The 97,625-nt window shown below is 63.0% G+C and carries 95 protein-coding genes, 4 tRNA genes and 2 pseudogenes; 49 read left to right on the forward strand and 52 right to left on the reverse strand.

The genetic code is table 11. The annotated features are described in order from the left end of the window. Positions 1–149 precede the first annotated feature (149 nt). Positions 150–413, reverse strand: a complete 264-nt coding sequence (gene cspD, locus MnOB_RS22655; protein WP_044872984.1) for a cold shock domain-containing protein CspD — start codon at positions 411–413, stop codon at positions 150–152. Positions 414–643: 230 nt separating this feature from the next. Between cspD and clpS the strand changes: the two genes are divergently transcribed. Both clpS and clpA read left to right on the forward strand, forming a co-directional pair. Beyond that, on the forward strand, positions 644–1,006 hold the full coding sequence (gene clpS / locus MnOB_RS22660) for an ATP-dependent Clp protease adapter ClpS (RefSeq protein WP_077526649.1): 363 nt from the start codon (positions 644–646) through the stop codon (positions 1,004–1,006). Positions 1,007–1,034: 28 nt separating this feature from the next. Continuing rightward, entirely contained in the window at positions 1,035–3,305 is a 2,271-nt protein-coding gene (gene clpA, locus MnOB_RS22665; protein ID WP_077526521.1) for an ATP-dependent Clp protease ATP-binding subunit ClpA, read from the forward strand. 53 nt (positions 3,306–3,358) lie between these two features. Here clpA and infA read toward each other — a convergent pair whose 3' ends face one another. The 4 genes from infA to trxB all read right to left on the reverse strand — a co-directional run bounded on the left by infA (position 3,359) and on the right by trxB (position 6,109). Continuing rightward, positions 3,359–3,577, reverse strand: coding sequence for a translation initiation factor IF-1 (gene infA, locus MnOB_RS22670; RefSeq protein ID WP_016492441.1), 219 nt, complete (start codon positions 3,575–3,577; stop codon positions 3,359–3,361). 101 nt (positions 3,578–3,678) lie between these two features. After that, on the reverse strand, positions 3,679–4,386 hold the full coding sequence (locus MnOB_RS22675; RefSeq protein WP_077526651.1) for an arginyltransferase: 708 nt from the start codon (positions 4,384–4,386) through the stop codon (positions 3,679–3,681). A gap of 54 nt (positions 4,387–4,440) precedes the next feature. Beyond that, positions 4,441–5,121 carry a leucyl/phenylalanyl-tRNA--protein transferase gene (gene aat, locus MnOB_RS22680; RefSeq protein WP_077526523.1) on the reverse strand — a complete coding sequence of 227 codons (681 nt, stop codon included), beginning with the start codon at positions 5,119–5,121 and terminating at the stop codon, positions 4,441–4,443. A 37-nt stretch (positions 5,122–5,158) separates the two neighbouring features. Further along, positions 5,159–6,109 carry a thioredoxin-disulfide reductase gene (gene trxB, locus MnOB_RS22685; RefSeq protein WP_077526525.1) on the reverse strand — a complete coding sequence of 317 codons (951 nt, stop codon included), beginning with the start codon at positions 6,107–6,109 and terminating at the stop codon, positions 5,159–5,161. Positions 6,110–6,375: 266 nt separating this feature from the next. On the opposite strand from trxB, the gene ftsK reads away from it, so the two are divergent. The 6 genes from ftsK (at position 6,376) to cysG (ending at position 13,963) form a co-directional block, all read left to right on the forward strand. Further along, complete coding sequence (gene ftsK / locus MnOB_RS22690; protein ID WP_077526527.1) at positions 6,376–8,784, forward strand: DNA translocase FtsK; 2,409 nt, start codon at positions 6,376–6,378, stop codon at positions 8,782–8,784. A 29-nt stretch (positions 8,785–8,813) separates the two neighbouring features. Continuing rightward, positions 8,814–9,440, forward strand: coding sequence for an outer membrane lipoprotein periplasmic chaperone LolA (lolA, locus tag MnOB_RS22695; protein ID WP_077526529.1), 627 nt, complete (start codon positions 8,814–8,816; stop codon positions 9,438–9,440). A gap of 12 nt (positions 9,441–9,452) precedes the next feature. Continuing rightward, entirely contained in the window at positions 9,453–10,778 is a 1,326-nt protein-coding gene (locus MnOB_RS22700) for a replication-associated recombination protein A (RefSeq protein WP_077526531.1), read from the forward strand. Beyond that, positions 10,775–11,149: a fluoride efflux transporter CrcB gene (gene crcB / locus MnOB_RS22705; RefSeq protein WP_077526532.1), complete on the forward strand. Its 375-nt coding sequence runs from the start codon at positions 10,775–10,777 to the stop codon at positions 11,147–11,149. Before MnOB_RS22700 ends, crcB begins: the two co-directional genes overlap by 4 nt. A gap of 16 nt (positions 11,150–11,165) precedes the next feature. Then, the gene (serS, locus tag MnOB_RS22710; RefSeq protein ID WP_077526533.1) at positions 11,166–12,446 is read left to right on the forward strand and encodes a serine--tRNA ligase; all 1,281 of its coding nucleotides are present in this window, start codon (positions 11,166–11,168) and stop codon (positions 12,444–12,446) included. 122 nt (positions 12,447–12,568) lie between these two features. After that, positions 12,569–13,963, forward strand: coding sequence for a siroheme synthase CysG (gene cysG, locus MnOB_RS22715; RefSeq protein WP_077526534.1), 1,395 nt, complete (start codon positions 12,569–12,571; stop codon positions 13,961–13,963). Here the strand turns inward: cysG and MnOB_RS22720 are convergent. The 7 genes from MnOB_RS22720 to MnOB_RS22750 form a co-directional block, all read right to left on the reverse strand. Further along, positions 13,948–14,961, reverse strand: coding sequence for a glutathione S-transferase family protein (locus tag MnOB_RS22720; protein WP_077526535.1), 1,014 nt, complete (start codon positions 14,959–14,961; stop codon positions 13,948–13,950). The genes cysG and MnOB_RS22720 overlap by 16 nt on opposite strands. A gap of 85 nt (positions 14,962–15,046) precedes the next feature. After that, the gene (locus MnOB_RS22725) at positions 15,047–16,030 is read right to left on the reverse strand and encodes a glycosyl transferase family protein (RefSeq protein WP_077526536.1); all 984 of its coding nucleotides are present in this window, start codon (positions 16,028–16,030) and stop codon (positions 15,047–15,049) included. Further along, a complete protein-coding gene (locus MnOB_RS22730; protein WP_077526537.1) occupies positions 16,027–16,362 on the reverse strand; it encodes a TusE/DsrC/DsvC family sulfur relay protein in 336 nt (111 codons plus the stop codon). Before MnOB_RS22730 ends, MnOB_RS22725 begins: the two co-directional genes overlap by 4 nt. After that, the gene (tusB, locus tag MnOB_RS22735) at positions 16,359–16,661 is read right to left on the reverse strand and encodes a sulfurtransferase complex subunit TusB (RefSeq protein WP_077526538.1); all 303 of its coding nucleotides are present in this window, start codon (positions 16,659–16,661) and stop codon (positions 16,359–16,361) included. The genes MnOB_RS22730 and tusB overlap by 4 nt, the downstream gene beginning before the upstream one ends. Beyond that, a complete protein-coding gene (tusC, locus tag MnOB_RS22740) occupies positions 16,661–17,017 on the reverse strand; it encodes a sulfurtransferase complex subunit TusC (protein WP_077526539.1) in 357 nt (118 codons plus the stop codon). The genes tusB and tusC overlap by 1 nt, the downstream gene beginning before the upstream one ends. 1 nt (position 17,018) lies before the next feature. Beyond that, positions 17,019–17,411, reverse strand: coding sequence for a sulfurtransferase complex subunit TusD (gene tusD / locus MnOB_RS22745; RefSeq protein WP_077526540.1), 393 nt, complete (start codon positions 17,409–17,411; stop codon positions 17,019–17,021). A 113-nt stretch (positions 17,412–17,524) separates the two neighbouring features. Next, positions 17,525–18,193: a Bax inhibitor-1/YccA family protein gene (locus tag MnOB_RS22750; protein ID WP_077526541.1), complete on the reverse strand. Its 669-nt coding sequence runs from the start codon at positions 18,191–18,193 to the stop codon at positions 17,525–17,527. Between the two features lie 126 nt (positions 18,194–18,319). Here MnOB_RS22750 and MnOB_RS22755 point away from each other — a divergent pair. Then, positions 18,320–18,409: transfer RNA gene (locus tag MnOB_RS22755), tRNA-Ser, on the forward strand. A 205-nt stretch (positions 18,410–18,614) separates the two neighbouring features. Here MnOB_RS22755 and MnOB_RS29335 read toward each other — a convergent pair. The 3 genes and pseudogenes from MnOB_RS29335 to MnOB_RS28915 all read right to left on the reverse strand — a co-directional run. Then, positions 18,615–18,980 (reverse strand): annotated as a pseudogene (locus MnOB_RS29335) (integrase); the annotation flags it as partial. A 60-nt stretch (positions 18,981–19,040) separates the two neighbouring features. Further along, positions 19,041–19,547 (reverse strand): tetratricopeptide repeat protein, encoded by a 507-nt coding sequence (locus MnOB_RS22765; protein ID WP_077526544.1) that lies wholly within the window; start codon positions 19,545–19,547, stop codon positions 19,041–19,043. Positions 19,548–20,263: 716 nt separating this feature from the next. Next, complete coding sequence (locus tag MnOB_RS28915) at positions 20,264–20,464, reverse strand: hypothetical protein (protein WP_158713849.1); 201 nt, start codon at positions 20,462–20,464, stop codon at positions 20,264–20,266. A gap of 479 nt (positions 20,465–20,943) precedes the next feature. On the opposite strand from MnOB_RS28915, the gene MnOB_RS22775 reads away from it, so the two are divergent. The 9 genes and pseudogenes from MnOB_RS22775 (at position 20,944) to MnOB_RS28920 (ending at position 28,237) form a co-directional block, all read left to right on the forward strand. Then, positions 20,944–22,731: a multicopper oxidase family protein gene (locus MnOB_RS22775; protein ID WP_234358316.1), complete on the forward strand. Its 1,788-nt coding sequence runs from the start codon at positions 20,944–20,946 to the stop codon at positions 22,729–22,731. A 39-nt stretch (positions 22,732–22,770) separates the two neighbouring features. Next, entirely contained in the window at positions 22,771–23,397 is a 627-nt protein-coding gene (locus MnOB_RS22780; RefSeq protein ID WP_077526546.1) for an SCO family protein, read from the forward strand. Between the two features lie 292 nt (positions 23,398–23,689). After that, a complete protein-coding gene (gacA, locus tag MnOB_RS22785) occupies positions 23,690–24,334 on the forward strand; it encodes a response regulator transcription factor GacA (RefSeq protein WP_077526547.1) in 645 nt (214 codons plus the stop codon). 1 nt (position 24,335) lies between these two features. Beyond that, positions 24,336–26,159 (forward strand): excinuclease ABC subunit UvrC, encoded by a 1,824-nt coding sequence (gene uvrC, locus MnOB_RS22790; RefSeq protein ID WP_077526548.1) that lies wholly within the window; start codon positions 24,336–24,338, stop codon positions 26,157–26,159. Between the two features lie 32 nt (positions 26,160–26,191). Further along, positions 26,192–26,752: a CDP-diacylglycerol--glycerol-3-phosphate 3-phosphatidyltransferase gene (gene pgsA / locus MnOB_RS22795; protein ID WP_077526549.1), complete on the forward strand. Its 561-nt coding sequence runs from the start codon at positions 26,192–26,194 to the stop codon at positions 26,750–26,752. A gap of 69 nt (positions 26,753–26,821) precedes the next feature. Continuing rightward, positions 26,822–26,897: transfer RNA gene (locus tag MnOB_RS22800), tRNA-Gly, on the forward strand. 40 nt (positions 26,898–26,937) lie between these two features. Next, positions 26,938–27,011, forward strand: a tRNA-Cys gene (locus MnOB_RS22805). Positions 27,012–27,201: 190 nt separating this feature from the next. Beyond that, positions 27,202–27,287 (forward strand) — tRNA-Leu (locus MnOB_RS22810). 414 nt (positions 27,288–27,701) lie between these two features. Next, positions 27,702–28,237, forward strand: a pseudogene (locus MnOB_RS28920) (phage integrase central domain-containing protein). Positions 28,238–28,321: 84 nt separating this feature from the next. Here MnOB_RS28920 and MnOB_RS22820 read toward each other — a convergent pair. Continuing rightward, positions 28,322–28,759, reverse strand: coding sequence for a helix-turn-helix domain-containing protein (locus tag MnOB_RS22820; protein ID WP_077526551.1), 438 nt, complete (start codon positions 28,757–28,759; stop codon positions 28,322–28,324). Between the two features lie 426 nt (positions 28,760–29,185). Then, entirely contained in the window at positions 29,186–29,695 is a 510-nt protein-coding gene (locus tag MnOB_RS22830) for a hypothetical protein (RefSeq protein WP_234358317.1), read from the reverse strand. Between the two features lie 786 nt (positions 29,696–30,481). On the opposite strand from MnOB_RS22830, the gene MnOB_RS22835 reads away from it, so the two are divergent. From MnOB_RS22835 to galU, 3 genes are all read left to right on the forward strand, one after another. Continuing rightward, positions 30,482–30,766 (forward strand): hypothetical protein, encoded by a 285-nt coding sequence (locus MnOB_RS22835; protein WP_077526556.1) that lies wholly within the window; start codon positions 30,482–30,484, stop codon positions 30,764–30,766. Between the two features lie 110 nt (positions 30,767–30,876). Then, positions 30,877–32,238, forward strand: coding sequence for a UDP-glucose dehydrogenase family protein (locus tag MnOB_RS22840; RefSeq protein WP_077526558.1), 1,362 nt, complete (start codon positions 30,877–30,879; stop codon positions 32,236–32,238). Positions 32,239–32,285: 47 nt separating this feature from the next. Next, positions 32,286–33,125, forward strand: coding sequence for a UTP--glucose-1-phosphate uridylyltransferase GalU (gene galU / locus MnOB_RS22845; protein ID WP_077526560.1), 840 nt, complete (start codon positions 32,286–32,288; stop codon positions 33,123–33,125). Between the two features lie 189 nt (positions 33,126–33,314). Here the strand turns inward: galU and MnOB_RS22850 are convergent, their stop codons facing one another. Further along, positions 33,315–33,737 (reverse strand): VOC family protein, encoded by a 423-nt coding sequence (locus MnOB_RS22850; RefSeq protein ID WP_077526561.1) that lies wholly within the window; start codon positions 33,735–33,737, stop codon positions 33,315–33,317. A gap of 94 nt (positions 33,738–33,831) precedes the next feature. Here MnOB_RS22850 and gorA point away from each other — a divergent pair, with 94 nt between their 5' ends. The 6 genes from gorA to MnOB_RS22880 all read left to right on the forward strand — a co-directional run bounded on the left by gorA (position 33,832) and on the right by MnOB_RS22880 (position 40,067). Next, positions 33,832–35,190: a glutathione-disulfide reductase gene (gene gorA / locus MnOB_RS22855; RefSeq protein ID WP_077526563.1), complete on the forward strand. Its 1,359-nt coding sequence runs from the start codon at positions 33,832–33,834 to the stop codon at positions 35,188–35,190. Between the two features lie 6 nt (positions 35,191–35,196). Continuing rightward, a complete protein-coding gene (locus MnOB_RS22860; RefSeq protein WP_077526565.1) occupies positions 35,197–35,820 on the forward strand; it encodes a trimeric intracellular cation channel family protein in 624 nt (207 codons plus the stop codon). 203 nt (positions 35,821–36,023) lie between these two features. Beyond that, complete coding sequence (locus tag MnOB_RS22865; RefSeq protein ID WP_077526566.1) at positions 36,024–36,830, forward strand: dienelactone hydrolase family protein; 807 nt, start codon at positions 36,024–36,026, stop codon at positions 36,828–36,830. 45 nt (positions 36,831–36,875) lie between these two features. Beyond that, the gene (locus MnOB_RS22870; RefSeq protein WP_077526568.1) at positions 36,876–38,267 is read left to right on the forward strand and encodes an aldehyde dehydrogenase family protein; all 1,392 of its coding nucleotides are present in this window, start codon (positions 36,876–36,878) and stop codon (positions 38,265–38,267) included. An 8-nt stretch (positions 38,268–38,275) separates the two neighbouring features. Beyond that, positions 38,276–39,445 (forward strand): iron-containing alcohol dehydrogenase, encoded by a 1,170-nt coding sequence (locus MnOB_RS22875; protein WP_077526570.1) that lies wholly within the window; start codon positions 38,276–38,278, stop codon positions 39,443–39,445. A gap of 172 nt (positions 39,446–39,617) precedes the next feature. Further along, positions 39,618–40,067 (forward strand): GFA family protein, encoded by a 450-nt coding sequence (locus tag MnOB_RS22880; RefSeq protein WP_077526572.1) that lies wholly within the window; start codon positions 39,618–39,620, stop codon positions 40,065–40,067. A gap of 11 nt (positions 40,068–40,078) precedes the next feature. On the opposite strand, the gene MnOB_RS22885 is transcribed toward MnOB_RS22880, so the two are convergent. Continuing rightward, on the reverse strand, positions 40,079–40,942 hold the full coding sequence (locus MnOB_RS22885) for a LysR substrate-binding domain-containing protein (protein WP_077526573.1): 864 nt from the start codon (positions 40,940–40,942) through the stop codon (positions 40,079–40,081). 94 nt (positions 40,943–41,036) lie between these two features. Between MnOB_RS22885 and MnOB_RS22890 the strand changes: the two genes are divergently transcribed. The 8 genes from MnOB_RS22890 (at position 41,037) to pcaC (ending at position 48,507) form a co-directional block, all read left to right on the forward strand. After that, positions 41,037–42,086: an NAD(P)H-dependent flavin oxidoreductase gene (locus MnOB_RS22890; protein WP_077526574.1), complete on the forward strand. Its 1,050-nt coding sequence runs from the start codon at positions 41,037–41,039 to the stop codon at positions 42,084–42,086. 160 nt (positions 42,087–42,246) lie between these two features. Continuing rightward, complete coding sequence (locus MnOB_RS22895; protein WP_077526575.1) at positions 42,247–42,747, forward strand: VOC family protein; 501 nt, start codon at positions 42,247–42,249, stop codon at positions 42,745–42,747. Between the two features lie 155 nt (positions 42,748–42,902). After that, positions 42,903–43,751, forward strand: coding sequence for a CoA transferase subunit A (locus tag MnOB_RS22900; RefSeq protein WP_077526576.1), 849 nt, complete (start codon positions 42,903–42,905; stop codon positions 43,749–43,751). Continuing rightward, entirely contained in the window at positions 43,751–44,533 is a 783-nt protein-coding gene (locus MnOB_RS22905) for a CoA-transferase subunit beta (RefSeq protein WP_077526578.1), read from the forward strand. The genes MnOB_RS22900 and MnOB_RS22905 overlap by 1 nt, the downstream gene beginning before the upstream one ends. Further along, positions 44,530–45,735 (forward strand): 3-oxoadipyl-CoA thiolase, encoded by a 1,206-nt coding sequence (gene pcaF / locus MnOB_RS22910; protein ID WP_077526580.1) that lies wholly within the window; start codon positions 44,530–44,532, stop codon positions 45,733–45,735. Before MnOB_RS22905 ends, pcaF begins: the two co-directional genes overlap by 4 nt. 130 nt (positions 45,736–45,865) lie before the next feature. Beyond that, positions 45,866–47,227, forward strand: a complete 1,362-nt coding sequence (locus MnOB_RS22915; RefSeq protein WP_077526582.1) for a 3-carboxy-cis,cis-muconate cycloisomerase — start codon at positions 45,866–45,868, stop codon at positions 47,225–47,227. Positions 47,228–47,236: 9 nt separating this feature from the next. Continuing rightward, positions 47,237–48,025 (forward strand): 3-oxoadipate enol-lactonase, encoded by a 789-nt coding sequence (pcaD, locus tag MnOB_RS22920; protein ID WP_077526584.1) that lies wholly within the window; start codon positions 47,237–47,239, stop codon positions 48,023–48,025. An 86-nt stretch (positions 48,026–48,111) separates the two neighbouring features. Then, positions 48,112–48,507: a 4-carboxymuconolactone decarboxylase gene (gene pcaC, locus MnOB_RS22925; RefSeq protein WP_077526586.1), complete on the forward strand. Its 396-nt coding sequence runs from the start codon at positions 48,112–48,114 to the stop codon at positions 48,505–48,507. Positions 48,508–48,874: 367 nt separating this feature from the next. Here pcaC and MnOB_RS22930 read toward each other — a convergent pair whose 3' ends face one another. The 4 genes from MnOB_RS22930 to MnOB_RS28925 all read right to left on the reverse strand — a co-directional run bounded on the left by MnOB_RS22930 (position 48,875) and on the right by MnOB_RS28925 (position 53,139). Continuing rightward, positions 48,875–49,699 carry an aldo/keto reductase gene (locus tag MnOB_RS22930; protein WP_077526587.1) on the reverse strand — a complete coding sequence of 275 codons (825 nt, stop codon included), beginning with the start codon at positions 49,697–49,699 and terminating at the stop codon, positions 48,875–48,877. A 32-nt stretch (positions 49,700–49,731) separates the two neighbouring features. Then, positions 49,732–51,447, reverse strand: a complete 1,716-nt coding sequence (locus MnOB_RS22935) for an FAD-dependent oxidoreductase (RefSeq protein WP_077526589.1) — start codon at positions 51,445–51,447, stop codon at positions 49,732–49,734. A 155-nt stretch (positions 51,448–51,602) separates the two neighbouring features. Continuing rightward, entirely contained in the window at positions 51,603–52,871 is a 1,269-nt protein-coding gene (locus tag MnOB_RS22940; RefSeq protein WP_077526591.1) for an OprD family porin, read from the reverse strand. 97 nt (positions 52,872–52,968) lie between these two features. After that, positions 52,969–53,139 (reverse strand): hypothetical protein, encoded by a 171-nt coding sequence (locus tag MnOB_RS28925; protein WP_158713851.1) that lies wholly within the window; start codon positions 53,137–53,139, stop codon positions 52,969–52,971. A gap of 267 nt (positions 53,140–53,406) precedes the next feature. Between MnOB_RS28925 and MnOB_RS22945 the strand changes: the two genes are divergently transcribed. The 3 genes from MnOB_RS22945 (at position 53,407) to MnOB_RS22955 (ending at position 56,319) form a co-directional block, all read left to right on the forward strand. Then, a complete protein-coding gene (locus tag MnOB_RS22945) occupies positions 53,407–54,183 on the forward strand; it encodes an IclR family transcriptional regulator (RefSeq protein WP_077526593.1) in 777 nt (258 codons plus the stop codon). Between the two features lie 389 nt (positions 54,184–54,572). Beyond that, positions 54,573–55,388: a sugar phosphate isomerase/epimerase family protein gene (locus MnOB_RS22950; protein WP_077526655.1), complete on the forward strand. Its 816-nt coding sequence runs from the start codon at positions 54,573–54,575 to the stop codon at positions 55,386–55,388. A gap of 52 nt (positions 55,389–55,440) precedes the next feature. Next, on the forward strand, positions 55,441–56,319 hold the full coding sequence (locus MnOB_RS22955) for a DMT family transporter (RefSeq protein ID WP_077526595.1): 879 nt from the start codon (positions 55,441–55,443) through the stop codon (positions 56,317–56,319). 338 nt (positions 56,320–56,657) lie between these two features. On the opposite strand, the gene MnOB_RS22960 is transcribed toward MnOB_RS22955, so the two are convergent. After that, positions 56,658–58,034 (reverse strand): MFS transporter, encoded by a 1,377-nt coding sequence (locus MnOB_RS22960; protein ID WP_077526596.1) that lies wholly within the window; start codon positions 58,032–58,034, stop codon positions 56,658–56,660. Between the two features lie 547 nt (positions 58,035–58,581). On the opposite strand from MnOB_RS22960, the gene quiC reads away from it, so the two are divergent. Both quiC and MnOB_RS22970 read left to right on the forward strand, forming a co-directional pair. Continuing rightward, the gene (gene quiC / locus MnOB_RS22965; RefSeq protein WP_077526598.1) at positions 58,582–60,492 is read left to right on the forward strand and encodes a 3-dehydroshikimate dehydratase QuiC; all 1,911 of its coding nucleotides are present in this window, start codon (positions 58,582–58,584) and stop codon (positions 60,490–60,492) included. Between the two features lie 96 nt (positions 60,493–60,588). Then, entirely contained in the window at positions 60,589–61,257 is a 669-nt protein-coding gene (locus MnOB_RS22970; protein ID WP_077526600.1) for a TetR/AcrR family transcriptional regulator, read from the forward strand. Here the strand turns inward: MnOB_RS22970 and MnOB_RS22975 are convergent. Genes MnOB_RS22975 through MnOB_RS22990 form a run of 4 tightly spaced genes read right to left on the reverse strand, consistent with a single transcriptional unit; the run spans position 61,199 to position 65,804 of the window. Beyond that, entirely contained in the window at positions 61,199–62,929 is a 1,731-nt protein-coding gene (locus tag MnOB_RS22975; RefSeq protein ID WP_371580182.1) for an FAD-dependent oxidoreductase, read from the reverse strand. The genes MnOB_RS22970 and MnOB_RS22975 overlap by 59 nt on opposite strands. Positions 62,930–62,934: 5 nt before the next feature. Further along, positions 62,935–63,255 carry an NIPSNAP family protein gene (locus MnOB_RS22980; protein WP_077526604.1) on the reverse strand — a complete coding sequence of 107 codons (321 nt, stop codon included), beginning with the start codon at positions 63,253–63,255 and terminating at the stop codon, positions 62,935–62,937. Between the two features lie 10 nt (positions 63,256–63,265). Further along, positions 63,266–64,984 (reverse strand): FAD-binding protein, encoded by a 1,719-nt coding sequence (locus MnOB_RS22985; RefSeq protein WP_077526605.1) that lies wholly within the window; start codon positions 64,982–64,984, stop codon positions 63,266–63,268. Positions 64,985–64,994: 10 nt separating this feature from the next. After that, positions 64,995–65,804, reverse strand: a complete 810-nt coding sequence (locus MnOB_RS22990) for a shikimate dehydrogenase family protein (protein WP_077526607.1) — start codon at positions 65,802–65,804, stop codon at positions 64,995–64,997. A gap of 239 nt (positions 65,805–66,043) precedes the next feature. On the opposite strand from MnOB_RS22990, the gene MnOB_RS22995 reads away from it, so the two are divergent. Beyond that, a complete protein-coding gene (locus MnOB_RS22995) occupies positions 66,044–66,814 on the forward strand; it encodes an IclR family transcriptional regulator domain-containing protein (protein WP_077526609.1) in 771 nt (256 codons plus the stop codon). A 138-nt stretch (positions 66,815–66,952) separates the two neighbouring features. Here MnOB_RS22995 and MnOB_RS23000 read toward each other — a convergent pair whose 3' ends face one another. Beyond that, a complete protein-coding gene (locus tag MnOB_RS23000; RefSeq protein ID WP_077526611.1) occupies positions 66,953–67,810 on the reverse strand; it encodes a shikimate dehydrogenase in 858 nt (285 codons plus the stop codon). 5 nt (positions 67,811–67,815) lie between these two features. Next, positions 67,816–68,259 (reverse strand): type II 3-dehydroquinate dehydratase, encoded by a 444-nt coding sequence (gene aroQ / locus MnOB_RS23005; RefSeq protein ID WP_077526613.1) that lies wholly within the window; start codon positions 68,257–68,259, stop codon positions 67,816–67,818. Positions 68,260–68,451: 192 nt separating this feature from the next. Between aroQ and MnOB_RS23010 the strand changes: the two genes are divergently transcribed. Continuing rightward, a complete protein-coding gene (locus MnOB_RS23010; RefSeq protein WP_077526657.1) occupies positions 68,452–69,252 on the forward strand; it encodes an aminoglycoside phosphotransferase family protein in 801 nt (266 codons plus the stop codon). Positions 69,253–69,368: 116 nt separating this feature from the next. On the opposite strand, the gene MnOB_RS23015 is transcribed toward MnOB_RS23010, so the two are convergent. The 12 genes from MnOB_RS23015 to MnOB_RS23065 all read right to left on the reverse strand — a co-directional run bounded on the left by MnOB_RS23015 (position 69,369) and on the right by MnOB_RS23065 (position 80,216). Then, positions 69,369–70,340: a methyl-accepting chemotaxis protein gene (locus MnOB_RS23015; protein WP_077526615.1), complete on the reverse strand. Its 972-nt coding sequence runs from the start codon at positions 70,338–70,340 to the stop codon at positions 69,369–69,371. Between the two features lie 23 nt (positions 70,341–70,363). After that, positions 70,364–71,263 (reverse strand): cation diffusion facilitator family transporter, encoded by a 900-nt coding sequence (locus MnOB_RS23020; protein ID WP_077526617.1) that lies wholly within the window; start codon positions 71,261–71,263, stop codon positions 70,364–70,366. A gap of 15 nt (positions 71,264–71,278) precedes the next feature. Continuing rightward, complete coding sequence (locus tag MnOB_RS23025) at positions 71,279–72,232, reverse strand: PDR/VanB family oxidoreductase (RefSeq protein ID WP_234358318.1); 954 nt, start codon at positions 72,230–72,232, stop codon at positions 71,279–71,281. Further along, positions 72,229–73,245: a Rieske 2Fe-2S domain-containing protein gene (locus MnOB_RS23030; protein WP_077526619.1), complete on the reverse strand. Its 1,017-nt coding sequence runs from the start codon at positions 73,243–73,245 to the stop codon at positions 72,229–72,231. The genes MnOB_RS23025 and MnOB_RS23030 overlap by 4 nt, the downstream gene beginning before the upstream one ends. A 41-nt stretch (positions 73,246–73,286) precedes the next feature. Beyond that, positions 73,287–74,102: an SDR family NAD(P)-dependent oxidoreductase gene (locus tag MnOB_RS23035; protein WP_077526621.1), complete on the reverse strand. Its 816-nt coding sequence runs from the start codon at positions 74,100–74,102 to the stop codon at positions 73,287–73,289. A gap of 25 nt (positions 74,103–74,127) precedes the next feature. Continuing rightward, positions 74,128–74,544: a VOC family protein gene (locus MnOB_RS29085; RefSeq protein ID WP_199824582.1), complete on the reverse strand. Its 417-nt coding sequence runs from the start codon at positions 74,542–74,544 to the stop codon at positions 74,128–74,130. Between the two features lie 28 nt (positions 74,545–74,572). Further along, positions 74,573–75,646: a C45 family autoproteolytic acyltransferase/hydrolase gene (locus MnOB_RS23040; RefSeq protein WP_199824584.1), complete on the reverse strand. Its 1,074-nt coding sequence runs from the start codon at positions 75,644–75,646 to the stop codon at positions 74,573–74,575. Next, positions 75,646–76,482 carry a polysaccharide deacetylase family protein gene (locus MnOB_RS23045; protein WP_077526623.1) on the reverse strand — a complete coding sequence of 279 codons (837 nt, stop codon included), beginning with the start codon at positions 76,480–76,482 and terminating at the stop codon, positions 75,646–75,648. Before MnOB_RS23045 ends, MnOB_RS23040 begins: the two co-directional genes overlap by 1 nt. Before the next feature lie 29 nt (positions 76,483–76,511). Beyond that, entirely contained in the window at positions 76,512–77,927 is a 1,416-nt protein-coding gene (locus tag MnOB_RS23050) for an APC family permease (RefSeq protein ID WP_077526624.1), read from the reverse strand. A 456-nt stretch (positions 77,928–78,383) separates the two neighbouring features. Further along, positions 78,384–78,854 (reverse strand): Lrp/AsnC family transcriptional regulator, encoded by a 471-nt coding sequence (locus MnOB_RS23055; protein ID WP_077526626.1) that lies wholly within the window; start codon positions 78,852–78,854, stop codon positions 78,384–78,386. 268 nt (positions 78,855–79,122) lie between these two features. Beyond that, positions 79,123–79,935, reverse strand: a complete 813-nt coding sequence (locus MnOB_RS23060; protein WP_077526627.1) for a class I SAM-dependent methyltransferase — start codon at positions 79,933–79,935, stop codon at positions 79,123–79,125. An 8-nt stretch (positions 79,936–79,943) separates the two neighbouring features. Next, a complete protein-coding gene (locus MnOB_RS23065; RefSeq protein ID WP_077526628.1) occupies positions 79,944–80,216 on the reverse strand; it encodes a DUF4242 domain-containing protein in 273 nt (90 codons plus the stop codon). A 223-nt stretch (positions 80,217–80,439) separates the two neighbouring features. On the opposite strand from MnOB_RS23065, the gene MnOB_RS23070 reads away from it, so the two are divergent. Further along, a complete protein-coding gene (locus tag MnOB_RS23070; protein ID WP_077526629.1) occupies positions 80,440–81,411 on the forward strand; it encodes an AraC family transcriptional regulator in 972 nt (323 codons plus the stop codon). Here the strand turns inward: MnOB_RS23070 and MnOB_RS23075 are convergent. The 6 genes from MnOB_RS23075 to MnOB_RS23100 all read right to left on the reverse strand — a co-directional run bounded on the left by MnOB_RS23075 (position 81,408) and on the right by MnOB_RS23100 (position 88,166). Beyond that, positions 81,408–82,949, reverse strand: a complete 1,542-nt coding sequence (locus MnOB_RS23075) for a DHA2 family efflux MFS transporter permease subunit (protein ID WP_077526631.1) — start codon at positions 82,947–82,949, stop codon at positions 81,408–81,410. The genes MnOB_RS23070 and MnOB_RS23075 overlap by 4 nt on opposite strands. Positions 82,950–82,951: 2 nt before the next feature. Next, entirely contained in the window at positions 82,952–84,025 is a 1,074-nt protein-coding gene (locus tag MnOB_RS23080) for an HlyD family secretion protein (protein WP_077526632.1), read from the reverse strand. A 23-nt stretch (positions 84,026–84,048) separates the two neighbouring features. Then, a complete protein-coding gene (locus MnOB_RS23085; RefSeq protein ID WP_077526634.1) occupies positions 84,049–84,477 on the reverse strand; it encodes a MarR family winged helix-turn-helix transcriptional regulator in 429 nt (142 codons plus the stop codon). A 230-nt stretch (positions 84,478–84,707) separates the two neighbouring features. Further along, the gene (locus MnOB_RS23090) at positions 84,708–85,127 is read right to left on the reverse strand and encodes a group II truncated hemoglobin (RefSeq protein ID WP_077526635.1); all 420 of its coding nucleotides are present in this window, start codon (positions 85,125–85,127) and stop codon (positions 84,708–84,710) included. 32 nt (positions 85,128–85,159) lie between these two features. Then, entirely contained in the window at positions 85,160–87,103 is a 1,944-nt protein-coding gene (locus tag MnOB_RS23095; protein WP_077526637.1) for an alkaline phosphatase D family protein, read from the reverse strand. Between the two features lie 163 nt (positions 87,104–87,266). After that, complete coding sequence (locus tag MnOB_RS23100) at positions 87,267–88,166, reverse strand: LysR family transcriptional regulator (RefSeq protein ID WP_077526639.1); 900 nt, start codon at positions 88,164–88,166, stop codon at positions 87,267–87,269. A gap of 167 nt (positions 88,167–88,333) precedes the next feature. Between MnOB_RS23100 and MnOB_RS23105 the strand changes: the two genes are divergently transcribed. Beyond that, complete coding sequence (locus MnOB_RS23105; protein ID WP_077526640.1) at positions 88,334–89,134, forward strand: lipase family protein; 801 nt, start codon at positions 88,334–88,336, stop codon at positions 89,132–89,134. 7 nt (positions 89,135–89,141) lie between these two features. Here the strand turns inward: MnOB_RS23105 and MnOB_RS23110 are convergent, their stop codons facing one another. From MnOB_RS23110 to MnOB_RS23125, 4 genes are all read right to left on the reverse strand, one after another. Continuing rightward, positions 89,142–89,831, reverse strand: a complete 690-nt coding sequence (locus tag MnOB_RS23110) for an alpha/beta fold hydrolase (RefSeq protein WP_077526641.1) — start codon at positions 89,829–89,831, stop codon at positions 89,142–89,144. Positions 89,832–89,924: 93 nt separating this feature from the next. Then, on the reverse strand, positions 89,925–90,824 hold the full coding sequence (locus tag MnOB_RS23115; protein ID WP_077526642.1) for a bestrophin family protein: 900 nt from the start codon (positions 90,822–90,824) through the stop codon (positions 89,925–89,927). A gap of 198 nt (positions 90,825–91,022) precedes the next feature. Further along, positions 91,023–91,502: a nuclear transport factor 2 family protein gene (locus tag MnOB_RS23120; RefSeq protein ID WP_077526643.1), complete on the reverse strand. Its 480-nt coding sequence runs from the start codon at positions 91,500–91,502 to the stop codon at positions 91,023–91,025. Positions 91,503–91,561: 59 nt separating this feature from the next. After that, positions 91,562–92,125 (reverse strand): TetR/AcrR family transcriptional regulator, encoded by a 564-nt coding sequence (locus MnOB_RS23125; protein ID WP_077526659.1) that lies wholly within the window; start codon positions 92,123–92,125, stop codon positions 91,562–91,564. A 320-nt stretch (positions 92,126–92,445) separates the two neighbouring features. Between MnOB_RS23125 and MnOB_RS23130 the strand changes: the two genes are divergently transcribed. Genes MnOB_RS23130 through MnOB_RS23150 form a run of 5 tightly spaced genes read left to right on the forward strand, consistent with a single transcriptional unit; the run spans position 92,446 to position 97,415 of the window. Then, complete coding sequence (locus MnOB_RS23130) at positions 92,446–93,900, forward strand: cytochrome c oxidase subunit II (protein WP_077526644.1); 1,455 nt, start codon at positions 92,446–92,448, stop codon at positions 93,898–93,900. A gap of 36 nt (positions 93,901–93,936) precedes the next feature. Continuing rightward, positions 93,937–95,712 carry a cytochrome c oxidase subunit I gene (gene ctaD, locus MnOB_RS23135; RefSeq protein WP_077526645.1) on the forward strand — a complete coding sequence of 592 codons (1,776 nt, stop codon included), beginning with the start codon at positions 93,937–93,939 and terminating at the stop codon, positions 95,710–95,712. Beyond that, on the forward strand, positions 95,709–96,398 hold the full coding sequence (locus tag MnOB_RS23140) for a cytochrome c oxidase subunit 3 (protein WP_077526646.1): 690 nt from the start codon (positions 95,709–95,711) through the stop codon (positions 96,396–96,398). The genes ctaD and MnOB_RS23140 overlap by 4 nt, the downstream gene beginning before the upstream one ends. Before the next feature lie 4 nt (positions 96,399–96,402). After that, positions 96,403–97,080: a heme-copper oxidase subunit III family protein gene (locus MnOB_RS23145; protein ID WP_077526647.1), complete on the forward strand. Its 678-nt coding sequence runs from the start codon at positions 96,403–96,405 to the stop codon at positions 97,078–97,080. A gap of 17 nt (positions 97,081–97,097) precedes the next feature. Next, complete coding sequence (locus MnOB_RS23150; protein ID WP_077526648.1) at positions 97,098–97,415, forward strand: cytochrome C oxidase subunit IV family protein; 318 nt, start codon at positions 97,098–97,100, stop codon at positions 97,413–97,415. Positions 97,416–97,625 lie beyond the last annotated feature (210 nt).

Genomic DNA, 97,625 nt, shown 5'->3' on the forward strand with positions numbered 1-97,625 from the left:
TGTAATCGCGCTGGCTACGTCGTACACCTTCTGCCATGGAGCGCTCCTGAAAATAAGGGCAAAGGTGTAAACCTTATTCAGGACGGGACAGCGGAAACAAAAAGGCCGGTCATCTGACCGGCCTTTTTTTGCCCAAATATTTCGAGGGCTCAAACCTCTACCGTGCTGCCCTGGGGTTGGCTGATTGCGGCAGGCGCTTCGGTGGTGGCCGTGACCGGACGAATATTCACGGCGTGCAGGCCTTTCGGACCCTGGATGATATCGAAGCTTACCGGCTGTCCAGCCTTTAGCGTCTTGTAGCCGTCCATCTGGATGGCCGAATAGTGGGCGAACAGGTCCTCATCTCGGCCGTCGGCGAGGATGAATCCATAGCCTTTGGCGTTGTTGAACCACTTGACCTTACCGCTAAGCATGCTGATATCCCTCTGCAAAGGACTCCATCACTGGAGTATCATCCACTTCGACTCCACGCCCTTAGGGCCGCCTTGGCCGCGCACGTGGAACCCCTGATACCCGAAGACGGGTATCCACTGGTTGTAACACCGTTTTGCCGTTAGTCAAGGCGTTCCCGGCATCGCCTGAGAAACGGATCAAAGTCTTTCCAATGGCCGTTTTTCACTCACCTATGACCTTTAATTCCAGCATGCATGCAAGCAGCCAGATTCGACTAACATTCAATCAGGACAGTCCGCAGCATCATGAGGACGACTCCACGGGCCTGGCGGTGCAGGAAGCCAAGCCAGCCCTGCAGGCGCCACCTATGTATAAGGTGGTCATGTTTAACGATGACTACACCCCAATGGATTTCGTGGTCGAGGTGCTCGAAACGTTCTTCGGTATGAACCGGGAACTCGCCACCAAGATCATGCTGACCGTGCATACGGAAGGTCGGGCGGTTTGCGGCTTGTTCACGCGTGACATAGCCGAAACCAAGGCCATGCAGGTCAATCAATATGCGAGAGAGAGCCAGCATCCGCTGCTCTGTGAGATCGAGAAGGACGGTTAATGCCGCCCCTTGGGTATGAGGTGAAGCCATGTTGAACCGCGAGCTCGAAGTCACCCTCAATCTTGCCTTCAAGGAGGCCCGCGCCAAGCGCCATGAATTCATGACGGTCGAGCACCTGTTGCTCGCCTTGCTGGATAACGAAGCTGCCGCAACGGTATTGCGTGCATGCGGCGCGAATATGGACAAGTTGCGGCACGACCTGCAGGAGTTCATTGATTCCACCACCCCGCTGATTCCCCAGCACGACGAGGACCGTGAAACCCAGCCGACGCTCGGTTTCCAGCGCGTTCTGCAGCGCGCGGTGTTCCACGTACAGAGTTCCGGCAAGCGCGAAGTGACCGGCGCCAATGTGCTGGTAGCGATCTTCAGCGAGCAGGAGAGCCAGGCTGTGTTCCTGCTGAAACAGCAGAGCGTGGCCCGTATCGACGTCGTCAACTACATCGCCCACGGTATTTCCAAGGTGCCGGGACATGGCGAGCAGCACGACCACGAGCAGGAAATGCAGGACGAGGAGGGCGGTGAGGCCGCTGCTTCCGGACATCCCCTCGATGCCTACGCCAGCAACCTGAATGAACTGGCACGGATGGGGCGCATCGATCCGTTGGTGGGGCGTGAGAACGAAGTCGAGCGCGTCGCCCAGATCCTGGCGCGTCGTCGCAAGAACAACCCGCTGCTGGTGGGTGAGGCGGGTGTCGGCAAGACCGCGATCGCCGAGGGTCTGGCGAAGCGCATCGTCGACAACCAGGTGCCTGACTTGCTGGCTGATAGCGTGGTTTATTCCCTTGATCTGGGCGCGCTGCTTGCGGGCACCAAATATCGCGGTGACTTCGAGAAGCGCTTCAAGGCGCTACTCAATGAGCTGCGCAAGCGTCCGCATGCCATCCTCTTCATCGACGAGATCCACACCATTATCGGTGCCGGTGCGGCGTCCGGTGGCGTAATGGATGCGTCCAACCTGCTCAAGCCGCTGCTTTCCTCGGGTGAGATCCGCTGCATTGGTTCCACCACCTTCCAGGAGTTCCGCGGCATCTTCGAGAAGGACCGGGCCCTGGCGCGGCGTTTCCAGAAGGTCGATGTCACCGAGCCTTCCGTCGAAGACACCGTGGGCATCCTCAGGGGGCTCAAGGCGCGCTTCGAACAGCATCACCATATCGAGTACAGCGACGAGGCGCTGCGTGCCGCTGCTGAGCTGGCAGCGCGCTATATCAATGATCGGCACATGCCCGACAAGGCGATCGACGTGATCGATGAAGCCGGTGCCTACCAGCGCCTGCAGCCGGAAGAGAAGCGCGCCAAGCGCATCGAGGTGGCCCAGGTCGAGGATATCGTCGCCAAGATCGCGCGGATTCCTCCTAAGCACGTCAGCAGTTCTGACAAGGAGCTGCTGCGTAACCTGGAGCGTGACCTGAAGCTGACCGTGTTCGGTCAGGACGCTGCCATCGACTCCCTGTCCACTGCGATCAAGTTGTCGCGTGCTGGCCTCAAGTCTCCGGACAAGCCTGTGGGTTCGTTCCTGTTTGCCGGTCCCACCGGGGTTGGCAAGACAGAGGTGGCCCGGCAACTGGCCAAGGCGATGGGTATCGAGCTGCTTCGCTTCGACATGTCCGAGTACATGGAGCGGCACACCGTTTCACGCCTGATCGGTGCGCCTCCGGGCTACGTTGGTTTCGATCAGGGTGGCCTCCTGACCGAGGCGATCACCAAGATGCCGCACTGCGTGCTGCTGCTGGACGAGATCGAGAAGGCTCACCCGGAAGTCTTCAACCTGCTGCTGCAGGTGATGGATCACGGCACCCTGACGGACAACAATGGTCGCAAGGCGGACTTCCGCAACGTGATCTTGATCATGACCACCAACGCCGGCGCCGAAACCGCTGCACGGGCATCCATCGGCTTCACTCTGCAGGATCACTCCTCGGACGCCATGGAAGTCATTCGCAAGAGCTTCACGCCGGAGTTCCGCAACCGCCTGGACACCATCATCCAGTTCGGCCGCCTGAGCCACGAAGTCATCAAGAACGTCGTGGACAAGTTCCTCACCGAACTGCAGGCGCAGCTGGAAGACAAGCGCGTGCAGCTGGTGGTCAGCGATGAGGCGCGTGGCTGGTTGGCAGAGCGGGGCTACGATGCCCAGATGGGTGCGCGTCCGATGGCGCGGCTGATCCAGGACAAGATCAAGCGGCCGCTGGCCGAAGAGATCCTGTTCGGTGAACTGGCCGAGCACGGCGGCGTGGTGCACGTCGACGTCAAGGACGAGGAGCTCAGCTTCGAGTTCGAGACCACCGCAGAGATGGCCTGACGGCCATCCACAAAAAAGCCCGGCAATTGCCGGGCTTTTTCATGACTATCCGATCAGCGGGCGCGGTAAGTGATGCGGCCTTTGCTCAGATCGTACGGCGTCAGCTCGACGCGAACCTTATCGCCGGTGAGGATGCGGATGTAATTCTTGCGCATCTTGCCGGAAATGTGCGCGGTGACGACGTGCCCATTTTCCAACTCCACACGGAACATGGTGTTGGGCAGGGTGTCGATGACAGTGCCTTCCATTTCGAAGCTGTCTTCTTTCGACATGCAGTAAAGCCCTCGGTATTCAGAGATGGGCCCGACCGCAACGCGCGACGGGCAAAAACGGCGTGCATTGTGCCCGAAAACAGCACTGCTCGCCAAGGGCTTCAGCTGAGCGTCACCCAGCGCTGATTGACGAAGAGTTCGATGGGGCGGTACTGGGTCTTGTAATTCATCTTCCTGCAGTTCTTGATCCAGTAGCCGAGGTACACGGCCTGCAGGCCGAGGCGGGCGCTTTCGCCGATCTGCCAGAGGATGGCGTAGCGACCGAGGCTGCGTCGCTCTTCGTCGGGGTCGTAGAAGGTGTAGACCGCAGAAAGCCCGTTCGGCAGTACATCCGTCACCGCCACGGCTTTGAGTTCGCCCTTGAGGCGGAATTCGTAAAAGCGCGAAAACGGCAGGTCGCGAACCAGGAAAGTGGAGAACTGGTCACGGCTGGGTGGATACATGTCGCCATCGGAATGGCGCTGTTCGATGTAGCGGACGTAGAGCGCGTAGTACTCCTCGGTGAAGGACGGGCGTACGGCGGTCACGGTCAGGTCGCTGTTGCGCTTGAGGATGCGCTTCTGCTGGCGGCTCGGAATGAACTGGTCGGCGGGGATGCGCGCAGGCACGCAAGCATTGCAGCGCTGGCAATGCGGGCGATAGAGATGGTCGCCGCTGCGGCGGAAGCCCATTTCCGACAATTCGGCATAGACCTCCACGTCCATGGGCTGGCTGGGATCGAGGAACAAGGTAGTGGCCTGCTCCTCGGGCAGGTAGCTGCATGGATGCGGCTGAGTGGCGTAAAACTTGAGGCGAGCCAGCTCGGTCATGATCAACCCCCGGGAAATCCCTTCAGCAAGTGTATGTCAGGCTGCGGGGCTCGCCTAGGCGATCCAGTCTGCGGCGTTCGGTTGGTCGAGGTAGAGCTGCAGGTAGCGGGAAAACTTCTCCCGGCTGATGGTGCGGGCGCCAAAGCTTTGCAGGTGCTGCGTGGGCATCTGGCAGTCGATCAGGACGAAGCCCCATTGGTCGAGGTGCTGCACCAGGGTGGCGAAACCGACCTTTGAGGCGTTGTCGGTCCGGCTGAACATCGACTCGCCAAAAAACAGCTTGCCGATGGCTAGTCCGTAGAGGCCGCCGACAAGTTCATCGTCCTTCCAGACCTCCACCGAGTGTGCGACGTTGCGGCGGTGCAGTTCGATATAAGCCGCCTGCATTGTCGGGGTGATCCAGGTGCCATCGGTGTAGTTACGTGGGCCAGCACAGCCCTCTACGACAGCGTGGAACGCCTGGTCGAAGGTCACGCGAAAGCGTCCTTGGCGAAGCAGCTTCGCAAGGCTGCGGGAAATGTGAATTTCCTGGGGCTGCAGCACGGTGCGGGGATCGGGAGACCACCAGAGAATGGGTTGGCCTTCCTGGTACCAGGGGAAGCATCCGTGGCGATAGGCCTGAATCAGGCGCTCGGGCGAGAGATCGCCACCGGCAGCCAGTAGGCCATTGGGCTCACGCATCGCTCGGCCGAGCGGCGGGAATTCGAGGGAGTCGCGTTGTAGCCAGGTAAGCATGGAGGAGGGGAGGGCGGGCCGAAACCCGCCATTCCTGTCAGTTGGCGTCGAGGAACTTTTCGGCGTCCAGCGCGGCCATGCAGCCCGAGCCGGCGGAGGTGATGGCCTGGCGGTAGACATGATCAGCCACGTCGCCGGCAGCGAACACGCCCGGAATGCTGGTGGCGGTGGCGTTGCCTTCGAGGCCGCCCTGGACGATCAGGTAGCCGTCACGCATCTCCAGCTGGCCCTTGAACAGGTCAGTGTTCGGCTTGTGGCCGATGGCAATGAACACGCCTGCCAGGGAAAGCTCCTTGGTGGTGCCGTCGACGGTGTTCTGCAGGCGCACGCCAGTGACGCCAGTGTTGTCGCCCAGGACTTCGTCCAGGGTGTGGTTCCAGTGCAGGCGTATGTTGCCGTTGGCGGCCTTCTCGAACAGCTTGTCCTGAAGAATCTTCTCGGAGCGCAGCTTGTCGCGGCGGTGGATCAGGTGGACTTCCTTGGCAATATTGGCCAGGTACAGCGCTTCCTCGACTGCGGTGTTACCGCCGCCAACAACGCAGACCACCTGGTTGCGATAGAAGAAGCCGTCGCAGGTCGCGCAAGCGGAGACGCCTTTGCCGGCGAAGGCTTCTTCCGAAGGCAGGCCGAGGTACTGGGCGGAGGCGCCGGTAGCCAGGATCAGTGCATCGCAGCTGTAGGTGCCGCTGTCGCCCTTGAGGATGAAGGGGCGCTTCTGCAACTCGGCGGTGTGAATGTGGTCGTAGACAATCTCGGTATCGAAGCGCTCGGCATGCTTCTGCATGCGCTCCATCAGGGCCGGACCGGTCAGGCCTTCGACGTCGCCCGGCCAGTTGTCCACTTCAGTGGTGGTGGTCAGTTGGCCGCCGGGCTGGATACCGGTGATTACCACCGGCTTGAGGTTGGCGCGAGCGGCATAGACTGCCGCGGTGTAGCCGGCCGGGCCGGAGCCCAGGACGATCAATCGGGAATGCTTGACTTCGCTCATAAAAAGGCTCCATAAGTCTTTGTCACGAAAGAGAATGCATGCTCCAATTGAGCATTGCGCAAATTGTTGGCGGCTATGCTACACCGAAGCGCGAGACGTCGCCAAAACGCTGGAGCGACAATCAGCTCCCTCATGGCGTCGCGCAGGCAAATCCGTACAATGGGCCGCGTTCCGAATGGGTGGGAGCCCGTGATGGCACAGTGCCTGCGGACTTTTCACCCTCGACCGACTCTTGAACGCGCCACGGGCGCAGGAAAAGACGCGTTTTGAAGAATTCCACGACCAGAGCCCAGATTCCTGTCTGGCGCCAGCAATTGCATTATCGCCTCAAGGAAGGTGCGTTGATCGCGCTGGGTGCGGTCTGCCTCTACCTGTGGATGGCACTGCTCACCTACGACTCCTCCGATCCGGGCTGGACCCATACCAGCAACGTCGAGCAAGTGCAGAATGCGGCCGGCCGCCTGGGAGCCTGGTTCGCCGACATCCTGTTCATGGCCCTGGGCTACTTCGCTTATGTCTTCCCGCTGCTGTTGGCGATCAAGACGCTCCAGGTCTTCCGCCATAGACACGAGCCCATCGACTGGAGCGGCTGGCTGTTTTCCTGGCGCCTGATCGGCCTGGTCTTCCTCGTGCTTTCCGGCGCCGCACTGGCCGATATCCACTTCCAGGATCATGCCGGGCTGCCAGCCTCCGCGGGCGGCGCATTGGGCGAAAGCCTCAGCCATCTGGCGGTCAATGCCCTCAACGTGCAGGGCAGCACCTTGCTGTTCTTTGCGCTCTTCCTCTTTGGCCTGACGGTGTTCACCGATCTTTCCTGGTTCAAGGTCATGGACCTGACCGGCAAGATCACCCTCGACCTTTTCGAGCTTATTCAGAACGCGGTGAACCGCTGGTGGAGCGCACGCCTCGAGCGCAAGCAACTGGTGGCCAAGCTGCGTGAGGTGGATGTGCGTGTGAACGAGGTTGCTGCGCCAGTGGTATCGGACCGCCGCGAGCAGGCCAAGGTGAAGGAGCGCCTGATCGAGCGCGAAGAAGCCCTGACCAAGCACATGACCGAACGTGAGAAGCGCCCGGCGCCAGTCATTACGCCGCCACCGCCGCCCAAGCCGGCAGAGTCGAGCAAGCGCGTGCAGAAGGAAAAACAGGCGCCGCTGTTCGTCGACACGGCCGTCGAAGGCACCTTGCCCCCCATTTCCATCCTCGATGTCGCCGAGAAGAAGCAGAAGAGCTTCTCGCCGGAATCCCTGGAGGCCATGTCGCGCCTTCTGGAGATCAAACTGAAGGAGTTCGGCGTCGAGGTAATCGTGGAATCCGTACACCCGGGCCCCGTGATCACCCGCTTCGAGATCCAGCCGGCCGCAGGTGTGAAGGTCAGTCGTATCTCCAACCTGGCGAAGGACCTGGCTCGTTCCCTGGCAGTCATCAGCGTTCGCGTGGTGGAAGTGATTCCCGGCAAGACCACTGTCGGCATCGAGATTCCCAACGAAGACCGCCAGATGGTGCGCTTCTCCGAAGTACTGTCCTCGTCCGAATACGACGAGGCCAAGTCGCCGGTCACCCTTGCCCTGGGGCATGACATCGGTGGCAAGCCGATCATCACCGACCTCGCCAAGATGCCTCACCTGCTGGTGGCCGGTACCACCGGTTCCGGTAAGTCGGTCGGCGTGAACGCCATGATCCTGTCGATCCTGTTCAAGTCCACGCCCGAGCACGCGCGGATGATCATGATCGACCCGAAAATGCTGGAGCTCTCCATCTACGAAGGCATTCCTCACCTGCTGTGCCCCGTGGTCACTGACATGAAGGAAGCGGCCAACGCCTTGCGTTGGAGCGTTGCCGAGATGGAGCGGCGCTACAAGCTGATGGCGGCCATGGGCGTGCGGAACCTTGCCGGTTTCAACCGCAAGGTGAAGGATGCCGAGGAAGCCGGCACTCCGCTGACTGATCCGCTCTATCGCCGTGAGAGCATGGAAGACGAAGCGCCGCTGCTGAAGACGCTGCCGACCATCGTGGTTGTCGTCGACGAATTCGCTGACATGATGATGATCGTCGGCAAAAAGGTGGAAGAATTGATTGCCCGCATTGCGCAGAAGGCGCGGGCGGCTGGTATCCACCTCATTCTCGCGACCCAGCGTCCTTCGGTTGACGTGATCACCGGCCTGATCAAGGCCAACATCCCGACTCGTATGGCGTTCCAGGTATCCAGCAAGATCGACTCTCGCACCATCCTTGACCAGGGCGGGGCGGAGCAACTGCTTGGCCATGGCGACATGCTTTACCTGCCCCCGGGCACGGGCCTGCCGATCCGTGTCCATGGTGCTTTCGTGTCCGACGACGAAGTGCACCGTGTGGTGGAAGCCTGGAAGCTGCGCGGTGCGCCGGACTACATCGAAGATATCCTGGCGGGCGCGGATGAGGGCGGTGGCAGCTTCTCCGGCGGCGAAGGTGGTGAAGGCGGCAGCGAAGGCAGCGAGGACGATCCGCTGTACGACGAGGCTGTACGCTTCGTGACCGAAAGTCGCCGCGCTTCGATTTCTGCAGTGCAGCGCAAGCTGAAGATTGGCTACAACCGCGCCGCGCGCATGATCGAGGCGATGGAAATGGCTGGGGTGGTAAGCCCCATGAACGGCAACGGTTCGCGCGAGGTGATCGCGCCGTCACCGGTGCGAGACTGATCCGAAACGGATTTTTGACGAGGAATTCCATGCGACTCATCCGCATGCTCATGGTCGCTGTACTCGGTCTGACCGCTTTGACCGCCCAGGCTGACGACAAGTTGGCCATCGGCCGCCTGACTGAAATGCTGAACAAGGCCCAGACCATTACCGGCCGTTTTTCCCAACTGACCCTCGATGGTTCCGGTACTCAACTGCAGGAAACCTCTGGCGAACTGTCTCTGAAGCGTCCAGGCCTGTTCCGCTGGCACACCGATGCGCCGATGGAGCAGTTGCTGGTTTCCAATGGCGAGAAGGTCTGGCTCTATGACCCGGACCTGCAACAGGTGACCATCCAGACCCTCGATCAACGCCTGACCCACACTCCGGCGCTGCTGCTGTCCGGTGATGTTTCGAAGATCAGCGAGAACTTCGAAATCACCCACAAGGAAGGCGGCGACGTGGTGGACTTCATTCTCAAGCCCAAGGCCAAGGACACACTGTTCGACACCTTGCGACTGTCTTTCCGCAATGGCGTGATCAACGACATGCAACTGATCGACAGCGTCGGCCAGCGCACCAACATCCTCTTCCTCGGGGTCAAGATGAACCAGGCGATCGATACCGCGCAGTTCAACTTCAAGATCCCGGAAGGCGCCGACGTCATCCAGGAATAAGCTGTAACGCCCATGGACCTTTTCCGCTCCGAACCCATCGCCCAACCGCTGGCTGCGCGCTTACGCGCCACCAGCCTGGACGAGTACGTCGGCCAGGAGCACCTGCTGGCACCCGGCAAGCCGTTGCGTGAGGCCCTGGAGCAGGGCGCGCTGCACTCGATGATCTTCTGGGGGCCGCCCGGCGTCGGCAAGACGACCTTGGCCAAACTGCTGGCCCAGGTCACCGATGCGCACTTCGAGACCATCTCCGCGGTCCTTTCGGGCGTGAAAGAAATTCGCCAGTCGGTGGAGATGGCCAAGCAGCAGGCCGCGCAGTATGGTCGCCGCACCATCCTCTTCGTGGATGAGGTGCATCGCTTCAACAAGTCCCAGCAGGATGCCTTCCTGCCTTACGTGGAAGACGGCACCCTGATTTTCATCGGTGCGACCACCGAAAACCCTTCCTTCGAACTCAACAATGCGCTGCTGTCGCGTGCACGTGTCTATGTGCTGAAGAGCCTCGATGAACCGGCCTTACGCAAGCTGGTGGTGCGGGCGCTGAGCGAGGAGAAGGGGCTCGGCAAGCGCAAACTGAGCTTGCCGGACGAGAGTTTCGCCATGCTCATGGCTGCTGCCGACGGCGATGGTCGCCGGCTGCTCAACCTGCTGGAAAACGCTGCCGACCTTGCCGAAGACGGCGGCGAGATCGGCGCCGAGCTGCTGCAGAATCTCCTGGGCGACAGCCGTCGCCGTTTCGACAAGGGCGGCGAAGCCTTTTACGACCAGATTTCCGCCTTGCACAAATCAGTGCGTGGCTCAGACCCGGATGCGGCGCTTTACTGGTACGCGCGAATGCTCGACGGCGGTTGCGACCCGCTCTATATCGCCCGCCGTGTCGTGCGCATGGCCAGTGAGGACATCGGCAACGCCGATCCCCGCGCCCTGAGCCTGTGCTTGTCGGCGTGGGATGTACAGGAGCGGCTTGGAAGTCCCGAAGGCGAACTGGCCGTAGCGCAGGCCATTACCTATCTCGCCTGCGCGCCGAAGAGTAACGCGGTCTACATGGCCTTCAAGGCCGTCATGCGCGATGTGGCCGAGAGCGGTTCGCTCGAGGTGCCACTGCATCTGCGTAACGCCCCCACCAAGCTGATGAAGCAGCTGGGTTATGGCGAGGAATACCGATATGCCCATGACGAGCCGGATGCTTATGCGACGGGGGAGGATTACTTCCCCGAGCAGCTTGAGCCGCGCCAGTACTACCAACCGGTGCCGCGCGGCCTGGAGTTGAAGATTCGCGACAAGCTGCAACATCTGAAGAATCTGGATCGCAACAGCCCCTGGCAGCGGAGAAAACCATGATCGGACTGATCCTGGCGGTCTCGGCTGGTGGTGTGGCGGGTACCTTGCTGCGATTCGCCACCGGCAATCTGATCGCTGCCTACTGGCCACGCTACTTCTACGCCGGTACCCTTGCGGTCAATATCGTCGGCTGCCTGCTGATCGGCTATTTGTACGGCCTGTTCCTCCTCCGACCCGAAGTTCCGGTGGAAATCCGTGCCGGGCTCATGGTGGGATTCCTGGGTGGCCTGACGACTTTTTCATCCTTTTCCCTCGACACGCTGCGCCTGCTTGAAAATGGCCAGCTGCCAATGGCCTTTGGCTATGGGCTGCTGAGCGTGTTGGGTGGCCTGCTCGCCACCTGGGCGGGCCTGATACTGACGAAAATCTGAGAGACGAGAACCTGACATGCTCGACGCCAAACTGGTCCGCACCCAGCCCAGGGAAATCGCGGAACGCCTTGCCACCCGCGGCTTTGAACTTGACGTAGCGCGCCTGGAAGCGCTGGAGAACCAGCGCAAGTCCGTGCAGACCCGCACGGAGCAATTGCAGGCCGAGCGCAACGCCCGTTCCAAATCCATTGGCCAGGCCAAACAGCGCGGCGAAGACATTGCGCCGCTGCTGGCCGACGTCGATCGGATGGGTAATGAGCTCGAAGAGGGCAAGCGCGAGCTGGAAAGCATCCAGGTAGAACTCGACAACCTGCTCCTGAACATCCCGAACCTGCCCCATGAGTCCGTGCCGGTAGGTGCGGACGAAGAGAGCAACGTTGAAGTGCGTCGCTGGGGCGCCCCGCGCAGCTTCGACTTCGACGTCAAGGACCACGTCGCCCTGGGCGAGCAGCACGGCTGGCTGGATTTCGAAACTGCCGCCAAGCTCTCCGGTGCGCGTTTCGCCCTGCTGCGCGGCCCGATTGCCCGCCTGCACCGTGCCCTGGCGCAGTTCATGATCAACCTGCATGTGACTGACCACGGCTACGAAGAGGCCTATACGCCTTATCTGGTCCAGGCTCCGGCCTTGCAGGGTACCGGCCAGCTGCCCAAGTTCGAAGAGGATCTGTTCAAGATCACTCGTGAGAACGAGGCTGACTTCTACCTGATTCCGACCGCAGAAGTTTCCCTGACCAATATCGTTGCTGGCGAGATCGTCGAAGCCAAGCAACTGCCGATCAAGTTCGTTGCCCACACGCCATGCTTCCGCAGCGAGGCCGGTGCCTCGGGTCGTGATACTCGCGGGATGATCCGTCAGCATCAGTTCGACAAGGTCGAGATGGTACAGATCGTCGAGCCGTCCAAGTCCTTCGAGGCCCTGGAAGGCATGACCGCCAACGCCGAGCGCGTACTGCAGTTGCTCGAACTGCCTTACCGCGTACTGGCCCTGTGCACCGGCGACATGGGCTTCAGCGCCACCAAGACTTACGACCTCGAAGTTTGGGTCCCTAGCCAGGACAAGTACCGCGAGATTTCTTCCTGCTCCAACTGCGGTGACTTCCAGGCTCGCCGCATGCAGGCGCGCTACCGCAATCCGGAAACCGGCAAGCCTGAGCTGGTGCACACGCTGAATGGCTCCGGCCTGGCTGTTGGCCGCACGCTCGTTGCCGTTCTCGAGAACTATCAGCAGGCTGACGGCAGCATCCGCGTGCCTGAAGTGCTGAAGCCCTACATGGGCGGCATTGACGTCATCGGCTGATCGCCAACCCCTGCATCGCCAGGGGATATGGAAAGGCCCACCGCCCGCGTCGTAGCCTGGCTGCACGCGGGCGGTGACCGTTCAAGCTCTACCTCCACCCGTTACTGCTAGAAGGCGCTGCTATGGATTTCCTCCCGCTGTTCCACAATCTTCAAGGGCGTAACGTGCTCGTGGTCGGTGGGGGCGAGGTGGCCCTGCGCAAGGCGCGCCTGCTCGCCGACGCGGGGGCTCGGCTGCGAGTAGTGGCGCCGGAAATCGATGCGCAGCTGCTGGACATGGTCGAGCAGAGCGCCGGCGAGTCGCATCTGCGCGGCTATCAGGAGGCGGACCTGTACGCCTGTGTGCTGGTTATCGCAGCCAGCGATGACACGGCGCTGAACGCGGAAGTGTCGGCGCAGGCCCAGGCGCGTGGCATTCCCGTCAACGTGGTGGACGCTCCCAAGCTATGCAGCGTGATCTTTCCCGCCATCGTCGACCGCTCTCCGCTGATCGTTGCCGTATCAAGTGCTGGTGACGCCCCCGTACTGGCGCGCTTGATCCGAGCGAAGATCGAAACCTGGATTCCTTCCGCCTACGGCCAGTTGGCTGGCCTGGCGAAGAAGTTTCGCGACCAGGTAAAGGCGCTTCTGCCGGATGTACAGCAGCGGCGCGTGTTCTGGGAAGAGGTTTTCCAAGGGCCCGTGGCCGAGCGCATGCTGGCCGGGCAGGGCGCCGAAGCCGAGCGTCTGCTGGCCGAGCGCGTGGCGGGTGGCGCACCCAAGGCGTTGGGGGAGGTGTACCTGGTCGGCGCGGGGCCGGGCGATCCGGACCTGCTGACCTTCCGTGCCTTGCGCCTGATGCAGCAGGCCGATGTCGTGCTTTACGACCGCCTGGTTGCCTCGCCCATCATCGAACTCTGTCGTCGTGACGCCGAGCGCATCTATGTCGGCAAGCGTCGTGCCGACCATGCGCTGCCGCAGGACGAGATCAATCGCTTGCTGATCGAACAGGCCAAGCTGGGTAAGCGGGTGCTACGCCTCAAGGGTGGTGACCCCTTCATCTTCGGTCGTGGAGGCGAGGAGATCGAAGAACTGGCGGCCGAGGGAATTCCGTTCCAGGTCGTGCCGGGCATTACCGCTGCGTCTGGCTGCGCCGCCTACGCCGGTATCCCGCTCACCCATCGGGACTATGCGCAATCGGTGCGTTTCGTGACCGGTCACCTCAAGGATGGAAGCAGCGACCTACCCTGGGGAGACCTCGTCTCTCCGGGCCAGACCCTGGTGTTCTACATGGGGCTGGTGGGCCTTCCGCTGATTTGCGAGCAACTGGTTGCGCATGGCCGCGCAGCCGATACTCCGGCTGCCTTGGTGCAGCAGGGCACCACCAGCCGCCAGCGTGTCTTCACCGGCACGCTGGCCAACCTGCCGCAACTGGTGGCGGAGCACGAGGTCCATGCCCCCACTCTTGTCATCGTGGGTGAAGTCGTGACCCTGCGCGACAAGCTGGCCTGGTTCGAAGGGGCTCAGGCGGGCGTCTGAGCCGTCGTTGCTACAGGCAGTGCCTTCAGGTGCCCACGACCATGTGGGCGGCTGAAATCCCGCGCTGGACCCAGCGGCACTATCCCCGTGGGATTGATGGTGCGATGGCTGGCGTAATAGTGGTGCTTGATGTGGGTGAAGTTCACCGTTTCGGCAACTCCAGGCCACTGATACAGCTCACGCAGCCAGCCTGAGAGGTTCGGGTAATCCTCGAGGCGCCGCAGGTTGCACTTGAAGTGTCCGTGGTAGACCGCGTCGAAACGAATCAACGTGGTGAAAAGTCGCCAGTCCGCTTCGGTGATCCGCTCTCCAGTCAGATAGCGTCGTGTTTCCAGCAGTGCATCCAGTTGGTCCAACTCATCGAATAGCGCCTGAAAGGCTTCTTCGTACGCGGATTGGGTCGTGGCGAAGCCTGCTCGATAGACGCCGTTGTTGATTGCCGGGTAGATGCGCTCGTTGAGCGCGTTGATTTCGCTGCGCAGTGCTTCCGGATAGAAGTCCAGCGTATTGCCGGTGAGATGGTCAAAGGCGCTGTTGAACATCCGGATGATTTCGGAGGATTCGTTGCTGACGATGCGTCCGGTGCGCTTGTCCCACAGCAGTGGCACCGTTACCCGACCGCTGTAGTCGGGAGTGTCCTGTGTGTAGCGCTGGTGCAGGAATTCGAACCCGTCCAGCTTGTCGCCGGTGGAGCCGAATTCCGGGTCGAAGGTCCAGCCCTGTTCCAGCATCAGCCAACTGACCACTGATACGTCGATCAACGACTCCAGGCCCTTGAGCTTGCGGAAGATCAGCGTGCGATGCGCCCAGGGACAGGCGAGGGATACATAGAGGTGATAGCGGCCGGATTCTGCCGGGAAGCCCCCGACGCCTGACGGGCCTGGCGATCCATCGGTTGTGATCCAGTTTCGCCGGCGTGCGCTCTCGCGTTGGAAGCGCCCATCCTTGGCGGTGTCGTACCACTTGTCATGCCATTTTCCATCGACCAGCAGGCCCATGATCGGTCTCCAAAGTTGGGTTTGGATTCAAGTCTATCGGCAAACTATCGATGGAAAAGCGCAAATTCGTGTGATTGGTCATCGACTAAATCGATATCTGGCGAGTCGCCCAGATCCGATCGGCTTCTTCAAAGGCCTGTTCGCGTTCCATACCCATGCCCCGCAAGGCCAGGGCCATGGTGGAGCGTATGGCCAGGAGGCCATAGTCATCCCCGCTCTTGCCGTGCCAGACCGCAACCAGGTGGTTCGGATCCAGGCTTTCCGGCTTCACGTGCCGGAGGGGGGAGAGTGCTGGCCATTCCTCATCCCACGCCTCGCCGTTGACAGTACCGTAGAGATGGCAGGCGGCGTCCGGATTGACCTCGATCTCGCCACCTTCACCCTTGATCACAATCGCGTGGTCGTTGAGCAGGCGGCTGGCTTCACGGTGTTCCGCCTGGTAGCCGGGATGAAAGATGCTCTGCAGGCCGCAGCGAGCATTGAGCGGGTTGAGGATGCGCGCCAGGGAGTGGATGGGGGAGCGCAGGCCAAGGGTGTTGCGCAAATCGATCATTCGCTGCAATTGCGGCGCCCATGATCCCAGGGGAATGAAAGCCAGACGGCGTTTGTCGAGGGCTACAGCGACCTGCTCCCAGTCCCGGCACAGCGGGATGTCCAGCAGATCGAGCAATTGCTCGCTGTACATGCGACCGGCCGTATGAGCGCCGCCGCCATGCAGGAGAATGCGCGCGCCGCTGTCAGCCAGCGCCTTGGCCGCCAGTAGGTACCATGGCAGGTGACGTTTCTTGCCGGCGTAGCTCGGCCAGTCCAGGTCCACCTCGATAGGAGGCGCCTGATTGCGTTGGCGGAACGCTTCGGTGAAGCCCGCCAGTTCTTCGGCGTTCTCTTCCTTGTGTCGCAGCAGCATGAGGAAGGCGCCGAGTTGGGTGTCTTCCACTTCGCCGTCGAGAAGCATGCCCATGGCTTCGCGGGCTTCCTCTCGAGTCATATTGCGGGCGCCGCGCTTACCTTTTCCGAGGATGCGCACGAACTGGGCAAAGGGATGTTCCGGTGGGGTGACGAGGTTCATAGGCAATTGGTCGGCTTGGGTAGTCCGGCGAGCTTGGCGGCAAGCTTGGCAGGGGCGCCCTTGAACAGGCGATTCAGGTGCAGGCTGTTGCCCTTTTCCGGGCCCAGTTTCTGCGCAACGTACTTGACCAGGGGACGGTTCGCGGGAGACAGCTGGAATTCGGCATAGAAACCGCGCAGCAATTCGAGAATCTCCCAGTGCTCCGGCTGCAGGGCCAGCTCCTCAAGATCGGCCAGCGCATTGGCCACGGCGGGGCTCCAGTCGCTCAGCTCCTGGAGATAGCCGTCCTTGTCCAGCGGGATGCTGCGCCCGTCTATCACTAAGGCGCTCATAGCCAGCTGTTCACCTTGTCGTAGTTACAGCACAGCTCCACGAATGCCGGATAATCCACGGCATTCAAGCGCGCCGGAAGGCCGGTCAGGGCTCGAGCTTGCAGGTCTTCCGCAAGTGCGTGCAGGGCGATCGAGTCCGGCATCAGCTCCAGCGCCTGGCGAGCCAGGCTGCCAGATTGCAGCGCGTAAACAGCATCGCCACTGAGTAGCAGGCCGTCATCGGGTCCCAGCAGGCGCAGGCAACTTCCGAGGCGGCTGTCGGAAAAAGGGGAGTGGGAGAGAACGTGCAGGGTGGCCATCAGAGTGTGAGCACCTGGTCATAACGGTCGATAAGGGAAGTCAGCGCGCTATCGTCGAGAACTTCCACGGCCAGGTTCAGGGCGGCGCCGTCCAGGCCGCGCTCCTGAAGGCTGCGTGCGGAGGCGAAGAGTGATTCGACGCCGAACAGCGGCAGGGCCTGGAGATTTGCGGTCAGGTCCTTCTGCTGGAGCGTTGCCGGCTTCTGGTTGGATGCGAGCTGGAACACCCCGTCATCAAGGAACAGCAGCCCAAGTGGCAGGTCGAACGCGCCTCCCGCGAGCGCGATATCCAGAGCCTCGCGCGCTCCGGGACCGCTCCAGGGGGCCTGGCGACTGATGATGAGCATGGACTTCATTTCAGTTGCCTCCGAAGCTGACCAGTCGATCGGCCATCTGCGCAGCTTCATGCAGCTGTCCCAGACCCGATAGGTCCCAGCCTTCGGCCAAGTTGGCAGCGGGTCTTTCATATCGCTGCGCTTCTTCCGCATTCAGCACGCCACGGCGGAGTGCCGCAGCGATGCAGACGACGCCATCCAGCTTGTGCTTGCGCACGAAGGCGCTCCATTCGGCGGCGAGGTTCGGCTCATCCTGGGGGGCAACGGCGTTGGCGGAAGCGCTGTGCACACCCTCCTGATAGAAGAACAGCCGGACGATTTCATGGCCCCCGTCAAGGCAGGCCTCAGCGAAGCGGAGGGCACGCCGGGAGGAGGGCGAATGGGGCGGGGCGAACAGGGCAATGGCGAATTTCATGGTCGCTCGGGCGAATGGAAAACTGCTGGAATGATACGGCCAGACGCGTCCTTTTGCCCGTCCGGACAGAAAAAAGCCCGCCGAAGCGGGCTAGTCCGAGGAGTTGGCGAGCATCAATCGTTGCTGCTGAATACACCAATCAACTGCAGCAGGCTGATGAACAGGTTGTAGATCGATACGTACAGGCTGATGGTGGCCATGATGTAGTTGCGTTCGCCGCCGTGAATGATGGCGCTGGTCTGGAACAGGATGCAGGCCGAGGAGAACACTACGAAGCCGGCGCTGATCGCCAATTGCAGGCCGCTGATATTGAAGAAGATGCTTACCAGCATGGCGCCGATCAGGACGAAGAAACCGGCGGTGATGAAACCACCCAGGAAGCTCATGTCCTTGCGGGTGGTCAGCACATAGGCGGATAGACCGAAGAACACCAGGGCGGTCATGGCGAAGGCGGAACTCACCACTTCACCGCCGTTGGGCATCCCGAGATACATGTTGAGGATCGGACCCAGCGTGTAGCCCATGAAGCCGGTGAGGGCGAAAGTGGAGACCAGGCCCCAGGCGGAGTTACGCAGTTTCACGGTAAGGAAGAACAGACCGTAGAAACCAATCAGCACCACGAAGATGCTGGGATATGGCACGCGCATCTGTTGCGCCGCGTAGGCGACCAGGCCGCTGAACGCCAGCGTCAGGGCCAGCAGCCCGTACGTATTGCGCAGCACGCGGCTGACTTCAAGCTGCTCAGCCAGCGCAGGGTTGAGGGCATAATTCTGTTCGTTCATCGCGACACTCCCGATTTGGTTTCCGTGACCTTGGTCAGAGTTGGATATTAACAGAGGCGTGGAAGGCGCCTATTGCAAGAGTTTGACAGCGTGTTGCGTTCCGGTACTATGGCGCCCCGCGCAAGCGGAGGTGTGGCCGAGTGGTTTAAGGCAGCGGTCTTGAAAACCGCCGAAGGGGAGACTCTTCCGTGAGTTCGAATCTCACCGCCTCCGCCATCTATATAGCTGAAAGCCCCGGATTCCGGGGCTTTCGCGTTTCTGGATGGTCGAAAATCTGACCGGACGGTTGTCCTCTTCTTCGATGATTTCCGAAACTATTCGGAATCATTTCCGAAACTCCCCCTATTTTGACGGTTTGGCGATGGCCCCAACGCACCGATAAACGCGCTCCGTCAGCTCCTCTTCCGTGTGCCCCAGTAGCCTTTCGCATGCTCAACACGTCCGCTGGGCGCTGGCCGGTCAGGTAGGCCAGGTCTATTGCGTCCTTCAGTTCTGGCACCGCCATACACGGCGTTCCACATGGCATCGTTGGCGTAGTAGTCACGCGGTGTCTCCCTGTCCCTTGCAAGGGGGGGCTCCTTGGTAGTGAGCCCCCATTCTCTCTCCATATTGAAGATGTGCGAGAGGGTGGCGATCTGGGATTGGCGCGCACCTTGGGTACGCGCGTCTCGGTACTGGGCAATCATCGATGGGTAATCGCGTCGATCGGCGCCTCCTCGACGACCTTTCGGAGCTGGCGGAGCTCGCGGACGTTGTCCTGCTGGGTCCGTGGGGACTTCTTGGGCATGCCTCTGCCCGCTCGCGGCGGGCTTCGTTCTACCTGGTGGAGGCGTTGCCACCTAAATAGTCAGCGCAGCGCTTTCAACTCTTCGCATGCCTGTGCGTTCGGGCGCCCACATGACTTTTCGAACCATTTCACCGCTTCCTGCTTGTTTGCGATAACGCCCAATCCACGCAGGTATATCTCGCCCAGACGATACTCTGACTTTGCAGAGTTATAAACGTTCTCCGCCGAAGAGTGCTCGAAATAATTCTTTGCAATTATACGATCTTTCTCAGCTCCTACGCCAAAAAAATAAATCTCACCGATTTCGTGCAGCCTTTCTAAGTTGCCTTTACTTAGATCATTCTTGAATATTTCAATAACCGGTCGATTTTTTTGATATCTCTCTAAGCTCTTTTCCAGAGATAGAGAGATGTTTTTGTTCTCCTCCGAGGCTGCACCACTTCCAAGTAGATACACTATAAGTCCTAACTCATTGATGGCTTGGTCATTTCCTTGATCGGCAGATTTTGTCAGCCAGGCTATAGATTCTCTATAATCTTTTTTTGCTAAATAGTGCTTGCCAAGCAATAACTGGGACTAGCTATCTCCAGCATCAGCTTTAGCTGTTAAGTCCTGGATATGAGATGTCTCAACAGAAAAAGCTTTTCCCCAATAAGCTCGCGCACCGATAGATGCAATTAAGAGAGATGCAATAAAAAATTTTACTAGCTTAATTCTCATGATTTTTTGTATCCGGTTCGTTGGCATGGCTCATGCGCGTTTTCCTCTTTTCCCAATATCGATGGCCCGTAGGCTACGAGTGAGGATCGAGGGACAAGCGTATTCACACATCGCATACAGGGTGTATGCAGGACGAATCCGAAATTGATCAAGAAAGCGCCTAAAGAGGTGCCTTTAATGGAACCCTGAGGCAGTTGTACCTGGCTTGCTGTCGTTCCACATGCGTTCCAGCTCGGACAGATAGTTGATACATCGACGCACTTTTCGATTCTGAGCGCATCAACGAGGACGATTGGTAGCGTTTGCACAGGGAGTCCAAGGGCCTTTTTCTCTCTTCACGCTTTCACCTCTGGGAACACTCTGGGAACAGATTTCCTCATTTTCGATTTGCAAAGGTTCAGAATTCCGCGGCGAGGGCTTCGGGCATGAGTTCGTCTCTCATCTTTGTTCCTAAAGCTTGAATCTCTTCCAAATCTCCAAATCGGAGCGTTTGAGCACACTTTGGAAACAGAAGGTACTGGGGCCGCCTCGAAAGAGCGGCCCCCAGTGTCGTTTTGGGCATTTCAAGTCCTGGTGTTCAGCCGCTGGCATTCGCCCATCGCCATGGCCTCTTCCTGATGCTTGCCGCCGACATAGTTGCCGGTGGCCCGGTCGATAATCCGGTACCAGTAGGCATCCAGCGTTGTTCCTCCGATAACTTCACCATTTCTGATCCCTCTTGCCTGAACATTGGGGACCCTTTTCACCGAGAAGCGTGCACTCATGGTGGAACTCCTTGTGTAGGTAGAAGTGGAACATTTTTGATAGCTGGACCTTGCCGACCCCGCAACCTGGATCTCGATACGGATCGTTTCGAGGGTCGCTTTCATGTCGCCAAGCATTCGTCATGCGGCTCTTTCCCGGGCTTGTGCGCGCGCTAGTTTTCTCGATTTCGTTACATTTCCAGCCCTTCAGCGTAAGCGTTTGACCGCTCATCCCTGAGTGGCGGCTTGGCTGTCCCCCTCTCTATCCCTCCAGCCTCTCTATCTCGGGCGTTTCGTCCCTGTCAGACAGGCGCGTCAATCGGATGACCATTGGCATTTACATTTTGAAACATCTGCACTTTAGTCAGGTTATTGACGTTCTGCGGCGCTAAACAAAAACGAGCAAACGCTCAAACAGCCCGGACCTTCACTGGTGCAGCTCCTCTAGAGACGCCATAAGGCGTCCATCCAGTGTCGAGGGCCAGTAACTGGAGAGAGTCATGAAACGCCCTGACTGCGAGCACGCGACAGGTCGGTCTGAGGAACAGGCTGACGGCGAGGGAAGAAGGAAATTTCTGAAACTGACAGCAGTGACGATGGCGGCGCCACTGCTGATGACAGGTACCAAGGCGCGGGCTGAAACTGTGCCGCCGGTATTCCCGCCAAGTCCGCCCACTGTTCCCTGGGCCCATGAGCTGCCGACGCAGATCAATCCGGTGGGCACGGTATCGTCACTGAGTCCGCCGCCTACTGAGGTTGCCAACGTTGCCGGAGGCGAGGCAGGGCGCAATCCTCACCAGCGCTGGGCGCAGTTCGGGCCGGGTGCATTGCTTTACGAGATCAGTGCCACGGAGCGAAATGACTGGGTCTACAGCCCGTCCTACCCACCCCAGCGGATCTGGGGCTACCAGGCCAATAGCAATCCGGACCACTCCATGCCCAGTGCGACGTTCTTTGCGCGCTATGGGCGCCCGCTGATCTGTCGCATCCATAACAAGCTGCCGCAGAACCATGTGGGCTTCGGTACGCCGGAGATATCGACTCACTTGCATAACCTGCACTGTGGGTCGGAAAGCGATGGTTTCCCGGGCGACTATTACAGCCCTACAAAACATGGTCCGACGCTCTCGGCCAACGGCAGATTCAAGGATCACCTGTACTCGAACGTGAAGGCGGGGTTCGAAGCGCGTCAGGATCTGGTCGGGGATCCTACCGAAGCCCTCGGCACGCTGTTCTATCACGATCACACGCTGGACTTCACCGCACCCAACCTCTACCTCGGGCTGGCGGGGTTCTACTACATTTTCGATGAGCTGGATTCGGGAAATGAGGCCGATTCGAATCCCAATGCGCTGCGCCTGCCGAGTCATCCGTATGACTACCCGCTGAACTTCAATGATCGGCGTTTCGATGCGAATGGCAGGTTGTTCTACGACCAGGTCAACCCGGAAGGGGTGCTGGGCGACAAGGTGGCGGTGAATGGCCGAATCGAGCCGGTTCTGCGGGTGGCCGCCCGCAAGTACCGTTTCCGTTTGCTGAACACCGGCCCGAGCCGTTTCTATAACTTCGCCCTGGTGTCACCGACCAACGTGATGCAGAAGTTCACTCACATCTCCAATGACGGAAACCTGTTCCCGGTGCCGCTGCTCAATCAGACCAACGTGACGCTGGGCGTTGCCGAGCGCGCGGACATCGTGGTGGATTTCTCGAAGTATGTGATCGGTACGCAGCTGTATCTGGTCAATCGCATGCGTCAGATAGAAACCCGTCGTCCCAAGGACATCAAGGATCCGGGCGATCGCGTGCTGAAAATAATCGTTGATCGTTATCCGCCAGCCCAGGATTTGAGTCGAGTGCCAGCAACTCTGCGGCCGTTGCCTGTGATTACTCAGGCCGAGATCAACGCGGCGCCGGTTCGTCGCTGGATCTTCGAGCGTGACAGGGGCATGTGGGCGATCAACAAGCTGTTCGTCGATGTGAATGTGGCGAGGGCGCAGATACCCAAGGGTGGGTATGAGATCTGGGAACTGTCCAACGTCGATGATGGCTGGAGCCACCCCATTCACATCCACTTCGAAGAAGGACGAATCCTGCAGAAGATCGTCAAGGGTGTCAGCGTGCCCATCCCGCCTCATGAGCAAGGACGCAAGGATGTCTATGTGGTGGAGCCGTTCACCACGTTGCGGATATTCCTGCGTTTCCGTGACTACAAGGGCAAGTACCCCATGCACTGCCACAACCTGATCCACGAGGACCACGCCATGATGCTGCGTTGGGACATCGTCTGAGGCCAATTGCGGAGCATTTTCGAGGTGGGAGGAATCATGATGAACACGCGAAGAAAGATGCTGGCTGGAATGGGCGGAGCGGCTGCCTTGTTGGCCGGTTGGGCAGCCATGCGCGGAGGCGATGGAATGGTCGAAACCGCCTACGCAAAAGGTGCCGGGGCAGTTTCTTTTCCCAATGTCACGCTATACACCCACGAGGGCCGCAGAGTTCGGTTCTATGACGACCTCATTCGCGGCAAGGTCGTCACCTTCAACATGATGTACACGCAATGCACGGGCAAATGCCCAACCATGACGGCAAACCTGCGCCAGCTCCAGCAACTGCTGGGTGACCGGGTGGGGCGCAGTGTGTTCATGCATTCCATTACCCTGCAGCCGTTGCTTGATACGCCCGATGTGCTGAAGGCCTATGTCGAGAAGTACCACGTCGGTCAGGGTTGGGAGTTCCTTACCGGAGCGCCTGAAGACATCGAGGCCATTCGCTTCAGTCTGGGTTTCTATGACGTCGACCCCGATGTCGATCGCAATCTGACCAGTCACACCGGGCTCGTGCGTATGGGGAACGACAACTACGAACGCTGGACCATGGCACCTGCGCTGACCGGACCCCAGCACATCTTTGCCACGTTGAACCATGTCGATCGCGAATGGGTCGCGACCTCGTGACGGCTTCGAGGGTGTCCCCGGCTTTACAGGGGCACCCTCGCATTCCGTGCCCGCTTTTCTTTATCATTCACATCCTGAATAGCGTGTAGTCATCTGTATCTATTCGAATTCTTCCCACATTCAGTATCTGATTCGATCTCTGCCCAGGATTTCTCGGTTGAGAAATTGGCGCTGCTCCTTTGACGTGTGTTGCAACTGGCGCTAGGTCAATCTCTGGTCATTTGCTAATGTGAGCTTCATTTGAACAAGCTTGCTGCCCCAGGCAGCGCGCGATGCACTGAAGAGGTGTCGCTTGATTAGGGTGCTGGTGGTCGATGACCACGATCTAGTAAGAACGGGGATTACCCGCATGCTGGCCGATATCGATGGCCTGCAGGTGGTAGGGCAGGCCGATAGCGGTGAGGAAGCACTCAAGAAAGCACGGGAACTCAAGCCCGATGTCGTCCTCATGGACGTCAAGATGCCAGGCATCGGCGGTCTGGAGGCTACTCGCAAGCTTCTGCGCAGCCACACCGACATCAAGGTGGTCGCGGTGACTGCCTGTGAGGAAGATCCCTTCCCGACTCGTCTGCTACAGGCCGGTGCGGCCGGTTACCTGACCAAGGGCGCGGCCCTGGAAGAGATGATCCAGGCGATTCGCCAGGTCTTCGCAGGGCATCGGTTCATCAGCCCGCAGATCGCCCAGCAATTGGCGCTCAAGTCCTTCCAGCCCCAGGCCAGTGGCTCTCCGTTCGATCTGCTCTCAGAGCGCGAAATCCAGATCGCCCTGATGATCGCCAACTGCCAGAAGGTGCAGAGCATTTCGGACAAGCTCTGCCTGTCGCCGAAGACGGTGAATACCTACCGCTATCGAATCTTCGACAAGCTTTCGATTTCCAGCGATGTCGAGCTGGCGTTGCTGGCCGTTCGACACGGCATGGTAGACGCCGTCAGCTAAGATGTCCGACTCCTTCGACGCAAGTGCTTTCCTTGCCGCCTGCAGCGGTCGTCCGGGTGTTTACCGGATGCTCGATGCGGGCGGCAAGCTGCTTTATGTGGGCAAAGCGAAGAACCTGAAGAAGCGTCTCGCCAGCTACTTCCGCAAGACCGGGCTGGCGCCCAAGACCGCAGCCCTGGTGGCGCGGATCGTTCAGGTCGAGACCACCATTACCGCCAATGAGACAGAGGCGCTCCTGCTGGAGCAGACGCTCATCAAGGAATGGCGGCCGCCCTACAACATCCTGCTGCGGGACGATAAGTCCTATCCCTACGTGCACCTGAGCGATGGTGACTTTCCGAGGCTCAGCATCCACCGGGGCGCGAAAAAGAAGAAGGGCCGCTATTTCGGTCCCTATCCCAGCGCCGGCGCCATTCGCGAAAGCCTCAACCTGCTGCAGAAGGCCTTCCTGGTCCGTCAGTGCGAAGACAGCTACTACAAGAACCGCACCCGGCCCTGCCTGCAATACCAGATCAAGCGCTGCAAGGCACCCTGCGTTGCACTGGTGGACCCGGCGGAATACGCCGAAGACGTGCGGCACTCCGTGATGTTCCTGGAAGGGCGTAGCAATGCGCTGACCCAGGAGCTGTCCACGGCAATGGAAGAGGCAGCACAGAAGCTCGACTTCGAGCGCGCGGCCGAGCTTCGCGACCAGATTTCCATCCTGCGTCGAGTGCAAGACCAGCAGAGCATGGAAGGCGGCACTGGTGATATCGACGTAGTCGCCGCCATCGCAACTCCGGGTGGAGCTTGTGTTCACCTGATCAGCGTTCGCGGTGGTCGCGTACTGGGCAGCAAGAATTTCTTCCCCCAGGTGGGCATCGAAGAAGAGTCTGCGGATGTGCTGGTGGCGTTCATCGCTCAGTACTACCTGGGTAACCAGGAGCGGGATCTGCCCAGCGAACTCATCGTCAATGCAACCCATGAAGATTTCCCAACACTGATCGCAGCGCTGGGTGAGTTGCGTGGCCGGGAGCTGGACATCAGTCATCGGGTGCGTGGCACGCGCGCACGTTGGCAACAGCTGGCAGTCACCAACGCGGAGCAGGCGTTGGCCGCGCGACTCGCTAACCGGCAACACACTGCCGCTCGCTTCGAGGCCCTGGCCGAGGCCCTTGGCCTGGATGAAGCGCCGCAGCGCCTGGAGTGCTACGACATCAGCCATTCCAGTGGTGAGGCTACTGTCGCGTCATGCGTGGTGTTCGGCCCTGAGGGGGCACTGAAGTCGGACTATCGACGCTACAACATCGAGGGTGTCACCGCGGGTGACGACTACGCCGCCATGCACCAGGCGCTCACGCGCCGCTTCGGCAAGCTCAAGGACGGGGAGGGCAAGCTGCCCGATATCTTGCTGGTGGATGGTGGCAAGGGTCAGTTGGCCATGGCCCAGGAAGTATTGAAGGAACTGGCCGTGCCGGAGCTGATTCTGCTCGGCGTCGCCAAGGGCGTGACTCGCAAGCCCGGTTTCGAAACGCTCTACCTGAACGATGCAGCGCACGAGTTCACCCTGCCAGCGGACTCTCCCGCCTTGCACCTGATCCAGCAGATTCGCGACGAGGCTCACCGTTTCGCCATTACCGGGCACCGTGCCCGGCGTGGCAAAGCGCGGCGTACCTCGAGCCTGGAAGATGTCGCTGGCGTAGGGCCCAAGCGACGCCGCGAGTTGCTCAAGCACTTTGGCGGGCTGCAGGAACTCAGCCGCGCGAGCATCGAAGAAATTGCCAAGGCACCTGGCATCAGCAAAAAGCTTGCTGAGTCGATTTATGCAGCACTGCACAGCGAGTAGAATGCGGCCTTCCTTCAGAACCAGCCGTAACGATGAATATTCCTAACCTGCTCACCGTTCTGCGCGTACTGCTCATTCCCGTCTTCATCCTGCTTTTCTATCTGCCGTTCTCCTGGAGCTATCTGGCGGCCAGTGCAGTCTTTGCCATCGCTGCGGTCACCGACTGGTTCGATGGCTATCTGGCACGGCGTTGGCAACAAAGCACGCCCTTTGGTGCCTTCCTCGATCCGGTGGCTGACAAGCTGATGGTGGCGGTAGCGCTGGTGCTGCTGGTGGAAGAGCACCACAACCTCTGGCTGACGCTGCCTGCGGCCACCATCATCGGTCGTGAGATCGTGGTGTCGGCCCTGCGTGAGTGGATGGCGGAGCTGGGCGCGCGTGCCCATGTGGCCGTGTCCAACCTGGGCAAGTGGAAGACTGCGGCGCAGATGGTGGCGCTGGTTATCCTTCTCGCCAATCCGCCGCTGCTCACCTTCTGGGTAGGCGTTGGATATTTCCTGCTGATCCTCGCTGCGGCACTTACCCTGTGGTCCATGCTGCACTACCTGCTGGCCGCGTTGCCGCACCTCAGCACCGACCCGAAAGAAAAATAAAAGTTTTTTGAATCAAGGGGTTGACGGCTGTTCATGAATCTATAGAATGGCGCCCGTCAACACGACAAAGCGGGAATAGCTCAGTTGGTAGAGCACGACCTTGCCAAGGTCGGGGTCGCGAGTTCGAGTCTCGTTTCCCGCTCCAGTTTCACGCGATGACGCCGCCGCAAGCGGCGTTATTGTTAGGCCGGATGGCAGAGTGGTCATGCAGCGGATTGCAAATCCGTGTACGCCGGTTCGATTCCGACTTCGGCCTCCATCTGAAAAGCCCCGTAGATCAAAAATCTACGGGGCTTTTTTCATGGGAACAGAAAAGTTGCAGGCTTTCTCGGATCCACCCCTCGGAGGAGTGGAACCTGATTGCTCACAAGTTGGCTGTTCGACGCCTAAGTGATTGATTCGAAATTTTATTTGGGCTTAAATCAGCGCCCTGTACCAATGCCCCTCCTGCCCGGATGGCGAAATCGGTATACGCAGAGCACTTAAAATGCTTCGCCCTTTGGGCTTGCGGGTTCGAGTCCCGCTCCGGGCACCATTTGACAGCTTATGTACGTCTCTAAATGTCTACGTAAGCCATCGAGGCCGGCACTTTCAGCCGGCCTTGTTGTTTCTGTCAGTTTCTCCTCGTCTATGTACATATTCCTATTTTCAGGAATAAGAATAGGAGTACACCGGCCGCCAAGCCTCGGGACAAGGAATACAAGCTGTTCGACGGACAGGGTCTGTACCTGGCGGTGAAGCCCGGCGACATCAATACCTGACGCTTCAAGTTCACACGCTGATGGCCGTACCGGCCTGGCCACCTTCGGCAACCACCATGCACTTGGCCTCAAGGCGGCCTGGGGGCGACGTGCCTCTGCTCTGGAGCTGCTGGCCCAGGGCACAGCACGAGCAGCAGGCGAGGGCGGCCCTCTAAGCTGCCGCGGGCAACAGCTCCAAGAGCATCGCCCTGGAGTGGCACACGGCGGGCGCACACAAGTGGGCGCCGGACCACGCTACCAGAGTGCTGCGGCGCATGAAGCTGTACCTATTCCCACTCCTCGCCACCGCCCGGTGGATACCCTGAAGGTTCGTGACCTGCTGGCCCCGCTCAAGGCTCCTGAGCAACGTGACCCACTGGAGTTGGCCAGCCGGCTGCGTCAGTACATCAGCGGCGTGATGCGCAATGCCGTGCAGTACGGGCAGATTGATCGACCTGGTGGGCTCTGCCGCCACCCGCAAGGCCCAGCACCGGGCCCGGGCGGTTTCCTCTGCGAATCGTGTTGGCTGCGTGCGAGCAGCAGCTTGTTGGGCCTGCTGTTCTTGCAGCTTTTGAAGGGCGGCCTGAGCGTGCGCAATCTGCCGCTGGCCCATCTGTTCGATGATTGCCACGTGACCGTTTCACAGAACGAGGGCAGAGATGGTGGCGCCACCAAGCCTGGGGCCCAAGCTTGGAAGGTGAGGGGGCGGCGGCGTGCTATACGGGTGCTCCATGCGTTGACCTGATGCTATTTGGCGGAGGGGCAGTAGGGAATAGTGGGCAGAAACGAAAAGCCCCGCTCGGTGGCGGGGCTTCATTGAATCCTGCGATCAAGCGGCAATCGCGTCGATCCAGTGTTCATCTTCTCTTTCGAAGGTGGCGCTCTCATCCGGCTTTGCATCTTTTGCGACAGGAACCAAATTGAACTGCACGTGGATGAAAGCTGTATAGAAAGCCCTCATCGCAACATCTGCTGTTCCCGGAATAGCGTCCTTTCCTTTCTTCTCCCAGTTGGCAACCGTTTGCACGTCAACGCGCAGCAAGGCAGCCAGCTCCTCCTGGACAAGGTCCTGCTCCTTCCTGAGAAAGCGGAACTGGTGGCCAGTCATAGGGCTTTTTTGCTGGATGATGTCGCGCGAAATTGCGCCATGGAGACCGTCCAGGTCCGCAATCGACACGGCTTTGCCGTAGGGGGTTTCCTCAACGGTGTATCCGTTTTTTAGGAAGATACCTTCCAGGCCGCATCCTGTGTATTCAAACATGTTCATACCTCCCACACCGTGATCGCGACGATCCTGTGCGTTGGCGGATCAAGAGCTATGGCCCCAACCAAGCAGACCACGTCTCTCGGCGGCCTTTCGCTCATTCTGAACTCCCACGAGCCCTTCTGAGCGTTGTACTCAGGATCTCTTGTAATCATTCCTCGACGAAGACACCTGATTGCCTCAATCAGTGTGACGCCACGCTGGTCCAGCCGTTCTCTGCAGTGGTCCGTGAAGTACACATTGGCGGTGGTTTGAGCGATCTCATGAATGATCGCTTCCAGCGCCTCGATCGACATCGGTAACTTTGTCTGGCTCATATCGGCCTATATTTTTTATAGGTCGCGCAATTTCGGTCAGCAATTAGATTTTGTCAATCGCCGACGAGCAGAATCGCAATGGAGACGGAAGGCAGGCCCGTGAAGCTTGGAATCACTGCCCCACAATCTCCCGATACCGCCGCTGGTACTCTTCGTAGCTCAGGGTGCTCTGTTGTTGCTCCAGTTGCTGCAACTGGGCTTCCTTGGAGCGATAGGGCGACGTCTGCTCGGAGGCAGGAGCCGGCTGGTAGCCCTGCGAAGCATAGCCGCCACAGCCAGGCAGAGCGCGATCAAGGATCAGGTTGCCCTCTACGCTCACGGCGACATAGCCGACCAGGAAAGCGAACGCTTCTTGGTTGATCACAACGTTGGAAAGGCCAACGGCGCAGCGCTCTTTTTCAACGGCGCGGTCAATCGCTTCCTTCATGTTTGGCTGGCCCAGCGGGAACAGCACCACGGCTACCTGGTCCTTCCCTTCGACGCGCCGACCTGTTTCCAGCGCGTTGGAGTTCATGTTGAAGTTCTTGGTACTGGCCACCGTGAGATCTGCGATTCGGATGGAGCAACCGGTGAGGGTCAGGGTGGCGGCTAGGGAAAGCAGAGCGAGGGAAATGGTGCGCACGGCGACCTCCATGTCAGAAAATTCGCGGCATTCTGCCATTACCGGGAGAAGCGGGGCTAGATAGATATAGATCCCAAGGGCACTTCCAGATTCAGGAATACGTTTAGGGTACGGAGTAGGGGTGGATTGATGGCGACGTCAGTAAATACGCGGTCTACAATTCGAGCCCCGCTCAGGAGCCAATAAAATCAGTCTCTTAATCACCCTCTGCTCAAGTGACTTCTACGCACGCTGCTGGCTCCTGCAACCCCGTGCGGGATGTTGAGTCCGTTCGATTCCAGACCATTCCGGTTCCGAAAGAAAACAATCTAAAAACTCGCTTTCGGAAGCAGCGGGCTTTGCTAGATTCAATATCAGTAGGTGGATACGCAGACTGATGCGCAAGCGGATAGCGAGGAAACGTGGGGCGCGTTCCGAAGGGTACACGGTTAGAAAGATCTCCCAGATGAGATCCAGCCCTTACGCCGTGTGAAGCAGAAGAGTTACTGGCTTCTGTGAGATGCCTGATAAACCTTGCAAGCCGGAAACCAGCGCCGGCCACCTACTACGAATTCCAGGCCCGCCACGTGCGGGCCTGTTCGTGTCTGGCGATATCTCCTTCGCGACTCCTTGGTTTAAGATCGCCCGGCCTGCCGCGGATGAGGGGTCATCTGCGGTATCGCAGAACCTTTGAACCCACGAGCGGACTAAGGCTGAAGCTGCGCAACGCCTTCATGGCGAAGTGGTGGCGTAATTTCGGCTAGCTTTAGGGGGACCTGAATGGATCAGGCGCAGGAGAGGAATCGAATGGAATCGAAAGAGCAGCACCTGGTGCGTTTGCTCAGCCTGACGACCCGCAGCCTCACCCATCTCACGGCGGCAATGAGCGAAATGTCGTTCGAGATGATGCGTAGCGAGGACCCAGCGGTAAAAAGCGCAGGACGGCGCATGATCGACCACCTGGCTGCCATCGGGGCCGGACTGGATCAGCATTGGGAGGCACTCGCCAGCTACAGTGGCGTGCCTGTGGCCCACGAGGGTAACGAGACCCTGGTGGAGCTTGAACTGAACGAACTCCCACAGGAATCCTGAACAGACGGTCCGACAAGGACCGTTTCTGTTTCTCCGATCTGTCACGCCTTCGTCACGGCCTTGCCATCAGCCTTGGATGGAATCCGCCTATCACAGGTGGAGGACTGTCCATGCGGCTATGCGTGATTGGTGCGGGATATGTGGGCTTGGTGACGGCAACCTGCTTTGCCGAAATGGGCAACCAGGTCAGTTGCGTGGAGCGAGACCCGTTCCGCCTGGCGCGCTTGTCCCGGGGCCAGGTGCCGATCTACGAACCTGGTCTGGAGCCCATGCTCCAGGCGCATCTCGCCAGTGGCCAGTTGAGCTTCACCGAGCGGCTGGAAGAGGGCGTCCTGCAGGCCGAGATCATCTTCATCGCCGTGGGTACTCCCAGCGGTGAAGACGGTTCCGCCGACTTGTCCCATGTGCTGGCCGTGGCCGATGAACTTGGCGCGGTCCTCAAGCGTCCGTGCATCGTGGTCGACAAATCCACCGTACCCGTTGGAACGGCGGAGCGGGTTTCCCAGCGTATCCATGCCGGCCTGGCATCGCGCGGCCTAGGCTTTCGGGTGCAGGTGGCGAGCAACCCGGAGTTCCTCAAGGAAGGCTCCGCCATTGACGACTTCATGCGTCCGGACCGGGTCATCATCGGCTGCGATGATTCCGGCTCCAGCGAGCAGCTGCGCCGGCTCTATGCGCCGTTCCTGCGCAACCACGAGCGAGTCATCACCATGGGTGTGCGTGCGGCGGAGTTCACCAAATACGCTGCCAATGCCTTTCTCGCGACAAAGATCTCCTTCATGAACGAGATGGCGGGCATCTGCACGCGACTCGGCGTGGACATCGAGGAGGTGCGACGAGGCATCGGCAGCGACAAGCGTATCGGTACCCACTTCATTTATGCGGGCTGCGGCTACGGCGGTTCCTGCTTCCCCAAGGATGTGCGCGCGCTGATCCGTACGGCCGAGCAGGAAGGCATGGAGCCCGGCATCCTGCGCGCCGTGGAGGCGCGCAACGCGCTGCAGAAGACCTTGCTGTTCCAGACGGTGCGCGAGCACTTCAACGGATTCTTGCAGGGGAGGGTAGTTGCGCTCTGGGGGCTGGCCTTCAAACCGGGTACCGACGACCTGCGCGAAGCGCCCAGCCTCGTGTTGCTGGAGGCCCTGCTACAGGCCGGTGCGCGGGTGCAGGCTCATGACCCGGTGGCCAATTCCGGCGTCGCTGCGCGCTATCCGAAAGCGCTGGAAACCGGGCAACTGCGGTTGCTGGACTCTCCCTACAGCGCAGCGGAAGGCGCCGATGCGCTGGTGCTGGTCACCGAATGGAAGCAGTTCCGCCAACCGAACTTCGAGCGGGTTCGTGGTCTTATGCGCATGCCCGTGATCTTTGATGGACGCAACCTCTACGAACCGGCGCAACTGGTCGAAGCAGGGTTTCTCTATCGCGGCATAGGACGGCCCGCAAGCGGGCATTGTAAGGCGAGTGCCGCGTGATTAGACTGCGCGGCAATTCGCCATAACACCCACCCCAAAGGATCGAAATGATCAAGAAATGCCTGTTCCCCGCCGCCGGTTACGGTACCCGCTTCCTGCCGGCCACCAAGGCGATGCCCAAGGAAATGCTGCCAGTGGTGAACAAGCCGCTGATCCAGTACGGCGTTGAAGAGGCCCTGGACGCTGGCCTGAGCGAAATCTCCATCGTGACTGGTCGCGGCAAGCGCGCCCTCGAAGACCATTTCGACATCAGCTACGAGCTGGAGCACCAGATCAAGGGTACCGACAAGGAGAAATACCTGGTCGGCATCCGTCGCCTGATCGACGAGTGCAGCTTCGCCTACACCCGTCAGGTGGAAATGAAAGGCCTGGGTCACGCCATCCTCAGCGGTCGTCCGCTGATTGGCGACGAGCCCTTCGCCGTGGTCCTGGCCGACGACCTGTGCCTGAACCTCGAAGGTGACGGCGTCCTGACGCAGATGGTCAAGCTGTACAACCAGTTCCGCTGCTCCATCGTCGCCATCCAGGAAGTGCCGCGCGAGGAAACCTCCAAGTACGGCGTGATCGCCGGCGAGATGATCCGTGACGACATCTTCCGTGTGAACAGCATGGTGGAGAAGCCCAAGCCGGAAGACGCCCCGTCCAACCTGGCGATCATCGGCCGCTACATCCTGACTCCGGACATCTTCGATCTCATCGAGCAGACCGAGCCGGGCAAGGGCGGTGAAATCCAGATCACCGACGCCCTGATGAAGCAGGCCCAGGACGGCTGCGTGCTGGCCTACAAATTCAAGGGCAAGCGTTTCGACTGCGGTGGTGCGGAAGGCTACATCGAAGCTACCAACTACTGCTTCGAGAACCTGTACAAGACCGGCAAGGCCTACTGATTGGGCTGAACCCGTGGAAAGGCCGCCTTCGGGCGGCCTTTTTGTTGGCGGCAGAGAAGCAATGTGGGGGTGGGAGCGAATTCATTCGCGAATGCAGACCGCAGGTCTGCCCTGTATTGCATCAATTGGGACAGCTCCGCTGTCCTTCGCGAATGAATTCGCTCCTACAAGGGAATGACACGACGCACTCTAGGGAATCGGCATCGCCTCGGACCCCGGCCCCAACGGCTGGCCGTAGCTGAACTCCACGTAATTGCCGGCAGGGTCGCGCAGACCGCAGTAGTAGCCGACGGGATAGGGTTCGTCACGAGGGGGCCAGATCAGGCAGCCAGCCGCTTCGGCCTGGGCAGCGATGGCGTCCACCCGGTCGCGGCTGTCCACGGCGAAGCCGAAGTGGCTGTAATCGTCAGCGGCAAGATGGCGACTCTGGCCGCCGGGCATTATCACGAAGATGAACTGGTGTTCCTTGCCGGGCTCGGCCATCCAGACGATCTTCGAGCCCTTGCCCGCGCGCTCGTGTATCACGCGCATTCCGCAGAAGTCCGCATAGAAGCGAATGCAGGCCTCCAGCTCCGGTACATGCAGGGCCACATGGGTGAGGGTGGGGCGCATGGCAACCTCCTTTTCGATGCTTCAAGAATAGGCCCGGCAACTGGTCAGAGACAGATCTTCCGGTATGCTGGCGGCTTGTTTCTGGAGATTCGCCATGGCTTACGACTTCGACCTCTTCGTCATAGGTGCCGGTTCCGGCGGTGTGCGTGCCGCCCGCTTCTCGGCAGGCTTCGGGGCCCGTGTGGCCATAGCCGAGAGCCGCTATCTGGGCGGCACTTGTGTCAACGTTGGCTGCGTGCCAAAGAAGCTGCTGGTCTACGGTGCCCATTTCGCCGAGGACTTCGAGCAGGCCAAGGGATTCGGCTGGAACCTCGATGAGGCCGACTTCGACTGGCAAACCCTGATCACCAACAAAAATCGCGAGATCCATCGCCTCAACGGCATCTACCGCAACCTGCTGGTCAACAGCGGCGTCACCTTGCTGGAAGGCCACGCCCGACTGGTGGACCCGCATACCGTGGAAGTGGACGGGCAGCGATGCACGGCGAAAAACATTCTCGTCGCCACCGGCGGCTGGCCGCAGATTCCCGACATTCCCGGACGTGAACTGGCCATCAGCTCGAACGAAGCCTTCTTCCTCGAGCAACTGCCCAAGCGTGTACTGGTGGTGGGCGGCGGGTATATCGCCGTCGAGTTCGCGTCGATCTTCCATGGCATGGGTGCGCAGACTTCCTTGCTCTATCGCGGCGAACTTTTCCTGCGTGGCTTCGACGACTCCGTGCGCAACCACCTGCGTGAAGAGCTGGGCAGGAAGGGGATGAACCTGCAGTTCAATTCCGACATTGCCCGAATCGAGCGGCAACCCGACGGCAGCCTGCTGGCGACCCTCAAGGACGGCCGCCAGCTGGAAGCCGACTGCGTCTTCTATGCCACCGGCCGCCGCCCGATGCTCGACAACCTGGGCTTGGAGAACACCGGCGTCGAGCTGGACGCGCGCGGCTTCATCAAGGTGGATGAACAATTCCAGACCACGGAGCCGTCCATCCTGGCCCTGGGCGATGTGATCGGCGGCGTGCAACTCACGCCGGTCGCACTGGCCGAAGGCATGGCCGTGGCCCGTCGCCTGTTCAAGCCGGAGGAATACCGGCCGGTGGACTACGACCACATCCCAACCGCCGTCTTCAGCCTGCCCAACATTGGCACCGTCGGCCTGACCGAGCAGCAAGCGCGCACCAAGGGGCACAAGGTCAAGGTCTTCGAGAGCCGCTTCCGGCCCATGAAACTGACCCTGACGGAAAACCAGGAGCGCACGCTGATGAAGCTGGTGGTGGATGCCGAGACCGATCGCGTCCTCGGTTGCCACATGGTCGGCCCGGAAGCGGGCGAGATCGTCCAGGGCCTGGCCGTGGCACTCAAGGCCGGCGCTACCAAGCGCATCTTCGACGAAACCATCGGCGTGCACCCGACCGCCGCTGAAGAGTTCGTGACCATGCGTACCCCGGTCGGCGCCTGACACTGAATGGAGCAACTCTTCTACCTGTCCGACCTGTTCGGCGTAGCGGTCTTCGCCATTACCGGCGCCCTGATGGCGGGGCGCAAATCCATGGACCTGTTCGGTGTACTGGTGATTGCGATCATCACTGCACTGGGTGGCGGCACCTTGCGTGACGTCATCCTCGGCAACCACCCGGTGAGCTGGATTCGCGACGACACCTACATCCTGGTGGCGTCCCTGGCAGCGCTCGGCACGGTGATCTGGGTGCGCCTGACGCAGCCGATCAATGAAACCGGCCTGCTGGTCGCGGACGCCTTCGGCCTGGCGGTGTTCACCGTGTACGGCACCGAGGTTGCCCTGCAGCACAACCTGCAGCCCGGCACGGCGGTGATCATGGGCGTGATCACCGGTGTGGGTGGTGGCGTACTGCGCGACATCATCTGCAACGAGGTGCCGCTGATCTTCCAGAAGGAAATCTATGCAATCGCCTGCATCGCCGGTTCCCTCGTCTTCCTTGGCCTGCGCGAGGTGGCATTGCCGGGTTGGCTGGTCACCGCGGCGGCCATGCTGGTGGTGCTGCTGATTCGCCTGGCGGCCATTCACTGGAAGCTTTCGTTGCCGCGCTTCCATCTGCTCGACCGCGACTGACCTGTAGGAGCGAGCTTGCTCGCGAAGATCGTGCTCGGAGTTTTTTCGCGAGCAAGCTCGCTCCTACAAACAAGTCGACCCGAGATACCCTCCCCTCAATTCGCATTCACTACGGTTCCTTCCAGGGATCGCTGGCGAAATCCGGCAAACCCGCGACACTGGATGCAGTTGTTTCTCACCACTTCAGGTTGGAGGACTGCTGCATGTCCAGAATCGCGCTCCTGTTTGCGCTGCTCCTCGGCGCCGGCCTCGCCCAGGCCGAAATCAAAGCCACTGAAATTCCCTACAAGGGCCCGGACGGCACATCCCTGATTGGCTACTACGCCTATGACGACGCCGTCGTCGGCAAGCGGCCAGGGGTGATCGTGGTCCACGAGTGGTGGGGCCTGAACGACTACGCTAAACGTCGCGCCCGCGATCTCGCTGCGCTCGGCTACAGCGCCCTCGCCATCGATATGTATGGCGAGGGCAAGAACACCGAACACCCGGCCGATGCCCAGGCCTTCATGCAGGCTGCCCTGGCCAGCGCTCCGGCGGCCAAGGCGCGTTTCCTCGCCGGGCTCGACTTGCTGAAGGCGCAACCGCAGACCGATCCCGACAAGCTGGCCGCCATTGGTTACTGCTTCGGGGGCAAGGTGGTGCTGGACATGGCTCGTGAAGGCCTGCCGCTGGCTGCAGTGGTCAGTTTCCACGGCGTGCTGGCCGCCACCTCGGCCGCCAAGCCGGGTGCGGTGAAGGCCAAGGTGCTGGTGGAGCATGGCGAGAAGGACACCCTGGTGCCCATGGCCTCGGTCACCACATTCAAGGAAGAGTTCGATAACGCCAAGGCCGACTACCGTGTGGTGATCCAGCCGAAGGCCAAGCACAGCTTCACCAATCCTGATGCCGACCGCCTGAGCCATGCCGGGCACGGCAGCGAGAAAGGACCGGACCTGGGCTACAACGAGGTGGCAGACGAGAACTCCTGGGCCGACATGCTGGCGCTGTTCAAGGAAACCCTCGGCCAGTAGTGCGTTGGCTAGGCTTGAAAGGAAGGCAACCAAGGGAGCTGTCCCATGAGCAAGCTGCTGCAGACCCGCTCACCCATCGACGGTTCGATCTACGTCGAGCGGCCCTGGGCCTCATCGACGGAGATAGCGGCGGCGCTGGAGCGTGCCGAGCTCGCGCGGGCAGCCTGGAAAGGAACGCCCGTGGCCGAACGGGTCGCGATCACCCGCCGCGCCATCGCTGCATTCGCTGCGCGCGAGGCTCAACTGGCAGAAGAGCTCTGCTGGATGATGGGACGGCCGATTCGCTACGCACCGGGGGAAATTCGTGGCTTCGTCGAGCGGGCCACCTACATGGCGGATATCGCCGAAGAGGCCCTGGCTGATATCCGCCTGCCGGACAAAACTGGCTTCACTCGGTTGATCCGCCGCGAGCCGCTGGGGCTGGCGCTGGTCATCGCGCCCTGGAACTACCCCTACCTGACGGCCGTGAACGCGGTGGTACCGGCCTTGCTGGCGGGTAACTGCGTACTGCTCAAGCACTCCGCGCAGACACCGCTCTGCGCCGAGCGGATGGCAGAGGCATTCGACGACGCCGGCCTGCCGCCGGGCGTGCTGCAATACCTGCACCTGACCCACAGCGACACGGAACAGCTGATCCAGGCCGAGCCAGTTCGTCATGTGGCCTTCACCGGCTCGGTGGAGGGCGGCGCGATGGTCGAGCGCGCAGCGGCGGGGCGCTTCATCAGCTCGGGCCTGGAACTGGGCGGCAAGGACCCAGCCTATGTGCGCGCGGATGCCGACCTCGGCCATGCCGTGGAAACTGCCATCGATGGCGCGTTCTTCAATTCCGGCCAGTCCTGTTGCGGCATCGAGCGCATCTACGTGCATGCCGATCTCTACGATGCCTTCGTGGATCAGGCCGTGGCGCTGGTGGGGCAATACCGGCTGGGCCGTTCCGACGACCCGGAAACCACTCTGGGACCGCTGGTGCGCAGCGAAGCGGCGGAGTTCGTCCGGGCCCAGATACGCGAAGCCGTGGGGCAGGGTGCCAAGGCCCACCTGGACCCGGCTGCCTTTGCCCTGGATCAGCCCGGCAGCGCCTACCTGGCGCCCCAGGTACTGACCGGTGTCCACCATGGCATGCGGGTGATGAATGAAGAATCCTTCGGCCCGGTGGTCGGCATCCAGAAGGTACGCGACGACGACGAGGCCCTGGAATTGATGAACGACAGCCCTTATGGCCTGACCGCCGCGATCTTCAGCCGGGATGAAACCAGCGCACTGGCGCTGGCGGACCGGGTCGAGGCGGGCACTGTGTTCCTCAACCGCTGCGATTACCTGGACCCGGCCCTGGCCTGGACCGGCGTCAAGCAGTCCGGGCGCGGCTGCACCCTTTCGCGGGTGGGCTACGAACACCTGACCCGGCCGAAGTCCTTCCATTTCAAGAACACTTTGTGAGGCGCGACATGGACCCGAGCCACTACCGCATGAACTGGAACTACCCGACATCGGTGCGCGTCGGTGTCGGACGCATCAAGGAACTCGACTCCGCTTGCCGGGAGCTGGGTATGCAGGCGCCGCTGCTGGTCACCGACCCGGGGCTCGCGGCGTTGCCGATGATCGATTTGGCATTGCGCCAATGCCGCGATGCGGGACTCACGGCGGGGCTGTTCCACCAGATCAAGGGCAACCCGACCGGACCGAACGTGATGGATGGCGTGGCCGCATTCAAGGCGGGTCGGCATGACGGCGTGATCGCTTTCGGTGGCGGCTCGGCGCTGGATGCGGGCAAGGCTATCGCCCTGATGGTGGGGCAGGATCGGCCGCTCTGGGACTTTGAGGACGTCGGCGACAACGCGTCGCGCGTCAACGTGGCTGGCATGGCCCCGGTGGTTGCCGTACCTACCACGGCCGGTACCGGTTCCGAAGTCGGTCGCGCGGCGGTCATCACCGACGACCAGGCGCATATCAAACGCATCATCTTCCACGCCCGGATGCTGCCGGCGATCGTCATCCTCGACCCGGAACTCACCGTCGGCCTGCCGCCGAAAATCACCGCTGCCACGGGTATGGATGCGCTGTCCCACTGCCTGGAGGCTTATTGCTCACCGCTCTATCACCCCATGGCCGCCGGCATCGCCCTGGAGGGCATGCGCCTGGTCAAGGACTATCTACCTCGGGCAAACGCAAAGGGCAGCGATGTCGAAGCCCGGCTGCAGATGCTCGTGGCTTCCAGCATGGGCGCGACCGCGTTCCAGCGCGGCCTTGGGGCGATGCACGCGCTGGCCCATCCTCTTGGCGCGCTATACGACGCCCACCACGGCTTGCTCAATGCCGTGCTGATGCCCTACGTGCTGCAGGCCAATCGAGCTCATATAGAGGGTCCCATGGCAAGTCTGGCGCGCTACCTGGGCCTGCCGAAGGCGGGTTTTGCCGGCGTGCTCGACTGGGTGGTGAACCTGCGCAGCGAACTGGATATTCCCCACAGCCTGGGCGACATCGGCATCGACGACGGGCGAGTGGAGCAGGTCGGACGCATGGCCGAAGTCGATCCGTCCGCTGGCACCAATCCGGTCCAGTACGACGCCCAGGCGTACAGCCGCATCTTCGAGAAGGCGCTGCACGGTCGGCTCTGAACTAATCTGATCAATGCAGCGGTGAGGTCCACCTGATCCGTGCCCACGCGGGCCCAGGCCCGCTCCGGGCTACTTTCCCGGCGTTCTCCCCACGTCCACGAACCAGACCCTCGTCGGTGCACGCCGGCACGGTGCGGCGCCGTGCGGATTCAAATTCGATGGGAGAACTGACATGACCGAGTCATTCAGGGCGGTCGGTGGCTGCCGGTGCGACGACAACCCGGTGCGCTACGAATACAACGCCAGGCCCGCGGAGGTGCATTACTGTTTGTGCACCGACTGCACCGACATCTGCGGCGGTGCCATGGCGATCATCGCAGTCGTGGATCGCAACGCCTTCAGGATCACTGCCAATGCCGACAAGCTGAAGTGCTATCACTCCAAGTCCACCTGTCACCGTTACTTTTGCTCCGAATGCGGCTGCCACATGTACCTGCACGTCGACAGTTTCCCCGACTTCGAGCTGGTACACATACCGACGCTGGACCGTGACTCCGACGCCGGCGGCAAGCCGGACCGCTACGTGTTCGCGCGCTCCAAGCATCCGCTCCTGACCCTGCCCGACGATGGCCTGCCGCGTCACCAGGGCTGGGGCGACAGTGGCGCGCCCGTGGAGGCCTGATCGCCAAGGGCTCAGGCGTTGCTGGACAGCACCTGGCGAAACACCTCGAAGGCGGCCGTGGAATAACCCTGGCGCCACACCAGCAGGGTTTCGACCTGCATGAGGGGCAGTTGCAGGACCGGCGGGAGTTCGCGCTGCAGCTCCAGCACCGAGCGCGGCAGGATGCCGACGCAGGCGCCAGCCGACACACAGGCGAGGATGGCGTGGTAGGAACCCACCTGCTGGACCTTCGGCAACGGGCGACTTTCGCCGGACAACCAGTTCTCGGCGATCTGCCGATAGGTGCAGCCCTCGGCGAATCCCGCCAGCCCGCGCACCTGGACATCGGACGGTCCCTTTACCGGCGGGTGGCCGGCTGGCAGGACCAGCAGCAATTCCTCCAGGAACACCGGCTGCGCCTCCAGTCCCATCGCGACGACTTCCTCCTGGCCTTTTGGCCAGGCCACCAGGGCGCAATCAAGGCGCCGCGCCAGAACACCTTCCAGTAGAGCCTGGCTGGTGCCGGTACTCACCTCCAGCTCCACGTCAGGGCACTGGCTATGGAAGCGCGCGAGGGGTGCGGGCAGACGACTGGCAGCGGTACTTTCCATGCTGCCGAGTCGTAGGCGACCGCCGGGTTGCTGGGGGTGCATGGCCTGGCGCGCTTCGTCTGCCAGGGCCAGCAGGCGCTCGCTGTAGTCGAGGAAGGCCTGGCCGCGATCGGTCAGGGTCATGCGCTTGCCCTCACGGAGGAAGAGGGGCGTGCCCAGCTCTTCCTCTAGCTGGCGAATCCGTGTGGTGACGTTGGACTGCGCTCGCTGCAGGCGCTGGGCCGCACGGGTCACGCTGTGCTCCAGGGCCACGGCACGGAATATCTCCAGGCTGGATAGATCCATGGTAAATAATCTCTATTGGAGAATGAATACTTAAAATTATTCTCCATTTAAGATAGATTGGCCAGGTTTTCACGTGTCCAGGAGTCGCTGCGTCATGTCCTTCACCCAACTGCTCAGTATCGAATTCCCCATCATCCAGGCCCCCATGGTGGGTGTTTCCACCCCGGCCCTCGCGGCTGCCGTGTCCAATGCCGGCGCCCTGGGCTCCATCGGCATTGGTGCCAGCAACCCGGCCCAGGCTCGCGCCATGCTCGCGGAAACCCGTGCCCTGACCAGCAGACCCTTCAACGTCAACCTCTTCTGCCACCGGCCGGCAGTCTCCGATCCGCAGCGCGAGGGCGCGTGGCTGGAACACCTGCGGCCATTGTTCGCCGAGTTCGACGCCGAACCGCCGGCCGGTATTCGTGAGATCTACAAGAGCTTCCTTGCCGATCCCGAGATGGCGCAGCTGTTGCTGGATGAGCGTCCGGCAGTCGTCAGTTTCCACTTCGGCCTCCCGCCGCAGGATTGGATCGACGCGCTGAAGAGCGCAGGCATCCGCTTGCTGGCCAGCGCCACCAGCCTGGAGGAGGCGCGCCTGGTGGAGGCAGCAGGCGTCGATGCCATCGTGGCCCAGGGCATCGAAGCTGGCGGCCATCGTGGCGTGTTCGAGCCCGAGAAGGGCGATGCTGGCATCGGCACTCTGGCACTGGTGAGGCTGATCGCGCGCAACTGCCGCATTCCGGTGATCGCCGCTGGAGGAATCATGGACGGGCAGGGCATCCGCGCCGCGCTGGTGCTGGGTGCCCAGGGCGCGCAACTGGGTACCGCCTTCGTGCCTTGCCCGGAGTCCGCCGCCAACGCCGCTTACCGCGCGGCCTTGAAAGGCGAGCGCGCCCACCAGACGCGCATCACCGCCGCGATTTCCGGCCGCGCCGCCCGTGGCATGGTCAACCGCCTGTGGACCGACCTCGACACCCCGAATGCGCCAGCCTTGCCTGACTACCCGAACACCTACGATGCCGCCAAGGCCCTGCATGCCGCCGCCAGCGCCAGGGGCTGCAACGACTTCGCCGTGCAATGGGCGGGGCAGGGCGCGCCGCTGGCGAGGGAGATGCCCGCGGCAGAGCTGGTGAAAGTGCTGGTGGAGGAAATGCACGCCTGAGCGGGATGCACCCTGTAGGAGCTGGCTTGCCAGCGAATGGGATCGCTTCGCCAGCAAGCTGGCTCCTACAGGAATTCATCGAGCCATGTCGATCCGTCGGGGCGCCAATCGACCACGGGATGATCGTCTATCGTCATCCCACCCAATCAGGAGGTGCGCCATGAGCAAGCGGATTCACACCATCGTCCCGTGCCTGTGGTTCGACACCGAGGCAGAGGCCGCGGTCAACTTCTACATCGGTATCTTCCCCAATTCGAAGGTCACTGCTATCAGCCGCTATGGCGAGGCGGGCCGGGACGTCCACGGCAGGGAGCCAGGATCGGTGCTCACCGTGGACTTCGAACTGGACGGCCAGCGCTTCACCGCGCTCAATGGCGGCCCGGTGTTCAAGTTCAATGAGGCTGTGTCCTTCCAGATCCACTGCGACGATCAGGAGGAACTGGACCACTACTGGGACAAGCTCTCCGCCGGAGGCGACCCGAACGCCCAACAGTGCGGCTGGCTCAAGGACCGCTACGGGCTCTCCTGGCAGGTAGTACCCATCGCGATGATCAAGATGCTTGAGGACTCGCAGTCGGCGGGTTCCCAGCGCGCGTTCGCAGCCATGATGCAGATGAAGAAACTGGACGTCGCGGCACTGAAAAAAGCCTTCGACGGTTGAGGCCGCTGCAGGCTGGAACGGATTAGGTAGCTAGATACACATCCGTTCGATAACCGCACCAATAGTCGATTATCGGATTGTTCGGGAGGGGGCCGGGGAGTACTTTTTGCTCACCCGGCGCCCTAAACGCCCTGGATAACAACACGAGATCGACCATGGCTGAAATCATTTCCCTCCGCGAAGCCGTCGAGCGTTTCATCAACGACGGCGACAAAGTAGCCCTCGAGGGCTTCACCCACCTGATTCCTACTGCCGCTTCCCACGAAATCATTCGCCAGGGCAAGAAAGACCTGCACGTGGTGCGCATGACCCCCGACCTGGTCTATGACCTGCTGATCGGCGCTGGCTGCACCCGTAAGTTGACCTTCTCCTGGGGCGGTAACCCTGGCGTGGGCTCGCTGCACCGCCTGCGTGACGCCGTCGAGAAGCAGTGGCCGAATGCCCTGGAAATCGACGAGCACAGCCATGCCGACCTGGCCAACTCCTATGTGGCCGGTGCCTCGGGCCTGCCGTTTGCCGTGCTGCGCGCCTACGCCGGTTCCGACCTGCCTAAGGTCAACCCGAACATCAAGTTCATCCAGTGCCCGTTCACCGGCGAACAATTGGCGGCGGTTCCGTCGGTTCGCCCGGACGTCACCGTGATCCACGCACAGAAGGCCGACCGCAAGGGCAACGTACTGCTCTGGGGCATCCTCGGTGTGCAGAAGGAAGCGGCCCTGGCAGCCAAGCGTTGCATCGTCACCGTCGAGGAAATCGTCGACGACCTGAACGCGCCAATGAACGCCTGCGTCCTGCCCACCTGGGCCCTGACCGCTGTCTGCCACGTACCTGGTGGCGCCCATCCGTCCTACGCCCACGGCTACTACGAGCGCGACAACCGCTTCTACCAGGCCTGGGACCCGATCGCCCGCAACCGCGAAACCTTCACTGCCTGGATCGATGAGTACATCCGCGGCACCAAGGATTTCAGCGAATTCCAAGCCAAGATTGCGGAGGCCAAGTGATGAGCTCCTATACCACCAATGAAATGATGACCGTGGCGGCTGCCCGCCGCCTGAAGAATGGCGCCGTCTGCTTCGTCGGCATCGGCCTGCCGTCCAAGGCCGCCAACCTGGCGCGCCTGACCTCGTCCCCGGACGTGGTGCTGATCTATGAGTCCGGCCCCATCGGCGCCAAGCCGAGCGTGCTGCCGTTGTCCATTGGCGACGGCGAACTGGCCGAAACCGCTGACACCGTGGTGCCCACCGGCGAAATCTTCCGCTACTGGCTGCAAGGTGGCCGTATCGACGTCGGCTTCCTCGGTGCTGCCCAGGTAGACCGCTTTGGCAACATCAACACCACCGTGATCGGCGACTACAACAGCCCGAAAGTGCGCCTGCCGGGCGCGGGTGGTGCTCCGGAGATCGCCGGTTCCGCCAAGGAAGTGCTGATCATCCTCAAGCAGTCCCATCGCACCTTCGTCGACAAGCTGGCCTTCATCACCTCCGTCGGCCATGGCGAAGGCGGCGACCACCGCAAGCAGCTTGGCCTGCCCGGCAAAGGCCCGGTAGCGCTGATCACCGACCTCTGCATCATGGAGCCAGAAGCCGGCACCAACGAATTCATCGTCACCTCGCTTCACCCGGGCGTGACCCGCGAGCAGGTAATCGAGAACACCGGCTGGGCCATTCGCTTCGCCGCCGATGTGTCCGAGACTCAGGCTCCGAACGAGACCGAGCTGACTGCGCTGCGCGCCCTGGAAGCCCGTACCGCCGCCGCCCACGGCCAGCAAGGGGGTGAGGAATGAGCCGCGAGGTCTACATCTGCGACGCCATCCGCACGCCCATCGGCCGCTTTGGCGGTTCGCTGGCACCGGTTCGCGCCGACGACCTGGCCGCCGTCCCGATCAAGGCCCTGGTGGAGCGCAATCCCCAGGTCAAATGGGATCAGCTGGATGAGGTGTTCCTCGGCTGCGCCAACCAGGCCGGCGAAGACAACCGCAACGTAGCGCGCATGGCGCTGCTGCTGGCTGGCCTGCCGGACAGCATTCCGGGCGTCACCCTGAACCGCCTGTGCGCTTCGGGCATGGATGCGGTGGGCACCGCCTTCCGCGCCATCGCCTCGGGCGAAATGGAACTGGCGATTGCGGGTGGCGTGGAATCCATGTCCCGCGCGCCCTACGTGATGGGCAAGGCCGACAGCGCTTTCGGCCGCACCCAGAAAATCGAAGACACCACCATTGGCTGGCGCTTCATCAACCCGCTGATGAAGGCCCAGTACGGCGTCGATGCCATGCCGCAAACCGCGGACAACGTGGCTGACGACTACCAGGTTTCCCGTGAGGACCAGGACCTGTTCTCCGTGCGCAGCCAGCAGCGTGCCGGTCGCGCCCAGGCTGAAGGTTTCTTCGCCGAGGAAATCGTCCCGGTGGTGATCAAGGGCAAGAAGAGCGAGACCGTGGTCGACCAGGACGAGCACCTGCGTCCGGACACCTCCCTCGAAGCCCTGGCCAAGCTGAAACCGGTCAACGGTGAAGGCAAGACCGTCACCGCCGGCAACGCCTCTGGCGTGAACGACGGTGCCGTGGCACTGATCCTGGCGTCCGCCGACGCGGTGAAGAAGCACGGTCTGACCCCGCGCGCGAAAGTGCTCGGCATGGCCAGCGCCGGCGTTGCCCCGCGCGTCATGGGCATCGGCCCGGTGCCGGCGGTGCGCAAGCTGATGGAGCGCCTGAACCTGGCCATCGGCGACTTCGACGTGATCGAACTGAACGAAGCCTTTGCCGCTCAAGGCCTGGCCGTGATGCGTGAACTCGGCATCGCCGACAACAGCGACAAGGTCAACCCGAACGGCGGCGCCATCGCCCTCGGCCACCCGCTGGGTGCCAGCGGCGCGCGTCTGGTCCAGACCGCCCTGCACCAGCTGGAGAAATCCGGCGGCAAGCTGGGTCTGGCGACCATGTGCGTGGGCGTCGGCCAAGGCCTGGCCCTGGCTATCGAGCGCGTCTGACAGCTCTTGGTGCGCACGGCACACCCTACCGTAGGGTGCGCCGTGCGCACCGGCTGCTCCGCGCAAAAGCTGGCCCCGCGCGGCCGGCTGCTATAAAACGAAACACCATCCCGATTTCTGGAGCACTGGCTTGAACAGCCCGAGCAACCAACTCTTCGACGCCTATTTCACCCAGCCTGCCATGCGTGCGGTGTTCTCCGACCAGGGCCGGGTGCAGGGCATGCTGGACTTCGAGGCCGCACTTGCCCGTGCCGAGGCGAGCGTCGGCCTGATCCCCGGCGACGCCGTCGCCCCCATCGAGGCCGCCTGCAAGGCCGAACTCTACGACTACTCCGCGCTGGCCCAGGCCATCGCCACAGCCGGCAATTCCGCCATTCCGCTGGTCAAGGCCCTTGGCAAGCGAGTCGCGGCCAAGAGCACGGACGCCGAACGCTACGTGCACCTCGGCGCCACCAGTCAGGACGCCATGGACAGCGGCCTGGTGCTGCAATTGCGTGCCGCCACCGAGCTGCTGGAGCAGGACCTTGCCGGCCTGGCACAGGCCCTGGCGGTGCAGGCCGAACGCTTCGCCGATACCCCGCTGGCCGGTCGCACCTGGTTGCAGCAGGCCACTCCCGTCACCCTCGGCATGAAGCTCGCCGGGGTGCTCGGCGCCGTCACTCGTCATCGCCAACGCCTGGCCGAGCTCAAGCCGCGCCTCTTCTGTCTGCAGTTCGGCGGCGCGTCCGGCAGCCTGGCTGCACTGGGCGATCAGGCCTGGCCGGTGGCCGAAGCGCTGGCCCGCGAACTGGACCTGAACCTGCCGGACCAACCCTGGCACACCCAGCGCGACCGCCTGGTGGAGTTCGCCAGCCTGCTCGGCTTGATCGCCGGCAGCCTCGGCAAACTGGGGCGTGACCTGAGCCTGCTGATGCAGACCGAAGCCGGTGAAGTCTTCGAACCGTCCGCGCCGGGCAAGGGTGGTTCGTCCACCATGCCGCACAAGCGCAATCCGGTGAGCGCCGCGGTGCTGATCGGCGCCGCCACCCGTGCGCCGGGCCTGGTATCCACTATGTTTGCCGCCATGCCCCAGGAGCACGAGCGCAGCCTCGGCCTGTGGCATGCCGAATGGGAAACCCTGCCAGAACTCTGTTGCCTGGTATCCGGTGCCCTGCAGCAGGCGCTGCTGGTGGTGCCCGGCCTGGAAGTCGATGCCGCGCGCATGCGCCGCAACCTCGATTTGACCCAGGGGCTGGTGCTGGCCGAAGCCGTGAGCATCGCCCTTGCCCAGCGCATCGGTCGTGACGCCGCCCATCACCTGGTGGAGCAGTGTTGCCGCCAGGCGGTGAAGGAGAGCGCCCACCTGCGCGTCGTGCTCGGTGCCAATGCCGAAGTCAGCGGACAACTTTCCGCCGCCGAGCTGGACCGCCTGCTCGATCCGGCCCATTACCTCGGACAGGCGCGTCGCTGGGTCGAACGCGCCGTTGCCGATCACCAACATTTTTCGCGCTAGGAGATTTGCATGCCTGCCGTACGTCTCGCCGATGGCGACCTGAACTACCTCCTCGAAGGCCCGGCCGGTGCGCCGGTGCTGGTGCTGTCCAACTCCCTGGGCACCGACCTGCACATGTGGGATGTCCAGATCCCGGCCTTCACCCAGCACTTCCAGGTGCTGCGCTACGACACCCGTGGCCACGGCAAGTCCCTGGTCAGCGAAGGCCCCTACAGCATCGAGCAACTGGGCGGTGACGTGCTGGCCCTGCTGGATGCCCTGGACATCGAGAAGGCGTACTTCTGCGGCCTGTCAATGGGCGGCCTGATCGGCCAGTGGCTGGCCATCAACGCACCCGAGCGCATCGAGCGCCTAGTGCTGTGCAACACCGCCGCCAAGATCGGCACCCCGGAAGTCTGGAACCCGCGCATCGACACCGTGCTCTCCGGCGGTGCCCAGGCCATGCGCGACCTGCGCGACGCTTCGATTTCCCGCTGGTTCACCCCGGATTTCGCCGAGGCTGAGCCGGCCAAGGTCGAGCCCATCGTAGGCATGTTGGCGCAAACCTCGCCCGAGGGTTACGCCGCCAACTGCGCCGCCGTACGTGATGCCGACTACCGCGAGCAGCTTGGCCGCATCGCCGCACCGACCCTGATCGTCTGCGGCAGCGGCGACCCGGTGACCACCACCGAGCACGGCCGCTTCATGCAGGAGCGCATTGCCGGCGCCGAGCTGGTCGAGTTCCATGCGGCGCACCTGTCCAACGTGCAGGCCGGCGACGCCTTCAGCCAGCGCGTGCTGGCTTTCCTGACCGCCTGACTATTGATGTAGGAGCGAGCTCTGCTCGCGAATGCGCTTTTCGCGAGCAGAGCTCGCTCCTACGATCCCGATTCGAGGACCTATCAATGGACGAGAAAGAACGCTACGAAGCCGGCATGCAGGTACGCCGCGCCGTGCTGGGCGATGCCCACGTGGACCGCAGCCTGCAGAACCTCACGCCGTTCAACGAAGAGTTCCAGGAAATGATCACCCGCCACGCCTGGGGTGATATCTGGACCCGCCCGGGCCTGCCGCGTCATACCCGTAGCCTGGTGACCATCGCCATGCTCATCGGCATGAACCGCGAGGGCGAGCTGAAGCTGCACCTGCGCGCCGCGAAGAACAACGGCGTGACCCGCGACGAGATCAAGGAAGTGATCATGCAGAGCGCCATCTACTGCGGCATCCCCGCCGCCAATGCCACCTTCCACCTGGCCGAAGCCGTGTGGGATGAGCTGGGCGTGGAATCGCTGCAAGGCTGATCCCCGCAAAAGCAGAACGCCGCCCGGACCACGCATCCGGGCGGCGTTTTTTATTGGGGGTGGTGTGTGTTTCGCTCTCTATGTAGGGGCGAATTCATTCGCCAAGGGCAACGCAGTTGCCCCATTGGGCAGACCTTCGGCCTGTATCGCGATTGAAATCGCCCCCACAGGTTAGGTGCTGGACCGAGCCCTTTGTGGGAGCGAATTCATTCGCGAAGTGGCTGGGCGCCGTGCCAGCCGGTGACCACCCTCACCCCCGGCCTCTCTCCCAGAGGGCGAGGGGTGACTCACGGTTCACCTTCGGCGGAATCCTGTAGGGGCGAATTCATTCGCCAAGGGCGACGCAGTCGCCCCACATTTCCCGCCATCAGGCATCCCACTCCGGCGCGAAGTCCGGGCTGACCACGCGCTTGTCCTTCTGCAGGGCGGCGATCAGGGCGCGGTCCTCATCATCGAGCTGCACCTTGAGGGCATCCAGGTTGGACTGCTGGTTCGCTTTGCTTGAGGCCTTCGGAATGGCGGCGACGCCCTCCTGATCCAGCAACCATTTCAACGCTACCTGGCTGGGAAGGACGCCATGCTTCTCGGCGATCTGGCGAATTGCTTCCTGCTCCGCCGCCAGGCCGCGTGCCAGCGGGGTATAGGCGGTCAGCGCCAGTCCCTTGCTGCGGGCGTAGTCCAGCAGAGGCTGCTGGTCGAGCATGACGTGGTACTCGACCTGGATGGCGGACAGCGGTGCACCGAAGTCATCAACCACCTGGCGCAACAGGCCCAGGGGGAAGTTGGCGACGCCGATGCAGCGCGCCTTGCCTTCATCGCGCAGGGCCACCAGGGTTTCGATGCTGCGCGCAAGGTCCCAGTCCCTGGCCGGCCAGTGGATCAGGAACAGATCCACCTGCTCGGTGCCCAGGGCACGCAGGCTGTCTTCCAGCGACTGGCGCATGGCGGCCGGCTGTAGTTTGTCCCACCAGACCTTGGTAGTCAGATGGATGGATTCGCGAGCTACATCACTCTGGCGCAGGGCTTCACCCACGGCGGCCTCGTTCTCGTAGGCGGGCGCGGTGTCGATGTGGCGGTAGCCCAGCTCCAGGGCCTGGCGCACGGCACGGGTGCATTCCTCGCCCGTCATGGGCCAGGTGCCGAGGCCGAGCTGGGGCATGTTCAGTCCCTGGGCGGTGGTGAGATTCCGCATGGATGACTCCTTGTTCGTGGATAGAGGCTTGCTCATTGGGGGATGCCTGCCGCATGGCGGCCGGCGATGTAGCCGAAGGTCATGGCCGGGCCCAGGTTGATCCCGCCGGACGGGTAGTGCCCGCCCAGCACGCTGGCCATGTCGGTGCCTGCTGCATAGAGCCCGGGAATCGGTTGGCCGTTCGCGTCCAGTACCCGTGCCTGTCCATCGGTGCGCAGACCGGCGAAGGTGCCGAAGCAGCCTGGCTGGACCTTTACCGCATAGAACGGGCCGTGCTCGATCTGCGCCACGCAGGGATTGGAACCCTTATGCAAGGCGTCCCCGTTTCGGCGATTGAAGGCGGTGCTGCCACGCCCGAACTCCGGGTCTTCGCCGTGGCGTGCATGGTGGTTGAACGCAGCCACGCTGGTGGTCAGCCCGGCGGCGTCGATGCCGCAGGCTTGCGCCAGTTCGACCAGGGTCCTGCCGCGTTTGAGGTAGCCATTGCGCACGTGGGGCCAGAGCGGAACAGGGGCGGGGCGGGCGAAGCCCAGTCCGTAGCGGCGCTGGAATCGGTGGTCGCAGATCAGCCAGGAACAGCTTTCCTCACCTTCCGGAACAGCCTTGTTCATGGCGTCCACGTAGTCGTAGTAGCCGCCGGCTTCGTTGACGAAGCGCTTGCCGTTGCTGAGGACGCCGATGATCCCGGGCTTGCCGCGATCGATGATGTGGGGGAAATGGCCAAAGGTGCCGTTGGGGTAGGGCACTCGGGATACCGGCGCCCAGGCCACGGGAGAACGCAGGTCGTCGGCCACGACGCCGCCGGCGGATTCACCCAGTCGCAGGCCGTCGCCGGAGCAGGACGCCGGGGGCAGGGCAAGGTTGTCGTGGCCACTGATATCGCGGGGGAACATGGCCTTGCGTCGCACCGGGTCATTGGGGAAGCCGCCGGCTGCCAGCACCACGGCCCTGGCATGGATGGCGACTTCTATGCCGTCCCGCTCGATCACCGCCCCACGAACGCTGCCGCCTTCGACTATCAGCCGGCGCGCAGGCGCCGATTCCATCAGTTGCACGCCGAGGTCGTTGGCCGACCGGGCCAGGCGTGCCACCAGCGCGACGCCGTTCACCAGGTGCATGGCACGCCCGTAACGGGCCAAGTGGTAGAGGTGAGTGAGGAAGCGCCGCGCCACATGGACGAAGGCACGTAGCGAGCGGGTCATGCCGAGGAAGGCGGCCAGGTCGGCCCCGGCCATGATCGGCATGCCCATGAAGGACGTTTCACGCATGGTCTTGCGCAGGCGCAGCAAGAGGTTGCCGACTTCCCGTCCGTCGTACGGCGCGGCGATCACCTGGTGGCCACCGCTGGCGGCGCCGGGAGTGTCTCCGTGCATGTCGGGAATCCCGTTGCCATCGACGAACTGCAGCGCGGTGTGCTGTTCGAAGAAGCTCACCATTTCCGGGCAGGTTTCGAGGAAAGCATCCACCAGTTCCGGTCGGAAGTGTTCGCCCAGCTCGTTGCGCAGGTAAGTGCGCGGCTGCTCGATGTCCTCCTCGATACCGGCACGCCGGGCCAATGGATTGCGCGGCACCCACATCCAGCCGCCGGACCAAGCGGTGGCGCCACCGAATACCGGTTCCTTTTCGACGAGGATTACTTTCTGGCCGTGATGGGCGGCGGTGACGGCGGCGGCAAGGCCCGCGGCGCCGGAGCCGATTACCAGCAGGTCGCAGTCAAGGCGATGGGGAGCAGGGTGTGCGGCAGGCATGTCGAAGTAACCTCAAATACTGGAACTATGTTCCGTATTCTATTGATGCTATCTCCCGTGACCAAGGCCGGGGGGGTGCAAGTGGCCGGTCAGCGAACATAAAAAAGCCCGCCAGATGGCGGGCCGAAGGGGGGTGAAGCACGCTTACCAAAGGATTAGAGGATCGACAGCGGATAGCTGATGATCAGACGGTTCTCGTCGAATTCGTTGTTGCTGAAGTCACGGCGGATGCTGGAGTTGCGCCACTTCACGCTGAGCGCCTTGAACGCACCGGACTGCACCACATAGGCCAGCTCGGTTTCGCGGATCCATTCCTTGCCGTCGGTCACGCTGCCGACGTGGGCGTCGTCGCCGCTGATGTAGCGGTTCATCAGGGTCAGGCCGGGCACGCCGACGGCGGCGAAGTTGTAGTCGTGGCGCAGCTGCCAGGATTTCTCCTTGGCGTTGTCGAAGCTGGAGTTGTAGCTGTCGTTGGCCAGGGTGCCGCCGCTGGTGCCGTTGACGCGCATCCAGGCATCGTCGCCGCTGACTTTCTGCAGGCCGACGTAGAAGGTGTTGCCACCGTACTTGGCCGAGAGCAGGGCCGACCAGGTCTGGTTGTCCAGGTCGCCGGCCAGGGCGCTGCCGTTCTCCTTGCCGTTGAAGTAGCCGAGGTTGGCACCGAGGGTCCAGTCGCCCACCGGCTGGCTGTGCATCACCTGCAGGTACTGCTGCTGGTAGATGTCTTCCAGCTCGGCGTACCACAGGCCGACCAGGGTGCGCTTCTCGTTGAAGGCGTACTCGCCGCCGGCGAAGTTGAAGCGGTCCGAGGTGAAGGCCGCGCGGCCGTTCATGGACATGTCTTCCAGGCTCGCGTCGTTACGCGGGCTGTTCTGACGGAACTGGCCACCGTAGAGCGTCAGGCCGTCGATCTCCTGGGAGGTGACCTGGCCGCCCTGGAAGGTCTGCGGCAGGGAGCGGCCATCGTCGGAACGCAGGATCGGCAGCACCGGCATCCACTCGCCGACCTTCAGCTCGGTCTTCGACACGCGCATCTTGCCGGCCACTGCCAGGCGGCCGAAGTCGTCGGCGGGACGGCCGTCGTCATGCACCGGGAGCAGTTGGGTGCCACGGGTGCCCTTGCCACCATCGAGCTTCACCGAGAGCAGGCCGAGCATGTCGACACCAAAGCCCACCGGCCCTTCGGTGAACCCTGACTTGGCATCGAGAATGAAGTTCTGCGTCCATTCCTCGGCCTTTCCTTGCGGGTAGGTCGGGTTCACGAAGTTGCGGTTGATGTAGAAGTTGCGCAGGTTCAGCGTGGCCGTGGCGTCTTCCACGAAACCGTGCTCATCGGCAGCCAGTGCGGGCAGGGCGGCCAGGGAAACGGCGGCGGCGAGGATGCGCGGGACAAAGGATTGAGCCTGGCGGCGGGTGGAATTCATGCTCGTTCTTGCCTCTGTGATTGTTGTTCTCGGGTGCGCAAAAGCCCCTTCGCGGCGCTTGCGCGAATACAGCTCAGGGTTGGATTTGCGGCTGGCGTCAGCGGGCTTTGCGGCGCTCGATCAGGCGTGCGACGCAGCGTTGCAGCCGATCGCCCAGGCCTTCACCGCTGGCCAGCTGGACCAGGGCAACGGAGGCGAAAGGGGAAGCGCAATCGAAGGACGGCCCGGGAATGGGCGACGAGGCATTGGGTGTGGGTGACTGGAGCATCGTGGTCGACCTTTCTTGTATTTATGTCGGTAAAAGGCGAGGCGTCGCTGGGGATCGCAGGCTGGTTGCGGCAACGCCTCGCACCTGGGATCGATAGTGAAATCCGCCAGCCTCGCGTTCAATCGGTCGAAAGCGCTTTCGTTCGATAATCGAACGAAAACTAACCATTCCGTACATTTTCTGTGTGAAACCGGCGTCGAGGTTCCAGGTTTCTTAAGGACGGCGTTGTCTTCTAGAATCGGCGGATATTCCAGAGGACCCTCTCCCATGGCCGGTAGCCAGATCGAACGCGCCTTCAGCCTCATCGAACGCCTTACCAGCGACCCACGCGGTCTGCCGATGCAGACTCTGGCCGACGAGTTGCAGATTCCCAAGAGCGCCACCCACCGCATGCTGGCTGAGCTGATCCGCCTCGGTTACGTGCGCCAGAACGAGGAAAACAGCCGCTACCAACTGTCCACCCGCCTGGTGGCCATGGCCTTCCGTTACCTCGCCAGCAGCGGCGCCGACATCGTCCAGCCGATCCTCGATCGTCTGGCCCAGGAGACCGGTGAACTGGTGCGCCTCGGGGTCATCGACGGCGATCGCCTGACCTGGATCGTCAAATCCCAGGGTGCGCGTTCCGGCCTGCGTTACGACCCCGACATGGGGCGCGATGCACCGCTGTTCTACACCGCCTCCGGGCATGCCTGGCTGGCCAGCCTGAGCGATGCCGAAGCGCTGGTCCTGGTAGAACGCCAGGGTGTGGCTGACCGCAAGGACTTCGGGCCCAACGCCCCGCGCTCCAACATCGAACTGCTGGAGCGCCTGCGCCTGGCACGCGAGCATGGCTACGCCTGGGTGGTGGAAAGCTCCTCGGTTGGCATGTCGGCCCTGGCCGCGGTGGTGCGCGATCCGCGTACCGCCAGGCCCATCGGCGTGCTCAGCGTCGCCGGCCCCACGGCGCGCCTGCCGGAAGCGCGCATGCATGAGGTTGCGCCGCAGCTCTTGGCGGCGGTGGAAGAGCTCACCGCAGCGAGCCAGGCGTCCGAGTTTTTCGTCTGAGTCCGGGCACCCGTTTCGGTTCCGCGCGCTGTCTTGTGGGAGCGAATTCATTTGAACTTGGGAAACCACGTCCTGAGGACGTGGTCATGATTCACCGGATCTGGCTGTGACAATTCGAGTCCGCGCGCTAGCAGGATGAAGCCAATCTGGTAGGGTGCGCCGTGCGCACCGGCGGTTTGACGGGGTGCCGAGGCTGACCCTGAAGTCGGTGCGCGCAGCGCACCCTACGGTCCAGACCGAACTGAATCGCCCCCACATAGCCTCCAGCACTCCTTGCTTCGTACCGGCGAATCAGCCCCGTCGACTAGTCGAATTTTCTTCTTGAGATTATTTGGAACGAGGTTCTAAATATCGCAAATCCAATTGTGGAACTGGATTCCGAGAAGAACATGACTGACCGAATTTTCTCCCTCGCCGCGCTCACCGTCCTCGAACTTTCACCGCCTGAAATGGTGGAGGTGGCCGCCCGTACCGGCTACAGCCATGTCGGCCTGCGGCTGGTGCCCGCCACACCCGAGGAGTACCACTTCCCGCTGGTGGCCGATGCAGGACTGCGCCGCCAGACCCTGGATCGCTTGCGTGATACCGGCGTGCGGGTGATGGACATCGAGATCCTGCGGCTCAAGGCGGAAACCCGCGTGGCCGACTTCGAGGCCGTGCTTGCAGTAGGCGCCGAGTTCGGCGCCACGGAGGTGCTGGTGGCCGGTAACGACGGTGACGAGGCGCGCCTTACCGACAACTTCGCGGCTTTCTGCGACCTGGCTGCGCGCTTTGGTATTTATCCGAGCCTGGAGTTCATGCCCTGGACCGACGCGCGTGACCTGACCCAGGCCCTGCGCATCGTGGAGGCGGCTGGGCGGGAAAACGGTGCGGTGCTGGTGGATGCCTTCCACTTCAATCGCTCAGCGTCGTGCCTTGACGACCTCGCCAGGGTCGCGCCGGCCCGCTTGCGCTATGCCCAGCTCTGCGACGTGGCCGGTCCACGTCCGGACGACATGGATGAGATCCTTCGCCAGGCGCGCAACGAGCGGCGTTTCCCCGGCGATGGCGACAGTGATCTCGCCGGCCTGCTGCGGACCTTGCCGGCGAACATTCCCCTCAGCCTGGAAATCCCCACGCGCCAGCTCATGGAGCAGGGCGTCAGCGCCCAGGTGCGTGCACAGATGGCGCTGGACAAGGCGCGGGCGCTGCTCGAACGCATCTGAGATTTCACCCCTTCACGCGGCCGGCTGGGCCGCGTCTTTTTTTGAGTGACCCATGAGTACGAATGCCCCTCTATCCGGAGCCAACCAACCGCTGCGGGGCATCCTGCTGGTGGTGTTGGCCACCTTCCTCTTCGCCGGGCATGACGCCCTGTCCAAGTTCCTCGGCGGCCTGTACCCGGTCGTCATGGTCGTCTGGGCTCGCTATCTGGTGCACACGCTGCTGATGGCCGGCATTTTCCTGCCCCAGGCCGGCCTTCGCGTCCTCCGAACCAGGCGCCCGGTGTTACAGGTGTTGCGCGCATTGAGCCTGCTCAGCACCAGCCTGCTGTTTACCGCCGGGTTGCAATACATTCCCCTGGCCGAGGCGACTGCGGTCAACTTCCTCGCGCCGGTGCTGGTCACCGCGCTGTCGGTGCCGCTGCTCAAGGAGCAGGTCACCCTGGGGCAGTGGCTTGCGGTGGTGATGGGGTTCGTCGGTGTGCTGGTAGTGGTGCATCCCGGTGGCGAGCTGTTCACGCCGGCGATCCTGTTCCCGTTCTGTTCGGCGCTGGGGTTCTGCTTCTACCAGGTGCTCACGCGTAAGGTGGCGGCCCACGACAGTCCGACCACCAGCAACTTCTTCGCTGGCCTGTGCAACACCCTGGCGATGAGTGCGCTGGTGCCGTTCTTCTGGCAAGTGCCGAGCCTGGGCCACGGCCTGCTGATGCTCGCGCTGGGCGGAGCTGGTATGACTGCGCACCTGCTGTTGACCCAGGCCTTCCGCGTCGCTGCGCCGGCGCTGCTGGCGCCGTTCGGCTACTGCCAGATCGTGTTTGCCGGCCTGCTGGGTTTCCTGATCTTTTCCCAGATGCCTGACACGACCAGCCTGGTGGGGATCGCCATTATCTGCCTGAGTGGATTGGGCGCGGCGTGGATGCAGCGGGGTAGGTGAGGGCTGCGTGCCAGTTGTGGGAGCGGTTTCAACCATGATGAGTCCGCTCCTACAGGGCAGGGCTGAGCCCTGCTTAGCGATTGAAATCGCCCCCACAGGACTGTGCCAAAGGTGATCCGTGAGTCACCCCTCGCCCGCGTGCGGGAGAGGGGCCGGGGGTGAGGGTGGTCAGCGGCTGGCACGGTGCCTGGTCAATTTCGCGAATAAATTCGCTCCTACAAGGCAGGACTGCGTCCTGCTTGGCGATTGAAATCGCCCCTACAGGGCTGTTCCAGAGGTGGGCCAACAAAAAAGAAAAGGCCCCGTATGGGGCCTTCTCCTTTTGGCAGCTGGTGCGATCAGTGGCTGACGGCGCGCATGCTGTTCTGGCGGCTGGACTCGTACTGGTTCTTGTCCATCGGCTTGGCGTTCGGGTTGCCGAGGTCTTCCATGGCCAGGCGGTGGGTTTCCGGTGCCACGTAGGCGGCCAGGGCACACACGCAGGTGATGAGGAAGGCGAGGCTGCCGACCACCACCGGGATGTTGTCCGAGCCGGGCGGGGCGACGGTGGCGAACAGCGCCGGCAGCATGGCGGTCAGCATGGTGCCGATGTTCTGTGCGATGGCCATGGCCGATACGCGGTAGCGGGTCTGGAACAGCTCCGGGTAGAAGCTCGGGAACACCGCGTTGTAGCCCTGGTAGACCATGCCCCACATCAGGATCGAGGTGGCGAAGGCCAGCGGCACGTTCTGGATGCTGATGGCGTAGAGGTAGACGAAGGCCAGGAGGCCGGAGCCCAGGCAACCAGCGATCATGGTCGGGCGGCGGCCGATCTTGTCGGAGAGGTTGCCGACGAAGGGGATGACCAGCACTGCGACGATGTTGCCTACCACCGGAATCCACAGGTAGACGCTCTTGTCGAAGCCGATGCCGTAGGCCGGCTGCACCGCGTAGGCGGCACCGAAGATGGTGGCCACGACCGGGATCACGTTCATCAGGGCCATGAACATCACCAGCACCATGCTCTTCCAGCTGTGGCGGAAGGCTTCGGTCACCGGCGACTTGGCGACTTTCTGCTGGTTCTCTTCATTGACGAAGGCCGGGGTCTCATGGACTTCGCGACGGATGATGAAACCGGCCACCAGGACGAAGGCGCTCAGCAGGAACGGAATCCGCCAGCCCCACTCGTTGAAGGCTTCGCTCGGCATGAAGTAGGCCAGGGGCAGGAACACGGCAGCTGCCAACACCTGGCCGGCCTGGACGCCTTGCAGGGTGAAGCTGGCGTAGTAGCCGCGTCGTCCGAATGGCGCGTGTTCAAGGATCATCGAACTGGCGCCGGAAATCTCACCGGCCACGGCGAAGCCCTGGACCAGGCGCAACAGCACCAGCAGCACCGGCGCGAGCATGCCGATGTCGTGGTAGGTCGGCAGCAGGCCGACAGCCATGGTGGAGATGCCCATCAGGAACATGCACAGCAGCAGCACGTTCTTGCGGCCGCGGGTGTCACCCCAGTGGCCCAGCACGAAGGCGCCCACCGGGCGGGCCAGGTAGCCGACGCCGTAAGTGGCCAGCGAGGCGATGATGGCCATTTTCGGATCGGTGTTGGGGAAGAAGATCTGCGGGAAGATCAGGGCTGCCGCCTGGGCATAGATGAAGAAGTCGTAGTACTCCAGGGCGGAGCCTATCCATCCGCTGGCGGTTGCTTTCTTGGCTTGGGAGCTGGAGGTGGTAGCCATCGATGTCTCCATTGTTTTTGTTAGGTAGCCGGACTCACGTTCCGTTGGCGTGGAGCCATGCTGGAACGCGTGCACGCTGGCGTATCGGTGCTCGTCGGGAGCGGGCCGGTTCGCCGTCCGAGTTCTGTCAGGGAGTCAGTTCAGAGTGGCGACCTGGGTGTCGCACTCGATCTGGGTGCCGTGGCAAGCCGGCTGGGAGAGGGGATTTCGATCAGGTAGCTGGTAGTGAGCATGAGCTGTTACCCGTTTCTTGAAATTGTTATGGCGTGGTGCTGGTTGCAATCGCAGGGTCATCCGGGTGACTGGTCTGGGCAGTGATGCCACCCGGTGGGTTGCCTGCAACATGGGGTTCATGTTGCGCAGTGATCGAAAAAGCGTCAATTCGATAACCGGCCTTCTGTTCGCTGATCGAACACAAAACTAACTGGTTCGTACATATTGAATTGATGGGCAGACTTTACGCGCGAATAATCAATCCAGCTACGAAAACAAGGGTTTTTGCATTCCCCACCGCTAACTGCGGCGCCCACCCACCAGGAGCTGAAGCATGCAGCGTTCCATTGCCACCGTCTCCCTGAGCGGTACCCTGCCGGAAAAACTCGAGGCCATCGCCGCCGCCGGATTCGACGGCGTCGAAATCTTCGAGAACGACCTCCTGTACTACGCCGGCAGCCCGCGGGAAATCCGCCAGATGTGCGCCGATCTCGGCATCGCCATCACGCTGTTCCAGCCGTTCCGTGATTTCGAAGGTTGCCGCCGCGACCGCTTGCAGAAGAACCTCGACCGCGCCGAGCGCAAGTTCGACCTGATGCAGGAACTGGGTACCGACCTGGTGCTGGTGTGCAGCAACGTCCAGCCCGACTCCCTGCCCGATGAGGAAATCCTCGTCGACGACCTGCGCCTGCTGGCCGAGCGCGCCGGCGCGCGCAATCTGCGTATCGGCTACGAGGCCCTGGCCTGGGGGCGCCACGTGAACAGCTGGCAACAGGTCTGGAACCTGGTGCGCCAGGCCGACCATCCGGCCCTCGGCGTGCTGCTGGACAGCTTCCACACCCTGTCGATCAAGGGTGATCCGAGCGCTATCGCCGAGATTCCCGGCGACAAGATCTTCTTCGTGCAGATGGCTGACGCACCGCTGCTGGCCATGGACGTGCTGGAGTGGAGCCGGCACTTCCGCTGCTTCCCCGGCCAGGGCGAGTTCGACCTGGCGGGCTTCCTCGCACCGATCATCCGCAGCGGCTACACCGGCCCACTGTCGCTGGAAATCTTCAACGACGGTTTCCGCGCCGCTCCGCCGCGTGCCAATGCCGCCGACGGCCTGCGCTCGCTGCTTTATCTCGAAGAGAAGACCCGCAAGCTGTTGGCGAAGGACGCGACCCCGCCCGCCAACCTGGACATCCTCTTCTCGCCGCCGCCGGCCAGCCGCTACGACGGCGTTGAATTCCTCGAGTTCGCCGTGGACGAGTCCCAAGGCGCCAAGCTCGCCAACTGGCTGGAGCGCCTAGGCTTCGCCCGCGCCGGCAAGCATCGCTCCAAGGCCGTGAGCCTGCTGCGCCAGGGCGACATCAATATCGTGCTCAATGCCGAACCCTATTCCTTCGCCCACGGCTACTTCGAGGCCCACGGCCCGTCGCTGTGCGCCACCGCCTTGCGGGTGAAGGACAGCAGCAGCGCGCTGGAGCGCGCCCGCGAGTTCAAGGGGCAGCCATTCCGTGGCCTGGTTGGGCCTAACGAGCGCGAGATTCCCGCCGTGCGGGCGCCGGATGGCAGCCTCATCTATCTGGTGGAGCAGGCCCAGGCCGGGCAGACCATCTACGACAGCGACTTCGTTCTCGATGCGGGCGCCAGCCAGACCGGCCAGCTCGATCGCATCGACCACATGGCCCTGGCCCTGCCGGCCGATGGCCTGGACAGCTGGGTGCTGTTCTACAAGAGCGTGCTGGATTTCGAGGCTGATGACGAAGTGGTGCTGCCGGACCCTTACGGCCTGGTGAAGAGCCGCGCCATCCGCAGCCGTTGCAGCAGCGTGCGCCTGCCGCTGAACATCTCGGAGAACCGCAACACCGCGATCTCTCACGCGCTGTCCAGCTACGGTGGCTCGGGTGCGCACCACATCGCCTTCTCCTGCGAGGACATCTTCGCTGAGGTGAGCCGCGCCAAGGACGCTGGCGTGCCGCTGCTGGATATCCCGCTGAACTACTACGACGACCTGGCCGCGCGTTTCGATTTCGACGACGAATTCCTCAGCGAACTGGCCTACTACAACGTGCTTTATGACCGCGATGCCCAGGGTGGCGAGCTGTTCCACGTTTATACCGAGCCGTTCGAGGGGCGTTTCTTCTTCGAAATCCTGCAGCGCAAGAACGGCTACGCCGGTTATGGCGCGGCCAACGTAGCGGTCCGCCTTGCGGCCATGGCCAAGGCACGTAGCGGCGCCATCGCCAAGGCCAAGCTGTAGACCCTGTGGAAGCCTGGTGCGACCTCTGCGCCAGGCTTCCTTACGGCCGCTGCCAAGCCCATAATCCACCCAGTTTCCGCTGGCCGTGAGCCCAAGATGACAACAACTGCCGAACTCCAAGACCTGCCCGTAGAGGCCCCTCGCAAAGGGCGCAAGAACAACCCGGAGAAAACCCGCGAGAACATCCTCCAGGCGGCGATCGCCGAGTTCGTCCAGCAGGGCCTTTCCGGCGCCCGGGTCGACGCCATCGCCGAGCGCATGCATACCTCGAAGCGGATGATCTACTACTACTTCGGCAGCAAGGAGCAGCTCTACGTCGAAGTGCTGGAGAAGCTCTACGGCGATATCCGCCGCACCGAAGGCAAGCTGCACCTGGCCGAACTCGAGCCGCGCGAGGCCATCCGCCGATTGGTGGAATTCACCTTCGATCACCATGACCGCAATGTCGATTTCGTCCGCATCGTCTCCATCGAGAACATCCACTACGGCGAGTACGTCAAGCAGTCCAACACCATCCGCTCCATGAGCACCAACATCCTCGATGCCATGGGTGAAATCCTCCAGCGCGGCCAGGCCGAAGGGCTGTTCCGTGCCGGCATCCAACCCCTGGACCTGCACCTGCTGATCAGCTCCTTTTGTTTCTATCGGGTCTCCAACCGCAACACCTTCGGCCAGATCTTCCAGATCGAACTGGCGGATGACGAGGTCAAGGCGCGGCACAAGGAGATGATCTGCGAGTCGGTTCTGCGCTACCTGCAGGCGTGACCGGCTCGTTCGCGAGTGCACGTCCCGCCAGGTAGCCGAAGGTCATTCCCGGACCCAGGGTGATGCCACCGCTGGGGTAATGCCCGCCCATCACACTGGCCATGTCATTACCTACCGCATAGAGGCCGGGGATGATCGCTCCCTGGCCGTCCTGTACTCGTGCCGAAGCATCGGTGTGCAAGCCGGCGAAGGTGCCGAGACTGCCCGGCACCAGCTTCACCGCATGGAACGGACCTTTCTCCAGCGCGCCCAACGACGGGTTCGGGCCATGTAAGGGTTCACCCTGTGCCTGGTTGTAGGCGGAGGCGCCGCGCTGGAACTCCGGGTCCATCCCGCGAGCAGCGTTGGCGTTGAACGTTGTCAGCGTCGCTTGCAGTTGCTCCCCGTCGATTCCGCACAGCGTCGCCAGTTCGGCGAGGCTGGCGGCCGACTTCAGGTAGCCACTGCGCACATGGTGTCCCGTGGGGAACGGGAAGGGCCGTACGCAGCCGATTCCGTAACGGCGCTGTGCGCGCTGATCGCAGATCAGCCAGGCGGATGGCTCCTCTCCGGCCGGCGTGGCGCGGAACAAGGCATTCATGAAGTCGTGGTAGGAGTCGGCTTCGTTGCAGAAACGCCGGCCATCGCTGCGAGCGGCGATGAAACCCGGCTTGGCCCGTTCCATCAGGTGCGGGAAGCCGCTGAAACTGCCGTCCTTGCGCGGCACCCGTGACACTGGCGCCCAGGCGGCGGGGCTGGCCAGTTGCTCGGCGACTTGCGCGCCCACGCTTTCACCCAGTCGCAGGCCGTCGCCGGTGTTGGTTTTCGGGGCTGCAGAGAGATGTTCGTGGCCAAACAGTGTCTTGATGCGTTGCCGGTCGTGGGGGAAGCCCCCACAGGCCAGCACGACGCCTCGGCGCGCCAGAACCTTCATCGCTCGGCCATCCTGTTGCAACTCCGCCCCAGTCACGCGCTCGCCGTCCTTCAGTAGCCGCTGCGCATTGGTGCTGGTTTCAAGGCTTACACCCAGGTCAAGGGCGCTGCGCAGCAGGCGCGCCACCAGGGCATTGCCATTGACCAGGTGCAGGCCACGGCCGTGCAGCAGGCGGTCGAACCAATGCCGCAGCAGGCGTCCGGCGACATACAAGGCGGAGCGCGGTGAGCGGCGGGCGTTGAGGAAGTGCGCAAGGTCCGCGCCGCCGGCGATGCCCATGCCGCCCAGGGTGATCAGGTCCAGTGGTGGACGCAGCGCGTCCAGCCAGGGTCCCAGCTGGCGGCCGTCGTAGGGCCGGGCGCAGAGGGAACGGCCACCGGGCGCAGCTCCGGGGGAATCGTGCATGTCCGGCATGCGACTGCCGGAATGGAACTGCACCTGGGTATTGCGCTGGAAGAACTCGACCATCTCCGGACCGTGCTGGAGAAACGCCCGTTGGCGCGCGTCCAGTTCCTCGGCGCCGAGTTCTGCTCGCAGGTAGCTCTCGACGGCCTGCGCGCTGTCATCCACGCCTTCCGCCTGCGCCAGTGGGTTGCGCGGAATCCACAGCCAGCCGCCGGACCAGGCACTGGTACCTCCGAGCTGGTTGGCCTTTTCCACCACCAGCACATCCAGCCCGCAATGGGCAGCGGTGACTGCCGCGGCCAGGCCCGAGGCGCCGGAGCCGATCACCAGCACATCGCAGTGGCGTTCGCTCATGGCATTCATTGCAGCGGAGAGAAGCCGGTGGGGCGCATCAGGCGCGAGTCCAGATGCACCACGGCATCCAGTTCCTTGTTCAACCGGCCGAACTCGGCCCAGCGCGGGTCGGCGGCCATCTTCGCCCGGCGTGTGATGCGGTCGTCCAGGCTCTCGTAAGCCCAGATGTGCACCACCTGGTTGGCCTCGCCGAACTCGGTTGTAAAGAACCCGACCAGCTTGCCCAGGTGCTCGGTCTGCACTTCAAGGCAGTGGCTGCGGTAGAGCGCCAGCCAGTCGGCCAGCTTGGTGGGCTTGATGGTGTAGGTGCGCAGTTCGTAATACATGGCGTTGTCCTCAGATTCTGGGTTTCAGGTGATCGGCGATATGGCTGGCGGCGAGGTAGCCGAAGGTCAGGGCCGGGCCAAGGGTGATGCCGGGGCCGGGGTAGGTGCCGTCCATGATCGAGTTCATGTCATTACCGGCGGCGTACAGGCCGGCGATGGGGCTTCCTTCGCGGTCCAGCACATTGGCGTGGGCGTCGGTGACCAGACCGCGCGCCGAGCCGAGGTCGCCGGTGTGCACGCGCACGGCGTACCAGGGGGCGCGGCTCAGCGGTGCCAGGCAGGGGTTGGGCCTGTGGTGCGGGTCGCCGAGGGACTGGTTGTAGCTGGTGGCGCCCTTGCCGAATTGGCGGTCCTCACCGGCTCGCGCGTCCTCGTTGAGGCGGGCCAATGTCGTGGCCAGGCCCTGAGGGTCGACGCCAATTGCACTGGCGAGGGCTTCCGACGAGTCGGCGCGGAACAGGTAGCCGGCTTTCTCCAGTGTGCTGTTGTCCACCGGGCTCGGCCGCGCCAGGCCCATGCCGTAGCGGCTCATGGCCTCGGCGTCGCAGATCAGCCAGCACGTCGCCAGGCCTTCCCGGTGCATCGCCTGGACGAAGCTATGGTAGGAGTCCGCCTCGTTGGTGAAGCGCTGTCCCTTTTCGTTCACCGCAATGATTCCGGGCTTGGCGCGGTCGGTGACCAGGTGCGGGAATCGCTCCAGCTCGCCGTTCGGTCGGCGCAGCGTCGATACTGGCGCCCAGAAAAAGCTGGACGCCATGTCCTCGCCGGCAGCGGCATTCACTTGCTCTCCCAGGCGGAGTGCGGCGCCGTCGTTGCCGGCGGGGGACATGCTCAGGTGCTCGCTGCCGCTGGCCGGACGAAAGCGGGCAGCGAGTTCGCTGGCGGCGAAGCCACCCATGGCGCAGACGACGCCGCCGCGGGTGCGGACTTCGACCGGACGGCCGTCCTTGAGCAAGCGAACGCCGATCACCCGGCCTGATTCGATCACCAGCGACTCGGCACTGCTTTGCAACCAGAGTTCCACACCTTTCTCGAAAGCCGTGGCGGCCAGGCGCGCGATCATCGCGTTGCCCACGGTCAGACGGGTGCCGCGTTCATGGCTGAGGCGGTCCAGGCCGTAGCGGGCCATCAGCTTCAGGCAATGCCAGAGGGAGCGGGGCGAGCGGCGGAAGCTGAGGAAGTGCTGGATATCGACGCGGTTCACCATCATGCCGCCGAACAGCAACATGCCTTCGGGAGGGCGTCGCAGGTCCTTGAAGCGCGCGCCCAGACGACGCCCGTCATACTCCAGCATTTCCAGGGCGCGCCCCCGGTCGGTGGCGCCGTCTTCCAGTGGGTAATAATCCGGCGAGAAGGGGCGCAAGGCGTAGGCCAGTTCGGTGTGTTGTTCGAGAAAGCGCAACGCTTCGCGACCGTTGCTGATGAAGGCATCCACCAGTTCGGGCCGGTAGCCGGAGCCGATGGTCTTCTTCAGGTAGGTGCGAATCGCTTCCGGGCTGTCCTGGATGCCGGCGGCCCTTGCCTGGTCGCTATCGAAGATCCACACGGCGCCGCCGGAGATGGCGGAGGTGCCGCCGAACTGGGGCGACTTTTCCAGCATCAGCACGCTGAGTCCCTTGCAGGCCGCGGTCGTTGCAGCGGCGAAGGCGCCGGCACCGCTGCCCAGTACCACCAGGTCCCAGTTGCCGGCCAGGTTCTCGGCTGGATGTGTTTTCACGGCAGTGTTCATGACGATCTCCTCAGGCGTGCTGGGGCATCACGCCTATGTGCGCGCCCAGGTTGCCCATTTGCGCGCGCGCCATTTCCGGGCCGGTCTGGATGCGGCAGCCGCGTTTGCGCGCCAGCTCAAGCAGCGGCGTCACCACCGGGCTGGTCACCACGTCCGCGACCAATGCAGAGGGGGAGAGGGTTTCCAGCAAAATGCCAGGCAGCGGCATTTCGCCGGTGCCGCCCATGCCCACGGGCGTGGCATTGGCCACCAGGTCGAAGGCTCCCAGGCTTTCGTATTGGTTGCCGATGTCGATCTGGGGGAACGCCTGGCTCAGGCGTTCGGCCAGGGCTTCGGCGCGGGGCTCGTCGAGGTCGGCGATCACCAACTTGTGCACGCCGCCTTCACACAGCGAATAGGCGATAGCCGCACCGACGCCGCCGGAGCCCACCACCAGCGCGCGACGCCCGTCTGGCTGGAAGCCGTGGGCGCGGGCAGCCTTGAGGAAGCCCTCGCCATCGACGTTGTCGCCCAGCAGGCGGCCATCGGGCTGGCGGCGAATCACGTTCACCGAGCCCAGGGCGGCGGCGCGGGAGCTGAGCTGGTCGAGCTGGCTGGCGAGCAACTGCTTATAGGGGACGGTGACGACGCAACCGCGCAGGTTTTTCCAGCCCCGCAGGGCCTGGATAAAGGTGGCGAGATTCTGCTCGGCCATGTCCACGGCGATCATCGCCAGGTCCTGGCCGTTCTCGGTGAACCAGGCATTGAAGTTTTCCGGCGATTTCACCTGGGCAATGGGGCTGCCGATGATGGCCACCAGTTCGGTCGAACCACGGATCATGCTGATCTCCTGGGTTTGTTGTTGTGCCGGCAGTATTGCCAGCACCCCAGGAGCGGCCAATGAAACAGAAGGGCGTTTAGGTTGTTTATCGCAATGGCACTGCGATAATCGCACTGTCAGCTGAAATCAGCTGGCTGGTGTCCTTGTAGGGTGCGCTGCGCGCACCGCATCTTCTGCGCAGGATTCCGGTGCGCACGACGCACCCTACGGAATGGCCAATCAATCGGACGGGGAGTGGAATGAAGACACCGGTAATCCATCAGCGGGACCTGATTTCCGGGCTACAGAAAGGCCTGGCGCTGATGCAGCTGTTCAGCGTCGACAACCCACGTCTCAGCGTGCCGGAAGCGGCGGCGATGTCGGGCCTGACTTCCAGTGCGACGCGGCGTTTCCTGCTGACCCTGGTGCATGACGGTTTTGCCGAGACCGATGGCCGCCATTACTGGCTGACCGCCAAGGCCCTGCGCATCGGCCAGGCCTACGTGGATTCGGCGCAATTACCGCGCATGTTGCGACCCATCGTCGAGCAGGTGGCGCGGACCACCCAGGAGCACGTCTCGGTAGGGCTGCGCGACGGCGATGACATCGTGCACATCGTCCGCAGCCGCTACAGCCACATCGCCTCGCTCTCCATTCGACCAGGATCGCGCATGCCCATGTACTGCACGGCCAGCGGGCGAATCTGGTTGGCGTCCTTTTCCGCGGATGAACTGGAGGCTTATTTCGAGCGGGTCGCGCTTCGCCAGCTGACGCCTTTCACGCGCACCGGCATCGACGAGCTGAAGGCGGAGTTGGAGAAGGTCGCGGCTCAGGGCTTCGCCGTGGTGGATCAGGAGTACGAGGCGGGAATGTGCGTGCTCGGCGTGCCCCTGACGAATCGCAAGGGCGAACTGAAGGCCAGTCTCACCATCACCACCCACGCTGCACGCATGAGCGGCGAGGAAATGCGTCAGCGCTACCTGACGCCTCTGTATGAGGCGCAAGCGCTATTGAAGCCAGTGCTGGATTAAAGGGGGTGAGGGCATTTGTGGGAGCGAATTCATTCGCGAATGAATTCGCTCCCACAGGGATCAGTTCGTAGGGTGCGCCGTGCGCACCAATTACCCCGCGCAGGGTTATCGGTGCGCGCAGCGCACCCTACAGAGAGATCAGCTATTCATGCTGGCGAAGTGCGCCATCATCCGGTCGGCATCGGCGCTGCGGCCGCTGATCAGTTCGAAGGCTTTCACGGCCTGGAACACCGCCATGGTGCCGCCGTCCAGGGTGCGGCAACCGATGGCGCGGGCATCTCGCAGCAGTTCGGTTTCCAGCGGGAAGTAGATGATCTCCGCCACCCACTGTTCGGGGCGCAGCAGCTCGGCCGGGACCGGAGTGCCGGGCAGCTTGGCCATGCCGATGGGCGTCGTGTTCACCAGGCCATCAGCCTCGGCCATGGCGTTGGGCAGGTCCGTACCCAGGGCAGCACGACCGGCGCCGAAGTGGGCATTGAGGCTGTCCACCAGGGCCTGGCCACGGGCTGCGTCCACTTCGAACAGGGTCAGGCGCTCGACGCCTTCTGCGAGCAGCGCATGGGCCACGGCGGAACCCGCACCACCGGCGCCCATTTGCACCACCTGGCGGCGTTGCACCTCCGGCAGGCCACGGCGGAAACCTTCGCCGAAACCCAGGCAGTCAGTGTTGTGGCCGACGCGCTTGCCATCCTTCAGCACCACGGTATTCACCGCGCCGATGCCGGCAGCCTCGGGCGAGAGTTCGTCGAGCAGCGGAATGATCGCCTGCTTGCAGGGGAAGGTGATGTTCAAACCGGTGTAGCCCATGCGCTGGGCGGCATCGAGCAGGTCGGGGAGGGCGCTGCTGTCCAGTTTCAGCTGATCCAGGTCGATCAGGCGATAGAGGTAACGGATGCCCTGGGCGTCGCCTTCATGCTCGTGCAGAGCGGGCGTGCGGGAGGCCTGGATTCCTGCGCCGATCAGACCGGCGAGAACGGATTGATTGTGCTGGGACATGGTGCTCAACCTTTGGAGAACAGTTGGCCGAAGTGCTGGAGTGCCAGGGAGTAGCCCTGGCTGCCGAGGCCGCAGATCACGCCGATGGCGATGGCGGAAACGAAGGAGTGGTGACGGAATTCCTCGCGCTTGTGCACGTTGGAAAGGTGCACCTCGATGACCGGCAACTCACTGGCCACCAGGGCATCGCGCAGGGCGACGGAGGTGTGGGTCCAGGCGGCGGGGTTGATGACGATGCCGGCGCAGCGGCCTCGGGCCTGGTGGATCCAGTCGATCAGCTCGTCCTCATGGTTGGTCTGGCGGAAGTCCACCTCGAAACCCAGCCCGGCGGCAGTGCGGCTGCACTGGGCAGCGATATCGGCGAGGGTTTCATGGCCGTAGGTGGCGGGCTCACGGGTACCGAGCATGTTCAGGTTGGGTCCGTTGAGCACGAGGACGGTGCGGGTCATTGCAGCAATTCTCCGTTGTTGTTCTGGTCCGGCAGCGAACCGGAAAGGATGTAATTGAAAATGTACTAACCAGTTAATTCCGTCAATTTTCCGCAACCTGTTTCGTGCGGTTATCGGACGGGAAAGCGGATGACATCGCGCTTCCAGCCTGAAGTGCTGGACCTGACGACTACCTGCAAGGAGCACAAGGCCGTGTTCGAGAGATACCTGACCCAATGGAACCTGCAGCCTGACGGCGAACCCATCCACACGCCCGGCAGCGACCTGTTGCCCGTGCGTTTCGACGGGTTGCCGGCGATGTTGAAAGTTGCCCGGGACAGCGAAGAGAAAGTGGGCGCGCAGGTGATGCGCTGGTGGGATGGTGAAGGCGCGGCGAAGGTCTTCCGGCTCGAGGGCGATGCGCTGTTGATGGAGCGGGCAACCGGCCCCGGATCGCTAATGCGCATGGCCCTGGACGGGCAAGACGACGAGGCCAGCCGGATCGCCTGCGCCACCATCGCCCGGCTGCACGCGCCCAGGCTCGCACGAGCGCCTGAGCTGGTGCCCCTGGAAGAGTGGTTCCGCTCACTGTGGCCAGCAGCACGGCAACGCGGCGGGCTGTTCGCCGAGGCAGCCGGTGTCGCCCGCGAACTGCTGGGTTCACAGCGCGAAGTGGTGGTGCTGCATGGCGACATCCACCACGACAACGTGCTGGATTTCGGCGAGCGCGGCTGGCTGGCCATCGACCCGAAACGCGTCATCGGTGATCGCGGCTACGACTACGCCAACCTGATCTGCAACCCCGAACTGCCCACGGTCGTCCAGCCTGTGCGCTTCGCTCGCCAGATTGAAGTGATCGCCGAAGCCTCGGGCCTGGGCCGGCAGCGCCTGCTGCGCTGGGTGCTGGCCTACGCGGGACTCTCCGCCGCTTGGTTCCTTGAGGACGGCGATGCCATATCTGCCGAGTCCGATCTCTGCGTGGCACGGCTGGCGGTCGAGGCGTTCACCCTGTAGGGGCGATTTCAATCGCCAAGCGGACCGCAGGTTCGCCCTTTGATTCTGCAGGGGACAGCTTCGCCGCCCTTGGCGAATGAATTCGCCCCTACAAAAAAACAACACCCGGTAATTAGCTATCGCCGCTCCAGCATGTCCTGGATTTCCTGGGTGGCGACTCGGGTGCGGCGGGCAAGGTTCTTCACTTCGTCCGCCACCACCGAGAACCCCCGGCCCACTTCCCCGGCGCGGGCCGCTTCGATGGCGGCATTGAGGGCAAGCAGGTTGGTCTGGTCGGCGATGGCCTTGATCACGCCCACTACCTGGGCGATCTGGCCGTAGGTCGCTTGCATCGCCGCCTGCTCCCGCTGGCGGGCGGCTTCGGCCTGCTTTTCATCGCTGATATCGCGCACCGCTCCGGTGATTCGCAGCAGCAGGCCGCGCTCGTCTCGCAGGCAGCGGGCCCGTTCGCGGAACCAGATTTCGCCGCGGGTCTTGTGACGCATGCGGTACTCCGCCACATAGGACGCTTCCGGTGACAGATCACGGACCAGCTCGCCGAAGCGCCGCATCACCACCTTCAGGTCGTCCGGGTTGGTGATCTGGTTGTAGCTATCCCAGCCATCGGGCAGTTCGCTGCGGCTGTGGCCGACCAGCGAGCAGAACTGTTCTGACCAGCGGATGCGGCTTTGCGGATGGTCCGGGTCGCCATTGGCCACCAGCAGGTCCCAGCTGCCTTCGGTCAGGGTCTGGCGGGTCAGCTCCCAGGCGCGCTGCTCCTGGTCCCATTGCGCAAGGCGCAACTGTTGTTCCCCCAGCAGTTGGCGCGCGGTGTCCAACTGGGCCTGGAGCAGCGCCTGCTGGTCGATGCCGTCATCGAGCTGGCGCTGCAGGGTGGTGAGTTCTTCTTCCGTGCAGGGCGGCGGTTCGTGGTTGTCGAGCGCCGCGCGCTGTTGCCGCCAGGCCAGTTGCAGGCGCTCCAGTGACTGGCGCAACGAGGGGTGGACGGCCAGCTGCCCGCTGGGCTCGACGGGCTGGCCGTTGAGCAGGCGGGCGATCCATTCGGACAGTTGCGGCACCAGCCGCGCGGATTCGTTGTTGAACCACATGGTCAGTTCTCGATGGGGTTGACTCAGATCCAGCGGGGATCACGGGTGAAGGCAATCGCCAGCCAGCGGTTGGGACCTTCGCGGCCTATCGCGGCGGCGATCTCCGCGCGTACGGCATCCAGTTCGGAAACCCGCCAGCGGTCCATCGCTTCGGGCAGCACGATCTGGATTTCCACGAACAGGCCCCGGCCGATCTCGGCGACCGAGTGGGAGCTGCACTCGAAGCCGTAGCGTCGGGCCATGCCTGCCATCAGTCCGCTGATCTCGTGGTCCAGCGCTTCCGGGGTGATGCGCAGGACTTGCTTCAACGCCTTGACCACGGTGCGCAGCGGGCCAGGGATCAGCAGCAACGAGAGCAGGGCGAGGATGGCCGGGTCGATGTAGGGCGCGAGCCATTGCCAGCGCGTGCCTTGCAAGAGGAATCCGGCGACGAAGGCCAGCAGCAGGGCGGCGGTGATCAGGGTGGAAATCAGCCAGCTCTGGATATCGAGCTGGATCAGCTCGGACTTCAGGCTGCGGTTGCGCCGTCGCTGGTAGCCGAGCATCAGCGCCGAGCAGGCCAGGGTGACCACTGCATAGATCAGTGCCGTGTCGAACGCCAAGGCGTGCCCACCTCGCATCAGGCCACTGACCGAGTTGATCAGCGCATAGACGCAGAGCAGTACGAGCACGCTGCCGTTGAGCGCCAGCACCAGCGGTTCGAAATGCCAGTAACCCTGCTGGAAACGCCGGCCCGGCTGCTTCACCAGAAGCCGCGAGACCATCAGCGAAAGCGCTGCCATGCAGGAGTCGATGGCATTGAACAGCCCATCGAAGACGATGGACTGCGAGCCGGCCCAGAGGCCGAAGGTGATGCCGCCACAGGCCACCAGTGCGGTGGCCAGGATCGACACCTTGAGAATGTGCTGTTCGATCCCGGCCATCCCGAGTTGCCTCCTTCAAAGGTCCAGCGTGAGGGTCGGCGTCCGCGCGCGGGAGACGCAGACCATCATGACGTTGTTGCGCTCGCGCTCGGCGTCGGTCAGCAGCATGTCGCGGTGATCGATCTCACCGGCCAGCACGCGGGTCTCGCACATGCCGCACACACCCTGTTCGCAGGAGGACGACACGTTGCAACCAGCCTCGCGCAGGGCCTGCATGATCGAGCGATCGTCCGGCACTGGGACTTCGCGACCGCTGCGAGCGAGGATCAGCGTCAGGCCCTGGCCATTGCCGGCGCAGGGCGCAGGCGCTGCCGGGGCGAAGCGCTCCAGGTGCAGGCGGTCGGCCAGGCCGTCCACCTTGAAGCGCTCGGTCAGCGCATCCAGAAGCGGAGCCGGGCCACAGCTGTAGACGTGGCGACCGTCGGCGGCGCGGGCGGCAATTTCTTCCAGATCCAGCAGACCGGTTTCATCCGCCGGCTGGATGGATACCCGATCACCGCCGAGGGCCAGCAGCTCATCGATGAAGGCCATGGAGCGGCGCGAACGGCCGCCGTACATGAGCTGCCAGTCGGCACCGGCGCGCTGGACCTCGCGGGCCATGGCGAGGATCGGCGTAATGCCGATCCCCCCTGCAACGAACAGGTAGCGTTGGCCGGCGGCGAGCGGGAAGGCATTGCGCGGGCCGCGAATGGCGATGCGCTGGCCCACCCGCAGGTTCTCGTGCACTTCCCGCGAGCCGCCACGTCCCTTGGCCTCCAGCAGCACGCCGATGGACAGGCGCGAGCTGTCGCGCGGGTCGCCATGCAACGAGTACTGGCGCACCAGGCCGGACGGCAGCAGCAGGTCGATGTGCGCGCCCGCGCTCCATTCCGGGAACGGTGTGCGCTCCGGCGTTTGCAGTTCGAGGGAGATCACGCCTACGGCCTCCAGCCGCATGCAGGTGATCAGGGCCTCGACCTGCCCGTTCACGACGCCACCTGCGGTGCCACCGGCTGGTTGGCGCGTTCGATGAACTCGCGGAAGGCGCGGCGGTAATTGAGGGTGAAGAGGTCGGCCGGCACCGAGTGCTCGACGAAGACGCCGTCCCAATCGATCTCGCGCGGCCAGATGCCAGCTGCGATGGGCATGTCTTCCAGATAGACCATCTCCTCGATGCGCAGGCATTCCTCAAGGCCCAGGCCCTTGTAGTGGCGCTCATTGGCCACGCCCCAGAAAATCTTCACTTCGTCATAGGCCACCGGGCTGGGGAAGCCGGCGACGATGCGCTTGCCCAGGCGCTCGTAGTCGTAGGTGATGCTGGCCAGGCCCGGTGCGACGCAGTGGTAGAACATCATGCAGTCGCCATCGTTGGCCCAGTCGCCGTCGCCGGCATCCAGCGGCCGCTGCATCCAGATATCCAGGCCTTCGCGCTTGACGTTCAGCGGCTCGACCACGTGCTTGCTCGGGCCCATGGAGACTTCGTGGACGAAGGGGAAGTGGGCAACATCGCGGAAATTCTCGATTGCCACGGCAACGCCGGTAGGGGATTCCAGCGGCGTGGCGGCCAGCCAGTCCAGCTCCAGATTGCTCCACTGCTCGGGGGCGTAGAGCTCGGTGGCCGGCTCTTCCAGCACGGTCCAGACGTGGGCGAAGCGCTCGATGGCCGGGTAGGTCTTGATAGCCGCCTGCGGCGGGATCTTGCACTGGTCTTCCAGGGAAGGGATGTGGCTGCACTTGCCGCTCTCGGCGCTGAATTGCCAGCCGTGGTAGGGGCAGGCGATGTTCTCGCCGTGCACCTTGCCGAGGGCGAAGTCGGCACCACGGTGCGGGCAGCGGGCGTCCTGCACCACGGCCTTGCCGGACTCGGTGCGGTACACCACCAGGCGCTGGCCCAGCAACGTGGCGGATTGCGGGGTGGCCAGGTCGGCCGAACGGGCGACCGGGAACCATTGGCGGCGCATGGCCTGTTCAGCGCGTTGACGTTGGGGAAGTGCAGTAGTCATGGATAAGTCCTCACAGCTAACTTTCTTGTTCTTTGCGTTGGTCAGATGCCGACGACCAGGGCACCGCCGTTCACCGGCAAGGCCTGGCCGGCGATGAACGCGGCTTCGTCGGAGGCGAGGAAGGCCACGGCAGCGGCGATTTCCTCGGGGTGAACCAGGCGGCCCAGCGGGATGTTGGCCTTCTCGCCTTCCACGTATTCCTCCGGAACCATGCGGGTGAGGATGGCGCCGGGGGTGATGGCGTTGACCAGGATTCCCTCGCTGACGAACTCCTTGGCCATGGTCTTCATCAGGCCCAGTTGCGCGGCCTTGCCCACCATGTAGCCGTAGGAGTGGCCATCCGGCACCTGGCCCCACTGGGAGTTGATGAAGATCACACGCGGGGCGCGGCTCTTGCGCAGGTGCGGCAGGGCGGCGCGGGTGAGGTAGAGCGGGGCGTGGACGTTGATCGCCAGCAGGCGGTCGAAGTTGGCGTCATCGGTGTCGGCCAGTCCCTTGAGCGAGTACATCATCCCGGCGTTGTGCACGAGGATGTCGATCCCGCCCAGGGTTTCCGCTACTTCCGCCACCAGGCGTTCGGCCAGGTTGCGCTCGGTGATGTCGGCCACCAGGGCGATGGCGCGGCCACCGGCGGCTTCGATTTCAGCAGCGGTGGCGCGGGCCACGTCTTCATCGATATCGACGATGGCCACGGCCGCACCACGGGACGCCAGCAGGCGGGCGTGGGCACGGCCGGCGCCACGGCCGGCTCCGGTGATGAGGGCGACACGGCGTTCCAGGCGTTGGGCGGCCGGCGACAGGGCGAGCACCGCCTCGGGCGCCTGGGTAGCCAGGGCCCCTTGGGTTGCAGCAGTCATGGGGTTTCTCCGGTGGGTGAGGCGGTCAGACGGTCTTGTGCGGTTCGGTGACGTAGAGCATGTTGCCGTCCGGGTCGAACATCGGGCGGTAGCGGTAGTGGGTGCCGTTGGGGTGCTGCCACTCGATGGGCTCGGCGGTGACCCATTCCACTTTGCCGTGGAGGTAGTCGAGGGCGGCGTCGAGGCTCTCCACCTCGAAGGCGAAGGAGTCGAAGCCCGGTTTGTCTTCCAGGTTCACGGCGGTGCGACGTTCCACAGGCGTCGTATCGGTGGTGTGGAAGATGTACAGGGTGACGTTGCCCATCTCGATGGCGGCCCACTTCTCTTCGGCCACGTAGGGCAGGAAGAAACCGAGGCCCAGGGTGCCGTGGTAGAAGTCCACCAGGCGCTGAACGTCGTTGGTGAGGATGTCCATGTTGTCGAGGCGTTTGAGCTTGAGCATGGGATGGCTCCTTTGTTGTTGTCTGGGTTCAGTGGGTGTCGAGCCAGTCCGGATGGCCGCAGGGGCCGCCGGGCAGGGCGGTGAGGGTGCCGTTGGCGACATCGATGACGATGCTCGCGAGGGTGGCGTACTGGCCTGCAGCCGGTTGCGCCGGGTCCGGGTGGCAGCACAGGGCGGCACCGCCACCGAGGTGGCTGTTCAGTGCGGCCAGTAGCTTCTGCGGCGTCAGGCCCTGGCGTCCGGACAGGCGACGCACCAGCAGGTCGTGGCGCACCAGGGTGTCCGGGTAGGCAGCCGGCTCGGTGTCGAACTCCCGTGCCGGGCTGGAAAGGAAATGGTTGGTGTGCACCAGCAGGCCATCGGCATCGGGGAACACCAGGCCCGGACCGCCGGGGTGGAGTTCCACCGAGACGGCGGCGCTGGAGTGGTCCTTCGCGGCGATCAACGTCAGGGAGCTGGACGCCGATACCTTGGCCGAGCCCAGCAGTTGCAGGGCCTGGTTGATGTCATTGCAGCTGTCCAGCATCCAGCGCGAGGCCACGTGCACCGGCACGCCGATTCCCTGGCCGTCGCGGGCGTGGTGAAGGATGTTGAAGTGCACGCCCAGGCCACGGCTGTTGACTCCCGCCTTGCCGACGATGCCGAACTCGGTGACGGTGGTGGTCAGGCTGCCGTCGGCATGGGGGATTTCCCAGGTCAGCCAGTGGTCGGCGAACTCGGCGTACCAATCCCAGGTTTGCGCTGTTGCCGGCGTGCCGCTGAACGGCTTCAGGTGGACGACGGTAGAGCATTCGCCACGCAGCTGGGCGCCAAGGAAGGCAAGTATCTCGGTGCGCGCATTGATGGCACCCAGGTACGACGGCTCGATCGCGGCACCTTCCGCCATGGCGAGGATTTCGTCGTACAGCGGCGGGGCGAACGCGGCGATGCGTACCAGGGCCTGGCTACCGAGGGCGAGCAGATCGTAGGGACGGGTCGCCACGCGCTGGAACAGCGCACTGTAGCGCTCCACCGTCGCGTGGATTTTCTCGGCATGCACACGGCCGAATTCCAGGCCACGGGCAGCCGGTTCGACGGCGGTGGAACGGAAGCGAATGCTCATCAGGCCACCTTCTTCAGTTGCGGGGCCACCTGCTTCGCGACGTCGTCCAGGCGGGCGAACCAGACGTCGCCGTCGCTCACCAGTCGCTCGACGAAACGCTCCAGTTGTTCGAAGCGCGCAGCGCGGCCGATCACTTCCGGGTGCATGGTGAAGGTGGTGTGGCGGCCGTCGCGGCGAGCCGACTCATACTCGGCCAGCCAGGTGTCGGCGAGGGTGCGCGGATGGGTGAAGTTGCCGCCGTTGTCGATGCCCCAGCCGAACATGGGCCAGTCGTCCAGGGACCAGTGCACCGGCAGTTCGAGGATGGAGGCGCCGTTCCAGGTTTCGTAGTAGGGGCGGTCGTCGCCCATGCAGCTGGAGTCGTAGGCGAAGCCCTTGGCCAGGACCAGCTCGAAGGTTTCCGGGGTCAGTTCCCAGGACGAGGAACGGTAGCCGGCGGGTTTCGGCGCGCCGGCACGGGCCAGGGCTTCCAGGCCTCGCTCCATTTCATCTTCCTGCTCGGCGCTGGAGATGCGGTCGCTGCGCAGGTGCATGTGGCCGTGGTGGCCGACTTCGTGACCGTCTTCGAGCAGTTGCTCGATCAGCCCGGGGTGCAGATCGGCGGTATGGCCGGGCACGAAGAAGGACGCCGGAATCTTGTGGCGGCGCAGCAACTCGAGGATGCGCGGCACGCCACGGGTGACGCCGAAGCGGCCCTCGGAAAGGCTGGTCAGGCGCCGGGCGAAATTCGGGCTGTCACCCAGCAGGCCGGCTTCTGCGTCCACGTCGAAAGTCAGTGAAACGGCAACAGGGCGCTTGTTCGGCCACGCAAGGCGGGCCTTGTTATCGGTGCTCATCAGGGTGGTTCCTTCTGGCGTTATCAGGATCAGTGAAAGGGCGCGGTGGCGGGCAGGGCGCGGTCCTGCAGGCGGCGCAGGCGGAACAGCACCTGGGAAATGGCGAGCACGGCGATGGCGATGCCGACTTCCTTCAGGCCGCCGTAGCCGGTGATGGAGGCACTGGTGGTGCCGACCACGAGGATCAGTCCATCGAACAGGGCAAGGCCGGCGGCGATGGCGATCCAGCGACGGCCCAGGCGGATCGGGCGGGTGGCATCCGGACGGTCCTTGCGCAGCACCACGAAGCCGGCCACCGCCAGCAGGTGGGCCAAGACGTAGCCGACGTTGCCGGCGACGATCACGGCCAGGGCGTTACCGACGAAGAGCACCAGGGCGATGTTGATCAGCAACTGCACGGTGACGGCGCGGGCCGGGACGCCGGAGCGATTGAGGGTGCCGAACTGGCGGATGGTCAGGCCGTCCAGCGAACTCTGGTAGAGGGCGCGGCCGGCGTCGGCGGTACCCATGACCGAGAGCACCAGGATGCCGGCGATCAGCACCAGGGTGATCAGCGCGGCGCCGCCACCCAGCAGTGCTTGTGCGCCGATCTGGAGGAAGCCGTAGGGATGCTCGGCCAGCGCCTGCTCGCCCAGCAGTCCGGCCAGGCCCAGCGGCGTCAGGGTGAACACCAGCAGCAGGATCAACGCGGAAATGCGCAGCGCCTTGCGGGTATCACGCACGGTGTCGCGAAACTCGGGAATGAAGGACGCGGCGGCTTCCACGGCATAAGCCGACCAGGCCATCACGAACAGCCAGGCGAGCACCGTGCGCAGGCCGGCGGCGTCAGCGCTGATGCGCCAGGTGAAGCTGCTGGTGCTCCAGTCGCTGGCCAGGAAGCTGCCGCTGAAGATCAGCACCGGAATCATCAGCAACACGCCGGCGGCCGTGATGATGATCATGGTGAAGCGCAGGTTGACCATGCTCAGCGCCCAGGAGAACAGCGCCACGCCCAGGGCGATCAGCTGCGGCAGGTCGAGTTGCATCACGCCCAGGTCCAGGCTGTAGCTGGCATTGGGGAAGAACTGCTCGGTGAGGATCTGCGCGACTGCCAGGCCCCAGATCGCGGGAGCTGTGGCCCAGGCGAACCAGTAAGCATAAGTAGCCAGCGGGCCGAGGCAGGGGATGCGTTGGCTCCAGGCTTCGTTGGCGTAGAGCGCGATGCCACCGGATTTCTCGGTGAACATGGCGCCCATTTCCGAATAGACCCAGTTATGCAGGACCGCCACGGCAGCGATGGCCGCCCAGAGTGCCAGTGCCGCCCAGGCACCGATGGCGCCGATGGAGTAGCCGAGGCCGACGAACAGAGCGGCTGGCAGGCTCAGGGTGATGGCCACCCCGTCCCACCAGCGAATGGATTTTGCGAGTACTGCCGATGGCTCGGAGCCTGGATTGGCCTGGTGCATTGCATCGCCCTCATCTGTGTTGTGTTTGTAGGAAGGTCGCGCGATGAGTTGATGCTATGCCGTTTAATTGCGCATGTACACGTTTATGTCGATTGAAAATACGCATTGCGCAATAGTGGCGTAATAAAAATACGCATTGCGCCATAGTGGCACGCCTGATGCACCAAGGCGGAAAGCAGCCGGAAAGGCCCGTGCTAAAGCGGGTGGAGGCGAGAGAGGGGGCGGATCAGTGGATGCGATGCGCGAAAATGGCGCGGAGAGAAATGCGCAATGCGCGAAGGGTTGCAGCGTGAAATGCGCAAAACGCGGACGAATGGTCGAAGGAATGGTGGCGTTGCGGAGGAGGTTCAACCCGTAGGGTGCGCCATGCGCACCGGTTCGGCGTCAATTGACGGGGCAGTAGTAGACCCCAACATCGCTGGTGCGCGCGGCGCACCCTACGAGTCTGAATTCAGCTCATTCTTCGGTCGGCTGCACCGACGGAATGGTGAAGCGGATCTTGTGTACCTTCACTTCCTGCATCATCCGCACGTCCTGCACGCCGGGCAGGCTGCGCACTTTCTGTTGCAGGCCCCAGAGGGTCTCGTCGTCGCGACAGAGGACCTGCACGCAGATGTCGGCGGTGCCGAGGGTGGTGGACAGGTAGCTGACTTCACTCCAGCGGCCGAGGGTGTCGACCACCCGATCGTGATCCTGCGGGGCGACGGAGACGAAGAACAGCGCGAGTTTGGCCTGGCCCAGCTTGGAGGGATTGGTGAAGGCGAGGATCTGCAGGATGCCTTGGTCCTGCAGCCGCTTCACTCGGGTTCGGACCGTGGCTTCGGGAACCGACAGGTTGCGCGCGACTTCGCGGAAGGCGCGGCGCCCGTCCTCCTGAAGTTCGCGAACGATTTCATAGTCCAGTGGGTCGAGAATCGAAGTGGGCATGGGTCCTGGGCTTCCCTGGCTGGGCCGTACGGTGGAAAGCCCCGAGGCTACCAGATTTGCGCCATTTCAGAAGCGGGTCGAGGCATGCCGTTTTGCAACAAAACCCAGCTGCGGACTCCTGCGAGTAGGGTGCGCCGTGCGCACCGGCGTTTAAGCACCGCGGGGGAGATTATCGGTGCGCGCAGCGCACCCTACCGCCATCCAAAGCGCAATGATTCCTGTGGGGGCGAATTCAATCGTCCCCACAGGAGCCAATACGACCTTCACCTCAACGACGGGTGATCACCACCTCCACGTATTCGCTGGGCACGATCAGCGACTCGGGGCCGGCACGGTTGTAGCGTTCGAGCAGCTCCATCAGGTCACGTTCCAGGGCGGCTGCGCCATCTTCGGGGAGGGCGGCGAAAGCCTTGTGCACTGGGCCGTACCAGGTACGGAAAACTTCGAGGAAGTGGGCTGCCGACTGGTAGCGGAAGTTGTGCAGTCGTCGCGCCACCGAAATCTCGCGGGCGCTGTCGTCGAACAGTTCGCGCAGGTGGCTCTCCACGCCCCAGAGAGACGGAGGCTGCACGCCGGGTGGCGGGGGCAGGTGGCGGCCGAGGGTCTTGAACACCTGGCCGATGAAACCGTCCGGGGTCCAGTTGGCCAGGCCGATGCGTCCACCAGGGCGGCAGACCCTGGCCAGTTCGGAAGCGGCCTTGGCCTGGTCGGGGGTGAACATCACCCCGAAGGTGGACAGCACCACGTCGAAACTGGCGTTGGCGAAGGGGAGATTCTCGGCGTCGGCCGCCTGGAAGTTCACCTCCAGACGCTCGGCGCGGGCACGCTCCTGGCCACGTTCCAGCAGAGCCGCTACATAGTCGGTCGAGGTCACCCGTCCGCCTCGGCGCGCGGCGGCCAGGGTGGCGTTGCCATTGCCGGCCGCGACGTCCAGCACGGTTTCGCCGTGGCGTAGGTCGCAGGCTTCGGCGAGCAGTTCGCCGACCAGCTGAAGGGTGGTGCCGATGACGGCGTAGTCGCCGCTGGCCCAGGAGGCCATTTGTTTGCTTTTCAGTGCATTCAGATCAATTGCGGAAGTCATTTCGGGGCTCATTCTGCTGTGGTCGGGTCGATGGTCGAGCTGATGCGGGAAATGCGGCTGACGGGGAATCCACCACGCTGGGCGTGTTCGCGGATCAGCTCCTCGTCGTTGGCGATGTAAACGCAGTACAGCTTGTCGTCGGTGACGTAGCTCTGGACCCACTGCACCTCTGGTCCGATTTCCTTGAGTACCCGGCAGGACTTCTGCGAGATGGCTTTGAGGTCTCGTTCCGTGAGTTTTCCAGCGTCCGGTATCTCTCTTTCAATGAGGAACTTGGGCATGGGGACCTCTGTTTCTTGGCGTTTTGGGTGTTGCCGGCACGCCTTGGGTACAACGGGCAGCAAGGACGTGCTGGGCAAAACTATCCGCCTCAAAAGGGGCACCGTCCTATCCGAGCGTCGGCAAGGGTTGCTTGATCGTCCGTACGGAGCCATTTATCCGACGAAACGCTGCCCGTCCCCGCGACCGACCAGAATTTCAGAATTGCGCTGGAGGTTCGGGCTGATGGATGCACTGTCGGAAACCCTGCGCGTCGTCCACCTGGTCGGCGCCATCTTCATCAATGCACGCTTCAGCGCTCCCTGGTGCTACCAGTCGCCACGCGCCGATACGGTGGCGCCGCTGCTCGAGCCGGGCGCCGAGCGCGTGGTGATCTTCCACCTGATCACCGACGGCGAGTGCTTCGTCGAAATCGGCCAGGAGCAGCCCGTGCGGCTCTCGGCCGGTGACGTGGTGCTGTTTCCCCAGGGCGACGCCCATCGCATGACGTCGCAGCCTGGCTTGCCGCCGGCCAAGGGTGGGCGACTTGATGAAGTGCTGGCGCGCCGTCCCCGGCAACTGGCCTATGGCGGTGGCGGGGCGATCACGCGGTTGGTCTGCGGCTACCTGGCCTGCGATGCGCGCTTGGCGGACATACTCTTGGCCGGGTTGCCCTCCCTGGTGCGCGTCAACGTGCGGGGGGCCAGCGCCGGTCCCTGGCTGGAGGCGTCCGTGCGCTACGCCCTCACGGAAGCCAAGTCACCCCGCCCGGGTGGCGAAGGGGTGCTGGCCAAGCTGGCGGAAGTGCTCTTTATAGAAGTGCTGCGCCTGTACATGAACGAGCAGGCCGATGGCCGCACCGGCTGGCTGGCGGGGCTGGGGGACCGGATCGTCGGCTCGGCGCTGACGGCCCTGCACAAGTGCCCGGCCCAGGCCTGGACCCTGGAAGAACTGGCGCGCACTGCCGGCACCTCGCGCTCGGTACTCGCCGAACGCTTCCAGCTTCTGGTGGGTAGCTCGCCTATGCAGTACCTCACCCAGTGGCGCATGCTCCTGGCCGCCAATCTGCTCAGCCGCAGCAATGCCCCACTGGCGCGTATCGCCGAGGACGTCGGCTACCAGACCGACACGGCCTTCAGTCGTGCCTTCCGCCGTGAGTTCGGTGCGCCGCCGGCCGCCTGGCGGCGAAGCCGGGCCAGGGGCATTGCGGCCGGCTAGTCCATCACTGCGTGGGTCTGCGGCGCGCCGGATGTTTTCGGCGGCTTGCGCAGGAACAGCAGCAACGGCAGGGAGGCGAGGGTGACGAACATCATCAGGCGGAAGTCCTGCAGGTACGCGAGGATGGTCGCCTGGCGCGTCACGTCCAGGTTCAACGCCACCAATCCCGCCGGGCTGGACAGGTCGACTGCGCCACTTTCGGTCGCCTGGGTCAGGGCCTGGTTGAAAGGCGTCATGTAGTCGCTGAAGGCTGCGTGGTTGATCTGTGTGCGCTGGGCCAGATAGCTGATCACCAGGGAGATGCCGATCCCGCTGCCAACGTTACGCATCAGGCTGAACAGCGCGGTGCCCTCGTTGCGGTAGCGCGGCGCCAGGGTGGAGAAAGTCAGGGTGGACAGCGGCACGAAGATCAGCCCCAGACCGAAGCCCTGGACCATGCCACTGCGGACGATGGCGAAGCTGCTGACTTGATCGGTGAACTGGGTCATTTCCCACAGCGAGAAGGCGGTGAGCACCAGGCCCAGGCCGATCATTCCCCGTGGGTCGAAACGGTTGATCAAGCGGCCCACCAGCATCATCGCGGCCATGGTGCCCAGACCGCGTGGCGCGATCAGGTTGCCCACGTCCAGCACCGGGTAGCCCATCAGGTTCTGCATGAATGGTGGCAGCAGGGTCATGGTGGCGAACAGCATGATGCCCACGATGAAAATGAACATCAGGCCGATGCTGAGGTTGCGGTCGCGGAACATGGCCGGGTCGATAAAGGGTTCGCGGTGGGTCAGCACATGGACGATGAACAGATAGAGACCAAGCCCCGCCAGGACCGCCTCGACGAGGATTTCGGGGCTGTGGAACCAGTCCTGGGATTCGCCCCGGTCCAGCATCAGTTGCAGGGCGCCGATGGCCAGGGCGAGTAGCGCGAAGCCGAGCAGGTCGAAGCGGCGTTCCCGTTCGATGGGGGTTTCCTTGAGGAAGGCGGTCAGGCCGAACCAGGCCAGCAGGCCGAAGGGCAGGTTGATGTAGAACACCCAGCGCCAGTCGTAGTACTCGGTGAGCCAGCCACCGAGGCTGGGCCCGAGAATCGGGCCGACCATCACACCCACGCCCCAGATGGCCATGGCCGAGCCGTGCTGTTCAGTCGGGTAGGTATCCAGCAGGACCGCCTGGGACAGCGGCACCAGGCTGGCGCCGAACACGCCCTGGAGCAGGCGGAACAGGACGATCTGCTCCAGGCTCTGCGCCGCGCCACAGAGCATCGAGGCGATGGTGAAGCCGACGATGGACCACATGAACAGCCGTTTGCGGCCAAAGCGCGCGGCGATGAATCCGGTCAGCGGCATGCAGATGGCGGCGGCGACTATATAGGACGTCAGCACCCAACTGATCTGGTCCTGGGTGGTGCCCATGCTGCCCTGCATGTGCGGCAGGGCGACGTTGGCAATGGTGGTATCCAGCGCCTGCATGATGGTGGCCAGCATCACCGATAAAGTGATCAGCCAGCGGTGCGAGGCGGCGTCGCGGGAGTGGGTCGCCTTCATGGTCAGGGCAGCAGGTTGGCAAGGCTGCGTCGGTGGCCCGTGTCGATCTCCACCACCGCACTGAGGCCGGCGCGCAGGGGCGGGAGCTTGGCATCGGGTCGCAACTCGATGCGCACCGGAACCCGCTGCGCCACCTTCACCCAGTTTCCGGTGGCGTTTTGCGCCGGCAGTACCGAGAACTCCGATCCAGTGGCCGGGCTCAGGCTTTCCACCTCGCCGTGCCAGGTGGTGTCCGGGTAGATGTCGAAGCGCACGTCGACCGACTGGCCGGGGCGCACGTAGGTCAGGTCCTTCTCGGGGAAGTTGGCTTCCACCCAGAGCTTGTCATCCACCACCAGGGTCATGGCGGTGTTGCCGGCGCTGATGTACTGGCCGGGCTGCGGCACCTTGCTGATGCTGCCGGGCAGCGCGGCGCGGACTTCGGAGCGTTGCAGGTCGAGGCGGGCCTGCTCCAGTTCGGCCTGGGCGCTGAGGTAGCTCGGGTGTTGTTCCACCGGCACATCCGGGCTGCCGCCGAGGTTCTCGGCGATGCGCTTGAGGTCGTGCTCGCGGGCGTCGATTTCCTGTTCGGCGATCTGGGTGGCCTGGCGCGACTCATCGAGCCTGGCCGGGGAGAGATAGCCCTTTTGCGCAAGGTTGGCCTGGCGCTGCAGGTCCTTCTCGGCATAAGCGTGACGGGTGCGGGCCAGGGCCAACTCGGAAGATTTTTCCTGGTAGCCGGCTTTCAGGGCGGCGAGGTCGGTGCGTACCTGGGCCAATCGCGCCTCGGCTCTGGCAATGGCGATGCGGACGCTCGCCGGGTCGATACGGAACAGCACCTGCCCGGCGTCCACCCGATCGTTCTCACGGGTCAGTACCTCGGTGATGGTGCCGGATACATCGGCACTGATCGGCACTTTGTCGGCCTTGGCGTAGGCATTGTCGGTCTCGACAAAGCGACCGCCATGGAGATAGGCGGCCAGCCCAAGGCCCACGGCAAGAAGGGGAACGACGCCCATCAGCAGCAGGCGTTTGCTGCGGGGATTGCTGGCGGTCGCTGCGTCCTGTTCCGGAACGATGACCGTGTGGGTGTTCATGGCGTTGCGCTTCCTTTTTGGAATCAACGGGAAGAAAGGTTGCTGCGCATCTTGCGCAGGGCACTGGCGAGCGCGTCCTCTTCAGCCTCGCTGAAGCCTTGCAGTGCCACGGCGAGCATCGCGCCGCCAGCGGTGCGGATGTCGTCCAGCGCCTGGTCAGCTTGCGGGCGCAGGTAGAGCCGATAGGCGCGGCGGTCATCGGGATCGGGGCGGCGCTCCACCAGCTCGGCCTGCTCCAGCTGGTCCAGCAAGCGCGCTAGGGTGATGGGCTTCACCTCCAACTGGTCGGCCAGCTCGACCTGGCGGCAACCTTCGTTACGCGCGACATGCGCTAGCGCGCGGGCCTGGGCGAGCGTGAGGCTGCTGCCGGTGATGCGTTGCTCGAAGGAGCGGCGCATCAGGCGGGAAGCATCGGTGAGGAGGAAGCCGATGCTCTCTTCGAGGCGGGGCATGATGTGGTGTCCATATAATAAGCGTTGCTTACTATATGGGCGTGACTGATCAGTCGTCAAAAACTGGATGAGCGGCTCTGCCTTTGACGATTCCGATGCTCGGGCTAACAGGATGAAGCCGATCCGGTAGGGTGCGCCGTGCGCACCGGCAGTTTAACGGGGTGCTGAATCCGATCCCGGAATCGGTGCGCACAGCGCACCCTACGATCCAGACCGAGCGGTATTCGCGCTTACCCGTGCCGAGCGCGGCTTGCCTGCACCACCCGGTGGGCTGGCACTTTCAGCTGCGTCAGCAGGTACTCGGCAAACTCAGGGGAGAAGGGCTGCTGGGCGATGGCGCGCTCCATGCAGTCCAGCCAGGCGCCGCTGAGGGATTCGTCGATGGGCCACTGGGCGTGGAAGGAGGGTATGGAGATGGAGCCGTACTTCTCGCTGAACAGCTTTGGGCCGCCCAGCCAGCCGCTGAGGAAACAGGCCAGCTTGTCGCGGGATTGCTCCAGGCTGTCCGGGTGCAGGCGACGCAGGTTGGCGGCTTCCGGCAGTTCGTCCATCAGCCGGTAGAAATCGTCCACCAGCCGTTGCAGGCCGTCTATTCCGCCAGCGGCCTGGTAGGAGGCATCGCCGGTGCCAAAGGGAAGCGTGTTGCTCATGGAAGCTGACCGTCAGGAAATCCGGGTCGGCATCATACCCGCCGCGCCACCCGAAGTCCGTCCGGTTGGTCGTCTCGTTCCTCGAGGAACTCGGTGGGTTCGGCGCCATTGGCGTTGAGCTGGAAGATGCGCGCTGGGCGTCCTTCAGTATCGAAGAACACCTGCCCGAGCCCGGCGGAGTTCCACAACCGTTCACCGGCCTTGCTGTGTGCCGGCGTGCGCGGCATCACTTTCATTGGCCGCCGCTTGGTGAACCAGTTCAACGGCGAGCGTGGCGAGTAGAGCCAGCGGTTTAGGCGGTCGAACACATCCAGCAGGCGCCGTGGGAATTCGTTCTTGATGCCGCTGCTGGTGATCTGCCAGATCTTCGGGCCCTGCTGACGATGGCGGATCAGCACTTCGTAGACGAAGGAGTAATGCACGTCGCCGGAGAGGATCACGTAGGACCCCGGCGTGCGCGAGTGACGGAAGATGTTCAGGATCACCTGGGCCGCGCCGCGATGGGCCATCCAGTTCTCCGCATCCACCAACAGCGGCTGGCCGAAGGCGCTGAAGACCCGCTGGACCGTCTCGATCAGCTTGACCCCGAAGACCGGCGCCGGGGAAACGATGATCGCTGACGGATGATCCAGCAGTTCCTGTTGCAGTTCGCTCAGGGCTTCCCAATCCAGCAGGCCGGATGGCCGGGCGAGGTCGATCTCGCTACGCCAGCGGCGGGTCCGGGTATCCAGCACCACCAGCGCTGGCGTGGTGGGGAGCACGTATTGCCAGTGGTTGAAGGTGATCAGACGGTCGATCAAGCCGTCCAGAGCCGCGCTGTCGAGATGGTTGTCATTGGCGGCGGTGGCTGCCAGCGCCTCGGTCTTGTCCAGCACCTCACTGAACGCCGCGGGATCGTTGCCCCAGCCCTGGCAGAGCATGTAGGCCACCAGCGCGTTGCCGATGATGCGCTTGGAGAACGGATGACCATAGGCCGTCAGTTCCCACTGCGCCGAGAGGTTCCAATCGTCGGTGATGTCATGGTCGTCGAAGATCATCAGCGTCGGCAGGTGGGCGAACACCCGCGCGGCACCGGGCAGCCCGGCGCGGAAATCGGTCAGCCGGCCTTCTTCCAGGCGGTAGCGTTCGGCTTCCTTGGCGTCGAGGGTGGGCATCCGTGGTTCGATCAGCGTCCAGGGCACCGGCGACCAGACCAGCACGTACATGGCCAGCACCTCGGCCAGGGTCACCAGGTGGTTCTCTGCATTGGCACTGGTGAAGATGGGTTTGCGGGCACCGCCGAAGAAACGCTCGCGCAGGGTCTCGTTGCTTTCCAGCGCGGGGAGCAGGTCCGCCCGGTGGTAGTAGCATGCGGCATGGCCATACAGCGCCGCGCTGTCGCTGACAATCGCCCCCTCCAGCCGCTCGTCGAACAATTCCAGTCGCGCGATCAACTGGTGAATGGCGCGCAGCATCGGCCCCGCTACATCATCGGTGTAGACCTGGTCGCCGCTGAGCATCAGCAGGGCCGGGCGTTGCTCCGGCGCTGGATTGGCAGCCAGCAGGCGGTCGGCACAGAGCAGGCCGTCGTTGGCCGGGAAGTGCGGCTTGCGGCAGGAGCCGTGGAGCAACTGGTCGATGCGCGAACGCAGGACGAAGCTTGGCTGGGTTGCGTGCTCATGGACCAGGTGCGGTGCCCACTGGCCGATGCCCACGCCATCGATCAACAGGTCGTAATCCACCTGCTGGTCGAGGGGCAGGGAGTTCTCCAGTCGCAGGTCGATCAGGTGCACGAACGCGTGCCGGCCGAAAGGAATCACCCGGCAGCTGTCCTCGCCCAGCGGATACTCGACACCACCCTCCAGGGACAGCCTCAGCACCGGCGCCAACCGGCGCGAGCCCACCAGCCAGAACACCAGGCGGCGCGCTTCGATGCGGCGCAGCATGGGGCCGGCGAGAACGGCGGGGAGGTTTTCCGGGGGCGGGACTGCGGACATCGGGACGACGGGCCTGTACGGGAGGGCGCAACAGGATACCGCGAGTGGTGGCGGGCGCCGAAGCGGATCTCCCGCGTCTGCTGCCGAGCCGTTGCGCATGGCGCACCCTACCCGAAGGCGCGGAGCCGATCGTAGGGTGCGCCACGCGAACCACCCAGGGCGGTCATTGCTGCTGCCTCGCCGCCCGCGCGAACTCGATGAAGGCCTTGAGCACCGCCGGTACCTGGCGCCGGCTGGGGTAATAGAGGTGCAGGCCGGGGTAGTAGGGGCACCAGTCTTCCAGTACCTGCACAAGGCGCCCTTCAGCGATGTACCCGGCCACCATTTCCTCGAATACGTACGCCAGTCCGACGCCTTCCAGGGCCGGTCCGACCATCAGGCCCACGTCGCCGAGGGTGAGGGGACCGTCCACTTCGATCTCCAGTTGCATGCCGCCGCGCTCGAACTCCCAGCGATAGAAGTTGCTACTGGGGAAACGATGTCGGATGCAGGGCAGACCGCGGAAGTCCTCGGGTTTGCGTGGCACGGGATGACGCTCGAAGAAGTCCGGCGACGCCACCACAACCGAACGCATGTAGGGCCCGATGGGCAGGGACACCATATCGGCCTTCAGCCGCTCACCGAAGCGCACGCCTGCGTCGTAGCCGGCGGAGACCACGTCCACCAGCGCATCATCGGCGGAGATTTCCAGGCTCACATCCGGGTACGCCGCCAGAAAACGACTCGCCAGCGGCAGCAGTACCAGTTGCGCAGCAGCGCGGCCGGCACTGATCCGCAGGGTGCCGGACGGCGTGTCGCGGAACTGGTTGAGGTCTTCCAGGGCGTCGTCGATATCGCGGAAGGCCGGCTTGATGCGTGCGTACAGGCGCTCGCCGGCTTCGGTGAGTGCCACGCTGCGGGTGGTGCGGTTGAACAGGCGCACCCCGAGGCGTTCTTCCAGGGCGCGCAGGGCGTGGCTGAGGGCTGACGGCGAAAGCCCGAGTTCAACAGCCGCGCGGCTGAAGCTGAGGTGGGCGGCGATGCTCAGGAAGATGTTCAGGTCCGCGGCGGATACGGGTTTCATTGGTGAATCCTGCTCAATAGCTCAAGCGAGCTTATTGGGATTTTCACAGGAGTAAAGGCGCGCCGAAGTGAACGTAGCCAATGAAACGGAAAGCGGACCGACCCGCTGTACGCAAGGCAGGCTTGGGCTAGAGTGGAACCTCACATTTCATTGGCAAGGAGGCCGCCATGCCCAGTCTTCCCATGTATTTCCCTTCGGCGTTTTCCCTCACCCAGGCGCTGCAATGCGCCAACCTGGTGGAAGCGGCCTACGACCAGTACGAGCAATGGTTGCAGCAGGACAAACCGCGAAAACCTTCTGACTTCAACTGGCAGCCGCCGAGCATGAGTGGCTGGAGCTTCTCCGCGCCGATCTGGAGCATCCTCAGCGAGCTGAAGTACATCAACGAGTCCGAGCCCTTCGGCTTTGCCGCGAGTGACCCCAGCGGTGCGGTGTACCTGGTGTTTCGCGGGACCGAGTCGGCGCAGGACTGGGTGGATGACCTGGAGGCGAAGCAGGTTGCGTACCCCTGGCAGTCGGGCATAGGCCAGGTCCACCAGGGTTTCCTGAAGCTCTACACCTCCCTGCGCGACCAGGCCCTGCAAGCACTGGATGTCCTGCAGCCGGGCGGTGACCTCTGGGTCTGCGGCCACAGCCTGGGTAGCGCACTCGCCAGCCTGGCGGTGCTCGACCTGCATACCCAATGGCCTGACCAGCCGCTGCAGCACTACAACTTCGCCAGCCCGCGCGTGGTCGACCCGACCTTCGCCGCCTATTACAACGGTCTGAACATCCCCACCTACCGCGTCGTCAACGACAGTGACCTGGTGCCCGAGGTGCCGCCGGGCGTGACCGATACCTGGGTCTACCAGCACCTGGGCCAGGCCGTGACCTTCACCGCCAGCTACAGCAGCTTCGCCGGTGACCACAGCATGGCGGACTGTTACCTCTATGCAATCGACAATCCCAATGCACCGATGAAGGGGTGAGAAGCGGCTACAGCGATTTCACCGCTTCCTCGATCAACGCGAATATCTCCCCGGGCCGCGATGCCAGCGAGGCATGGCTGGCGTCCAGGGTAATGGTCTTCCTGGCCTGGATGCGTTCGGCCATCCAGGCCTGGGTAGCAGGGGGAATCATGTGGTCGCCCGATGACACCTGATACCAACTGGGCTTGCTGCGCCACGCCGGCGCTCCGGCCTTGTCCTCGAAGCAGCGCGCGGCAATGGGTTTCTGGGTGACCGCCATGACCTGGGCGTCTCGCTCGGGCAGGTCGGCGCAGAAATTGGCGTGGAAGCTGTCGCCCGCCAACCAGAGAAAACCCTCCGGATCGGGACGGATGCCGCTGGCGCCTTGGGGCGGTTCGGCGCGGGCGAAGATGCCACCCAGGCTGTCGTCTTCATCCGGCGCGAAGGCAGCGACGAATACCAGTCCGACCACATTGGCCGCGTGTCCGGCCCCCGAGATCACCGCACCGCCATAGGAATGCCCCACCAGCAGCGTCGGGCCGCCGAGGGATTCGGCCAGCTTGCGGGTGCGCGCCACGTCGTCGGCCAGTGACGTGAGCGGGTTCTGCACTGCCCTGACCGGGTAACCGGCATCCAGCAGCAGCGGAATCAATTCACGCCAATGCGAGGCATCGCCCCAGGCACCGTGGACCAGCAGGATATTGGGAAGGTTGGCCATGAGCGGACTCCTCGCATGCAGGGGCGTCTGCCAAGACTAGCCAGCCATGGATCGGCTGCCTGCGTAGGCGTCACCGACCATCGGATAGCGGGCTCAGGTCAGCACGTAGTCGACGGGTTCCAGTGGCGGCGGCAGGTCGCGCTGGCCTAGCGCATCGAGGATTTCCCGCTCCAGGGTGCGCACCATCGAGTCCGTGGCGAGGTCGTTCTCGTCGCGTCCGAACGGGTCTTCGAGCTGGTCGCCGATGGCATCCAGGCCGAAGAAGGTGTAGGCGACGATGATGGTGATGATCGGCGTCAGCCAGCCCAGGGTTCCGGCCATTGCGAAGGGCAGCAGCAGGCAGAAGATGTAGCTGGTGCGGTGGAGCAGCAGGGTATAGGGGAAGGGCAGCGGCGTGGTCTTGATCCGCTCGCAGGTGGCCTGGGCCGAGCTGAGACCGGACAGGCGCGCTTCCAGCAGGGTGTAGCGCCACTCATTGAGTTCCCCCTGGCCGGCCAGGTGCGCGCATTGGCCGCCGATCCGCCGCAGGATGCCGTCGCTGGTGTTGAGTCCATAGGCGCCGGGTTCTTCGCTGAGCCAGGGGCGCGCCGCAGCCTGTTCATCTTCGCCGCGCAGTCGTGCATTGAGCGCGTGGGCGAATCCGCACAGCTCGCGCAGCATGGCCTCGCGCAGGTGCGCATCGCTGATCGCCACGCTCTGGCGGACGAATGAGCGGACCTCGATGATGATCTGCCCCCAGGCCTTGCGGCCTTCCCACCAGCGGTCGTAGCAGGCGTTGTTGCGAAAGCTCAGGAAAATCGACAACGACAGCCCGAGCAGGGTGAAGGGCATGGCATTGATGCGGGTGAACCAGCCCGGATGCAGGCGCTCGATGACCACGATGAGGCAGGCGAGCAGGGTGATCAGCAAGGTGCGCAGGGCAATGTGCCGCGCGATGGAGCCCTTCAGCGCGGTGAGGATTATCAGCAGGTTGGGTTTAGGGCGGACGATCATCGGGTAGGGGCGTCGGGCTGTTCGAGAAGCGAAAGCTAAGGCTGCGGCGGGCGTTACGTCCAATCGCTATTGATGACCGGGTCATCGATGCTGTTTATGAGCCGCACGAGACAACGCTGGATTCTGTGTGGCAGGCATAGATGGCATCGATGATGAGACGCGGCACCTGGGAGGCGCCGCGTCGGTGTAGCGGTGAGCTCAAAGGCCTAGTTCGGACAAGCTCGGGTGGTCGTCAGGACGACGGCCCAGGGGCCAGCGGAATTTGCGTTCGGTTTCCTTGATGGGCAGGTCGTTGATGCAGGCGTAGCGATTGAACATCAGCCCGTTCTCGTCGAACTCCCAGTTTTCGTTGCCGTAGGAGCGGAACCAGTTGCCCGAGTCGTCATGCCATTCGTAGGCATAGCGCACGGCGATGCGGGTGTCGGAATGGGCCCAGAGCTCCTTGATCAGCCGGTACTCGTGTTCCTTGGCCCACTTGCGGGTGAGGAAGGCCTTGGCTTCGGCGCGGTTGAAGGCGAACTCCGCGCGGTTGCGCCACTTGGTATCCAGGGTATAGGCGAGGGAGACCTTCTCCGGATCACGGCTGTTCCAGCCATCCTCGGCCAGGCGCACTTTCAGGATGGCCGAATCACGGGTGAAAGGGGGAAGCGGCGGACGAACTTCAGCGTTAGAGGACATGGATAGTCTCCAATACAAATAGAAGGTTCAAAGTTTGAAGTTGCCCGCTCGATAACTTCCTATTTCCCCAGCAGCGTTTTCGCTACTTGCTGCGCAGTATCTGCCGAGTTGTTATCACCGAGTACATGGGCAACGGTAATGGCACCGTCGATCAGGACTAATAACTGCCTGGCCAGGGCGTCCGCATCGACGGCTCCATATTGCTGGCAAATCCCGAGTACGAATTCGAGCAACTTTTCTTTGTGCTCCTTGGCAACCAGGCGAACGGGGTCCTGAGGGTCACCCGTTTCACCTGCGGTATTGATGAAGGCGCAGCCCCTGAAGCCATCCGACTCGAACCAACCCTTGAGCACGCTGAACATCTGCAGCAACTGTGCTTCGGGCGTTTCGACCTTTTCGACTTCGTTTCTGAACCAGTTCATCCAGCGCTCGTCACGCTGCCTCAATACCTCTGCTACCAATTCGTCCTTGGTTCCGAAGTATTTATAGATGCTCTTGCGCGAAACTCCGGAAGTCTTGACCAGGAGGTCCATGCCAGTGGCATTGATACCGTTCCTGTAAATCAGGTCTTCGGCGGTTTCGAGAAGTTTATCTCTGACATCGGTAGTTGATTTGCTGTCCATGTGAAAGATGGTAGAACGATCGTTCTCCACGAGCAAGCCTCTTTTCTGAAAAAGGTATGAACGGTCTTCCGATGGATGAAATCCATGGGGTCATCGCGCCCATCCATCGTTGCCGAAGTGTAATCCCATGCCACCTGAAAGCAGCGTTTGCGGGGAGCCGGGCAGCCCGCAACCAGCGACTATACTTCCCACGAAATCAGCCACTGGGGGAACAGAGGCCGAGCTTCCGGCCATACCGGGAGCCGGAAAGCGATTTGTTGCACCGATGACCGTCGCACACAGCCACTGTGCACGAGCATCAGGAACGAGGCGACGGGCACATGGCGATTGCAATCATCCTGATCATCATCGTTGTCGCGTCCGTGCTGTTCCATCTCCTGGCGCCCTGGCACCTGACCCCCGCTGCCTCCAACTGGGGGGCCATCGATACCACGCTGCTCATCACCCTAATCATCACGGGCGTGTTCTTCGTCGCCATCGTCGGTTTCATGGTGGTGGCGATCATCCGCTTTCGTCACCGCGAAGGCCGCCGTGCGAAGTACGAGCCGGAGAGTCGCAAGCTGGAGTGGTGGCTCACCATCATCACGTCCATCGGCATCATGGGCATGCTGGCGCCGGGGCTGGTGGTGTACAGCGACTTCGTCCAGGTGCCGAAGGAAGCCTACCCGCTGGAGGTGATCGCCCAGCAATGGCAGTGGGCCTTCCGCTTTCCCGGCCAGGACGGCCAGCTCGGCCGCGCCGACGTGAAATGGGTCAATGCAGGCAACCCGTTGGGGCTGGACCCGGAAGACCCGCTTGGCCAGGACGATGTGCTGATCAAGAACAACGAGGTGCGTCTGCCGCTGGACCGCCCGGTGAAAGTGCTGCTGCGCTCGAAGGATGTGCTGCACAACTTCTACATCCCGCAGATTCGCGGAAAGATGGACATGGTTCCCGGCATGGTCTCGCACTTCTGGTTCACCCCGACGGTGGCCGGCCAGTACGAAATTCTCTGCGCGGAGTTCTGCGGCGTCGGGCACTACAACATGCGCGGCATGATGGTCGCCGAGCCGGCCGCCGCCTTCGACCAGTGGCTGGCCGCCCAGCCTACGTTCGCCCAGTCTCTTGCATCTGCCAGCAAGCCCAGCCAGGGCGGCCTGATCGAGAAGGGTCGCCAGCTCGCAGAAACCTACGGGTGCCGCGCTTGCCACAGCCAGGACGGCAGTTCCAGCCTGGGGCCAGGCTGGAAGGATCTTTACGGACGTGAAGAAAAGCTGGCCGATGGCAGTAGCGTCAAGGTGGACGACGCCTACCTGAAGGAGTCCATCCTCGATCCCAAGGCCCGGTTGGTGCAGGGATTTCCGCCGGTGATGGTGCCCTATACTTTCAACCAGGATGAGCTGGCCGCCCTGATTGCGTTCATCCAGTCGCTGAGCGCCGCTGGGCAGAAGGAGCAGGGTGCCCCTGGCGCGAGCGGCGGTGCAGTGGAGCAGGGCCGGCAAGTGGCCGAGTCGCTGGGTTGCCTGGCTTGTCACACCATCGACGGCAGCCAGGGCGTGGGACCTGGATGGCAAGGTTTGTACGGCAAGACCGAGACGCTTGCCGATGGCAGCCAGGTGAAGGTGGACGATGCCTACCTCAAGGCCTCGGTACTCCAGCCCGCAGCTGCCCTGGTCAAGGGGTATCCACCGGTGATGCCGGTCTTCACCCCGAGCGAGCCCGACCTGGAAGCGATCATCGCCTTCATCAAGTCCAGGGCCAATCCCGACGCCGCGAAGCAGGAACAGGCGCCATAGAACCGGACGGACCCGTTGCGTTACGGAGGGCTTCCAATGGCCCACGTCGAGCATGACGAAGCCGAGGCGCTGCACGAGCCGACGAGCTTCTTCACGCGCTACATCTGGAGCCAGGACCACAAGGTCATTGCCATCCAGTATTCCCTGACCGCGATCTTCGTCGGCCTGATCGCCCTGGTGTTGTCCGGGCTGATGCGCATGCAGATCGGCTTTCCCGGCAGCCTCGAGTTCATGGACCCGGCCACCTATTACCAGGCCATGACCATGCACGGGATGATCATGGTGATCTACCTGCTGACGGCACTGTTCCTCGGCGGTTTCGGCAACTACCTGATCCCGCTGATGGTGGGCGCGCGGGACATGGTCTTCCCCTACGTCAACATGCTCAGCTTCTGGTTCTACCTGCTCTCGGTACTGGTCCTGCTGTCCAGTTTCTTCGTGCCGGGTGGGCCGACAGGGGCGGGGTGGACGCTCTATCCGCCCCAGGCCATTACCCAGGGCACGCCGGGGACGGAATGGGGCATCGTGCTGATGCTGGTGTCCCTGGCGATCTTCATCGTCGCCGCCACCATGGGCGGTCTGAACTACGTCACCACCGTCCTGCAGGCCCGTACCCACGGCATGACGCTCTTCCGCATGCCGCTCTCGGTATGGGGCATCTTCATGGCGTCGATCCTTGCGCTGCTGGCCTTCCCGGCGCTGTTCGTCAGCGCGGTGATGATGCTGTTCGACCGTCTGCTCGGCACCAGCTTCTTCATGCCGGCGGTGATTTCCATGGGCCAGGCGCTGGACCACCAGGGCGGCAGCCCGATCCTCTTCCAGCACCTGTTCTGGTTCTTCGGCCACCCTGAGGTCTACATCGTTGCACTGCCAGCCTTCGGCCTGGTGTCGGACCTGATCAGCACCCACGCGCGCAAGAACATCTTCGGCTATCGGATGATGGTCTGGGCAATCGTCGCCATTGGTGTGCTGAGCTTCGTGGTCTGGGCGCACCACATGTACGTCAGTGGGATGAATCCGTATTTCGGCTTCTTCTTCGCCGTCACCACCTTGATCATTGCCGTGCCCACGGCCCTCAAGGTCTACAACTGGACCCTGACCCTCTGGCACGGCGATATCCATCTGACGGTGCCGATGCTCTTCGCCCTGGCCTTCATCGTCACCTTCCTCGTGGGTGGGCTGAGCGGGCTGTTCCTCGGCAATGTGATCGTCGATATCCCGCTATCGGATACCTACTTCGTGGTGGCCCACTTCCACATGGTGATGGGCGTTGCGCCGATCCTCGTGGTGTTCGGTTCCATCTACCACTGGTTCCCGAAGATCACTGGACGAATGCTCAATGATCACATTGGCAAGCTGCATTTCTGGATCACCTTCCTGGGCACCTACGCCATCTACTTCCCCATGCACTACTTGGGGTTCCTCGGTATGCCGCGGCGCTACTACGCCTACCCGGACTACCAGTTCATCCCGCAGTCGGCCCAGGAGCTGAACGCCTTCATCACCATCGCAGCGCTGACTGTGGGGGCGGCGCAACTACTGTTCCTGTTCAACCTGGCCTGGAGCACCTTCAAGGGCCGACCTGCGGGTGGCAATCCGTGGAAGGCCGCCAGCCTCGAATGGCAGACCCCGGATACGCCGCCCGTGCATGGCAACTGGCGGGAGAAACTGCCGGTGGTGCACCGCTGGGCTTATGACTACAGCGTGCCGGGCGTCGAGCAGGACTTCGTGCCGCAGACGGTTTCGGAAGAAGAATTGGAGCGCATGCGCGCAGGGAATGGCGAGACGACTCCCAAGGAGAAACGGCCATGAGCACGCAACTCTGGAAAAATGCAGATGGTGGCGAGCCCGGTGGTTGGAGTCCGGGCGACACCGACGGACCCGAAGTGCCGATCCAGGATCGCTACCGCACCGCGAAAGTCGGCCTGGCGGTGTTCCTGGGCGTGGTGACGGTGCTGTTCCTGCTGTTCCTGCTGGCCTTCATCATCCGCTCCCAGGTTTCTGACTGGCGTCCGCTGACCGATCCGCTGGCGCCGTTGGCCCATCCGTGGATGCTCTGGGTGAATACAGCGCTGCTGGCACTTGGCAGCGGCTGTCTGCAATGGGCCAAGGTGGCTGGGGAACGTAACCAGGCGAGCACTGCGGGCCTGGCGTTCCTCCTCGGCGGTGCCTTTGCCGTGGCCTTCCTGGCGGGCCAGCTTTGGGTCTGGCAGCAATTCGCCGCCTTTGGGTACTTCGTTTCGGGCAATCCGGCCAACAGCTTCTTCTATCTGCTGACCGGCCTGCATGGGGTGCACCTGGCCGGTGGCTTGGTGGCCTGGGCGATGGTCGGGCTACGCATGCTGCGCCCCGGCCCGAGCGAACGGCTACGGACCGGCATGGCGTTGTGTGCGTTCTACTGGCACTACCTGCTGGGGTTGTGGCTGGTGCTCTTCGCACTGCTGACCAGCACGCCGGAAACCTATCAGGCCATCGCGGCCTTCTGCGGGCTGAGGTAACGCCATGGCCACTCCACGGGAAACTCCGGCCCCCAGCACCTGGCGCGCCATCGCCACTGATTGGTCCTCGGATCGCGACGCCTTCAAGCAGGTGCCTTGGGGCAAGGCGATGATGTGGATCTTCCTGCTCAGCGACACCTTCATCTTCACCTGCTTCCTCACCGGCTACATGTCGGTGCGCATCAGCACCACTGCCACCTGGCCCAATCCGAGCGAAGTCTTCGCCCTGACCATCGGTGGCACAAGCATTCCCCTGATTCTCATCGCCATCATGACCTTCGTGCTGATCAGCAGCAGCGGCACCATGGCCATGGCGGTGAACTTCGCCTACCGCCGCGAACGGGTACGCTGCGCAGCCCTGATGCTGGCCACTGCGGCCTGTGGCGCCACCTTCGTCGGCATGCAGGCATTCGAATGGAGCAAGCTCATTTCCGAAGGCGTGCGGCCCTGGGGCAACCCCATGGGTGCGGCGCAATTCGGCGCCTGCTTCTTCATGATCACTGGCTTCCATGGACTGCACGTGTCGGTGGGCGTCATCTATCTCTGCACCGTGGCCTTCAAGGTGCTGCGTGGGGACTACGAGCAACGCGGGAACTACCAGATCGTCGAAATCGCCGGACTTTACTGGCACTTCGTGGATCTGGTCTGGGTCTTCATCTTCGCGTTCTTCTACCTGTGGTAGAGCAGGGGAGACATGAGATGGCGCATGCACAGGGTCAACAACATCCGATCAGCCTGTACCTGAAGATCTGGGGGCTGCTGTTCATCCTCAGCACCCTGTCTTATCTGGTGGACTACTTCCACTTCGTCGGCCTGTTCCGCTGGTCGATGATCCTCATCCTGATGCTGCTGAAGGCGGGGTTGATCGTCTCGATCTTCATGCACATGGCATGGGAGCGCCTGGCACTGGTCTACGCCATCCTGGTGCCGCCGCTGTGCCTGCTGGTGCTGGTGGGGCTGATGGCTGCCGAGGCCGATTATGTGTTCTTCACTCGGGGGATGTTCCTGGGGCAGTAGCCACGAGCATTTGAATTCGTTGCTTTTCGTCGGTTGGGTCGGGCGGCGTTCCGCGAGCGAAGCGAAACCCAACGATTCGCGGTCGAGCCCCCTGTTGGGCCTCGTTCCTCGGACCAACCTACGGCAGGACTGCGTCCTGCTTGGCGAATGAATTCGCCCCTACAGGAGAGCGTCGATCCATTTGTGGGAGCGAATTCATTCGCGATTGGC

The sequence above is a fragment of the Metapseudomonas resinovorans genome, from assembly GCF_002003485.1.
In the GTDB taxonomy this organism is placed as follows: domain Bacteria; phylum Pseudomonadota; class Gammaproteobacteria; order Pseudomonadales; family Pseudomonadaceae; genus Metapseudomonas; species Metapseudomonas resinovorans_D.

Bases quoted from the DNA above. Each gene is read 5' to 3' on its own strand.
- MnOB_RS23075 (WP_077526631.1), bottom strand. From the start codon at position 82,949: ATGAAGGCGACCCACTCCCGCGACGCCGCCTCGCACCGCTGGCTGATC.
- MnOB_RS22905 (WP_077526578.1), top strand. From the start codon at position 43,751: ATGAGCTCCTATACCACCAATGAAATGATGACCGTGGCGGCTGCCCGC.
- MnOB_RS23100 (WP_077526639.1), bottom strand. From the start codon at position 88,166: ATGAAACCCGTATCCGCCGCGGACCTGAACATCTTCCTGAGCATCGCC.
- MnOB_RS22980 (WP_077526604.1), bottom strand. From the start codon at position 63,255: ATGTATTACGAACTGCGCACCTACACCATCAAGCCCACCAAGCTGGCC.
- MnOB_RS22840 (WP_077526558.1), top strand. From the start codon at position 30,877: ATGCGGCTATGCGTGATTGGTGCGGGATATGTGGGCTTGGTGACGGCA.
- MnOB_RS22730 (WP_077526537.1), bottom strand. From the start codon at position 16,362: ATGAGCGCCTTAGTGATAGACGGGCGCAGCATCCCGCTGGACAAGGAC.
- MnOB_RS22720 (WP_077526535.1), bottom strand. From the start codon at position 14,961: ATGGGCCTGCTGGTCGATGGAAAATGGCATGACAAGTGGTACGACACC.
- tusC (WP_077526539.1), bottom strand. From the start codon at position 17,017: ATGAAGTCCATGCTCATCATCAGTCGCCAGGCCCCCTGGAGCGGTCCC.
- MnOB_RS22950 (WP_077526655.1), top strand. From the start codon at position 54,573: ATGACTGACCGAATTTTCTCCCTCGCCGCGCTCACCGTCCTCGAACTT.
- MnOB_RS22865 (WP_077526566.1), top strand. From the start codon at position 36,024: ATGTCCAGAATCGCGCTCCTGTTTGCGCTGCTCCTCGGCGCCGGCCTC.
- MnOB_RS23045 (WP_077526623.1), bottom strand. From the start codon at position 76,482: ATGAGCACCGATAACAAGGCCCGCCTTGCGTGGCCGAACAAGCGCCCT.
- pcaD (WP_077526584.1), top strand. From the start codon at position 47,237: ATGCCTGCCGTACGTCTCGCCGATGGCGACCTGAACTACCTCCTCGAA.
- MnOB_RS22850 (WP_077526561.1), bottom strand. From the start codon at position 33,737: ATGCGCCCCACCCTCACCCATGTGGCCCTGCATGTACCGGAGCTGGAG.
- MnOB_RS23110 (WP_077526641.1), bottom strand. From the start codon at position 89,831: ATGGCCAACCTTCCCAATATCCTGCTGGTCCACGGTGCCTGGGGCGAT.
- MnOB_RS23130 (WP_077526644.1), top strand. From the start codon at position 92,446: ATGGCGATTGCAATCATCCTGATCATCATCGTTGTCGCGTCCGTGCTG.
- infA (WP_016492441.1), bottom strand. From the start codon at position 3,577: ATGTCGAAAGAAGACAGCTTCGAAATGGAAGGCACTGTCATCGACACC.
- MnOB_RS22885 (WP_077526573.1), bottom strand. From the start codon at position 40,942: ATGGATCTATCCAGCCTGGAGATATTCCGTGCCGTGGCCCTGGAGCAC.
- uvrC (WP_077526548.1), top strand. From the start codon at position 24,336: ATGTCCGACTCCTTCGACGCAAGTGCTTTCCTTGCCGCCTGCAGCGGT.
- MnOB_RS23055 (WP_077526626.1), bottom strand. From the start codon at position 78,854: ATGCCCACTTCGATTCTCGACCCACTGGACTATGAAATCGTTCGCGAA.
- galU (WP_077526560.1), top strand. From the start codon at position 32,286: ATGATCAAGAAATGCCTGTTCCCCGCCGCCGGTTACGGTACCCGCTTC.
- MnOB_RS23030 (WP_077526619.1), bottom strand. From the start codon at position 73,245: ATGACTACTGCACTTCCCCAACGTCAACGCGCTGAACAGGCCATGCGC.
- MnOB_RS22955 (WP_077526595.1), top strand. From the start codon at position 55,441: ATGAGTACGAATGCCCCTCTATCCGGAGCCAACCAACCGCTGCGGGGC.
- MnOB_RS22900 (WP_077526576.1), top strand. From the start codon at position 42,903: ATGGCTGAAATCATTTCCCTCCGCGAAGCCGTCGAGCGTTTCATCAAC.
- MnOB_RS22860 (WP_077526565.1), top strand. From the start codon at position 35,197: ATGGAGCAACTCTTCTACCTGTCCGACCTGTTCGGCGTAGCGGTCTTC.
- MnOB_RS23070 (WP_077526629.1), top strand. From the start codon at position 80,440: ATGGATGCACTGTCGGAAACCCTGCGCGTCGTCCACCTGGTCGGCGCC.
- MnOB_RS22880 (WP_077526572.1), top strand. From the start codon at position 39,618: ATGACCGAGTCATTCAGGGCGGTCGGTGGCTGCCGGTGCGACGACAAC.
- MnOB_RS22875 (WP_077526570.1), top strand. From the start codon at position 38,276: ATGGACCCGAGCCACTACCGCATGAACTGGAACTACCCGACATCGGTG.
- MnOB_RS23050 (WP_077526624.1), bottom strand. From the start codon at position 77,927: ATGCACCAGGCCAATCCAGGCTCCGAGCCATCGGCAGTACTCGCAAAA.
- MnOB_RS23145 (WP_077526647.1), top strand. From the start codon at position 96,403: ATGGCCACTCCACGGGAAACTCCGGCCCCCAGCACCTGGCGCGCCATC.
- MnOB_RS23020 (WP_077526617.1), bottom strand. From the start codon at position 71,263: ATGGCCGGGATCGAACAGCACATTCTCAAGGTGTCGATCCTGGCCACC.
- MnOB_RS22935 (WP_077526589.1), bottom strand. From the start codon at position 51,447: ATGCCTGCCGCACACCCTGCTCCCCATCGCCTTGACTGCGACCTGCTG.
- aroQ (WP_077526613.1), bottom strand. From the start codon at position 68,259: ATGACCCGCACCGTCCTCGTGCTCAACGGACCCAACCTGAACATGCTC.
- MnOB_RS28915 (WP_158713849.1), bottom strand. From the start codon at position 20,464: ATGAGTGCACGCTTCTCGGTGAAAAGGGTCCCCAATGTTCAGGCAAGA.
- MnOB_RS28925 (WP_158713851.1), bottom strand. From the start codon at position 53,139: ATGCTCCAGTCACCCACACCCAATGCCTCGTCGCCCATTCCCGGGCCG.
- tusB (WP_077526538.1), bottom strand. From the start codon at position 16,661: ATGGCCACCCTGCACGTTCTCTCCCACTCCCCTTTTTCCGACAGCCGC.
- MnOB_RS23150 (WP_077526648.1), top strand. From the start codon at position 97,098: ATGGCGCATGCACAGGGTCAACAACATCCGATCAGCCTGTACCTGAAG.
- MnOB_RS23085 (WP_077526634.1), bottom strand. From the start codon at position 84,477: ATGCCCCGCCTCGAAGAGAGCATCGGCTTCCTCCTCACCGATGCTTCC.
- MnOB_RS22985 (WP_077526605.1), bottom strand. From the start codon at position 64,984: ATGAACACTGCCGTGAAAACACATCCAGCCGAGAACCTGGCCGGCAAC.
- tusD (WP_077526540.1), bottom strand. From the start codon at position 17,411: ATGAAATTCGCCATTGCCCTGTTCGCCCCGCCCCATTCGCCCTCCTCC.
- MnOB_RS23140 (WP_077526646.1), top strand. From the start codon at position 95,709: ATGAGCACGCAACTCTGGAAAAATGCAGATGGTGGCGAGCCCGGTGGT.
- pgsA (WP_077526549.1), top strand. From the start codon at position 26,192: ATGAATATTCCTAACCTGCTCACCGTTCTGCGCGTACTGCTCATTCCC.
- MnOB_RS22700 (WP_077526531.1), top strand. From the start codon at position 9,453: ATGGACCTTTTCCGCTCCGAACCCATCGCCCAACCGCTGGCTGCGCGC.
- MnOB_RS22975 (WP_371580182.1), bottom strand. From the start codon at position 62,929: ATGAGCGAACGCCACTGCGATGTGCTGGTGATCGGCTCCGGCGCCTCG.
- MnOB_RS23060 (WP_077526627.1), bottom strand. From the start codon at position 79,935: ATGACTTCCGCAATTGATCTGAATGCACTGAAAAGCAAACAAATGGCC.
- MnOB_RS22945 (WP_077526593.1), top strand. From the start codon at position 53,407: ATGGCCGGTAGCCAGATCGAACGCGCCTTCAGCCTCATCGAACGCCTT.
- pcaC (WP_077526586.1), top strand. From the start codon at position 48,112: ATGGACGAGAAAGAACGCTACGAAGCCGGCATGCAGGTACGCCGCGCC.
- MnOB_RS22995 (WP_077526609.1), top strand. From the start codon at position 66,044: ATGAAGACACCGGTAATCCATCAGCGGGACCTGATTTCCGGGCTACAG.
- MnOB_RS23095 (WP_077526637.1), bottom strand. From the start codon at position 87,103: ATGTCCGCAGTCCCGCCCCCGGAAAACCTCCCCGCCGTTCTCGCCGGC.
- MnOB_RS22990 (WP_077526607.1), bottom strand. From the start codon at position 65,804: ATGATCCGTGGTTCGACCGAACTGGTGGCCATCATCGGCAGCCCCATT.
- serS (WP_077526533.1), top strand. From the start codon at position 11,166: ATGCTCGACGCCAAACTGGTCCGCACCCAGCCCAGGGAAATCGCGGAA.
- MnOB_RS22870 (WP_077526568.1), top strand. From the start codon at position 36,876: ATGAGCAAGCTGCTGCAGACCCGCTCACCCATCGACGGTTCGATCTAC.
- crcB (WP_077526532.1), top strand. From the start codon at position 10,775: ATGATCGGACTGATCCTGGCGGTCTCGGCTGGTGGTGTGGCGGGTACC.
- lolA (WP_077526529.1), top strand. From the start codon at position 8,814: ATGCGACTCATCCGCATGCTCATGGTCGCTGTACTCGGTCTGACCGCT.
- MnOB_RS23040 (WP_199824584.1), bottom strand. From the start codon at position 75,646: ATGAGCATTCGCTTCCGTTCCACCGCCGTCGAACCGGCTGCCCGTGGC.
- MnOB_RS23000 (WP_077526611.1), bottom strand. From the start codon at position 67,810: ATGTCCCAGCACAATCAATCCGTTCTCGCCGGTCTGATCGGCGCAGGA.
- MnOB_RS22725 (WP_077526536.1), bottom strand. From the start codon at position 16,030: ATGAACCTCGTCACCCCACCGGAACATCCCTTTGCCCAGTTCGTGCGC.
- MnOB_RS22970 (WP_077526600.1), top strand. From the start codon at position 60,589: ATGACAACAACTGCCGAACTCCAAGACCTGCCCGTAGAGGCCCCTCGC.
- MnOB_RS22835 (WP_077526556.1), top strand. From the start codon at position 30,482: ATGGAATCGAAAGAGCAGCACCTGGTGCGTTTGCTCAGCCTGACGACC.
- MnOB_RS23035 (WP_077526621.1), bottom strand. From the start codon at position 74,102: ATGACTGCTGCAACCCAAGGGGCCCTGGCTACCCAGGCGCCCGAGGCG.
- MnOB_RS23125 (WP_077526659.1), bottom strand. From the start codon at position 92,125: ATGGACAGCAAATCAACTACCGATGTCAGAGATAAACTTCTCGAAACC.
- MnOB_RS22780 (WP_077526546.1), top strand. From the start codon at position 22,771: ATGAACACGCGAAGAAAGATGCTGGCTGGAATGGGCGGAGCGGCTGCC.
- cysG (WP_077526534.1), top strand. From the start codon at position 12,569: ATGGATTTCCTCCCGCTGTTCCACAATCTTCAAGGGCGTAACGTGCTC.
- MnOB_RS23120 (WP_077526643.1), bottom strand. From the start codon at position 91,502: ATGTCCTCTAACGCTGAAGTTCGTCCGCCGCTTCCCCCTTTCACCCGT.
- MnOB_RS22960 (WP_077526596.1), bottom strand. From the start codon at position 58,034: ATGGCTACCACCTCCAGCTCCCAAGCCAAGAAAGCAACCGCCAGCGGA.
- gorA (WP_077526563.1), top strand. From the start codon at position 33,832: ATGGCTTACGACTTCGACCTCTTCGTCATAGGTGCCGGTTCCGGCGGT.
- MnOB_RS22750 (WP_077526541.1), bottom strand. From the start codon at position 18,193: ATGAACGAACAGAATTATGCCCTCAACCCTGCGCTGGCTGAGCAGCTT.
- MnOB_RS22675 (WP_077526651.1), bottom strand. From the start codon at position 4,386: ATGACCGAGCTGGCTCGCCTCAAGTTTTACGCCACTCAGCCGCATCCA.
- cspD (WP_044872984.1), bottom strand. From the start codon at position 413: ATGCTTAGCGGTAAGGTCAAGTGGTTCAACAACGCCAAAGGCTATGGA.
- MnOB_RS23105 (WP_077526640.1), top strand. From the start codon at position 88,334: ATGCCCAGTCTTCCCATGTATTTCCCTTCGGCGTTTTCCCTCACCCAG.
- MnOB_RS22930 (WP_077526587.1), bottom strand. From the start codon at position 49,699: ATGCGGAATCTCACCACCGCCCAGGGACTGAACATGCCCCAGCTCGGC.
- ctaD (WP_077526645.1), top strand. From the start codon at position 93,937: ATGGCCCACGTCGAGCATGACGAAGCCGAGGCGCTGCACGAGCCGACG.
- pcaF (WP_077526580.1), top strand. From the start codon at position 44,530: ATGAGCCGCGAGGTCTACATCTGCGACGCCATCCGCACGCCCATCGGC.
- MnOB_RS22775 (WP_234358316.1), top strand. From the start codon at position 20,944: ATGAAACGCCCTGACTGCGAGCACGCGACAGGTCGGTCTGAGGAACAG.
- MnOB_RS23015 (WP_077526615.1), bottom strand. From the start codon at position 70,340: ATGTGGTTCAACAACGAATCCGCGCGGCTGGTGCCGCAACTGTCCGAA.
- MnOB_RS23115 (WP_077526642.1), bottom strand. From the start codon at position 90,824: ATGATCGTCCGCCCTAAACCCAACCTGCTGATAATCCTCACCGCGCTG.
- clpA (WP_077526521.1), top strand. From the start codon at position 1,035: ATGTTGAACCGCGAGCTCGAAGTCACCCTCAATCTTGCCTTCAAGGAG.
- quiC (WP_077526598.1), top strand. From the start codon at position 58,582: ATGCAGCGTTCCATTGCCACCGTCTCCCTGAGCGGTACCCTGCCGGAA.
- MnOB_RS22940 (WP_077526591.1), bottom strand. From the start codon at position 52,871: ATGAATTCCACCCGCCGCCAGGCTCAATCCTTTGTCCCGCGCATCCTC.
- MnOB_RS22890 (WP_077526574.1), top strand. From the start codon at position 41,037: ATGTCCTTCACCCAACTGCTCAGTATCGAATTCCCCATCATCCAGGCC.
- trxB (WP_077526525.1), bottom strand. From the start codon at position 6,109: ATGAGCGAAGTCAAGCATTCCCGATTGATCGTCCTGGGCTCCGGCCCG.
- MnOB_RS23080 (WP_077526632.1), bottom strand. From the start codon at position 84,025: ATGAACACCCACACGGTCATCGTTCCGGAACAGGACGCAGCGACCGCC.
- MnOB_RS29085 (WP_199824582.1), bottom strand. From the start codon at position 74,544: ATGCTCAAGCTCAAACGCCTCGACAACATGGACATCCTCACCAACGAC.
- aat (WP_077526523.1), bottom strand. From the start codon at position 5,121: ATGCTTACCTGGCTACAACGCGACTCCCTCGAATTCCCGCCGCTCGGC.
- MnOB_RS22820 (WP_077526551.1), bottom strand. From the start codon at position 28,759: ATGAACATGTTTGAATACACAGGATGCGGCCTGGAAGGTATCTTCCTA.
- MnOB_RS23065 (WP_077526628.1), bottom strand. From the start codon at position 80,216: ATGCCCAAGTTCCTCATTGAAAGAGAGATACCGGACGCTGGAAAACTC.
- MnOB_RS23090 (WP_077526635.1), bottom strand. From the start codon at position 85,127: ATGAGCAACACGCTTCCCTTTGGCACCGGCGATGCCTCCTACCAGGCC.
- MnOB_RS22895 (WP_077526575.1), top strand. From the start codon at position 42,247: ATGAGCAAGCGGATTCACACCATCGTCCCGTGCCTGTGGTTCGACACC.
- clpS (WP_077526649.1), top strand. From the start codon at position 644: ATGCATGCAAGCAGCCAGATTCGACTAACATTCAATCAGGACAGTCCG.